This window comes from Bacteroides sp. L008 (assembly GCF_040812255.1).
GTDB classification, from domain to species: Bacteria; Bacteroidota; Bacteroidia; order Bacteroidales; family Bacteroidaceae; genus Bacteroides; species Bacteroides vicugnae.
In genome coordinates this window covers 2537546-2652888 of record NZ_JBFNXO010000001.1, presented here as the reverse complement: position 1 = coordinate 2652888, position 115343 = coordinate 2537546, and the positions used below count along the sequence as shown (strand labels likewise).

Below are 115343 nucleotides of genomic sequence, written 5' to 3'. Positions count from 1 at the left end.
GTTCTACCGATAATGGTGAGGTTTTGAAACTGAAGGATATTGCCGATATACAACTGGGACAGGACAGCTATGCTTACCATGGTGGTATGGATGGTCATCCGGGTATATCCTGCATGGTGTTCCAGACTGCGGGTTCCAATGCGACCGAAGTAAACCGGAACATTGACAAATTTCTCGACGAGGCGCGCAAGGAGCTTCCGAAAGGAGTGGAACTGACGCAGATGATGAGCTCCAACGACTTCCTGTTCGCTTCCATTCATGAGGTAGTGAAGACATTGATTGAGGCTATCATATTGGTTATCCTTGTGGTGTACGTCTTTTTGCAGGACTTTCGTTCTACGTTGATTCCGCTGGTTGGAATTGTAGTTTCGCTGGTGGGCACGTTTGCTTTCATGGCGATAGCCGGATTCAGTATCAACCTATTGACTTTGTTTGCGTTGGTGCTCGTTATCGGTACGGTGGTGGATGATGCCATTATTGTCGTCGAGGCGGTGCAGGCGCGGTTCGATGTGGGCTATAGGTCATCGTATATGGCAAGTATCGACGCTATGAAAGGAATCAGTAATGCCGTTGTCACCTCTTCGCTGGTGTTTATGGCGGTGTTTATTCCGGTGTCCTTCATGGGCGGCACTTCCGGTACGTTCTATACGCAGTTCGGTCTGACGATGGCGGTTGCGGTGGGTATTTCCGCAGTCAATGCGTTGACTTTGAGTCCGGCTTTGTGTGCACTGCTGCTGAAACCTTATATTAATGAAGACGGAACGCAGAAGAACAACTTTGCGGCACGTTTCCGTAAGGCTTTCAATTCGGCTTTCGATGTGATGGTGGATAAATATAAGACGATTGTATTGTTCTTTATCAAGCGCAGATGGCTGACATGGTCTTTGCTGGCTTGTTCCGTAGTGTTGCTTGTGTTCCTGATGAATATCACAAAGACCAGTCTGGTACCCGACGAGGATCAAGGGGTTGTTTTTGTTAATGTGAGTACGGCGGCAGGCAGTTCGCTGGCAACAACGAATGAAGTGATGGGGCGTATTGAAAAACGCTTGATGGAAATACCTCAACTGAAACACGTGCAGAAAGTGGCGGGTTACGGATTGCTGGCAGGACAGGGTAGTTCGTTCGGTATGTTGATTCTCAAATTGAAACCGTGGGACGAACGTCCGGAGGATGAGGACAATGTGCAGTCGGTGATCGGTCAGGTATATGCGCGTACGGCTGATATAAAGGATGCCAGTGTGTTCGCCATCTCTCCGGGTATGATTCCGGGATACGGTATGGGTAATGCACTCGAACTTCATATGCAGGATAAGATGGGCGGTGATGTGAAAGAGTTCTTCACCACTACCCAACAATATTTGGGAGCCTTGAATCAGCGGCCTGAAATCTCGATGGCTTATTCGACATTCGATGTGCGCTATCCGCAGTGGACGGTAGAGGTGGATGCAGCTAAATGTAAGCGTGCAGGTATCACGCCCGACGCTGTGTTGAGTACGCTGTCCGGTTATTACGGTGGGCAGTATGTGTCCAATTTCAACCGCTTCTCTAAAGTGTACCGTGTCATGATTCAGGCCGATCCGGTGTTCCGCTTGGACGAAACTTCGCTCGATAATGCTTTTGTGCGTATGTCGAATGGAGAGATGGCGCCGTTGAGCCAGTTCGTTACGCTGACCCGTAGCTACGGTGCGGAATCATTGAGCCGTTTCAATATGTACAACTCCATTGCGGTAAATGCGATGCCGGCCGACGGATATAGTACGGGAGACGCCATCAAGGCTGTGCAGGAAACTGCCGAACAGTCTCTTCCGAAAGGTTACGGCTATGATTACGGAGGTATCACCCGTGAGGAAAACCAGCAAAGCGGTACGACAGTGATTATCTTCGGTATCTGCTTCCTGATGATTTACCTTATTTTGAGTGCGCTCTACGAGAGCTTCATTATTCCGTTCGCTGTTCTTTTGAGTGTGCCTTGCGGATTGATGGGTAGCTTCCTTTTCGCCCGGATGTTCGGACTGGAGAATAATATTTATCTGCAGACAGGTTTGATTATGTTGATCGGTCTGCTGGCGAAGACGGCTATTTTGCTGACGGAATATGCTGCTGAACGTCGTAAAGCAGGCATGGGGCTGATTGCTTCTGCGGTCAGTGCGGCTAAAGCCCGTCTGCGTCCGATTTTGATGACGGCGTTGACGATGATTTTCGGTCTGTTCCCGCTGATGATGTCAAGTGGAGTAGGAGCCAACGGTAACCGTTCATTGGGTACGGGTGTAGTAGGCGGTATGACCATCGGTACACTGGCGTTGCTCTTCATCGTGCCTACTTTGTTTATCGCTTTCCAGTGGTTGCAGGAACGTTTGCGTCCCGTGCAGAGCAGGCCGACGCATGACTGGCAGATTGAAGAAGAAATCAAAGTGAGCGAGGAAGAAAAATCTAAAGCTGGAAAAGGATAACTAATAATTAAAGGCTTTAGGCACGGATTACACGGATTACACAGTTTTGGCTGCGCAATCTTTTAAAACCGTGTAATCCGCGTAATCCGTGCCTAATTAAAATAAAACCGAAATAATCCGTTCCTGAATTAAAATAAGAACCAATGAGAAAAATAATCATTCTGTCCGCAGCAACGCTTATATTGAGCAGTTGCGGTATCTACAATAAATACAAACCGGTATCGGAAGTTCCCGAAGGACTTTACGGCAGCGGGTCCGTTGCTGCCGCCGATACGGCAAACTTCGGCAACCTCTCGTGGCGGGAGGTCTTTACCGACCCTTATCTGCAGAATTTGGTGGACTCGGCACTCTTGCGCAACACCGATATGCAGACTGCCCATTTGCGTGTGAAAGAAGCGGAAGCCACGCTGCTGACGTCCAAACTGTCTTATCTGCCTTCTTTGTTTCTTTCGCCGGAAGGAGCTGCCAGCAGCTTCGACCGTGGAAAGGCTACACAAACTTATTCGCTGCCCGTGACTGCTTCGTGGGAACTGGATATTTTTGGAAAGGTGACAACAGCGAAGCGTCGCGCGAAAGCTGCCTACGAACAGAGCAAGGAATATGAACAGGCTGTCAAGACGCAGTTGGTAGCATCTGTTGCCAACACGTATTACACGTTGTTGATGCTCGATTCGCAGTATGAGATAGCTGTGGCTACCGAAGCTGCTTGGAAAGAAAGTGTGAATGCCACCCGTGCCATGAAAAAGGCCGGGATGGTGAATGAAGCGGGACTGGCGCAGACGGAGGCTACCTACTTCAATATATGTACCACCGTGCTCGACCTGAAAGAGCAAATCAATCAGGCGGAAAACTCACTGGCACTTTTACTGGCAGAAACTCCCCACAAAATACAGCGCGGCAAACTGGGAAATCAGCAGTTGCCGGAAAACTTCTCCGTGGGTGTTCCCTTGCAGATGCTTGCCAACCGTCCTGATGTGCGTAGCGCAGAATTTTCGTTGGCACAGGCTTTCTATACAACGAATGCCGCCCGTGCCGCTTTCTATCCTTCCATCACGTTGAGCGGCAGTGCAGGATGGACCAACAGTGGCGGGAGCATGATTGTCAACCCGGGTAAGTTTCTGGCCTCTGCCGTGGCTTCCCTGACGCAGCCTTTGTTTAATAAAGGAGTGAATATCGCCCAACTGAAAATAGCGAAAGCCCAACAGGAGGAAGCCCGCCTTAGTTTCGAACAGGCCTTGCTGAATGCCGGCGTGGAAGTGAACGAGGCACTGGTGCAGTACCAGACTGCCCGCGAGAAAGCCGACTACTACGACAAACAGGTGGCTTCCCTGCAAACGGCAGCCAAGAGCACAAGCCTCTTGATGAAACATGGCAACACCACTTATCTGGAAGTACTGACCGCCCAACAGACATTGCTCAATGCGCAACTGTCGCAAGTGGCGAACCGCTTTACCGAAATTCAGGGCGTGATCACTTTGTATCAGGCATTGGGTGGCGGCCGTATGTAGGGAGGTATGTATGAATCCAGAAACACTGCGTTGCCGGATACTCGACTACACCAAACGGGAAATGTACCTGCATGGTGCCGACGGGTTGACGATGGATGATATAGCCAGGGGAATGAAGATGTCGAAGCGGACGCTTTACAAGCTCTTTCCTAGCAAAACGAGCCTGTTCCGTATCTGTCTTTCTGATTTTGCCAAAGGAATCAGAAGCCGGATCGAGCAACAACAGATACGGATGGACAGCTCGTGTATGGAGGCGCTTTTCATCACAGTGGACGGCTATCTCACCCTGCTTCATTCGTTGGGAAAAAAGTTGTTGCTCGATATTGCCGCCGACAGGGAATACCGTGCTGCTTTCGAGCGGGAGGAGGCTTTCTGGTTGCAGCAGTTGATTGATGTCTTGACGCATTGCAGGATTTGCGGTTATCTGCTTCCCGGAGTCGATCCCGACCGCTTTGCACCGGATTTGCAGGAGGTCATCTACCAGAGCAGTTTGCAAGGTACTCCGTACCTGGTGCAGCGTATGTTGAACTATACGCTTCTGCGGGGGCTTTTTAAGATGGACGGCATCCGTTATATTGACGAACACCTGAAACCTGATAATTTGAATGTTTGTGTATGAAGAGAAAGAGGTGGGCTACCCTGTAAAGGGAGCTCACCTCTTTTATTTTCTTCGTTCGTAAACGGTTGGTTGGTAAATAGTGCCTTTATGAATCCGATTACTTTATAATCCTTCGATTATGCTTAAAGGTAAATCGGTACATTCGGCGATAGACTCATTGTCTATCCCTTTGGCTTTCATGTTCCGGGCTATTTTCAGCTGGGCTCTTTGTGTACCTTCTTTCATTCCTTTCTCTATACCTTTTTCCAACCCTTCTTTTATTCCTTTTTGTTCAGCTGCATCCATTGTCACCAAATAATCTCGGTACACTTTGACGCTATTGTCGTATCGCTCCCTGTCTTCCGGAGACATAGAAGCCACATCAGCGATATCTTCCAATTTCTCGAAGACAGCTTTTCGTGCCTTGAACGGCATGCGTTTTAAAGTTTCCATATTATTTAATATATAAATCCAACGTTCAAAATTCGTTTCGCATTCCTCTTCGTTTTTGTTGAAGAGAGGGAGAGCGATAAAGATTTCCCGGAACTTATCCGAGAAGAGTTCTCCTGTTTCCCTGTCACTTAGAATAACATCCGTGCGGAGTTTTATGTTCTTGTCGATAATGAAATTCATCAAGAAAACTCCGTATACGGCTTTTATTTCAAACTTCCATTCATTGCCTACCCTTCCTTGATTGACGATGGCACGCGATAAATAATAAATCGAGCGTTCTTTGAAGTTGCTTTGCATACGGTTCTGCATTTCAACGATGATTCTTTCGCCTGTGTCCGTGGTGCAATATACATCATAGATAATACCTCGTCCTTCCGGATAGAGCGGCAATTGCTCATTATTCAAAAACTGTAAGTCCGTTATCACTCGTTCACCTTCGAGCAGGTCGTTCAGAAATTCGATTAATAAATCCTTAGACACTTCTCTGCCGAATATTAGTTTGAATCCGTAGTCGGTGAACGGATTGATAAATTTACTCATTGTTTTGGATCGCTTCTTTTTATGTTTTGCAAAGAGACGTTTCTCTTTATACATAAAAAAGAGGCTTTTTCTTCGTACTACAAAGGTACGATAATTCTTGGTTTTCCATCCCTTTTGCAGTAAAAATAAAAAGGTTCCTTGTTTTTTTATTTGTTACTCCTGTTCTTCGTTTAGTGTTTTTCTGCGCTGATAGCGTTCCACTAAAACGTTCATAATTGAAAAAGATTAAGATTTGAGCAATCATGTTTTCTGTTCTTATGACATCATGAATCTGTAAAGTGTGAAAGATAGAGTTTGACTTTTTCTTATTTGTGTATTTGATAAATTGAAATAAAAACAGAAAAATATTCAAGATGTTATTATCATGAAATATTGTGAAAACGTATGTCGAAGTTTGTCTATAATCGTTTCCGACCATTTGTTGTGGATTTACATTTTGCATATTTGTTCCTTTTTGAAATTTTCAACAAAAATACTCCATGAACCGGAAGTTTCCCAAACTATCGATTCTTTTCGGTCGAGTTTGGTTCTAAACAGTCACGTAAGTACATTAATAACTTTTTTGGGGAGTGTCTGGATAAGCAGAAAGAATTAGAGACAGAAAGAAACAAAAATAAAAAACAGAGGCTCCGTTTGCTTGAAACGGAGCCTCTGAATGTATCAAACGGAGGCTCTTCCGCACGGGTTTAGAGCCTCCATTTAGAGGATAAAAAAAGCGTCTTTTTCCTGAACGCATTGCGAAACACTTTTGAGAAGCAGATAACTCGCTATGTGGTAGATGGTTACACCCACTTTGAAAAGACCCCTTGAAACACTATCCTGAATTATTATAAATATATAGTTCGATTTTCCTATTTTTGAAGATTAATGTTTCATTTCTTCGGGTCCGTTCGGATAGACGATTGCCATCACAATTTTGGGAGGCCCCCAACACTGAACGATGATCTCCTGCATCTTCGGAGTCAGGTAGGTGGTGTGTTCGGTGTAGCCGGCAACTTGCAGCTCGGCAGTGAGTGACAGATTCTGGTCAATCTTTTCACGCATTCTTCTTCTGGACGCGGTAACGCCCGAAGGACACGGAAAGTACTCCATTGCAAATTGCGAGAATGGCTTGAAACCATTGATGATGTAGATTTCCGTAACTGTTTTGTCTTCTTTCATTATAAAAAAATTAAATTGTATATCAAACCTGTTTTGTCGGTTTAATTTCCCGCAAAAGTATGAAAAGGAATTGATTTACAACTATAAAATAAATTGATTTTTTAGGACGTAAATTATGCGTGTCAAAATCTATTTGTAGTTTTGTTTTGTCGAATAAATTCGACTGTTCAAACAGTAAATAATAATTATTAAAAAAAGTTGATGAAGAAAGAAGATTTGATTTCGTTTATGAAAGAAATCGCTGCCGAGTTGCAGCGAAGGGGGAATTTAGGGACTGCCCATGTGTACCGGAGCAGCTTGAATGCAATCCGCACCTTTCTGGGTTCGGACAAAATGCAGTTCCGGCAACTGACGCCCGAATGGTTGAAGCGTTTCGAAAACAGTCTGCGGGAACGTGGATGCAGTTGGAACACGGTGTCTACTTATCTGCGCACCTTGCGGGCGGTCTATAATCGTGCGGTCAGCCAACGGAAAGCGACGTATGTGCCTCATTTATTCCGTTCGGTTTACACGGGTACGAGGGCGGATCGTCAGCGGGCATTGGATAATGAGGACATGAAGAAAGTGTTCACCCGTCTGGCGACACAATCCTCCGCCACTACTGCCATGCGCACCGCACAGGATTGGTTTATCCTGATGTTCCTGCTCCGTGGATTGCCATTCGTCGATCTGGCTTATCTACGCAAGAGTGATTTGAAGGAGAATGTTATCACGTATCGACGCAGGAAGACAGGCCGCACATTGTCCGTAACATTGACAACGGAAGCGATGTTCTTGTTGCAGCGGTATATGAATCGGGATGTCGCTTCTCCCTATCTGTTTCCCATCCTGCGGAGTGGTGAGGGAACGGAAGAGGCATACCGGGAATATCAGTTGGCATTGCGGGGATTCAATCACCAGTTGGCTTTATTGGGTGAACTGTTGGGAATCAAAGGCAGGCTAAGTTCTTATACCGCACGCCATACGTGGGCTACGACTGCTTATTATTGCGAAATCCATCCGGGAGTGATCTCCGAAGCGATGGGACATTCGTCTATCACGGTAACAGAAACCTACCTGAAGCCATTCCACAGTAAGAAAATAGATGATGCGAACAGGAGGATTATTGATTTCGTAGAGCAGTCGATAGGAAAAGCAATTGCTTGACAAATAGAACGTTACTTCGTAGGTAACGGGATTTTGAATATGCAGCAAAAGTATGCATATTTATTAAAATACGCAAACAGAAACAAACATTATTTCTAACAAATAGTTTCAAAAGGGAAATAACACAAGCAAAACATATCACTTCTTTGCATTAGAGCTTCATCGACATCTAAAATTTGCAAAAGACATTCTCCCCCTACCATTCTCCTGAAAAGCAGGGGCGGAGAGTTTGATTACTATTTTTTATTTTCCATGTATCATTAACCTTTCAACAGGCGTAAACAAAGGTTTTTCCGTTACCTACGAAGTAACGGGACGTACTCAAATTATTAACTAAAGCAACAAAACAATGAAGAAATTCAGACATTACGCCTTACTGCTGGTTACGGCAATGGCAGTATTTGGTTGTTCAAAAGACTATGACGACACCGAATTAAAGCAGGACATTAGCGATCTTCAGTCAAGAGTGGAAAAGTTGGAAACATGGTGCGCCACCGTCAACTCTCAAATCAGCGCTTTGCAAGGATTGGTCACCGCGTTGGAGGCGAAAGACTACGTGACAGGCGTTTCACCCGTGATCAATGGTTACACTATCACTTTCTCCAAGAGCGACGCTATCACCATCTACAACGGCAAGGACGGAGCCAAAGGAGCGGACGGTGTAACTCCTGTGATCGGAGTAGACCAATTCGAAGGAGAGTATTACTGGACGGTAAAGATTGGTACCGCTGCCGCCACTTGGATGCTCGACGCCGATGGCAAGAAGATTCGCACCACTGGCGATAAAGGTGCGGACGGAAGCGCAGGTATAAACGGTCAGTCTCCCGTATTGAGCGTAGCTACCGACACCGACGGCAAAGTTTATTGGAAAGTAAACGGCGAATGGCTGTTGAACAGCGGAAAGAAAGTACAAGCCACAGGTGATAAAGGCGACAAGGGTGAAACAGGTTCAGCAGGTTCAGCAGGTGCTGCCGGAGCAGACGGTGCACAAGGCGATGACGTATTTGCCGCAGACGGTGTAACGGTAGACAAAACCAAAGGCACGGTAACCTTTACCCTTGCAGGTGAAGACGGTGAAACATTTACCCTGCCAATGGCAAGCGAAATGAAGATATTTAAAGAGTTTACTGACTGTATGGTGCGCCCAGCGATGAAGACTCTAACACTTGATTTGAACTTGAAACAGGACGAATACACAGCTATTAAAGCTGAACTCACCAGCAGTAAAGGCATGACGACAGCTATCGTAAAAGCCACTCGTGCCGCAGCCGGTAGTCCGTGGGGTGTAACACTCAAAGAGCCAACATTCAATGCTGATAAGTCGATTAAAGAGAACGCCGTAGTTACCTTCGACTTCCCTGCCGATGTAGCCGAAGACGAATTTGCCCTACTGAAAGTAGCAGTAATTGATACCAAAGGGCAGGAGCATGCTGCTACACGTATCATCGTATATAGTACGAAAGTAGCTGTGGAAAGTGTAACACTTAATCAGGTCGCAATTGATGTCAATGTAGGTGACGAAGCGAATTTAATAGCTACCGTCACACCTGCTGACGCTACTACTCAAACTCTAAAGTGGGAAAGTAGTGATGATGAGATTGTAACCGTAGATGCAGCTGGAAAAGTGACAGGGGTTAAGGCTGGTTCTGCAACTATCACTGTTACTTCTACAGCCGATGCTACTAAGACTGCTACTTGCGCCGTGACCGTGAAGAGCGTTGCCGTGACAGGTGTTACGCTTGAGGGAGACAAAACCATAGCCATAGGTGAAACGCTAAAGCTCACTGCTACTATTGCCCCTGCCAATGCTACGAACAAAAAAATCACATGGAACAGCAGTAACCCGGAGATTGCTTCTGTTGGCACTGATGGTACAATAGAAGGTAAAGCCGCAGGTGAAACAACCGTTACTGTAACTACCGAAGATGGAAGTAAAACTGCTACTTGCAAAGTGGAAGTAACGAGCATAAAGGCTTATAATGTCGGAGATTATTATCCTGATGCGGACGATTCAAGCACAGCTGTAGGTGTAGTATTTCAAACTACTAATGGAGGTGTTCATGGTAAAGTCATATCATTGGATGAGACTACCGCACAGTGGAGTACGGTGAATCACTATTTCACAATAGATGATTATAATGATGGTGCCGCAAATACCAAGATAATAATGGAACAAGCAGAGGCTGATACGAAATATCCTGCCGCAGCATGGTGTGTAGCCAAAGGTACAGGATGGTATTTGCCCGCTATGGGTGAATTGGAGGAATTTGGTCGCATTTTGCGTGAGAATGTAACAACTTATAATACGAAATTTACCAATGCAGGTGGAACAGCCATAAGTTTAGAAGTGCGGGAGGATTACTATTGGACTTCCAATACTGATTCTGGCAGTGATTCAGCTATTTCTTTCTATGGTCGAGGTGTATCTTATATATCAACTTCTAATAAAGAGAATTACAGAGTGCGTGCTTGCTATGTTTATTAACTTTAATTCAGTCAATAGCGCCAACAAGTTAAGTAAAATATAATATCCAGCAAGCTGAAACCTAATTGAGTTTCAGCTTGCTTTGTTTAAAACCTTTATAACTTTAGTAAATGAAGCATCAGAAACAATTAATCCGGATAATCAGCCTAAATCCAATTAGAATATCCTACTTTTGTACACTGAACTAAATAAGGAATAAAATGAGGACAAAAGACTGGAAAGCAATAAATAATGCCAAAGTGCTGGTAGTGGGTGAAGACTCTAATTTACAATGGTCGGAGAGTGTGCCTGAATATGTAATGTTTGCCGATTACTACTTCCGTGGCTTTCCCGAAGATCATGGTGAACGCAGCCGTAATGTAGAGGCGCGCAACCTTTTTAATTATATCACCAAACTAACGGGTAACCAGATGACTCCCGAAGATTTCTATATCACCAATCTGTGCAATGATAACTTGGAACCTGCCCCCAAAGGAAAGAGGGTTTTCATACCCGAAGATAAAGCTCTGAAAGGAATTGAACACATCGAATGGATTTTATCACAGAATCCCACCATCGAATATGTGTTTGCCATGTCGCTGCAAACCAATTACTGGCTTCAGAAAGGCGGATTCTACGAAGGCAGTGCCGAGTTTCTATCAGCTGCCGAACCCCGGCGCACAGGAACCGAAAACTATCAGCCCTTTTACCAACCGGTAGACGGCAAGGCATTTATCCAAGTCTGTGGCAATTGCTACGATGCCAAAAACTTTCCGGTGAAAGTGATTCCCATCCTTCCTGCTAAAGATTTTCCTTTATCCGAGCAGAACATGGAGCGATACGGGGAAGCTTGCAAAAAGGTGAGTGGTTATTTTTAATAAAGGAGGAGACGGGAATACATATTATAAATAAGGTGTTCTCTTCTTCTTCCCATATTCAGCTTTTTTGTCTCTTATTTTCCTTTCCTCTCTTTCCTTTTTCCTCTCTTTCCCCTTTTTTTCTATTTTCTCTCTCTTTTCTATTTTGTTCCTGTTTACCTTTTCTTTTTTTCGCATTCCGAAAATCCTTTTTCGGAAACATAGTGAAAAAGAAAAAATCAGTAGTAATTTTTAAAAGGCAGAAATATTTCTTTGATTTTGTATAGAACAAAAGAAAATAATTTCCCACTTTTGTAGCTGCAATAGGGGATAGGTGTCCTGTGAGATGTCTGTTTTCCGGAAAAAAGATGAATGAAAACAGAATACTTCTTGCGTTAAAATCAGAAAAAAGTTTTCCGTTTTGGAAAACTTTCTATATCAGCGAGAAAGAAAAGTTTCCCAAAATTTAATGTTAAAAGCTAACCAAGCTATTAGATAATCTTCTATCTTTGTATCCGGTTTCGGAGCTAAAAGAGGTTTAGTCAATGAGGGAACGCTGTGTAAATCGGCGACAGTACCCGCTGCTGTAATTCTCTAAGAATCCGCACAATATGCCACTGCATCGACATCGGTGTGGGAAGGTGTTGCGAGGGAGAGATAAGTCAGAAGACCTGCCGGAATTTTTTAATTTTCAATTTTCAATTTTTAATTTAATAAGCTTTCGGGAGTTAAAGTTATGAACTACGCGGAAATTTGTATCATCAAACGTGATGGTAAAAGAGAAGATTTCTCTATCAGTAAGATTAAGAATGCAATCAGTAAGGCATTCAGTGCAACCGGTTTTCAGGATGAGCAGCAGTTGGTGGCTGACATCACTATGAACGTAATCAGTCAGTTTACAACTCCTACTATTACCGTAGAAGAGATTCAGGATTTAGTAGAAAAGTCGTTGATGAAAGTACGCCCGGAAGTAGCGAAGAAATATATTATTTATCGCGAATGGCGGAATACGGAGCGCGATAAGAAAACCCAGATGAAGCAAGTGATGGACGGCATCGTTGCTATCGACAAGAACGATGTCAACTTGAGCAATGCCAACATGAGCAGTCACACGCCTGCCGGCCAGATGATGACGTTCGCTTCCGAAGTAACCAAAGATTATACGTATAAATACTTGTTGCCGAAACGTTTTGCCGAAGCACACCAGTTGGGAGATATTCACATCCACGACTTGGACTATTATCCGACAAAGACGACAACCTGTATCCAATATGATATGGACGACCTCTTTGAACGCGGTTTCCGCACAAAGAACGGCAGTATCCGTACCCCGCAAAGCATCCAGAGTTATGCTACGCTGGCTACCATTATCTTCCAGACGAACCAGAATGAGCAACACGGCGGACAGGCAATTCCTGCTTTCGATTTCTTCATGGCAAAAGGTGTGGCCAAATCTTTCCGCAAGCATCTGGCATCGTTCATCAATTTCTATGTCGCCATGGAAAACGGACATCAGGCCGATGAGAAATCCATTCGCACATTGATTAAAGAATATCTTCCGTCTATCAAGTCCACCGAAGCCGAACGCGAAACATTGCGCATCGCTTTAGTGGCTTTACAAATCATTATAGACAAGGAACACCTTGCCCGTATCGTTGAGAAAGCTTATCAGCAGACCCGCAAAGATACCCATCAGGCAATGGAAGGATTTATCCACAACCTCAACACGATGCATTCACGTGGCGGTAATCAGGTGGTATTCAGCTCCATCAACTACGGTACCGACACTTCTGCAGAAGGTCGCATGGTGATCGAAGAATTGCTGAAAGCTACCATTGAAGGATTGGGCACAAGAGGCGAAGTGCCTGTATTCCCGATCCAGATTTTCAAGGTGAAAGACGGAGTTTCTTACTCGGAGAAAGACTTTGAGAAAGCAATGAAAGCGGAAAACATCGAAGAGGCAATGACCGACCGTTACGAAGCTCCCAACTTCGACTTGCTGTTGAAGGCTTGCCAGACTACGGCGAAAGCGTTGTTCCCGAACTTCATGTTCCTCGATGCACCTTTCAACCAAAACGAGAAATGGAAAGCGGACGATCCGAAACGTTACATCTACGAATTGGCGACGATGGGTTGCCGTACCCGTGTTTTTGAAAACGTGGCAGGAGAAAAATCTTCTTTAGGCCGTGGCAATCTTTCATTCACTACGCTGAATATGCCGAGACTGGCTATCGAAGCCTGCATCAAGGCGGAAAACCTGATAGAGGATGAACGCAACAAGGATGCCATTGAACAGAAGGCAAAAGAAATTTTCATCGAATCCGTACATACTATGTCGGTTCTTGTAGCCGATCAGCTTTACGAGCGTTATCAGTATCAGCGTACGGCCCTGGCACGTCAGTTCCCGTTCATGATGGGAAATAATGTGTGGAAAGGCGGCGGGGATTTGAACCCGAACGAACAGGTGGGTGACGCATTGCGCAGCGGTACGCTGGGGATCGGATTTATCGGCGGACACAATGCGATGGTGGCTCTCTACGGCCAAGGTCACGGACACAACCAGAAAGCATGGGACACGTTGTATGAAGCTGTGATGGAAATGAATAAAGTGGTAAACGAATATAAAGAGAAATATAACCTGAACTACTCCGTTCTGGCTACTCCTGCCGAAGGACTTTCGGGACGCTTCACTAAAATGGATCGTCGGAAATATGGAAAAATCCCCGGAGTGACAGACCGCGACTATTATGTCAACTCTTTCCACGTAGATGTGAAAGAACCGATCAGCATCGTTGAGAAAATCAAGTGTGAAGCTCCGTTCCACGCCATTACGCGCGGCGGACATATCACGTATGTAGAGCTGGACGGTGAAGCACAGAAGAATGTACGTGCCATCGCCAAGATTGTGAAAGTGATGCACGACGAGGGGATCGGCTACGGCTCTATCAACCACCCGGTAGATACTTGCCATAACTGTGGTTACAAGGGGGTTATCTTCGATAAATGTCCGGTGTGCCAGAGTGAAAGCATCCTTCGTATGCGCCGTATAACCGGTTACCTGACAGGCGATTTAAGTTCTTGGAACTCTGCCAAGCGGGCAGAAGAACAAGACCGCGTAAAACACCTGTAAGGAGTTGAAAATGGCCTCACTAATAGGCTTCTATCTTTAATTTTTTAATTTTCAACTTTCAATTTTCAATTTAAGAAGTGAATTTATTAGGAACTTATCCTGAAACGATTGTTGATGGTGAAGGCATCCGGTACTCTATTTATCTTGCCGGATGTTCCCATCACTGTCCCGGTTGCCACAACCCGGAGAGCTGGAATCCGGGGGCGGGGGAAGAACTGACGGAAGAAAAAATACAGTCCATCATCCGTGAAATCAAGGCAAATCCTTTGCTGGACGGTGTTACTTTTTCCGGTGGTGATCCGTTCTTCCGTCCGGAGGAGTTTCTGCCTTTACTGAAACGGGTGAAAGAGGAGACGGGGATGAATGTGTGGTGCTATACAGGATATAGCTACGAAGAAATCAAGGCACACCCCCGCTTGAGCGCTGCCCTTGATTATATAGACGTATTGGTGGACGGACGCTTCGAGCAGGCTCTTTTCTCTCCGTATCTGGAATTCAGGGGAAGCAGCAATCAACGGATCTTGAAACTGAAATAAACTGCACTAAAAAAACTTATTTTTCAAAGGAAACAAAAACACCTCTGTCATTGTTTTGTTTACCTTTACAAATCCCTCCGGGAGGAACGACTACACTTACAAGAATAAGTTTTTATGGTACAATCAATAAATCCAACTCAAAAAATAGAGGAAACCGACGGATTGCCGATGCCTAAACGGATTTGGGCAGTGGTGTCCGTCGGATTCGCTCTTTGTATGTCGGTATTGGATATTAACATCGTCAATATCGTACTACCCACGCTTTCGCATGATTTTGGGACTTCTCCCGCAGTAACAACCTGGATTATCAACGGCTATCAGTTGGCCATCGTCATATCGCTATTGTCTTTTTCCGCTTTAGGTGAAATCATCGGTTACCGGAAAGTCTTTCTTTCGGGTATCGGGCTGTTTTGCATCACTTCATTGATCTGTGCCTTGTCCGATTCGTTTTGGACGCTAACCGTCGCCCGTATTTTTCAGGGGTTCAGTGCTTCTGCCATCACCAGCGTGAATACGGCACAGCTACGTTATATCTATCCGAAGAGCCAGATTGGGCGGGGAATGGGGATTAATGCGATGGTTGTTGCCATATCGGCTGCCGCCGGACCTTCTGTGGCGAGCGGTATTCTTTCTATTGCCAGCTGGCACTGGTTATTTGCTATTAATGTTCCGTTGGGACTTACCGCATTGTTTCTCGGCATCAAACATCTGCCAAGGCAGGAGGAACGTTCGAAACGCAAGTTTGATTATATCAGCGCCATAGCGAATGCGGTAACCTTCGGTCTGCTTATATATACGCTGGACGGATTCGCCCATCACGAGGAAATGGATTTTCTTTTCATCCAACTGGTTGTATTGGCAGTAGTCGGCACGTACTATGTGCGCCGACAACTGGCGCAGACTACCCCGTTACTACCACTCGACCTGTTACGGATTCCGATTTTCCGGTTGTCCATCCTGACTTCCATTTGTTCCTTTATCGCTCAAATGTCGGCAATGGTTTCCCTGCCCTTTTTCCTGCAGAACACTTTAGGACACAGTGAGGTGATGACCGGACTTTTGCTTACTCCGTGGCCGTTGGCTACGTTGGTCACGGCTCCATTGGCAGGGTATCTCGTGGAGCGTATTCACCCCGGTATCTTGGGAAGTATCGGGATGGCTCTGTTTGCCATCGGACTTTTCTCGCTTTCCAGCCTGACTGCCGAATCATCTGATATAAGTATTATCCTGCGTTTGATGTTATGCGGTGCGGGCTTCGGATTGTTTCAGACGCCGAACAATAGCACGATTATTTCTTCCGCTCCTACGCAGCGTTCGGGAGGGGCCAGTGGGATGCTGGGAATGGCCCGCCTGTTGGGGCAGACCACCGGAACAACATTGGTTGCATTGCTTTTCAGCTTTGTCACTCATAGCCGGAGCACGGCTGTTTGCCTGATGGTGGGGAGTGGGTTTGCCGTTGTGGCAGCCATCGTCAGTAGCTTGAGGCTATCGCAGCCTTCCACCCTGAAAAGAAAATAATGAAGTCCTGAAAGAGGATTAAGTCTTTCAGAACTTCGCAGGAACATCATACAACATATTAGTAAGTAATCATTCAAGATGAACTTGAAGGATTTGACTTTCTAGTATTTCGTTTCCCGTATGACTTCTACCAGACGGCGGAAGTCTTCCGGATGCACATCACCGATGTTGCCGATACGGAAGGTATCTGCTTTTGAAATCTTTCCCGGGTAAATCACGAATCCTTTATTTTTCAGTGCATAATAGAATGTTTTGAAGTCGAATCCTTCATGCGGATAAAGGAAAGAAGTGATGATAGGCGACTGGATGTCATCTTCGAGTAATGTTGTGAATCCGAGTGCACGCATACCTTCCACCAAAATACGGTGATTTTCGCAGTAACGTTGGTAACGTGCTTCTACGCCTCCTTCTTCAATCAATTCCGTCAGGGCTTGTTTGAAAGCACGGACAACATGTGTCGGTGAAGTGAAGCGCCATTTTCCGTGTCCCTTTTCCATTGTTTCCCATTGGTCGTAGATGTCCAGAGAAAGAGAGCGTGCCACTCCTTTGCAATGGTTTAATTCCGAACGGCGGGCGATGATGAATCCGAATCCCGGTACACCCTGAATACACTTGTTGGAACTGCTGATCAGGAAGTCGATACCGAGTTCGTTTACATCTAAGGGGATACCTCCGAAGCTGCTCATACAGTCTACAATCAGCTTTTTACCGTGCATCTTGACGATGTGGGATAGTTCTTTGATCGGATTCAGGATACCGGTCGTTGTTTCGCAATGAACGAAAGCGACATGTGTGATATCGGAATTATTGCTAAGATAATCGTCTACATATTCAACTGATACCTGCTCTGTTTCTTCAAAAGCCAGCATGTCGTAGTCGAGGTGGTAATATTCTGCAATGTTGCCCATACGGTCGCCATAGGCTCCGTTGCTACAAATCAGGAGTTTGTCTTTCGGGGTGATGGTGGCGCCCAAAACGGCTTCCACGCAATAGGTTCCGCTTCCCTGTAAAAGGATGGAGGTGTATTCTTCCGGTTTTTTAGTGGCGATGTTAACCAGGTCTTTGCGGAGTTCCTGAACGATGCCGAGGTTGTAGTCTTCGTCCCACGTACACCAGTCGGTCATCATGGCTTCTTTTACTGTTTCAGAGGTGGTTAGAGGTCCGGGAGTTAATAGCAAATATGGTTTCATAATGATGTTTTCTTTAGAAATGAATAAATAAATGATTTTGTTTTTTTCTGATTGTTGGGTGCGGGCGTGAATGTTAGTTGCCGGCGTTGATCGTTTCAATCAGTGCGGGAAGTTCTTCGATAGTGCGTATCACGTAAGAAGCTCCTGCGGCAAGCATGCGCTCTTTGACGTCTGCGATGCGGGCTTCGAGTTCGGAGGCAGGCATTGATTTTGTCTCTGCTTCGGTAAGTGCCATCTCATTGCTGCCGAGAATCACGCCTACACTATACACTTTCGCGTTCACTCCTTCGCGGATATCGGCAATCGTGTCGCCTACTTTTATAACGGTGTCGAGGCTGGGAACTGCTAATTTCGTCAGGTTCTCAAAAATCATGTAAGGAGCGGGACGTCCGGCGGGAAGCAGGTTGGGAGTGGCGCAATAATCCACGTGGTATCCTTTTGCCTGTGCGGCGGGGAGGACTACATCCATCATTTCGCGGGTATAGCCGGTGGTCGATCCTATTTTAATACCTGCGGCACGTAACTTCTCCAAAGTCGGGATTACTCCTGGAATAGGGTCTGTGTAGTTTTCGAGAGAGGCGAAGAGATGCTTCTCGAAAAGGCGGTTCAGTTCTACCACGTCTTCTTCCGTCCAGGCGCGTTGGTAACGGGCGGTAAACTGTTCGTTCACGTCAGACATGGAAAGTAGTTCGCGGATGTGTTGAATCTTGGGTAGTCCCATTGGTTTGCGGGTCTGTACAACATCGATCACCAGTCCTTTTTCGGCGAATGCTTCGATAAAAGCAGCCACGGGGGCAAAACATCCATAATCAACGGCTGTACCAGCCCAGTCCATAATAATACATTCAATCTTTTTCATTCTTGTTTCTATATAATATTGGTTTATTCGTCGGAAATTAATAAGAAGCGAGGGAGGGGACGGGGCAGGATTCGTCCCCGCGTATTTCACCCTGTTTCCCTTTTCTGTATTTTTGTGTCAGATAAATCATTGCTAAGGTAAATGCGAAGGTGCAGACGATTCCTACTGTCCCTGCCATTGTATTGTAGAACTCCAGCCAGTTCAAATCCGGGTTGAAACATTCTTTCACTACCAATACCACCACTGTGCCTGTGTAGCCGATAGAGTCGACCATCGCTATGAAGAAACCTACATTTCCCTTGATGCGGAAACAGGCGATGAAGCGGTCGAAGAAAATGGTTTGAAAGCTCAAGTAGGAAAAATAGAGGCAGAGGCTCTGGATAAATAACCAAACGAGCGGAGAAAGTTGCAGGGTATGATAGTTGAATGCTACAGTGCTAAGTGTGATTGCTCCGGCAATGACAAGGGTTAATAGGACGGAAAGTACTTTGATATGGCTTTTTATTACTGCCAGAGTGGCGAAAATGGCCAGGATAATCAGTGTGACCACGCCGTCCACTTTGGCGAATACCCACGGGGAAAGTCCGGCGGCATTGACGTCTATGATTTTCACCAGAAAGTCTTCCTTGACATCTTGTAAAACGGTGAGAAAGAGGTTGGCGAAGAAAAGCAGTGTCAATACGGGAGCAAAGCTGCGGAACAGGTTCCAACGTTGTTGCTTGTCGAGGGTGACACGTTCCACACGCAGCGCTTTGTCTTCGGCAGTCGGTTTGGGCAGGTGATCGAGGATATAGCCCAGTCCTGCCAGCAGGGGCAATGCTACCGCACCGATCAGTGCAGGCATCCAGAACTCACTGACGTGCAGGGTGTCGACAACGAAAAGTCCGATGGATTTGGCTGTGCCGCTACTGACTGCGATACTGAGTCCGAAGAGGGAAGCGAGCAGATCCGTCACCCGGCGTCCTTCGAGGAAACTGAAGATGACTCCCCACATACAGCCAAGTGACAGTCCGTTGAAGAACAACGCCAACACATTGAACGGGCGGGGCAGGCATCCGAAAAGAACCAAAGAGAGTTCGGCCACTAAAATAGAAACAAGAATGAATTTCAGGCGGCCTTCTCTCTTCAGTTCGGAAATAAGTTTGATCCCGATAAACTTGGATACCATATATCCGAATATCTGGATGATGCTGGTGGCTATCTTATAGTCCATTCCAAATAGTTCCATGCCGTCGAATGTGGCGGCGGTGAACGGTTTGCGTAGTGCGTAGACTAATGAATAGGACAGCAGTGCCGCTCCTCCCGCATAAAGGATAAAGAGTAAATCGGAAAGTTTCTTTTGGGCCGAAGGCGACAGTTTTTCTTTGAAATTCATAATGCTATTTTTTTTGTTTCCGGTGCAAAAGTAGGGTGCCGGAACGAGTGAAAAAATGAATTTCAATGAATCATATTGTATATATGTGCCTTTCTGTGTACTGAAATATTAATGTAATATTCATGCAATACAAACATAATACTTTAGTCATTCCTTTGCAACGGAATCAATTAACAGACCGAAAAATCATGGACGAACTTACGGATATTTATAAAAGAATAGAGTACCTGCGCAACAACGGGGTGAAGATGAAAGAAATTGCCGACCGGGTGGATATGGCTCCGAGTGTGTTGTCTGCTTTGTATTCGAGTGTGCTTCCCGCTTATATCGACTTATTGAAAACACGCACACCGGACGAAGCGCTGGATGAGGCTTTGGCGCTGGTGAATAATGTTTCCAAGAAACGCTTATTAAATAATGTGGGATCGGTGAGGCTGTTGCTTCAGGAGATGGAGCCGGACGTGCAGAGCGAGGCGGAGAGTGGCAACTCTTTTATCAAGTTGCTGGGGAAGGAGGCGAAGGAGTCTGTGCAGGAGGTGTATAATTATAGCGGTATGTATCTTAGTTACAGTTTGTCGTCTTCTACGGATAGCCTGAAGATCGAGCCGTACATGATTGGTGCTTCCGAGAATAATGAGTATGTGAAAGTGGGGATGATTAATGCGTATAAGTCGGTGCATTGGGGGAGCGGGATTATCAGTAATCATCAGAACTCTTACCTGATGTTCAACGAAAGGGATTTGCCACAGTTTGCGCTGGTGACTATTTACCTGCAACTTCCGCATTATGAGTTTCCGAATATGCTGAAAGGGCTTTATCTCTGTCTGGACTACAATCATAATCCGATTGCGCGTCGTATTGTGTTGGTGAAACAGTCGGATAGTACGGATGTTAATCAGTTTCTGGAGATGGAAGGGTGTCTGGTTCCGCGGGCGGAATTGACTCCGGAATTGGAGGTGTACTATAATTATACGTGTCAGGAGGGGGATTATATCAAAACGTGCACGGTACCTTCACCTAAGTTGGATGAGACGGATTTGGAGAGAGAGAAGAAGATGTTGAAGATTTAAAGACAAACAACAATAAAAAAAGAGCTGTCAAAACATCTGCATTGATATAATTTAGGCACGGATTACACAGATTTCGCGGTCTTTTTTAAACTAAAACCGTGTAATCTGTGTAATCCGTGCCTAAATTATATTCCTCTTATTCTTTGTGTATACTTTCTATTGTTGCGCTCACTAGAAGAAGAATCGCAAAATATCATTGAAGTTAGCCCATATCAACAGACCGAAGAGTAGAATCATACCGGTCATCTGGGCGTATTCCATAAACTTGTCGCTTGGTTTGCGGCGGGCTATCATCTCGTAGAAGAGGAAGAGCACGTGTCCACCGTCTAATGCGGGGATAGGGAGGATGTTCATGAAAGCCAGAATGATGGAAAGGAAGGCTGTCATATACCAGAACTGATGCCAGTCCCAGGTAGCGGGGAAGATGCTGCCGATCGTTCCGAAGCCGCCCAGCTGTTTGGCTCCTTCTTTCGAGAAGAGGTATTTCATGTTTCCTACATAGCCTTTCAGGGTTTTCACACCGAGGGAGACACCTGCGGGGAAGGATTCAAAGAAAGCATATTCTTTTTTTACCATAGGGAGCAGACGGTCTGTGACGAGACAGGCGGTTACACCCATCAGGTAGGCGGAGTCTACACGCATACTTAGTGTGTCTGTTGCGCCGTTACGCACATAAGTCAGCGTGATTAGGCGCGGATCTATGCTGTCTTTGAGCAGGGTTGCTTCGTTTTTCTTACGTTCTGCCATCGCTTCTTTAAAGTCGGAGAAAGAGATGGGGGTTCCGTTCAGGGCGATGATGCTGTCACCTGCCTGGATTCCTGCTTGTGCGGCAGGAGAGTTCACCATTACGCTGTCTATAACGTACGGGAAACGGTAAGAGGCGAAACGGACGCTGTCTGCCAGAAGGCGTTGCATCAGGTCTTCCGGGATATAGACGGAGGCTTTTGCTCCGTTACGGATGACGCTTACTTCGCGTGCATCGGCAATCTGGCTCAACATGTCGCCGTCATAACGTTCGAAAGGAACACCGTCGGCAGAAAGGAGGATATCACCGTCCTGGAAACCTACCGCTTTGGCGGTCTCGTTGAATTCCATACCCAGAGGAGCTTCCTGTACCTTTATATACTGGTCGCCCCATGCAAAAAGAATCATGGAGTAGATGAACAGTGCCAACAGGAAGTTGAACAGTACGCCACCCACCATGATTAGCAGACGTTGCCACGCCGGCTTGGAGCGGAACTCCCACGGTTGTTCGGGTTGTTTCATCTGCTCGGTATCCATCGACTCATCAATCATACCGGCTATCTTGACGTAACCGCCCAATGGCAACCAACCTACTGCATACTCTGTGTCACTTTTCTTGGGTTTGAACTTAAAAAGGGTGAACCAAGGGTCAAAAAATAGGCAGAATTTTTCTACACGCACCTTAAACAAACGGGCAAAAAGAAAATGCCCGCCTTCATGAATGATAACGAGCAAGGATAAGCTCATAATCAATTGCAGGGCACGAATCAAAAATGTTTCCATATAGTCTATTTACAGTTTAAAGCCTTCAACGAATTCTCTACCGAAGAGAGGATATAAAGGCTATTTTCAATTTATATTAATACTAATCAATTTCTTTATTTTCTTTGTTCATCAATGGGATGAAGCGGATTATATCAGACTGGCTGCTATTTTCCTTGCTTCCGCATCCGTAGCTACATAATCATCGTATGTCGGATTGGCGATGAAGGTAGCCCGTTCCATTGTTTTCTCTATCACGTCGCTCATGCCGAGGAAGCTGATGCCGTCTTTCAGGAAAGAGGCTACCACTACTTCATTGGCAGCATTGACGATACAGGGCATATTCCCTCCGCGATACATCGCTTCGTAGGCGAGTGCCAGGTTGCGGAACCGTTTCGTATCGGGTTGCTCAAACGTCAGGTTCGTGCATTGGGAGAAATCGAGCCTGTCGAAAGAAGAACTGATACGGTCGGGATAAGAGAATGCGTACTGGATGGGCAGGCGCATATCTGGCATCCCAAGTTGTGCCTTGACAGCTCCGTCTTCAAACTGCACCATCGAGTGGATGACTGATTGCGGATGTACCACCACTTCGATCTGGCTGGGCTGCACACCGAACAACCATTTAGCTTCGATCACTTCAAAACCTTTATTCATCATGGAAGCGGAGTCGATTGTGATTTTTGCTCCCATTTCCCAGTTGGGGTGTTTCAAGGCTTGCGTCTTTGTGACGGATTTCAGCTGTTCCAAGGTGCAAGTGCGGAACGGACCTCCGGAGGCTGTCAATATCACTTTCTCAATCGGGTTGCCCACTTCTCCTGCTAAACACTGAAAAACAGCAGAGTGTTCAGAGTCTACCGGCAGAATCGGAGTGCGATATTGTTGTGCCAACTGATTAATCAGTTCACCCGCTACTACCAATGTTTCTTTATTGGCCAACGCAATCGCTTTCTTGGCGCGGATGGCGTTGATGGTTGGTTTTAGTCCGGCATAACCGACCATGGCTGTCAACACCATGTCGATGGGGCCTGCTTCTACAATCTGACAGATAGCGTCTGTGCCTGCGTACACTTTGATGGGCAGGTCGCTCAATGCTTCTTTCAGTTCGGAATACTTTTCTTCATTGGCTATCACTACCACTTCCGGCTGGAACTTCCGTGCCTGGGCAATCAGTAGTTCCACGCGGTTGTTGGCTGTCAGCGCATAGGCTTCGTACAGGTCGGGATGTTCCTCGATGACTTGCAGAGCCTGTGTCCCGATGGAGCCTGTTGAACCTAGGATAGCTATTTGTTTTTTCTTTTTGTTAGTCTCTATATTCATTTTTCTATTATCACTTAAAATACGATGTATTTTTCGGGATTTACCGGATGACCTTTATACCAAAGTTCGAAATGGAGGTGCGGTCCTGTACTAAGTGTGCCGCTGTTTCCTACCAGAGCGATGGCTTCGCCTCCTTTTACGCGTTCACCTTCCTTTTTCAGGAGGGAGCCGCAGTGTTTATAGATTGAAATTAAATCCTGGTTATGTTGTACGCCAATCAGGTAACCCGTTTCGGCGGTGTATGTGCTTAGGATGACGGTTCCGTCCATGGTTGCCAGTACGCTTTCGTTGGGATTGGCGGCGATGTCGGTGCCGTAATGTTTCTTTTCGGCATTGAAGTGGTCGGACACCATGCCTCGTGTCGGACGGTATAAAATAAGTCCGGTCACGTCCGGTTGGGAAGTGATGGAGGTCAGGTTATATTTTTCATTCTCTTCATACTGACGGCGGAATTCTTCTTCACGTTTGGTACGTTCCATCAGTGTGTCTTCGCGGGCAGCGGTCAGCGAATCGAGAGTCTGCACGCTGTCGATGGGTACTTTTCCACTGAAGATATCCTGAATGTTCATAATGTAAAGATTCTGCTTGTTGAGCACTTGTTGCAAAGAGTCTACACGCAGGGCATTGTCCACGATTTGTGTACGGACTTCACTGTTCATGTATCCGGGGAGGTAGTTGCGCAGCGGGGTGAAGGTGATGATGCAGGAAGCAATCAGGAAAAGCACTGCCAGCACGCAAAGTAATACGGAAAGTCCATTGAGCTTGGATACACGAAGTCCGACAATTTCTTCAAGTGTATTTTCATTAACGATCGTTAGTTTATACTTGAACTTGAAATTTTTCCAGAAAGCTTTACTTCGTCTTCTCTTTGGCATCTCGGGTATTTACTGTTTTTACGATTTACTATTTACTATTTTCAGTGGATGAGCGGCTCATCGTTTGATTCGTTCTCACCGGTCATCTTCCAATTCCTCCAGATTGAGCAACCCTTCGGGAAGTTCCACCGTGATGAGTTTCTGTTTCTGGTCTATTCCTACGATAAATTCCTCCTGGGCGGGAACGAGCAGTTCCTCTTCTTCCGCTCCTTCAACCACGAAAAGGGTGTTTACCGTAGTGGTATCTACGTCTATTACTTCTCCCAGAAGTCCGTGATGGATGTCTTCCATCCGGAAACCGATGAAGAAGTTCCAGGACAGTTCGCCGTCTTCCGCTTCTTCTGCGTGTTTCACAGGGAAGTAGACTTCAATGTTGGTGAACATTCGGGCACGTTCGGCACTGTCGACTCCTTCCAGTTTTACCAAGGCGGTGGAGTCTGAACGGAAACGGTATTCTTCGATGAAGAAAGGCACGAAGATGCCATCGAGCAGGCATATCAGGTAATCACAGTCGACACGGTCGAAAATGTCGTCCGTGAAGGTAAACTGCAATTCGCCGTGAATGCCGTGCGGTTTATTGAACAATCCTATCTTGTATACTTCTTCTTTCTTTATCATATCCGGGTGATTCTGGCTCCGATAGCGTTCAGACGTCCTTCGATGTTCTGATAACCACGGTCTATCTGTTCGATGTTACTAATGGTACTGGTTCCTTCGGCGCTCATGGCAGCAATCAGAAGGGCGATACCGGCACGTATATCCGGTGAGGTCAGGCGGGTACCGCGCAGCTTGAAGCCGTGGTTGTGTCCGATGACTACGGCGCGGTGAGGGTCGCAGAGAATGATCTGTGCACCCATGTCGATCAGCTTGTCCACAAAGAACAGGCGGCTTTCGAACATTTTCTGATGAATCAGTACGCTGCCTTTGGCTTGTGTGGCTACAACGAGCATTACACTTAGCAAGTCGGGAGTCAGTCCCGGCCAGGTAGCGTCGGCTATCGTCATGATGGAGCCGTCGATAAATGATTCTATCTGGTATGTTTCCTGTGCGGGAACGTAAATATCGTCTCCTCTCTGTTCGAGCTTGATGCCCAGGCGGCGGAAGCTCTCGGGGATGATTCCAAGATTCTCGTAAGAAACATTCTTGATGGTAATTTCGCTTTTCGTCATTGCCGCCATGCCGATGAAGCTGCCCACTTCAATCATGTCAGGCAGTACGGTGTGTTGCGTGCCGTGCAGCTCTTCCACACCTTCGATGGTGAGCAGGTTGGATGCGATACCGCTGATTTTGGCTCCCATCCGGTTGAGTAACCGGCAGAGTTGTTGCACGTAAGGTTCGCAAGCGGCATTATAAATAGTGGTAGTACCTTTAGCAAGCACGGCAGCCATGACGATGTTGGCTGTTCCGGTGACAGATGCTTCGTCCAGTAACATATAGCTTCCCTGAAGTCTGTCGGCCGTTATTTCGTAGATACCCCGCCCTTCGTCGTAGCGGAAGTCCGCCCCTAAATTCTGAATACCTACAAAGTGAGTGTCCAAACGGCGGCGACCGATTTTATCTCCTCCCGGCTTGGAAATCAATGCCTTGCCGAAACGTGCCACCATGGGACCTATAAGCATCACAGAGCCTCGCAGACTGGAACATTTCTTCAGGAATTCATCGCTTTCCAGATAAGCCAGGTCTACATTTTCTGCTTTAAAACTATAAGAATCAATGCCTTTCTTTGCAACCGTTACTCCCATCTCCCGCAAGAGCTGAATCAGGTTGTTGACATCAAGAATGTCAGGTATATTGTTCACCGTTACTTCCTCTGCAGTCAGCAACGTGGCACAGATTATCTGCAAAACTTCGTTTTTAGCTCCTTGCGGATGAATTTCTCCGCAAAGCCGATGTCCTCCCTCAATCACAAATGAAGCCATTAATTTTAAGTATTAAGTATCAAGTATTAAACACCAATTATCAATTTTAAGTATCAAGTATTAAGTATCAAGTCTCAAACGCCAATAAGCAACCTCGATTAATACTTAATACCTAATACTTATTTTAATATCTTCTCTTATTGTTCTGACGATTGTTGGTATAGTTCGTCTTCGGACGGTAGTTCTGGTTCAGGCGTTCTGCCATCAGCCGGACGATATCGTCGGTCATTTGGAGTTCCCCGTTGGACAGTTCGTACAGGTCTTCGGCAATTTTTTTGTCGTCCACTGTATCTTTGTTCCATGCCAGGTAATCCTTCTTCATGTGGTTGCAGATAAGGGCGATCAGGTTTCTCTTTTCGTTTCCTTCGGGGAATTCGATCGCTTTCTTTATCAGTATTTCCAGCGTATGTCCGTAGTGACGGTAACGCATACGGGCAGTGGAGTAGGGGATATGGTCCGGGCGGGTCACCAGATTGTCCTTGCGGATGATTTCATACGGGTAGTCAATATCCAGCTCAAAACCGGACATGATAGCCAGGTGGTCCCAAAGCTTGTGCTTGAAATCGGGTACATCACGCAAATGGGGGAACATATTTCCCATAATGTTGATGATGGTGTTGGCACAACGCTGACGTTCTGCACGATCCTGAATGGTCAACGCATAATCTACCATGTTCTGGATGCTACGTCCGTATTCGGGAAGCGGCATTCTTTTCTGTTGAGTATTGTATTGCATTTATTAAATAAAAATTGAGAATTAAAAATTAAAAAATTAAAGAAGTTTTTTCGGCATGGAGGCAACGAATTCTTTCAGGTAGAAAGGTTCGAAGTAAGCCACGTCTTTATAGTCTTCATCGGCCACTGCTTTTTCTGCCAGTGGGAACATCATTTTAGCCAACGGATGGATATTGTCGATAAAATGTGCGTTCGGATGCGTAATCTGTCCGCGGCATTTGTCGGCTCCGTTTCCAAAGAAATAAACCGGTTGTTCGTTCAAGTACTCCAGATAAGAGTTCTCATCTACGATGTCGGCGGCAACTGCACGTTTCACTTGTAGACGACGGTCATAAACGGCTGCATATACTTCCATGCGGCGGGCGTCGATCATCGGACAAAGCAAAGCATTTTCGGGCAAGTCGTGATACAACAGCACCGGAACACTCAATACTTCCAGCGTCGGGATACCGATCAAGGGGATATTGCGCCCGTAACAAACTCCTTTCGCCATAGAAACCCCGATTCGGAGTCCGGTGTACGAACCCGGTCCGCAGCTCACTGCAACGGCATCCAAAGGGATGGCATGACTGTCTATGAACGACAATGCTTCATCTACAAAAACTCCTAAAGACACGGCGTGTGAAGGGCCTTTCAAGTCTTCTTTCACAAAAATCGTCTGTCCGTCTTGACTGGCCGCTACCGAGCAAACAGAGGTAGAGGTTTCAATATTCAGTATACACGACATAAAAATCAGCTTATTAAATTGTCGCAAATTTACATGATTATTTCCAATTCTTAAAATATTCGTGTACTTTTGCACAAAACTTTAAGGTTATGATACAGTCTATGACAGGATACGGTAAAGCTACGGCCGAACTTCCTGATAAAAAAATAAATGTAGAAATCAAGTCGCTCAACAGCAAGGCAATGGATTTGTCCACTCGCATCGCTCCGGCGTATCGTGAAAAAGAGATTGAAATCCGTAATGAGATTTCTAAAGTTCTGGAACGTGGAAAAGCTGACTTCAGCCTGTGGATAGAGAAGAAGGAGGGTGCGGATGCTGCTCCCATCAATAAGGAGCTGCTGAAAAGTTATTATAGCCAGTTGGATTCGATAAGTCGCGAACTGGGGATTCCTTGTCCCGCACCGGAAGACTGGCTCCAACTATTACTCCGCATGCCGGACGTGATGACGAAAACGGAAATTCAGGAACTGACGGAAGAGGAATGGAGCGTGGTGCACGCTACCATACTTGAAGCCATCAGTCATTTGGTTGATTTCCGCAAACAGGAGGGGGCTGCATTGGAGAAGAAGTTCCGTGAGAAGATTGCCAACATCAACAGCTTGCTCGAACAGATTGCTCCTTACGAGAAAGAACGTGTAGAGAAAGTGAAGGAACGCATCACTGATGCTCTCGAAAAGACGTTAAGCGTAGACTATGACAAGAATCGTCTGGAACAGGAGTTGATTTACTACATCGAAAAGCTGGATGTCAACGAAGAAAAACAACGCCTTAGCAACCATCTGAAATATTTCATCAGTACGATGGAAGGGGGTAGCGGACAAGGTAAAAAGCTTGGTTTTATCGCCCAGGAAATGGGTCGGGAGATCAATACGTTAGGCAGCAAGTCCAATCATGCTGAAATGCAGAAGATCGTAGTTCAGATGAAGGATGAACTGGAACAGATTAAGGAACAGGTGCTGAACGTGATGTAAAACAGTATCTATCATTTTTAATTCTTAATTCTTCATTAAACTTATGACCGGTAAGCTAATTATTTTCTCTGCTCCGTCGGGTTCGGGCAAATCTACTATTATCAATTATCTGCTGACGCGGAACTTGAATTTAGCGTTTTCAATTTCTGCTACCAGCCGTCCTCCGCGTGGAACGGAGCAGCATGGGGTTGAATATTTCTTCCTTACACCGGAAGAATTTCGCCAACGCATTGAGAACAACGAATTTCTGGAGTATGAGGAGGTGTATAAGGACCGTTATTACGGAACGCTGAAAGCGCAGGTAGAAAGGCAATTGGAAGCGGGTCAGAATGTGGTGTTTGACGTAGATGTGGTTGGCGGATGCAATATCAAGAAGTTTTATGGTGATCGTGCGTTGTCGGTGTTTATCCAGCCGCCTTCGGTGGAAGAATTACGCTGTCGGTTGGAAGGACGCGGAACGGATGCGCCGGAAGTGATTGAAAGTCGCATCGCTAAAGCGGAATATGAATTGGGTTTTGCTCCGCAATTCGATTGTGTGATTGTCAATGACGATTTGGAGGCTGCTAAAGCGGAAGCTTTGAAAGTAATCAAAGAGTTTCTGAATTTGTAGGAGAACTACTAGGGCGGGATGATACAAATGAAAAAACAGAAAACCGGAATCTTCAGCGGATCATTCAATCCGATTCACATCGGGCATCTTGCTTTAGCCAATTATCTTTGCGAGTGTGAAGGGTTGGATGAGATCTGGTTTATGGTGAGTCCGCAGAACCCTTTGAAAGCACAGGAGAAGTTATGGAATGATGAATTACGTCTCGAACTGGTAAAGTTGAGTATCAGTGGCTATCCTCGTTTTCAGGCTTCAGATTTTGAGTTTCATTTGCCTCGTCCCTCATATAGCGTATATACGTTGGAGAAACTGCGCGAGGCATTTCCCGACCGCGAGTTTTATTTCATTATCGGTTCCGATAATTGGGAACGTTTTGGATATTGGTATCAGTCCGAACGTATCATAAAAGAGAATCAGATTCTTATTTACCCCCGTCCCGGTTTTCCCGTCAAAGAAGAGGAATTGCCGGAAACGGTGCGTCTCGTTCATTCCCCTGTATTTGAAATCAGTTCTACTTTTATTCGAGAAGCACTGGATGCAGGGAAAGATGTTCGATACTTTGTGCATCCAAAGGTCTGGGAGACTATCAGTTTACTCTGTCAATCGATGAAGAGTAATAACGATGATTTCTGCCGGAGCGCCGACGCGAATCGGTAATTTGGAGGTTCCTATTCCGTTTGTTATAATCAAAGGTATTTTTGCAGAATTATATGCCAGTCCCGTGATGAAACGATTGCCATAGTGTGAGTTAAGTGCCGGGGCAACTCCGAATACACGGACTTGTCCACCGTGGGTGTGTCCTGCCAGGGCAAGGTCGGTGTTAGCTACTGAAACATCTTCGATATAATCCGGGGTGTGAACCAGTAAGATGACAAAATCTTTGGGAGAGAGTGCCAGAGTAGGTGATACTCCGTTGCGCCCCAGATCAAAAGGATTGCGCACTCCGGCGATAATGATTTGCTGCCCGTCTTTACGAAGCGTATCTACTTCATGTTCTAACGGACGCATTCCGTAGTGTTTCATTGTATTCACAATATCATCGTGGCAACGTTCGTAGTCGTTATTGCCCATTACTCCATAAGTTCCCATCGGTGTTTTTACGCGTGCCAGCGCAGAAAACAAAGGTTCCACATATTCACAACCTTCCTGATAGTCACCACCCATCAGAAGCACATCAGCCTTTTGAGCAATCAACAGGCGGACAAGGTCGTTCAGCCCTTTCTCTTTCAGCAGACTTTTGTAGTGTAAGTCGGAAATGAAAGCGATACGGAAACCTTCAAAGGCTTCGGGAACATCGCGGTGGGTAAAGTCATATTTTACTACACGATCCACTCCTGTATAGACAGAAGATACATTTACGTTGGAAGAAGTGATTTTTGTTCCCCGCAGTACCAGGTCTGACGATTCGTGTGTATCGGTAGAAGTCTTTTTCTTTGTATTCTGCTTTTTGTTTTTAGAAATATTCAGCTCTTTGAGTTGTGAGTGGTCGGGGGAGAATACCCCGGCTATGGCATTAGCCGTATCCGGATAAATAGAATCTGAATTTAAAACAGGGCGTGGCAAGGTAGCCACCATATTCTTTTTCGACTTACAGGAAACCAACAAAAGTAATGTCAACAGGATAACAGGGTAGATTGTTTTTATTTTCTTCATCTTCTCTTAGTTTGAAGTTTTTCGGGGTGCAAAGATACGAAAAATCATGTATCTTTGTCCGTCAAAACTATTTATAATATATTAAAGTATGGAAGAAGTAAAACGTAACTCGCTACAAGCATGGATATTAGCTGCACGTCCCAAAACGCTGACAGGGGCCATAACCCCGGTTATGATCGGTACTGCTCTTGCTGCAATGGACGGACGTTTTCACTGGTTGCCTGCACTGATCTGCTGTCTGTTTGCAAGTCTGATGCAGATTGCCGCTAATTTCATCAATGACCTTTTCGACTTCCTCAAAGGAACAGACCGGGAAGACCGGTTAGGACCCGAACGTGCTTGTGCGCAAGGATGGATTTCTCCGCAAGCGATGAAAACCGGGATTATTATTACGGTTGCTCTTGCCTGCCTTATCGGCTGTACGTTACTCTTTTTTGCCGGGTGGGAATTGATGATCGTAGGAGTGCTTTGTGTGTTATTTGCCTTTCTTTATACCACCGGTCCTTATCCTCTTTCTTACAACGGTTGGGGAGATGTATTGGTGATTGTCTTCTTCGGCTTTGTACCCGTAGGCGGAACATATTACGTACAGGCGCTAACTTGGACACCGGATGTCACTATTGCCTCTTTAATCTGCGGACTGCTTATCGATACCTTGTTGGTAGTCAATAATTATCGTGACCGCGAAGCGGATGCACGCAGTGGAAAAAGGACAGTGATCGTTCGTTTCGGCGAGAAATTCGGTCGCTATTTTTATTTGATGTTGGGGATTACTGCTTCTCTTCTCTGCCTGTGTTTCCTCCGTGAAGGTCATTTCTACGCCGCTTTTCTTCCACAACTTTATCTGATCCCTCATTTCCTTACCTGGAAACGGATGGTGAAAATATACAGCGGTAAAAAATTAAACAGCATATTAGGCGAGACTTCGCGTAATATGCTGCTTATGGGTGTTCTTATTGCAATAGGAATGTTGATAAATTGAGAATTGAGAATTAAAAATTGAGAAATGGCTGCGCTTATAATGCTGTGCAATAGTATTATTTTTCAATTCTCAATTTTTAATTCTTAATTTTTCCCGTACATCTTTTCGTAGTAACCTTGATAATCTCCACTGGTAACTTCTTCCACCCAAGCTTGGTTGGCTAAATACCATTCGATTGTCTTTACGATGCCGACTTCGAATTTAGTTTCGGGATACCATCCTAAGGCATTTGTTATCTTGGTAGGGTCGATAGCATAACGTTGGTCGTGTCCCAGACGATCTTTGACGAAAGTAATCAGATCTTCGTTGATCCAGTCGATTGAAATATCGCCGTTTTCGTCTTTCACTTTCTTTTTGAGAACCTGACGATATTCGGGATTTTCTGCCATCAGACGGTGGATAGTCGAAATTGTCAGTTTCACGATTTCGAGGTTTGTCTTCTCGTTGTGTCCGCCAACGTTGTACACTTCTCCGTCTTGACCTTCACGCACAACGAGGTCGATTGCTTTGCAGTGGTCTTCCACATAAAGCCAGTCGCGCACATTGCTACCGTCACCGTAAACGGGAAGATGCTTTCCTTCGAGGATATTCTTGATAATCAACGGAATCAATTTTTCCGGGAAGTGGTACGGACCATAGTTGTTGGAGCAACGGGTAATCGTCACCGGCATTTTATAAGTGTCGTGGTAAGCCATTACCACCATGTCTGCACTTGTCTTAGAAGCACTGTACGGGCTGTGAGGGCAAAGCGGAGTTGTTTCTGTGAAATATCCTTCGGCTCCCAATGAACCATACACCTCATCGGTAGATACTTGATGATAGCGTACACCTTTTCTCCAAGTCGGATATCCTTGTTCGTCTTTCCCCATTACCCATGCACGGCGTGCACAATCCAGTAAGTTCTGTGTTCCGAGAATGTTGGTAATCAGAAACAGCTGCGGATTTTCAATGCTGCGGTCCACGTGGCTCTCGGCAGCGAAATTCACTACATAATCAAAACGATACTCAGCAAAAAGACCGTCTACCACATCGCGGTTGCAAATGTCTCCTTTGATAAAGACACAGCGTTCGTTGTCGATGTCTTTGGCAATCGTTCCTAAGTTACCTGCATACGTCAAAGCGTCCAATATCACGACTTTGATGTCGTTATGTTTGGCTAAGATGTACTTGATGTAATTTGCCCCGATAAATCCTGCGGCACCGGTCACTAGATAAGTTTTCATATTTTATTCTTTATGTTGATTTTAGGATTGTTTAGCCAATTCGATAAGGTACTTCCCATACTCGGTTTTTTCGAGTTTTTGACCCAGTAGAAGCAACTGTTCCGTCGGAATCCATCCCTGACGCCAGGCTATTTCTTCAATGCAGCTGACGTAGAAACCTTGCCGGTTCTGAATAGTGGCCACGAAGTTGGAAGCTTCCAGCAGACTGTCACAGTTACCCGTGTCGAGCCATGCAAATCCGCGTCCGAAAAGTTCCACTTTCAATGTACCTTCTTCCAGATACAGACGGTTCAGGTCTGTTATCTCATATTCTCCACGTGCTGAAGGACGAAGAGCCGCTGCTTTTTCTGTCACACTGGCATCGTAGAAATAAAGTCCCGGAACGGCATAATTGCTTTTCGGCACTTCCGGCTTTTCTTCCAGTGAAATCACTTTTCCCTGTTCGTCAAATTCCACTACACCATAAGCGCGTGGGTCTTTCACGTAGTAACCGAAGATACAGGCGCCCTTTTCTGTATTGGCAGCCCGGCGGAGCATGGCGGAGAAGCCCTGTCCGTAAAACATATTATCCCCAAGAATCAGACAGCCCGGTTCGCCGTTCAGGAAATCGGCTCCCAATACGAAAGCCTGTGCCAGTCCGTTAGGTTGTTCCTGAATTTTATAGGAGAAAGACATACCCAGTTCCTCACCCGTTCCCAACAAGTCGCGGAACATCGGCAAATCGCGTGGAGTCGAAATAATCAACACTTCGCGTATTCCTGCCAACATAAGTGTTGACAACGGATAATAAATCATCGGCTTGTCATACACAGGCATGATTTGTTTGGAAATCGCTTTGGAGAGCGGATAAAGTCGGGTGGCACTACCACCGGCTAGAATAATTCCTTTCATGTTCGTCTGAGTTATTCATTAACAGTGTGCAAAGGTCGGAAAGAAATCTGAAAGGACAAAAATAATTTGCTAATATTTCAATATGGTAATGTGTCAATTAAGTGATAACTCAGCCAATTGGCACATTATCACATTATCATATTGGCACAGTATTACAACTTGTCCGCCAACTCGATGACTTCCAAGTCCTGAAAGGCCCCCTGATTGATAACAAAACGTACCAAAGTTCGCACCTTGTGGAAACCGGACATGCCGGCAGCTCCGGGATTAATATGTAGCATATCCAGCGTTTTATCATATTTCACCTTTAATATATGAGAATGTCCGCTGATAAAAAGTTTGGGCGGACGTGTCATCAGACTGCCGATGATGGAAGGGTCGTATTTCCCCGGATAACCGCCGATATGTTTAATCAGTACTTCTGCACCATCCACCGTGAAACGGTTTATTTGCGGATACAGCTTTCTGATTTCCTGCCCGTCAATGTTTCCATATACCGCCCGGAATGGACGGAAGGCGGCTAGCCTTTCCGCTACCTCCGGCGAACCGATGTCTCCGGCATGCCAAATTTCGTCACATGGTTCAAAATATTCCAGATATTTCTCGTCCCAGTAAGCGTGAGTATCAGATAATAATCCAATTCTTGTCATAAATTTCTTTGTTTAATCCCACAAAGATACTATATTTGGAAAAATCTTAAAGCACATGGAAAGCAAATATAATTATTTCAAGCGAGATATCAGTTGGCTCTCATTCAATTATCGCGTATTGTTGGAGGCTCTGGACGAGCGTCTGCCGCTCTACGAACGTATCAACTTCATCTCTATCTACTCTTCCAACCTCGAAGAATTCTACAAAATCCGGGTAGCCGATCATAAAGCAGTTGCCTCCGGTGCTACGGAAAGCGATGAAGAAACCGTACAATCCGCCCGTGAACTGGTAGAAGAAATCAATAAAGAAGTCACTCGCCAGTTGGATGACCGTGTACGCATTTATGAAGAGAAACTATTACCTGCCCTGCGCAAAAACCACATTATTTTTTATCAGGACAGCCATGTCGAACCGTTCCACCAGCAGTTTATTAAAGACTTTTTCCGGGAAGAAATCTTTCCCTACCTGCAACCTGTGCCTGTATCCAAAGATAAAATAGTCTCCTTCCTACGAGATAACCGACTTTATCTGGCGATACGAGTCTATCCGAAGAAAGAAGCAAAAGACGAAAGGAAAGAAGATAAAGAAAAAACAGAAGAATCTATTAACAAAGAAAAATATACAGAAGAACGCATAACTCGAAGAAAAAGTGATGGAGCAGATACAAATGTAACAGAATATCGGCAGCCCCTTTACTTCGTAATGAAGCAGCCCTACGCCAAAGTACCCCGCTTCATCGAACTTCCATCCCGCGAGAAAAATCATTACCTGATGTTTACCGAAGATATAATCAAGGCAAACCTCAACCTGATTTTCCCCGGTTACGACGTTGATTCCAGCTACTGCATCAAAATCTCCCGTGACGCTGACATATTGATTGACGACACCGCCAGCAGTGCCGACCTCGTTGCCCAACTCAAGAAGAAAGTGAAGAAACGCAAGATCGGTGACGTCTGCCGTTTCGTCTACGACCGTGGTATGCCTCATGACTTTCTGGACTTTCTGGTAGACGCCTTCCATATTCAGCGCGATGAACTTGTCCCCGGCGACAAGCACCTGAATCTTGAAGACCTGCGTCATCTTCCCAACCCAAACAAATCTCTTCACAGCCTCGAAAAACCGAAGCCAATGAAGCTGACTATCCTTGACGAAAAAGAATCCATCTTCAATCACGTCGCCAAGAAGGACCTGTTATTATATTACCCTTATCACTCTTTCGAGCACTTCATCCATTTCTTATATGAAGCCGTGCACAACCCGGAAACCCGTGAAATCATGGTAACCCAATACCGCGTAGCCGAAAATTCCGCCGTCATCAACACCCTGATAGCCGCCGCCCAAAACGGCAAGAAAGTCACTGTATTTGTGGAACTGAAAGCCCGTTTCGACGAAGAAAACAACCTTGCCACGGCCGAAATGATGCAAGCCGCCGGCATTAAAATAATATACAGCATACCCGGTCTGAAAGTACACGCCAAAGTAGCTCTTATCCGCCGCCGCGGACCGAATGGTGAAAAAATACCCAGCTACGCCTATATCAGCACCGGTAACTTTAATGAAAAGACCGCCACTCTCTACGCCGACTGTGGCCTTTTCACCTGCCGTCCGAAGATAGTGGCCGACCTCTATAACCTCTTCCGCACCCTGCAAGGCAAAGAAGACCCGAAGTTCACCACCCTTCTCGTCGCCCGCTTCAACCTCATCCCGGAGCTGAACCGCCTCATCGACCGTGAAATAGCCCTCGCCGATCAAGGCAAGCAAGGACGCATCATCCTCAAAATGAACGCCCTTCAAGACCCCACCATGATCGACCGCCTCTACGAAGCATCCGAACACGGCGTGCAAATCGACCTCATCGTTCGTGGAATCTGTTGCCTCATCCCCGGACAGTCATACAGTCGTAACATCCGTGTCACCCGTATTGTAGACAGTTTCCTCGAACACGCCCGTATCTGGTACTTCGGTAACGACGGCAAACCCAAAGTATTCATGGGCTCCCCCGACTGGATGCGTCGTAACCTCTACCGTCGCATCGAAGCCGTCACCCCCATTCTTTCCCCCGACCTGCGTGACGGCCTCATCGAAATGCTCAACATCCAGCTCTCCGACAACCAAAAAGCCTGCTGGGTAGACAACAACCTGCGAAACATCTTCAAAAAAAGAACGCCCGGCACTCCCGCTGTACGAGCCCAATACACCTTCTATGACTGGCTAAACAAAACAAATAACTAACCCCCCAACCAACTAACTGACTAACTAACTAACATAAGAATCCCATACCCGTGCCCCAAGCCCGGCAACCTGCAGCCCCCGCACGCCTCTCCGGCCTACTTTTTTCTTTGCTTCTTTCTTTTGTTTCAAGACAAAAGAAAGACGATTGTAATATAAATGTAACATATATGACACCTCCCTGCAACGTCAAATCCCGTCCTTTGCAACCGGAAACAACATACACATATATTTATTATGGAGACTATTTATTTATGCATTATCATCTTCCTCTTTGTACTAGCTGTTTTCGATCTGATAGTCGGAGTCAGTAACGATGCAGTCAACTTTTTGAACTCGGCGGTAGGCGCCAAGGCCGCTTCGTTCAAAACCATCCTGTTCATAGCCGGCATCGGCATTTTCATCGGCGCCTCCCTGTCCAACGGAATGATGGACATCGCTCGTCACGGCATCTACCAACCAGAGCACTTCTACTTTGCCGAAATCATGTGCATTCTGCTAGCCGTCATGCTGACCGACGTAGTACTGTTGGACGTCTTTAACTCTATGGGGATGCCCACCTCCACCACCGTATCATTAGTCTTTGAGCTACTCGGAGGAACGTTCGCCCTTTCCCTCATCAAAGTACACAATAGCGACACCCTTGCTTTGGGAGACCTCATCAACACCGACAAAGCCCTCTCCGTCATTATGGCGATCTTCGTCTCCGTCGCTATCGCCTTCTTCTTCGGAATGCTTGTACAGTGGCTTGCCCGTGTGATCTTCACCTTCAACTATACGAAAAAGATGAAATACAGCATCGCCCTCTTTGGAGGAGTAGCCACTACTGCCATCATCTACTTCATGCTCATCAAAGGACTGAAAGACAGCTCCTTCATGACTCCCGAAAACAAACACTGGATACAAGACAACACCCTGATGCTAATCACCGTTTTCTTTGTATTCTCCACCGTACTGATGCAAATCCTTCACTGGATGAAAATCAATGTTTTCAAAGTCGTCGTACTGATGGGAACCTTCGCCCTTGCCCTTGCTTTTGCCGGTAACGACCTTGTCAACTTTATCGGTGTTCCCCTCGCAGGTTTCTCCTCTTTTATGGACTATACCGCCAATGGAGCAGGAAATCCGAACGGCTTCCTGATGACCTCTTTGCTGGGCCCCGCTAAAACCCCGTGGTATTTTCTTATCGGAGCCGGAGCCGTCATGGTCTACGCCCTTTGCACCTCTAAAAAAGCACACGCCGTAATAAAAACATCTGTCGACCTTTCCCGTCAAGATGAAGGAGAAGAAGCATTCGGAAGCACCCCGATCGCCCGCACAGTAGTCCGCATCAGTATGACACTTGCCAACGGAATCTCCCGAATAATGCCGGACGGCAGCAAAAAATGGTTTGACTCCCGCTTCCGCAAAGACGAAGCAATCATAGCCGACGGAGCCGCTTTCGACCTTGTCCGCGCTTCTGTCAACCTGGTATTGGCCGGCCTGCTCATCGCCTTGGGAACCTCCCTGAAACTTCCCCTTTCCACCACTTACGTAACCTTTATGGTAGCTATGGGTACTTCCCTGGCCGACCGCGCCTGGGGGCGTGATTCAGCCGTTTACCGTATCACCGGCGTATTAAGCGTCATCGGAGGCTGGTTCATCACTGCCGGAGCCGCCTTCACCATCTGTTTCTTCGTAGCTCTCGTACTCCATTATGGAGGCAACATCTCAATCATCGCCCTCATCGGTATAGCTGTATTCATCTTGATCCGTAGTCAGGTGATGTACAAGAAACGCAAAGCGAAAGAACAAGGTAACGAAACGCTGAAACAACTGATGCAAGCCACAGACAGTACAGAAGCCCTGCAACTGATGCGTAAGCACACCCGCGAAGAACTTTCCAAAGTATTGGAATACGCAGAAACAAATTTCGAACTGACTGTCACTTCATTCCTTCATGAAAATCTGCGAGGATTACGTCGCGCCATGGGGTCCACTAAATTTGAGAAACAGCTCATCAAACAGATGAAACGTTCGGGCACCGTCGCTATGTGCCGTCTCGATAATAACACCGTACTCGAAAAAGGACTTTATTACTATCAAGGCAACGACTTCGCCAGCGAATTGGTCTACAGTATTTCCCGCCTCTGTGAACCTTGCCTCGAACATACCGACAACAATTTCAACCCATTGGATGCCATTCAGAAAGGCGAATTCAGCGATGTGACCGAAGATATCACCTATCTGATTCAGCAGTGTCGTAAGAAAATGGAAAACAACGAGTACAATGACCTCGAAGAAGAAATCCGTCGTGCCAACGACCTCAACGGACAACTTTCAGTATTGAAACGTAAGGAACTGCAACGTATTCAAAGCCAATCAGGAAGCATCCGGGTGAGCATGGTGTATCTCACGATGGTTCAGGAAGCACAGAATGTAGTCACTTACACCATCAATTTGATGAAAGTAAGCCGTAAATTCCAGATGGAAACAGAAATGCCGTAAGGACAAAAAAACAAGGATTGTCCACTGAAAAATGGACGAATCATAATCTGCAAGGAAAGGACTGTTTGATAAACCCTGTTTACATAAGTAAAGGGTGTCAAACAGTCCTTTCTTTTTCAGAAATAGGTTTAAAAAAAGCTCTACTCTTTAGTATTTGATCTGGTAAAATTGTATATTTATAGTCGATAAGATAATTGAGACGATTTTAGATGCAATGATATAAAAACGAAATGAATGAAATATCAGTTAGAAATAACCACTTTACTGGTTCCTGTCAATGTGCATCAACTGTTTGAGAAATGTGAATGGCCTGAACTAAACTGTTTTGACAGAGAAATGGTTGAAGGCTATTTCTCTGATTTGGTGAATGGCATTCAAACCGATGAGGCTTTGGACGATTGGACGCTGACCGTTGTCCTTTATATCGGCACTTATTTGGGAGCCAGCCATATCAGTATCTGGAAACATGGAATCACCGATACGGCAACTAAAGAAAAAGTGTTAACGATAGGTATACCTCTTCCTTGTAGTAAAACCGTCCGTTGGGGGGTGAAGAAGAAAGAACGTTTTACCGGTAAAACACCGGATGAAAGTTATAGGAGGAATAACAGGCTGCTTCCCGTCTACTTTGCAAAATATGATAATATGGAAACCTATATAGAAGATAATATTCGGATAGCCCTTTTGAACCTGTTTGAAGTCGGTTTTACCCTGAAAGGATATAAAGTAAAGAAGCGGTAATAGTAGCCAAATCGTAAAATAAAATCAATTTTAGTGGCATAGACAAGGGACTAACATAGCTATGTGCTACCGTAAAGAGTCGTCGATTATTGAATTTAGACTCTTTGCGGCAGCTCTGTTTTTCTACTTTTCTATGAAAGTGTTCAAAGAATGAGGTTGCAAGGTTACATTCAAATAGCGAGTACCTAATTTCACAGTAAGCTCTTTGGCTTCTTCGTTGAAATTACCGGCTATCACCACCTGTTTCTTTTGTGGAGTCATGACGATCATTACCGGCATCTTATCTCCTCTATCTTTATATGCCAGCACTTTCGAGCCGGGTGTTACATAATGGCTGTAATGTTTTACCGCATAATATTCGGGAGTGTAGGTCGCAGTCCCTGTCTTTGAATCCACATGAATCAAAGCATTCTGTTTCCATCCCCATCCGCTGAAACCTCCGTCGTACAAAATAGCATTCCAGAAAGTATATTCTTCACAACCATTACCCAGATAATGATTCACTAGTCCGAAAGTGTGTTCGGCTGCTTTCCAGTCGAAAGAGCCCCAACCACATTCGCTTTCCGTTTGCACGTACTTGTATTGCGGATATTTGGCGCGGAGTTTGGGTAAAATCTGTCCGCCTTCCCATTGGAAGCCGACTCCTTCTATTGTTTCCGGCATTCGTGGGTCGGAAAGCACCTGATCGATCACCTCATAACGGTTGGTGTTGATTGTTCCTAAATATAACTTTACTTCCGGATGCTGCTTTTTCAGAGTAGGAGCGAGGTACTCTGCATTGAAACGGATAATACCTTCTGCCGTCCAGGCACAACCCGGATAGTTGGTGTAGCTCCATGACTCATTTTGGAACATAATCATGGAGATGGGGATGCCTTGTTCCTTGTAAGCATCGATGAATTTACAGAAATAGTTTGCATAGGTTTGCAGATAACGTGGATCCTGAATAAAGTAATCATTTACAGCCAACTGCTGTGGAAATACCTGTGTGTTCTTTTCTTTACTATCCTCATAAAGTGCTACATCAGACAGAGGCGACATCTGATTTTGATTACGGTCACTGCGAACTGAATAGTAGTGATTGATTTTCATCCAGGAAGGAGGCGACCATGGCGACATCCAGAAAGTCATATCCGGATTATACTGTTGTGCAGCTTTGATAAAAGGTATCAACGTTGTTTTATCCCGATTGATATTGAAATGCTTCAATTGGAAGTCACCGGATACTTCATCGCAACTGTACCAGTCGCGGGCGTAGTCGTTGGCATTCATGGAGAAGCGTCCCATGGTAAACTTCAGATCTCCTCCGGGAGCAAACAACTGTTGAAGAACAATCTCCTGTTGCTTCCGTGGAAGCATGTTGAGTGCATCCCATCCGAGTTCATTAAAGCATGTTCCCCAAGCTTTGAAGACAGTTCCATTCTCCGAACCGTTGACCTCGAGTAGGGGAGTGCACCCGGTATTTGTCTGCAACTTGACTTTAGACTGTTGCCATGTGTTATTTTCCGTACTGCTAATCCATTCATAGGATTGCGCACTCATAGTCCCCATTGACAGCACAATGGATAAACTACTTAATAAGGTGGTTTTCTTAATCATGTTTCTCCTGTTCTTATATTTTTTATATTACTGTTTAAACAATCTCATGCAGTACATTCAACTGTGTATCCTTAATCAAGATTGATTTATTAATAAGTCTCTATGACAATAGCCGCTTCCGGCAATCCTTTTGCTGAAACAGTAAGAGTGATCGTCCCTTTTTCTGCATTTGGCTGAACGATAGCAATTGCTTTTCCCCGAAACGTTTTCGGCTTTAAGGAACGAAAGCTTTTCATATCATCCGCACTTCCATTACCTGCGGCAATGACGGACCCTTTTCCGGTAGATTTAATTTCCAAAGGAATGGAACAGTCAGGTATTAACTTTCCATCTTTATCCAATATTTCAACCTTTATATATGAAAGGTCATTTTTATCTGCCTTTATTTTCATACGATCGGCTGTCAAATGTATCATTGCCGGAATTCCGGTTGTGTAAAGTTCAGTCGATGTCGTTTCTTTCTTTCCCTTCAAGTTGACAGCCTTCAGTTGTCCCGGTTCATAGGGAACCTCGAAAGAAGCCGTATAGGTATCGGGATTGACTTCTTTTTCTCCCAATAACCTGTCATTCAAATAAAGTCTTACTTTAGGGGAACGACTATACACATGTACTGCCATCGTTTTGCCTTCGTATCCTTTCCAGTTCCAACTAAGGAATTCGTTTTTCCATCCCCAGTAGTTGATATCTTCTCTTTTCCCTTTGGCTACGGGAGGTTGTACTGCTAATGAAATATCACGTCTTTTCCAAAGAATGTCGCGATAATAAGATTGCGGTTTCTTGTCTCCGCAGAAGTCAATGTCACCACACCATGCATTATACCACGGCCATCCCATAAACTGCGGACTGTGTTCTCCCGGAGCAAGTTCGAGAGTATGTGCCAGACCGGCTTCACCCAGATAGTCGAGGGCAGTCCAGACAAAATCTCCAATCAGATAGGAATTCTTGTCGATCAGGTTCCAGTTCTGTGCTGCTTCTTTGGGCACCGATTCACTGCCGTACATAATCCGTTGCGGGAATCGTGCGTGATCTTTTTCATATTCCTTCCATTGATAATTGTAACCGGAGATATCCAGGTTCCGGAAAGCCCTTTCCGAATCCTTCTCCCAACTGAAATCTCTTCTGTCCCAAAACGAGTTAACAGCAGCGGTAGTGGCGCGGCTTGTATCATATCGGTGAATGGTTGCAATTAGTTTCCGGGCTATGATCTCTCCAGTGGGTTCGTCGGCGCGTTCAGCTATTTCATTGCCAATACTCCACATGATAATAGAAGGATGGTTTCTGTCTCTGCGCACCATGGTAGCTATATCGTGTTCACTCCATTCATCGAAGAATTGGTGATAATCTTGCGGGCGTTTTGCTTGTTGCCATTGATCGAATACTTCATCAATCACTAGCAATCCCAGTCGGTCACATGCCTGTAGAAAATATTCCGACGGTAAGTTGTGCGAGCATCTGACTGCATTGAAACCATTTGCTTTCATTAGCTCTACTTTGCGTTCTTCTGCCCTGTTGATAGCTACGGCACCTAATAAACCATTGTCATGATGCAAACAACCACCTTTTAATTTCAGCGGTTTCCCATTTAATAGAAATCCTTTTTCTGCGGAGAATTCGACGGTTCGTATTCCGAAAGGAACGGTTATTTCATCAGATAGCTTCTTAGATTTCAAGGATAGATGTGCGGTATATAAACTAGGAGTATCTACCGACCATAATTCCGGCTTTTTTATATCAAAAGTGAGGGAAATGGGGATATTGGTTTCACCGGATATATTGACTGGTTGAGTAGTGGAATAAACCTCTTCCCCTTGTGGGGAAAATATCTGAATCTTCAGATGGGCGGTCACTTTTTCTTTGCCGGAGTTATGTAGAATGGAGTGAAGATCAACCGTTGCTTTTTTACCTTCTACTTTGGAAGCATCTATAAAAGTGTCCCATTCGTCCAAATGTACTTTGTCCGTTTTCATTAGCCATACGTGCCGGTAAATGCCGGAACCGGCATACCACCGACTGTTCAGACCTTCATTCACCACTTTGACGGCTATTATATTCCGAATGCCGGGAGCGTTGCAGTATGGATGGATGTCGATTTTGAAAGGGATATATCCATAAGGATTAAAACAGGCTTTCTGCCCGTTTATCCAGACTTCTGTTTGGTTATAAGCTCCTTCAAAATAAAGGGAAATAATCTTATTGGCATCTTCCGGCTGTATGGTGAATTCTTTTCTATACCATCCTTCACCTCCTACGGTTTGTCCGGTATCTGCCCCGCCTACGCTCATGCGTGAAAAAGGACCGATTGTTATACCTTCTCTTTGTACGGGCACAGGATCCATGCTCCAGTCATGAGGTAAATCGAGTATCCTCCATTGAGCGTCCTTGAAAGATGTCTGTTCGGCATTGGCAATGCAACCCCGGTAAAACTTCCAGTTCTCATTTATGCTGACTTTACGTTCCGATGCGGAACTTTCAGCAATAAAGCAGGGTATTAACACTAAAAGAGCGAGTAGCCTTACAGAAGATTCGAAGTAGTTATTCATCATTTCCTATTCTTTGTTTAATAATGGGCAAAGATAGGAGCGTGACAGGTGATGTGAGGAATAGAAATGTAACAAGATGCTGCAACAAATGTATCAAACTTCCTTTTCATAGGGATTAAACTTGCTTGTTCCGGCAGGAAAACGTATCTTTGTTAGTAAGAAAACTATAACCGCAAGTTCTGATTATAAAACCGGAACTTTTGATTATGTAATCAGAAGTTTCAGTTATAAAACCGGAACTTGCGGTTTTAGTTTGCCCTAAGGGAAAAATAACTTTTCCTTTAGGGGAGAACAAGTTTTCTACCTATAGCGAGTAAGTTTTCTATTAGTAATCAATATTTCAAATAAACTTTAGTATTATGGCAATGTATATAATGGAAGAAATGCCCGATATTCATGGAACGGGCGAACAGGTACTTTATCCGCGGTTTGCAATGATGGAACAGGTATCTACCGAGGATTTGATACGTCAGATAGCATCCAGCAGTGGTTTTAACGTCGGAGATGTGGAAGGCGTAATTACACAGATAGGTATTGAGATGGCACATCAGATGGCAGAAGGCAAGTCTGTGAAGCTGGATGGCATCGGAACATTCTCTCCTTCGTTGGCGTTATGCAAAGATAAAGAACGCGAAAAGGCCGGAGAGGGTGAAACCCATCGTAACGCACGAAGCATTGTGGTGGGAAACGTGAACTTTCGTGTAGACAGGAAGATGATGAGGCGTATCAATGGAAGATGTCTGCTGGAAAGGGCTCCGTGGAAGTCGCAACGTTCTTCACAGAAGTATACACCGGAGCAACGACTTGCATTGGCTGTTAGATATCTGGAGGAACATCCTTTTCTGACGGTCTACGAATACCGGAAACTGACAGGTTTGCTGCGTACAGCGGCTACCAATGAATTACGCCAGTGGGCGTATACACCCGGTTCCGGCATCGGGATTGATGGCAGAGGAACACATCGGGTGTATATAAAGAAAACATAATTCATTATATTTGTATGATGATATGTTGAGATTTGGAATAAAGAGCATTGGGGGGAATTGCGGTGAGGGCGCTTTTCTTCAGGGACATGCTTGAGTGATAACTAAAATTAATAAAAATGGGGAATTTGATTTCATTTATGAAGGAAGTAGCTGAAGGGCTTCGAAAAAGTGGGAACTATGGAACTGCTCATGTTTACAGGAGTAGCATGAATGCTATCATTGCATTTAACGGGAGCAGGAATCTGCCATTCAAGAAAGTGAATCAGGAGTTTCTTAAAAGTTTTGAAACGTATTTGCGGGAAAAGGAGTGTAGCTGGAACACGGTTTCAACCTATATGCGTACGTTGAGAGCGGTATACAACCGTGCGGTCGACCGTCGGATGGCGTCTTATATACCGCATCATTTCCGGTATGTCTATACAGGGACGCGTGCCGATAGGAAGCGTGCACTGGAAAAGGAGGATATGGAACGGCTGATGAAAGAGCTTCCCAAACAAATTCATCAGGGAAGAGGAGAATTGCAACGTACGCGCGCGTACTTTTTCTTAATGTTCATGCTTCGTGGTATGCCGTTCGTAGATCTTGCGTATCTTAAAAAGCAGGATATAGTGGGGAATGTACTCACTTATCGTCGTAGAAAAACCGGAAGGCTTCTGACCGTGACGCTTCTGCCGGAAACTATGAAACTGATGAAAAAGTATATGAACACCGATTCTGCTTCTCCTTATCTTTTTCCCATACTGACTGGCAGAGAGAGTACGGAAGCTACCTACAGGGAATATCAGATAGCTTTGCGTAATTTTAACTATCAACTTCTGTTGCTGAAACAAGTACTTGCATTGACTTCTGATTTAAGCTCGTATACGGCTCGGCATACCTGGGCTACAATGGCATATTATTGCGAGATACATCCAGGCATTATTTCAGAGGCGATGGGGCATTCATCCATTATTGTCACAGAGACTTATCTAAAACCTTTTAAGAATAAGAAAATAGATGAAGCGAATGTGACGATTCTGTCTTCGCTGAAAAGGATCTATGCTTGTGGCAAGTAGCTGATTTTTAGTGCTGTTACTTTGTAGGTAACGGGAAGAAAAGACGCTGCAAATATGAGCATATTTCTTAAAACATCCAAACAAAATCGTACATTTTTTCTAATAAACTACTCAAAATAGGAATAAACACAGAAGAACACGTGGATTCTTTGTCTTAGAACTTTGTTAACGTCTAAATTTTGCAATAGATTTCCCGCCCCTCTACTTTTTCTCATAAGCAGGGGTAAGAAGATTCGTCATATATCGTATTATTTTCTAGTATAGACTACTCCAAAAGAGCAGGCACAAGGGTTTTCCCGTTACCTACAAAGTAACGGGAAGAGGGGGAGTGAAGCGAAATAAATCATGAATTAGTACAAACAAATTTTTTATTTATTAATTGTATAACATTTAATTTACTTTTATGAGAAAATGGACGTATTTAGTCGCAACCTTGCTCATGGCAGGTACGACGGCGACATTCACGGGATGTATTGATACCGATGAACCGGAAGGCATTGCAGAACTTAGGGGAGCAAAGTCTGAATTTATCAAAGCTCAAGCTGCAGTTGAGCTTGTAGAGGCTGAATTGAGAAAAGCACAGGTTGCAGAGCAAGAATTAGTTAATGCAGGTTTGGCACTTCAGAATAAGTCTGCAGAAATTGATTTGCAGTTGCATGAACTGGACATTCAAGTAAAGAAACTTTTGATTGAAAAGGAAGAAGCTGCTACTGCACAAGCAAAAGCTGAAGCGGAAGCTGCCATTGCAAAAGCTGAAGCTGACAAAACTAAGTGGGAAAATGAAAAGGCATTGATTGTTGAGCAGTATAAGGAAAAAATGCTTCTTGCCGAAACAGCCACTGCTAAAGCACAGGAAGCTTACAAACAAGCTATGGAACAGATTGAAGCTTCCAAGTTATTGCTGACAGATGAAGAACAAGCTCGTTTGAATGGTGTACAAGCGCAAGTTGCCTATGCAAAACAGGCAATGGACAAGGCAATGTATGGATATTCAACAACTGTTATCACTAGAATTCTATCATCGGTAGTTGCGAATTCCACTACTACTACAAATCCGGATGAAAGCACGGAGACTAATTCTTCTAAGACTAAGTATTATGTTTATCTTATTACTGAAGATCCTACCCAGTCTGTGGGTGGCTATAAAGCCGGTAGCTTGAAAAAACTTCAGGAACAATTAGCTAACTATTCTGATATAGTAGCTGATAATAATTTAGAAGCGGTCTTGGATAATGCACTGAAAAATGCAGAATTTGCTTTAGAGATGACGCAGGAGTATGCTGATAACTTGAAAGCTATCTTGGATAATGAGTATACTACTGTTGCAGATTGGGAAGCTGAAGTCAAGAAGCTGGAAGAAGAAATTGCTGCTGCAAAAGTTAAGGAACAACAGTATAATATTGAAAAAGGCAAGCTAGAAGTTGCTAATCCTAAACTGATATCTGACTTGGAAGCTACTAGCGATAAGTTGGAAACTGCTAAAAATAAACAGAACTCTGACAAGAACAAAGCTAAAACAGCTGCAGCTTATTCTAAGAAAGTAGAGGCTGAAGTAAAGAAGGGATTGAATGATGTAATACCTAGTGGAACAACTGTTGCTGGTTATAATTCTAGTACTGGTACTTTTGCCTATAATAAAGGTATACAAATTACTGAAGCACAAAGTCAGATTGATGGTTGGATTAAGCTGATTGATAAGGCTACTAAAGGTGTTGATTTGGAAAATATAGAATGGGCCAAACCACAATTGGCTACAGCTCTTGCAGCACAAAAAGAGGCAGAAGAGAACTATGCTACAGATTATAAAGCATGGGAAGATGCAATGGCAGCTTATGATGAAAGTCTGAAAATAGATTTGGAGAAATCAGAGGCAGCCGCTAATGCTGCAATAAAGAAATATAATGGACTTAAACCAGAAGATAGAAAAAAAGAAGCTAATATTGATGCTGTAGCTACGGCTTTAGTTGCATATTATAAGGATGCATTGGCTAAAGAAGCACAAGTAACTAAGGTAAGTGTAACAAAAGGAAATGACACGAAAAAAATCTCTGATTGGCTGATAGCAGACGCTGATAACTTTAAGAAAGTTGTTGGAGTAGATTTAGGCTTTATCACTTGGGATGCTGGTGACATTACTACTGCAAATGAAATTAGTAAAGAAAATATTGGAAAATTAATAGATGTAGAGCAAGATTCCAGTGTAAAGACTCCATTGGAAAAGTGGAAATCTGCTTCTTCTGCTGTATTTAGCGATAATTTCAATTCAGGTAATAATCCAAGAAGATTGCCTGTATCTAAGGACGAAGTAATAGCTGCCGCTGGTGGTAATCATGTAGATGCCTTGGAGAATGGTAATTATGGTTCTCTTGGTAAGATGATTTGGGCAACAGCAGAAACGGCTAGTCTACAAGCTATAATTGATCAGGTAGAAACTTATAAAGCTTTGAAAGAAGCATTTACTGCTCAAAAAGCTGTAGAACAGACTGTTCAAGATAAAGCAAATGCTGCTTTGGCGGATGCTGTAGATAAAGCTAAGAAAGCTAACGACGAAGCCCAGGCTGCTTATGATAAAGTCTTTAAAGAAGTAAATGATAATATTGTAACAGTACAAAAAGAATACGGCAATAATGAAATTATCAAAGGTAAGATTGAAACGGAAATCACTGTTTATTTGAATAATAACTTTACTAATGGTGATTTAGGTTCTTTGGAAGCTATCAAAAACTTGGTTAAGGAAGAACATATGATTGCTCTGGCAGATGTTACTGCCGCTAAGGCCGATGTTGCTAAAGCTAAGAGAAATATAGAGAAATTAGCAGCAGGTACTTATACTGATACAGATTATATTACTGAATCATTTGCAAATATTCAGGAAAATATCAAAGTAAAACAGGCTGAATATGATGCTGCCAAGGCAGATTATGATACTGCAAGCGCTCAGTTGAAAGCACTTCTTGCTATCTTCTTGAAATAATTTCCTAACTACGTAAAAGTAACAAGATGATAAAAAAACTATGCACATTACTTTTGCTGACCTGTATGACAGCTGCGCCTTCAATGGCGCAGCGTTACAGCAGCAGTGATGATGCGTCGTTTGCCCCGAAGAAAGGACAGTGGCAGGTTTCAGTCCTGCTTGGTAGCGGAAAGTTCTTTAACGAGAACACTTCTTATCTGCTTCCCAAGTTCTCCAATGACGGAGGAGTAGTCGGACTTCCCAATGGAGGAACGGATAACTCCGGCGATCTGAACCGCTATCTGAACATCGGGAGTCTGAATAATAATAGTCTGGTCAATATAGCTGGAATTGAAGGTAAGTATTTCGTGTCTGACAATTGGGATGTAAATTTCCAGTTCAGCATGAACGTCAGCCTCACTCCAAAGAAAGACTATGTAGAAGGAGACAACAGTGTACCCGACATGATTATCCCTGCGCAAAGTTATATCAATGCGCAGATGACCAACAACTGGTATGTATCTGTCGGTTCCAACTACTATTTCAAGACTCGCAACGAACGTATTCATCCGTATCTCGGAGGCGCACTCGGCTTCCAGATGGCACGCATTGAAACGACCGAACCATACACTGGAGACACCTATAAGGATAGTGACGACTCGGAAGAACTTCCGTCACAGGTCTATGTTTCCGGAAGTAAAGCCGGTCAGATGTACGGTTTCAAAGTAGCTGCCGTAGCAGGTATCGAGTATAGCATTGCTAAAGGTTTCGTTTTCGGTTTCGAAATGCACCCTCTGGCTTACCGCTATGACCTGATACAGATTTGTCCGAAAGGATTTGATAAATATAATGTCAGTCACCACAACATCAAGATATTTGAAATGCCTATGGTGAAACTGGGATTCAGATTCTAAGGATGAATGATTATACAAATGTATGAATGAAAAGAGAAAGCCGTTCAGCTGATAGTGCGGGCGGCTTTTCTTTTTTAAAGAAAAATGAAGAGCTTAATGAACAGATATGTGAAACTTTTATCTTTTCTTTCGGGAGTATGCTTGATAGCGGCTTGCACCGGGCATCAGATAAAAGGTTACGAGATTAACGGCAGTGCACCTTTGCCCGAATTCGAAGGAAAAATGGTTTATATGAAAGATGCTTCGAGCGGGCAGCCGGTAGATAGTGCAGAAATAATCCACGGAAAGTTTGCTTTTGCCGATACGGTGACTATTGTGTCGCCCGTAGTAAAAGTGCTTTCTATTCGTGCCAGCAAATCGGGACTGGAATACCGCCTCCCTGTCGTCATAGAAAATGGCAGTATCCAAGCCGATATTTCCGATGTGGTTTGTACGGGAGGAACAATGCTAAATGAACGGATGCAGGATTTTCTCATGGCTGTTGATGAATATTCCACAGCCTGCGAGAACAAACAAACGGAACAGATAAAATCCGGTTTTGCGGATTTATTGAAAAAATACATAGAAATCAATGATGACAATGCGGTAGGAGAATATATCCGGACTGCCTATCGTTCATCACTTTGATGCAATCAGATTGCTTTTAAGACTATAAACTAAATTTCCCACATAATAATATCCTCTCCAGATATTTCCTCCATATTTTTATAGAAGGGAGTGTTGCATAAGAGAGACAGAAATGTGCCCTTGTGAAAGTCCGTATTTCTGTATTGTTATGTTTTGAGGACGTTCCCGTATTTCCCATTCCCTTTTTCCCCCGGGGACGTCCTTTTTTCCTTTAATCCTGCGAGTGATATTGGGTAGGCAATACTCCGAACATCTCTTTAAAACATTTACTGAAATAACTCGGTGTAGCGAATCCCACTTTTTCCGATATTTCAATAACGGTCAGTTCCGTATGAGTCAGTAATCCGGCAGCTTTCTTCAAACGGATGCTTCGGATAAATTCTGTGGGTTTCTGTCCGGTGATAATTTGCAGTTTACGGTAAAGATTCATTCGGCTCATACACATGTCGTCACTGAAAGCTTCCACGCTATAATCACTGTTATCCAGATTCTTTTCGACCAGTTCGATTGCTTTTTCCAGAAATCGTTCGTCTACTTTGGAGGAAGTGAGATCTTCCGCATTAACCTCAATGCCTGACAAGAATATCTGTTTCCGTTTTTGCTGCAATGCCAGCAGATGCTGGATCCGGTTCTTTAAAATATCCATGTTGAAGGGTTTTGTCAGGTAGCAGTCTGCTCCCGACTGATATCCTGCCAGTTCGTTTTCGTCACCTGTGCGGGCAGTAAGCAGGATAATGAAGATGTGTGAAGTCTTCATATTCTCTTTCAGCCGGAGACATAATTCAAACCCGTCCATTCCCGGCATCATGACATCACTCACAATGATATCCACTTCTTTCTCATTGGCGATGGCTTCCGCTTCTTCTCCGTTGGAGGCTTCCCATACCTGATATTCTTGTGATAACTGCTGATACATGAATTGGCGGAATTCTTCATTGTCTTCTACAATCAAAATGGTCTTCCGGGCATCTGATGAGTTCGTTTCAGTTGCTCCGGATTCATCCGGTATATTCTCCTCTCTCGGTAGCAAACGTTTATCAACCAGATTGGTCGGAAGATAGACACAAAATTCAGTTCCTTCTTCTTTATTGCTTTCCACTTCTATAAAACCTTGATGCATGGCGACATATTCTTTCACAATATGCAGTCCGATGCCGCTTCCTGCTGTTGCCTGTCTGTGGGTGTTTGCCCCGATCTGATAATAGCGGTCGAATATATGGGGAAGTTCATCTGCTGCTATTTCCTGTCCGGTGTTCTGCACGATGATGCAGACGTATTGTATCCCTCCTCTGTTCTCCATTTTGAAAAACACATCGATTCTTCCTTCCGGAGGTGTAAATTTGAAAGCATTATTGAGTAAGTTGTAGAGAATCCTGTGTACTTTATCCCGGTCAAGATACATATAAAGCGTTTGTTTCAGTGGTATGACTGAAAAGCGAATCTGCTTGTTGTTCGCATACGACTTGAATGCTTCGCAAGTAGTTGTGACAAATTCACTGATATCTGCATTCGTCAGATTCAGTTTTTCTTCGCTCACTTCCAGTTTGCGGAAATCCAGTAATTGATTGACTAATTGCAGCAACTCTTCAGCATTGCGATAGATGGAAGATAACTGTTGCTTTAACTTGCCGTCCTGCATCTCCGAAAGCAGACTGCTCAGAGGAGTGATAATCAGCGTCAGTGGAGTGCGTAAGTCGTGGCTGACATTCGTAAAGAAACGGAATTTCATCTGTGTCAGTTGTTCTTCCAACTGTTCCTGTTGCTTCCGGTGCAGACGGTTGAAGTAGAACTTTATGACTCCTGCCGCTATCAGAATAAAAGAAAGCATATAAAGGGCGTATGCCCACCATGTCTCGTACCATGCCGGTAGACGATTGATTTGCAGGCAGGATATGGGCTGTGCCCAACAACCGTGAATGTCCGTCGCTTTAATTTCCAGTGTGTAGTTGCCTTTGGGAAGTTTGGTGAAATACGCAGTGTTTACTCCCGGAGGAAGTGACTTCCAGCTTGCATCCCATCCTTTCAGACGGTAGGCATAACTGATTTGTCCGGCGTGTAAGTGTTCTAGCGTAGAAAAGGATATTTCTACATTGATATTATCAGGATTCAATTCTATTTGCCGGGTATTTATACCTGTTATTTGTGTTTTTCCGTCTATTTTGATGGAGGATATAACGGGCTTTATATCGTTGGGAGATTGATCCAGCTCTGCAGATGGGGTAATCAGACAAAAAGCACCGATCCCTCCGAGGCAAATCGTTCCGTCTTTCATTTTGCGGATGGAAAGGAAATAATCCACTTGAATGAAGCGGTCGGAATTATACAGTACTCTAAATGAATGATTCGTAGGGTTGTACTCTTTTACGTATGGGTCTGCCAATATCCACAAATGTCCCAAGTTGTCTATCTCCATTCCTTTGATAGCATCTCCGTTTGTGTTGCAGGCATTCTCTTCCCGGGAGATAACTTTAGTTTGCGGATGATAGCTGTACACATTTCCTTCCAAAGTAGCTACCCACACTTTACCATCAGGAGCGATGAGGACAGATGAATAGTTTTCTCCTTTCCGAATCGTATGTCCTTCTCCTTCCGGGGAAAAATATTGGAACTCCAATGCTTCTGTAATGCAGAATATCGTTCCGTCCGGGGCAACTGCCAGGTCGTTTATCATATTCGCACTCCCCTGAAACTTTTTGAGTTCCCCTTTGGAAAGAGAATATTGATAGATGGCATTTTCTGTGCCTATCCATAAGTTTCCCTGATTGTCCTCGCTTAATACACGAATCTGTCGGACATCCGGCAGTTGGATCTCTTTTGTCAGTTTCATCTTCATGCCTTCATGTTGCAGATGCAATAGACACGCATTATCGGATGCAGCCCAGATTCCGGGTTGAGTATGACATTTCTCGATACATTTTATGATATTATACTTTCCTGTTTCTTCGGAAAAATCCGATGCAAAAGAAATCTGTTCGGAAGCAGGATGGTAGATGGATAATCCGGTTCTTCCCTGCCATATCCAATAATAGTCCCCTTCTTGAATCGTTCTGTCTGCCATCACCGGATAACCGGTAATAGCGGACATGGCAGAAGTAGGGTAACGTTTGATTTTGTTGGCGTCGAACGAGAGGATAAACGTATGGGGAGAATATCCTGGAACCCATACATTGCCGGCACGGTCTTCAATGATTCTATCCAATATCTTTTTGCCTTTAGGAAGAAAACTTTCCGTATCGACGGGGTGAAGTGCATTATCTACAATTCGGTAAGCATATAAATCGTCCATCGCTGAAACCCACAACACTTCCTGCCGGCTGTCTTTAAGTAATCCCAGTATTTGAGTTTTATGCGGTGTCTGTTCGTACCCTTCTAAGGTGACGGGTTGTAACTTACAGATTACTTCCTCCGATTGTGGATTGGAAGAAGGGATTAATTGTACAACTCCTTTTCCCCAAGTAGCCACCCAATAGCAATCATTTTGTACATCTTCAATCATTTGTATGGGCGATGCATCACATGTCCATTGATAAGGCGAGAAGCTGTCTGTTGACGGATGATATTGTAAAAGACCTCCCGATCCTTGCAGTACCCAAAGTTGATGTTTTCCATCTTCGTAAAAGTCAGTAACGTTTCGTCTTGTACCCTTCCATTCTGAAGGATAACTTCCAAGACATTTGCCTTCACTGGAAAAGTGGTAAATCATACCTTCGGCCGAAGTCCAGATAGTGCCGTCATGAATAGCCCGGACAGCATCGACTCTTTGCTTCTTGAGTTCCCCGTCTGTTATTTCGTTGATTTGATAATTAGCTTTATCTAATCTGTATAAACCACGTTTGGTGCCGAACCAGATATGATGTCCGTTGTCTTCTGTTATACAGGTAATGTCGTTGCTGGATAGCAGGTGAGGCGTATTTAAGTCCGAACGAAAGACATTAATCTGATAACCGTTGTCACGGCACAGGCCTCCGCCTTCTGTTGCATACCACATATAACCTTCGCTATCCTGAAGAATCCGGTGGATATGTGCTACCGGTAACAATCTTTGAGTAGGAAGCTCCGTGACAACGACTTGTTGAGACGAAATGGAAAGAGTAGTCATTAGACTGAGAATGAGACTATAATAGTGTTTTAAAGTCATGCTTTTTATTTTAATACAGATAGCTGTGTTTTTTCCATACAAAGATAGTCTTTTTTTTACAAATACTTTATATCTTTGCAAAACAATGGCATATGCCGCGATTTAACCATACCACTGAAAATATGAAAACAAAAACTTTATTAGGCTTCTTTCTTCTTTCTCTCATGGCTTTTTGTATATCAGCCTGTCAAGATGATGCAGAGATTATTTTATTTAGCGGTTCCGAATTAATCGACGAAACGGGAACCTGTACGAACACGATTTCTTCTACAGTCCTGTATCTTAATGGATGGGAAGCGGAGAATATCGGGATAGCTAATGGAAAAGGTGGTTACTCGGCACAAAGCTCCGATGAGACAATTGTGACGGCAACGGTCAACGATAACAGGTTATGGCTTAGCTCACACGGCAAAAAGGGGAAAGTGACGGTTACCGTTAGTGATAAAGACGGCAATTATGTCACGCTGCCTGTTACTGTTTCTTATGGTGTACTGACTTTTACATGTCTCGACCAACCTGAATTCCAAGTCTCCAGACCCAATGAAGGTATGTTGTTATTTGACGCAGAAGACGATTTGCAGGAGAAGGTGAATGCGGCAATGGTCTTTTATTCTTTTATTAATAAAGGAGATATCTGTGTGTTACGACCGGATGATGTGTATCGTTTGTCTGAAGAAGGAGAAGGAGGGAAATTCACCTATAAAACAAAGGATGAACAGGTGCTTGTTGAAGGGACATATCGGATAGAATGGGCTTCGCTGGCCGGAAAAAAGAAAAAAGCTTTTGTCTTTACATATACAGGTGAAAATGATGTAGAGAAACAACACACATTCTTTAATTTTAGTCCGTATTTAGGAACTCAAAGTCTTACAAGAGAAAGAGGTCCGATTACTACGGCATGGTTGGAAGATGTATCTGATTCGCCTTATCTCGAAGGTATTTTACCTGCGGATAGAACAGTTGTATACTGGGTGGATACAATGATCTCCAGTTTATCTGCGGAGGAAGTGTAATCCGTATCTCCGTAATGATGAGGGTACAAGATTTTCTTTGTGTAAAATAAAAAGGCACAGGAACTTTTCATTCCCGTGCCTTCTTTTATGGGCTATACCTTTACAGCATCCTTATGCGTTCAATGCTTGTTCGATATCAGCAATAATATCATCTGCATTTTCGATACCTACCGATAGACGGATCAGGTCTGGGCGTACACCTGCTTCCATCAGTTGTTCATCCGTCAACTGACGGTGAGTATGGCTTGCCGGATGGAGCACGCAACTACGTGCATCCGCCACATGAGTAACGATCGCAATGAATTCCAGTGAATCCATAAACTTGATAGATACGTCACGTCCGCCTTTCAGTCCGAAGGAGATGACTCCGCAGGAACCGTTCGGCATATATTTCTGTGCAAGGCTGTAATATTTATTGTCCGGCAGTCCGCAATAGTTTACCCAGGCAACTTTCTCATTTTTAGAAAGATATTCAGCTACTTTCTGCGCATTACGGCAGTGTTGAGGCATACGCAGGTGCAACGTTTCAAGTCCCAGATTCAATAAGAAAGAATTTTGCGGGCTTTGGATGCTGCCGAGGTCACGCATCAGTTGGGCAGTTGCTTTGGTGATATAAGCACCTTTGCCGAATGCTTTAGTATAAGTCAGTCCGTGGTATGACTCGTCCGGAGTACAAAGTCCCGGGAATTTTTCAGCATGAGCATCCCAGTCAAAATTACCGCTGTCTACGATACAGCCACCTACGCTTGTAGCGTGTCCGTCCATGTATTTGGTAGTAGAATGAACCACGATGTCAGCTCCCCATTCAAATGGGCGGCAGTTGATCGGAGTCGGGAAAGTATTGTCAACAATCAATGGAACCCCGTGACTGTGTGCGATACGTGCGAACTTTTCAATATCCAGTACTTCAAGAGAAGGGTTGGAAATCGTTTCACCGAATAAAGCTTTTGTATTCGGTTTGAAAGCTGCAGAAATTTCTTCTTTGCTGGCATCCGGATTAACGAAAGTCACATCGATGCCTAGCTTCTTCATGGTCACGCCAAACAGGTTGAACGTACCTCCGTAAATAGCGGAGGAGCAAACAAAGTGATCTCCTGCCTGACAGATATTAAAAATGGCATAGAAGTTGGCGGCCTGACCGCTGGAAGTCAGCATAGCGGCTACACCACCTTCAAGAGCGGCAATTTTGGCGGCAACAGCATCATTCGTTGGATTTTGCAGACGGGTATAAAAGTAGCCACTGTCTTCCAGGTCGAACAGGCGGGCCATCTGCTCGCTGGTATCGTATTTGAAAGTTGTACTTTGATAGATGGGCAATACGCGTGGTTCGCCTTTTTTAGGCGTCCATCCTGCCTGTACACACAGGGTTTCCGGTTTGAATTGTTTTGCCATAATGTTATCGGGTTTTAATGTTTTATTTCAAAAAATGTTTTAATGCTGCAAAAGTAGGGAAAATAATTGTATTTTTGCCCTGTTTATGAGTGAAATGATACTCTTGCGAAGGAGATAGTTAATGTAGTTATGAAAAATAAACTCTATATTCTTTTATTCTTAGCTTTTCTTTTTTCGGGCACAACTCTTTGGGCACAGCAGAAGGCAACTCCGAAAGCGGGTGAAGGCATCTCTTCTTTTCTGTTGAGGCACAACCGCTCTCCGAAGAAGTATTACGACGACTTTATTGAGCTCAATAAACAGAAACTGGGAAAGAACAATGTGCTTAAAGTGGGCGTAACGTATGTTATTCCTCCCATCAAGAAATCAGCTTCCGAAAGTTCCGGAACAAAGCAACAATCTCCGAAAGCTAAATCAACAAAAATAGGAACCACCCTCAATGAGCCTCTGTTTGGAAAGCAACTGGCTGATGTGAAAGTCACTTCCAACCGTCTTGCCGGTGCTTGCTTCTATGTGGTCAGCGGACATGGGGGGCCTGATCCGGGTGCTATCGGGAAAGTTGGTAAATACGAATTGCACGAAGATGAATATGCTTATGATATTGCCCTCCGTTTGGCACGTAACTTGATGCAGGAAGGAGCCGAAGTCCGTATCATCATTCAAGATGCTAAAGATGGTATCCGTGATGATTCGTACCTGTCAAACAGTAAACGGGAGACTTGTATGGGCGATCCAATTCCTTTGAATCAGGTGCAACGCTTACAGCAACGCTGCGATAAAATAAACGTCCTTTACCGGAAAGACCGTAAGAACTATTCTTATTGCAGGGCAATTTTTATTCATATTGATAGCCGTAGTAAGGGAAAACAAACGGATGTCTTTTTCTATTATTCGAATAAAAAGGGAGAAAGCAAACGATTGGCGAATAATATGAAAGATACGTTTGAGTCAAAATATGATAAGCATCAACCCAACCGGGGCTTTTCCGGCACAGTGAGCGGGCGTAACTTATACGTGCTTTCCCATACCACTCCCGCTTCCGTCTTTGTAGAGTTGGGTAATATCCAGAATACGTTCGATCAGCGTCGGCTGGTGATGAATTCCAATCGTCAGGCACTCGCCAAATGGCTGATGGAAGGCTTCCTGAAAGACTATAAGGAGAAGAAATGAAATTTTGCTTCTCCTTTCGTGAACAAAATAAAAATCTGAATGTTTTATATATGCAAATCGCCTGATGGCTACTTGTAGGTATGCGAATATATGTAAGTTAGTAATATGCCTCCCCGGCATGACAGGAAGATTGCATAGTAGTTTTGTCGTGTTTTATTTTGTGTTTGTGTTGTGACGGTGCTGCGATGTGAATCGGGGTGCCGTTTTTTTCGTTTCTCTTGAATTCGTTAAAGAGCGCGTTATTTCATTTTCTTATCATATTATTGAATAAAATCTTATCAATCCTGTGAACAAAATCCGGAAATGTATGTTATTTATTGTGCAAATCGCCTGATAAAGCTTCTTATGCGTATGCGAATATAGATAAGTCAAGCAAGATATGCCTCCCCGGCATGACAGGAAGATTGCATAGTAGTTTTGTCGTGTTTTATTTTGTGTTTGTGTTGTGACGGTGCTGCGATGTGAATCGAGGTGCCGTTTTTTTTGTTACATATAAAAGAAACGGCAGGCTTACAAATAAGAAACGAGCTTACAAATCTTCTAAAGCATATCATAGAATCTCTGCAAGCTCGTTTTATGAGTGGTGCTTTTGCGCACCTTATCTAGTTGTTATAAAGGCATATTACCATGCTTCTTGGGCGGGTTTGTCTGCATCTTGTTTTCCGTCATTTCCAGTGCCTGAATCAGACGTTTGCGAGTCTGTCTCGGATAAATGATTTCGTCAATATATCCCAGTTCGGCAGCCTGATACGGAGTAGCAAACTTTTCTTTGTAAGCTTCCAGTTCCTTGGTCTTTGTTGCTTCGTCAGCTTTGCGGAACAGGATATTGATGGCGCCGTCCGCACCCATTACTGCAATTTCTGCACTTGGGTAAGCGAAGTTCACGTCAGCTCCGGTCTGCTTGGAGTTCATTACGATATAAGCACCACCGTAAGCTTTGCGGGTAATCACTGTCAGTTTGGGAACAGTAGCTTCTGCAAACGCATAAACTATTTTTGCACCGTGACGGATGATACCATTGTTTTCCTGTGTATATCCCGGAAGGAATCCCGGAACATCTTCAAAGGTAATCAATGGGATATTGAAACAATCGCAGAAACGGATAAAACGGCTTGCTTTGTCACTGGCATCAATATCGAGAACACCGGCAAGATAAGCCGGCTGGTTCGCTACGATACCTACCGAACGACCTGCCATACGGGCAAAGCCGATAATGATATTCTTTGCAAAGTTCGGCATCACTTCGAAGAAATAACCATTGTCTATAACGCGTTCGATAATGTCTTTCATGTCATACGGTACGTTCGGATCTACCGGAACGATCGTATCCAGAGAAGCATCTTCGCGGTTTGTTTCGTCGGTGCAAGGCTGTTTCTTGGCTTCATCCATATTATTCTGCGGTAAGAAAGAAAGCAGCTCACGGATGCTCATCAGCAATTCTTCTTCGGAATTGCACATAAAATGAGTCACACCACTCTTGCTGCTATGTGTCATTGCGCCACCCAGCTCTTCTTTACTTACTTCCTCATGAATCACCGCTTTTACTACATCCGGACCAGTCACAAACATATGACTCTTATCTTTCACCATAAAGATGAAATCGGTCAGGGCAGGAGAGTAGCAGGCACCTCCGGCGCAAGGACCGAGGATGGCTGAAATCTGTGGAATCACACCGCTGGCCATTGTATTCTGATAAAAAATATCAGCATAACCGGAAAGGCTCTCGATTCCCTCCTGAATACGTGCACCGCCCGAATCATTCAAAGCGATAATCGGGGCACCGTTCTTCAATGCAAGTTGTTGTACTTTCACAATCTTTTTAGCATTGGAAGCTGACAGTGAGCCGCCATATACCGTAAAGTCATAAGCGTAAACAAACACCTGGCGACCGTCTACCTTTCCGTAACCGGACACGATACCATCTCCCGGAATTTTGTTCTTATCCATACCGTAGTTCGTACAACGGTGAACCATCAACTTATCCAGTTCAACGAAAGTACCCTTGTCGAGCAACATCTCGATACGTTCGCGGGCAGTCATTTTACCGCTTTCGTGTTGCTTCTCTATTTTATCAACGCCTCCGCCAAGAGAAGCGATGCGGTCACGTTCCTCGAACGTGGCGTATGCTTTATTTATTTCTTCCATAATGCAATCCGTTCTTATATTATGCAATCGGTTCTAATGTTATTAATGTCTGTTCGCCGGTTATGCTATCACCTTCTTGAACCAGAATTTCTTTAATGCGGCAATCCGAAGTCACTTTGTAGTTGCTCTGCATCTTCATTGCTTCGATAACGATGGCAGTATCTCCCGCTTTCATTTCCTGACCGGCTACAACAGGTATTTTCACTACCTTGCCCGGCATCGGAGAAATGATGCAGTCGTTCTGTTCCTCTTCCCCTTTCTTGCGCATCCGCAGATATTTCGCCTGGCTGTCCACAATTTCTACATTGAAACTGCTATAATGCGTATTCACTTTATAGCTTTTCCCGTTATCACGGCGAATCAGTTGTGCGTTCGAACTGCGTCCGTCCATCAAGATGTTGCAAGTGCCGTTTTCCGCCATCACTACATCTGCTTCAAACGGTTTTCCGTCAATGGTGAGTACTACCTTGTTATCTTCCTTGCTGACCAACTCTACTTCGGCCACACGGTTTCCTATATGAATTTCCATAATTGAATTCTCTTTGTTAAAATTAGATTCTCAACACTCCTTTGTGCAGTCCGAACTCTTTCCATTTGCTGATAGGACGATTGTCGGTAGCCATGCCGCTGTTGTTCTCTTCGAGGTTCATCAGGTAGTCCATATAAGCGGCAATCAGGGCAATATTTTCGGAATGTTCGCTGGTGTGCGTGATGCGTTGTTGCAGATATTCACCGTTCTTGGCGATGAATCCTGTGTCATAGTGACCTTCCACGAAATCGGGAGTGTCCATGATGGCACGCAGATAGCTGATGTTGTTTTTCACACCGGTCAACTTATATTCGTGGAGCACACGGCGCATCCGCTCGATAGCGTATTCGCGGTTGGTAGCCCACACAATCAGTTTACCGATCATCGGGTCGTAGTAGATTGGAATTTCATATCCCTCGTACACATAACTGTCGATACGTACACCAATACTGTTCGGCTCTGTAATCTGTTTGATGATACCCGGGCTCGGCATAAAATTCATTTCTGTATCTTCGGCACAAATACGACACTCAATAGCGTGTCCGCGTTGCTGAATATTTTCTTGTTTCAGCTGAAGCACCTGTCCGTCGGCAACTTTAATCTGCTCTTTCACCAAATCTACCCCAATCACTTCTTCCGTAATCGGATGCTCCACCTGTAAACGGGTGTTCATCTCAAGGAAATAATAGTTGCGGTGTTTGTCAACAAGAAATTCGATAGTACCCGCACCGATGTAGTTCACCGCTTTAGCCGCAGCTACCGCCTTTTCACCCATATCTTTTCGTAGTTCGGGAGTGACGAAAACCGAAGGAGTCTCCTCTACGATTTTCTGGTTACGGCGTTGCACGGAACATTCGCGTTCGCATAGATGAATGACATTTCCATGTTTGTCACCAAGAATCTGGAACTCGATGTGATGAGGCTCTTCAACGAACTTCTCCAGATAAACCGTGTCGTCGCCAAAAGAAGACAACGATTCGCTCTTGGCAGTGGTATAAGCTTCTTCCACTTCCTCGGCACTGTGGATGAGGCGCATACCCTTTCCACCGCCGCCCATAGAAGCTTTCAGCATCACCGGATATCCGATCTTATTGCAAAGCTCTATGGCTTCTTCCACACTTTTCAAATTGTCTTGTGTGCCGGGAACAACGGGTACTCCCGCCTCGATCATTTTGATACGGGCAGCAATTTTATCCCCCATGGCTTCCATTGTTTCCGGATTAGGTCCGATAAAGATGATTCCTTCTTCCTGACATCGACGGGCGAAGGTAGCATTCTCGGACAAGAAGCCGTAACCCGGATGGATGGCGTCCGCATGAGCTGCTTTCGCCACTTCGATGATTTTTTCTATATTCAGATAACTCTCTTTGGATGCTGCCGGCCCTACGCAATAAGCTTCGTCTGCGTAAAGCACGTGCTTCGCGGTCCGGTCTGCTTCGGAAAAGATAGCGATACTCGTTATCTCCATCTCCCGGCAGGAGCGCATCACCCTTACGGCAATTTCACCGCGATTGGCTACTAAGATTTTTTTTATCATACTTTTCTCAATTAAGTACATACTTATTAATGTCTTCCCGTCTAATGGACATACTCCACCCGACGAAAAACAGTATTTTTTTGATTTGGGGCTTAACAAGTGATACTCTTTCTCCTAACCCACGAGGAGGGGAGCGTCTTACACAAAATGGCAGGTCTTCTGACTGACTCTTGTCTTATTTGCCTTCCCGATTAACATCAGTGGCGTTAAATTAGTTCAATTATAAGACATTGAACAGAGCTTCACAGCAGCGGGACTGTCCGGGATTTGCACCCGATTCCCTATTAATCGTCGTCCGTTGGATACGGATTCTGAACCATTTCGGGGGGCAAAGATAAATAAATATTGAATAGGATGTTTCTTTTTTGCACGAAAGTTGCAATTTTGTGCAATGCTTATCTTTAAAACGGATTCTTTAATTAGTGTGTAACCTTGCTATTTTTCTAAACTATATTTCTCCTGATATTGTTAGGGTGATAGTAATTAATTAAAAGGAGATATTCATATGAAAGAAAAGAAAATAGCTCGTGAAGAAAGAAATCAGGAGAAACTGGCTAACGGTGATTGGGTAATGGCAGAGTTTTATGCAACGTGGTGTCCTCATTGCCAACGTATGAAACCGGTTGTTGACGAATTTAAGAAACTGATGGAAGGAACATTGGAAGTGGTATTAGTAGACATCGATCAGGAACCTGCCCTTACAGATTTCTATACAGTTGAGTCGACTCCTACCTTTATTCTTTTTAGAAAAGGAGAACAGCTCTGGAGACAATCCGGTGAATTACCTCTGGAAAGACTGGAAAGAGCAGTGAAAGGATTCAAATCCTAAAAGGTTTTGGGCTGATTGCTATAGCTTTTATTACTATAGTCACAGATAGTATAGAATAAGAACATACCTGCAGCGTTTTTTTATTAATACTGCTATGAATAGAGTTGTGTTGATAAGGTGATAGCAAGTTTTATCTACTAGCTTTCGGACTTTGGCCAAGTTTGATAGAATTGCTATCATTATATCCACTTTTTTAGTGTATTCTGAAAAAAAACTGCTATCTTTGTACTGTCGTAATAAGTAGAGAAATGGTTATTGAGTTTGAAAAGGAATATCTTTCAGAACTTTATTATGAAGGTAAATGTAGCGATAAGAAGCATCGTTTTCAACCTCAAGTAATAAGGAATTATGTGAAGCGAATTGTCATTTTGGCTGAAGCGTTGAATGTAGAAGCACTTTATCCTTTGAATTCGTTGAATTATGAAGTCTTGACGGGAGTTAAAAAAGGTATTTCATCTATTCGGATCGATAAACAATATCGACTGGAATTTAAAATATCGACTACGGATTCCGAACCCATCATAACTATTTGTTCTATAATCGACATAACGAATCATTATAAATAAGAATAGTATGTCTAATTTAGGGTATTCTTTTGTTTCAGTACATCCGGGAGAGATTATAAAAGAAGAATTACAATCTCGTGGAATATCGCAGAAACGATTTGCAGAGGTGGTAGGAGTGTCGTATACGATGCTGAATGATATATTGAATGGGCGTCGTCCTGTATCTACTGATTTTGCTTTGTTGATTGAAGCTGCTACCAATATAAATGCGGAGCTGTTGGTGAATATGCAGACAAGATATAATATGCAAATTGCCCGAAAGGATAAGAATGTTATGGCGCATTTGGAGAACTTACGGAAAATATGTGCAACATTGTTATAATTTAGTTGAGTCGTAACTCATACAGGCAAGCCTGTACCTCTTCAAGGCTGCCGGTATGTTTTCCTTCATCATCAGACAGTTTGATACATTCTCTCCATTCCTGATTGACATTCATCTTACATTGTGTCAGTTTCATCACGATGTTCGAAGGCTCGAATCCGGTATCATTGGTAAGGTTGGTACCGATTCCGAAAGAGCAGCGTATTTTGTTCTGGCAGTATTCCTGAATATCCAATGCCTTGGTAAAGTCGAGGGCATTGCTGAAAACGATGGTTTTGGTTGTCGCATCAATTCCCAACTCTTTGTAACGGGCAACCAGTTTGTCGATAAACTCAAACTCATTACCGGAATCGCAACGCACTCCGTCAAAAAGTTTGGCCTGTTTGCGGCTAAGGTTACTAAGGAAGATACCGGAAGTATATGTATCGGAAAGTGCGATACCCAAATCCCCGTCATAAACATTCACCCAGTTTTCGAGTGCCATATAGTTGGCATGTTTATATCCGAACTGCGCTCCATGAAACATAAACCATTCATGTGGATGAGTCCCCATCATTTTCATTCCATATTTCATTGCAAAGTTACAGTTGGAAGTTCCGGTGCAATAATGTGCCGTCTCGTTCAGCTTCTTGATAACCGTTTCCTGCACATCAATGGAGAATCTTCTCCGTGTGCCGAATTCGGAAAAGCGGAGCTGATGTTGATTCGACAATTCTATTTTCTCCGACAGCTTGCAAAGAATCTCGTTCATGTCTGCTACATTGCCAAAGAAACGGTTTTTGATTTCGGAGACAATCGCGAGCAAAGGCACTTCATACAGCGTCACTTTATAGAGCAAGTCAGTCACCTCCATGTGAAGATGACAGGCTTCATCCAGATGAATATCAATCTTATTCGGGTCGAAACGAAAAGAAGATAACCACTCCCAGTAGACCCTCGGAAGGAATCTGCAGTTTTTCGTCATATATTCCAGTTCCTTTTCCGTAAACCTCAACTGACTAAGATTCTTAATCTCTGTCTTGAGTGCTTTCAGGAAATCTTCGGTATATTGGGTTTCATTCCGGTCGTTGAAACTAAACGTGCCCATTGCATAGGGAAACAGTTTGATATAAGCATACGATGTGGTAAACTTATAAAGATCGGTATCTAGTAATGTCTTAACAATCATTTCGTTCGCTCTTTATATTTTATAACGTCGTAAAGTTAGTATTTGTTGAATGATATAACGACTTAATCATTAATAATTATGCCTTTTTTTATTCGAGGGGAATAAAGCCCTTTTTCAATATATATTTTAAGATCGTTACTGTCGTATTCTACTAAATCCCGGTCGCATCCACTATTTATCAATAGAGAAAGAACCCATATTCCCATTATTGTCATTTTATTCATTTGATTAGAGTTGTTTTTGTAACCAGAGGTCTACTAATAGATTGATGCCTTCTTCCAATTCCTCCCAGCCACTTTCCTGCTGAATTTTGAGGCCGTTGTAGACCGGGCAGTTTTCTTCGAGCAATGCCAGATAACTGATGGCTGCGGTGATGATGGAAGCCATAGCGGCAATCTCTTTTTTCGGATGTTTTGAAAGTTTGCTGACTGCCTCTACCAGCCAGATACCTTTCTCTTCCCGTTTGTTGCGCAACTCTTTCACAAACTTATTGTCCGTTGTCAGTTCCCAGCGATACAGGCGTTTCAATGTATAATTCTCCCGTAACCACATGATTTGTCTTTTGAATATCTGCTTGATAAATGCGGCTAAATGAGTCTGATCCGGTAACTTTTCATCGAAGTTAATCCAATAGTCGTTCTGTTGAATGTAGGCTGCTATCAGTCCATTCAGCGAATTGAAATAACGGTAGATAAGCATTTTTGAAACTTTGGCCTTGGCTGCTACCGCATTGATCCCCAACCCTTCGAAACCGCTTTCTTCGATGATGTCGTTGACGGCTTTAATCAGGGTCATTTCCGTAGCCTGTCTGTTTTTAGTAATCTCTTTTTCCATACTTTGATACTTTTGTTACTGACTGGTCACAAAGATATGTTTCCTATCGGTAACATCAAGGAAAAAGAGATTATTTTTGTAATGGTTGCCGGTTAATAACCTATCATCTTTACCGATAATACGTTATCCGGTCGTTTTATGATAACGCTACTGTCGGATTATGGACGGTCAGTCCGCCATCCACCACAATTGTTTGTCCGGTGATGTATCTGGCATCGTTCGAAGCCAGAAAAGCGATGGTAGCTGCAACATCCTCCGGTTCTCCCAGATAAGGAGTGGCACATTGACCGAGGAAGATATTACGTACATCCTCATTCAGGTTGTCCAATGCAGCGGGAGTAAGTACCAGTCCCGGAGCTACGGCGTTGCAACGGATGTTTTTCTTTCCCATTTGAGTAGCGATATATTTCGTCAGGTTGATGACACCCGCTTTGCTGGCGCCGTATAAAGTGCCGTTGGCATCAGCCGTAAGTCCGCTTATGGAAGCTACGTTGACAATGTTTCCGCCGCCATTGGCAGTCATGATAGGAATGACCTGTTGGGAAAGGTACATCGTGCAGCAGAGATTCAGATGGAATGCTTCATCAAAGTAGTTGATGTCCAGCTTTTCGATGCTAAGGTCACGTTTGGGATCAGTTCCTCCTACATTATTAATCAGTACATCTATTCTTTGATATTCATTCATGGAAAAATCAATCAACTCTTTGCAACTCTGGAGTTCGGTGGCGGAGAAATAGACATGGCGCACGTCAGCCCCTGCGTGCATGAGTTCGTTGGCAAGCTGTTCCGCTCTTTTCTTGGAATGGTCAGCGATGACTACTTTGCCTCCTTCGGAGACAATGCGGCGTGTGGTTGCTTCGCCTATGCCACTGGCAGCACCGGTGATGACAACTACTTTATTTTCGAATCTGTTCATATAATGGGAATTTGATGGTTACCTTCTATTAGAAACAGCTGGCAGAGGAATTTGTTAGCCCGCATAAACTCTCTTTAATAAGATAAGGTATTCGATTCGAAAACTTTTGCATCTCTTCCAGTTTTACGCCTTGATTCTTTAAGAAAACTGTTAAATGTTAATGGCCGGCCACTCATTTGTTAATGCGGTTCTGATTCTATTAAACCATGTTATAAGATACGTTGCTTTGACCTCAAAATTTGGAGATAACCGAAAAGTCCGTATCTTTGTACTGTGTTTTTCATAGTATTAGATTTAAGGTTAACAAAAGATTGGCTGTCTGGGATAGATAGCCTTTTTTTATGCCTGTAAGCCAACTGTAGACCGAAGAGATTAAAACAACGAATATTGGTTATCCCGCAGGCTTTTCATCTCCCGTTCCTTTACGATATCCTCTTCGGATAAATGACCGATAAGTAGCGGTGAGTTTTTATCATGTTTCCTCCTATTATATACTGCCGTGTTATAATTGCCTTTGATGGCATAACAATAAATACATCCGTTCAGACAACTTTCATAAGTTCCGATATCAATGCTTTCAATGCAGTTGCAGATGTTACGCTGGTTTTTATCCTTTTGGGCGAGGATGGAATAACCGATGATCTTTTCTATCAGATTCTTATCGATACACAGGCCGCTCGGAATACCCAAATGTCTTAAATCCACCTTCACAGTACAAGTATCCAACTGTATGTCGGGATAAGCGTCTATTGTTTTTTTAAAAGAGACAGCCATTTCTTCTATTTCCTCTTGAGTCAGCGGATAGATGTTGAATGACCGTACAGAGTTCCGGATATGCTGGTAATGATCTATGAATCCTAGCATACATTTGGCAGTGTGGTCTTTGAGTCCGTCGGCAATCCGGGCAAATGCTTCCTGATGGAAAGAAACATTGTATTCCTCGTTCGTCAGTATCGGATCGTATCTCCAGATCACCCTTTCCCTGCCGATTTTATCAGCCAGCTTTTTAAAGGTATCCATTCGTTTATCGATGGAGGGCAAATGATTTTCCAGCTTTTCTCCGTAAGGGTTAAGTGTAAATTGGAAGTAATAGTTGTAATCCTGCAATTTCTCCAGTTGGTTGAGCATAGGTGCCGGGTTCTTGGTCCAGAAAACAAAACAATCTACTACAGCAGGAGATAAAGAGATCTTGCTAATCATTTTCGGATGATATGGATTGGGCACTAATACATATCTTTCTTTAATCCGGTTAAAAAACCACTGGGAATAGAATGCCGGAATATCTGTCCGGCGGCTGGCACTGATTATCATAGTTCAAAGTTACAAAAAAAAAGCCGATGTTGTTTCAATGATGTCCCTTTTTTGTATTCTTACTTACCCAAGAAGTAACTTGTGTGAATGAATATGTTAAATGTTAACGTGTAAAGTCTGAAATGTTAATACGCTTCCCAGAGTATTAAACCCTGTTATAATATGGGCTGTTTAGGCTCTAAAATTTGCTATTTACCTGAAATATGGTACCTTTGTACAGTGTTTTTTTCATAAGTATTAGATTTAAGGTTAACAAAAGATTGGTTGCTCGTGATGAGTAGCCATTTTTTGTTTTTATACACTATGGTTGTTTATTCCTTAATCATAGTCAACAGCATCTTAAATCTCTCCACTGCTGTAAGGGCATGCGGCGCATTCGCCGGAAATACGATACTTTCTCCTGCTTTTACGGTGAATAGATTTCCGTTTACAGTAATATTCGCTACCCCTTCCAATACCTGCACGAGCGCATCAAACGGAGCACGATGTTCGCTTAACCCTTCTCCTTTGTCGAAAGAAAATAAAGTGATATTTCCTGCCGGACTTTTGATTAACTGTTTGCTGATGACGCCTCCTTCAGTATATTCAATGAGGGAAGCCAAATGGAGCACAACTCCTTTTTGAAATGATTGTTCCATATTTGTTTTATTTTTAAGTTAATATCATGTATAGAACACTTATCAAATATGCATTGTTTGTCTATAACAAAAAACGATTTTTATTGTTATAGTACGAAAGTCTCAATAAACTAACCATTATTATGAAGAAGAATATCTTATTGTTTGGAGCACTGATAGGTGCTTTCTTATTGGTTTCCTGTTCGGGAGGAAACAAGAAACAGGCTGCGTCCTCCGTCACTCCGGAGGAATTGGATAATGCCAGTAAAGTGATAAACTATTATCATACATCGCTCATCGTGTTGAGGCATGTAGCTAATGCAAAAGACGTAAATGCGGTCTTGGGATATATGGAACAGACAGGAAAAGTTCCTGAAGTATCTCCGATAGCACCGCCTGAAGTATCTGCCAGAGACACTGCGGAATTGATGGATCCGGGAGATTACTTTAATATAGAAGTCCGTCAGAATCTGAAGCAGAGTTATAGAGGACTTTTTAGTGCACGGACGCAATTCTATGATAATTTTAATAAGTTTCTCTCTTACAAGCAGGCCAAAGAGACAGCCAAGGCTGGCAAGCTCTTGGATGAAAACTACCGGCTAAGTGTAGAAATGTCCGAATATAAACAAGTGATTTTTGATATTCTAAGCCCGCTCACGGAACAGGCTGAAAAAGAACTTCTTGCCGACGAACCGTTGAAAGATCAGATCATGGCTATGCGTAAGATGTCCGGCACTGTGCAAAGCATCATGAATCTTTATTCCCGCAAACATGCGCTGGACGGTATGCGTATTGACATGAAGATGGCGGAACTGAAGAAGGAACTCGAAGCTGCAAAGAAGCTTCCTGCTGTGACAGGCTATGATGAAGAACAGAAAAACTATTCTAGTTTCCTGTCTTCTGTAGAATCGTTTATGAAAGATATGCAGAAAGCAAGGGATAAAGGCGCATATTCCGACGCAGATTACAATGCGATGTCGGAAGCCTACGAATATGGACTTTCCGTTATCTAAAGAATTCTTCCTCTGTTTGGATGTGAGCTGTAATCATGCTTCTTCAAGCAGAGGATGCTTTTTTTAATTAAGTAAAGAAGTCCTTTTTTTACTATCCCCTTTTAAACAGGAGTTTTACTTTTGCATTTGGATTAAGAAATAATATCTTTGTTATATGCAATCATTTCAATTGATAAAACCCTGTTTTGCACTGGCTCCCTATATACGGCATTACTGGATATTGCAAGACGACTCAATAGCCCCTGTTTCCGAACGGACTCTGCCTATTGGCTGCATGCAACTGGTATTCCATAAAGGGAAACAACTTCTTTTGTCGGGCGAGTCGGAGCTGCAACCCCAATCCTTTATTTCCGGACAATCGGTCGGTTTCTCGGATGTGATGTCTACAGGCAGGATAGAGATGATTACTGTTGTTTTCCAACCTTATGCGGTAAAAGCATTGTTTCACATACCCAGTCATTTGTTCCGCGGACAGAATGTAGACACCGGTGCGATGGAAGATGCAGAACTGTCGGACTTAGTAAAACAGGTCACGGATACTTCTCGTAATGCAGTTTGTATTCGGTTGATAGAGCAGTTTTTTCTTCGTCGTTTATGCACTCTTCCCGAGTATAATCTCAAGCGCATGTCTGCTGTTTTCCATGAAATAAATCTCCGGCCGCAAATCAACATTTCTCATTTGTCGGAGACAGCCTGTTTGAGCAGCAAGCAATTCGGGCGTATCTTCACCGATTATGTCGGTACTACTCCCAAAGAATTTATTCGTATTATCCGTATGCAACGGGCGTTATTCATGCTGCAACAGGATGCTACTGTTCCTTTCGTACAAGTGGCTTATGAATGTGGCTTTTCCGATCAGTCTCACATGATAAAGGAATTCAAACTCTTTTCCGGTTATACCCCTGCGGAGTATCTTTCTGTATGTGCCCCTTATTCCGATTATTTCTCTAAACTCTGAAGATGTCTCTTTTTTCCTATCGGGCTTCCTCGTGTTACCCTACTTTTGCAATGTCTTTGCAAAGGCTTAGTAGTAACCATAAAAAAGAAACGAAATGAAAAAATTAATTGCATTTTTTGAGATTCCTGCTACCGATTTCCGTCGGGCTGTCGATTTTTACGAAACTGTGTTGGGTGTGCAACTTCCGACTTTTGAATGTGAAACAGAGAAAATGGCTTGTTTCACGGAAGAAGGTGAAACCGTCGGTGCAATATCTTATGCTTCAAACTTCGACTTTCTTCCTTCAACGCATGGCGTACTTATCCATTTCAACTGTGAGGATATTGAACAAACGTTGGAAAAAGTGCTTCTGAAAGGAGGGGAAGTGGTCAGTCCCAAAACAAAGATTGAGGCAGACGATAAAGGATGGTTTGCCGTATTCACGGATAGTGAAGGAAACAGGATTGGCGTCTATGCTGAAAAATAGCAGGTAGGGAAGAGGGAACAGCCTGTCTGGAAGTGACTGCTGTTCCTTCGTCCCCTTATCCGGATTATTCTACCGGAATATAGATCTCCGTCAGCAACTCTTCGGGAGGAGTGTCACATGGATTGTTCAGATAGCGCTCGGCACTGGCTTCATCACGCAGTGTACATTCCATTTCGGGCAGATACTTTCCGTAAATCGTATCGTATACAGCTTGCAGATTGTCATACGGTCCTTTGTAAAGGAAGATGGCATAACGTCCGGCTGGGATAACCTTGAATCCCACATCACTTTTGGGAGCAACTTTTACAGGCATCACCATGCATACGTCTGTACGCAGTTTCTCGGCTGGCGTCACTTTCGGATCATCGTGGTAAATGCAAAGCGGACTGAAATCTCCCATCGGCAGTTTTTGTTCTTTGATGAATTGGAATAAACGTCCCCAAGTGCCGCCGTAATCATTTAGTTTGTAGTCCCCTGTAAGGCGGATATAAATCACATTCCGTTCGGAGACATTTCTGATCTCTTTTTTTAGTTCCAGGTCTGGCCTGATAATCGCTGGTTTCATAATTACAAAGTTTTTATTGTTTCTATATTCTAAAGGTGAAATGCCATAAAATTGCTTGAACACTTTCGACAACGAAGAAGGAGATGAGTAGCCAATCCGGTAGGCGATGTCGGCAATCGGAATATCCGAGTAGCGGAGTAGGCGTGCGGCAGCTTCTGTCCGCGTCCGGACAATAAACGTACCAATCGGTTCACCGAGAAAAGCTTTCATGATCCGGTGAAAGTAAAAAGGAGAAAAGTTTGAAATTCTGGCCAGAGATTTTAAATCAATATCTTCTCCTAAATGTTGGATGATGTATTCCACTACCACATTTACGCACTTTTGATATTCTTCTTTCGTTGTTTTTTTCTGTTGCATAACTAATTTTGGTATTTCACTTCGCAAAGGTATTGGTAAAAAAGCGAAATGACTTGTCCGATATTGCGGAAATGTCAACTTTCTATTTTCTTTCTATGGTTTCCCTATACCTGTTTTGAGAATTTATTTTGATATATAATGTGCCTTCCAGTAGTGTTATGGTATGAACTATGACCGAGTTTTTAACCGTTAATTGCGAAATTGATTTTCTTGTTTTAAATAATGTCAAAAACTAAAATAAAAAATCTGGTTTTGTTGTAAACTATTGTTGAAATGACTATATTGTAACCGAATTATTAATAAAAATAGCCATGGATAAAACGATTGTAGGGAACAATGCCGGAAAGGTCTGGTATGCCCTGAAAGAAATTGGTGAAATTTCAATACCTGAATTGGCGAGAAGATTAAACCTAAGCGTAGAAAGTACAGCATTGGCCGCCGGTTGGTTGGCACGGGAGAACAAAATTTGTATCCAACGGAAAAATGGATTAATTGCTTTATCTGATGAAAGCGCTTTTCCCTTCAGCTTTGGATAATAGCAGGTTTTGTGAGTGAATATCTTAGAAGTTCCGTTAACTTATAAGTAAGAATATGTCCGTATAAGGTATCACAAGTTTAGTTTGAACTTAAGAAGTTTTATATTTAAAAGAGTTGCCCTATTATTGGGCAACTCTTTTAAATATAATAAACGTATAAAAATGTCGAATCGTGTCCGGCTGCAGATAAAATTTATATACTTATATTTCATAATAATAATTGCCTGTTTTTTCTCTGGCAATTCTATTCCGGAGAATATTTTAGAATCCTACCCGTTTTCTTCCCAAGGAGAAATCCATTCCTTCGTAATTATAGATTTCAGCCAGTGTCATGGGATGTGTTTGTTCGGGAATATCCAGACTTTCTTCCTTAATCAGTTGGTTAACCTTATCAGTGGTCAGGTCTTTAAATTCATATCGGGCAGCCAAGCGTCCCTTTCTAAGCAATGCTTCGTCGATATCTTTTAGTGGAGCATTAAAGGTGCAGATAAATTTGATACACAATTCATCGCTCAACAGTCCGTCGCTGATATTCAGTATGTTGACTAATCCGGCATTCATACGGTTGCCTCCGTTGCGGCTTGATAATAGTTCTTCGCAATCTTCTACGATGAAGATAGAGTTCTTTTGTTGGCGGATAAAAGTGATAAAGCTCGGATCCGAAAGTTTATCTACCAGATCCCCACTCATATAAATCATTCTTTTTTTACCAAGATTAATGAGATGGCGGATATAAGTAGTTTTTCCAGTACCTTGTTTCCCATGCAAAATGATTAATCCGCTTTTGTTGTCCTCTAGCAGGAAGTGTTCGATTTCGGCAGCTACGGGAACAAAATCATCGTTATAGTGACGATCAATCTGAATAGCAGGTTCATTGACTTGCGATTGTTTCAGGCTGAAGTAGTTATGAGAGTATGTTACTATAAATAGATTGTTAAGTTTCTCATTTTCCTTCTTGTGATTTTCGCAAATCTGATTGAGATGATTGATTTCCTCTTCGTCGATATTGGAATAGACAATCTTTACGCAATTATCAAAATAGCCGATCATTAAATTCTTTTTGCAGATAACGATACAGTCGTATAACTCTTTTGTACCTGTATTGTCTTCTTCTTCTTCCTCCTCTTCTTCTTTTTCATTTTCAAAATGATTGCAGTACACATGCTCGAATATATCGAACGCGTCATCTTGCTGATAAAGTTCCTTGATTTCTTTCAGAAAATCCTGGTTTACTTTATATTTCACCATTTTCATGGAAGGGAATCGTTTGAATATCTGATAGAATAGACTACAAATGCTACTGTCGCTGAACCATCCTGTGGAGTAATCAAAAATATCTGTGAAATCTGCGAGTGTGTATTCTTTACTCATTTTCTCTTTTTATATAAATCGAGTGGCAAAGGTACGAAATAAATCCATGATATGAACTGATCCGATTTATCATTTTCTCGAAAAACATAGGTGTGGATAGTTTCTTGTATTTATATCAAAGAGAAATCCTGCCTTCTGCAAGTGTTTTTTCATATTCATTTCTCATGTTCTCATAGGTGATATGATAACGGCTTGTAAATCAATAATATAATACTATGAGAAATAAAAGATAAAGTGGTATTTCTCATAGTATTTCCCTCATTTCTCCTTAAAAATGATGCATTTCTCATAGGTTTCCAATCATTTCTCCTCTTATTCTCATACTGCTTTTATCTGTTTAGCTCATTTCTCATGCATGATGGCTGTGGCTTTTTCCGGACTCTCTCCGGATTTATGATTATTCCTTTCCTTATGCCGTTTATTAATCAACTTCCTATTGTTTACTGCTTTTCTGTGTATCATTCACCTTGTATCTTCATGTTTTTCCTTAATCATAACCGTTTCTTCCTGCTGCTATCTGTATCGTTTCACTCCAGTGAACAAATCGTTCTACTCTAGTAGACGGTTCTTTCCACTTTAGTGCACAGACCTGTTCACTGGAGTGCAACAATACAGATGCCGGTAGGAAAATATGCTAATGTCTGCTCTATATACTTCCAACAAGCACTGATAATATATTGTAAAGCGGTGTGTAGTCTGGTATTCAACTTGATCTTTAGCCCGGAATCCAGCTTGAGAATTTATAGGATAAATAGTCAAAATACTATGAGAAATGCCTTGATAAGTTATGAGAAACAGGTTGTTTTATGTACAAAATGCGTGTCATACTATGAGAAATGCCGTTTTGTATTTTATTTCTCATAGTATTATATTATTGATTTACAAAAGATTATTGTGCATGTTATGAGAATATGAGAAATGAAAAAGAAAAATCCTTTTTCAGTAAGATCGAAGATTCTACGCATCATTCTCATACAAGTATCATATTAATGAATCAAACTTAGAAACGGAACTCGCTATAAAACCACTATCTCTTATATCTATCTTTCTTTCCTCTTATATTTATGACCTGATTCTTTAATTGTCCCCTAACGCAAATTGATCCCCGGTGCACTTACGCGCCCGCGTGTAATATAATAATGTGTAGCTCTCCGGTTGTTTCCGCACACACCCCACCCATATTTAAAAAATATGTTCTACAACATCGTTCTTCCTCAGCACTTTAGCAAATGTATTCAAAAATAATTAGAAAAAATAGTTTGATATATTTGGATTGTATACCAAAAGGGGCTACCTTTGCACCCGCTTTCCAAGAGAAGAAAGCCTTGAAAATTGACTTAGTGAAAAAGCGGAATCTCCCTTAAAGAAAAGAACAAAAAACTTCCGAAAAAGTTTGGATTATACTGAATAAAGTTCTTATCTTTGCAGTCCGATTCGCAAAGAAAACCGGCGAGTTCTTCTTTCATACATTCTTTCCCTTTCGCATAGAGAGCCAGAGAAATTGAGTAAAAAAGAAAAACTGAAAAAAAACTTCCGAAAAAGTTTGGTAGTTAAAAATAAAGCCCTTACCTTTGCACCCGCTTTTAAAACGAAAGCAACAAGTTCTTTGAAATATTGATAAACAATACAAGTAGTACAAGTAAAAATAGAACCGTCAATACTTGTCTTATGAAGTAGCGATACAATTAAGGCTGATAGGTATTTGAATAAGGTCAATAAAATTACGGCGTCCTGAACAGAGCAAATAATCATCTTAACCGATGATAAAAATACTTTTACAATGAAGAGTTTGATCCTGGCTCAGGATGAACGCTAGCTACAGGCTTAACACATGCAAGTCGAGGGGCAGCATTTCATTTTGCTTGCAAAGTGAAGATGGCGACCGGCGCACGGGTGAGTAACACGTATCCAACCTGCCGATAACTCGGGGATAGCCTTTCGAAAGAAAGATTAATATCCGATGGTATATCAATCCCGCATGAGATTGATATTAAAGAATTTCGGTTATCGATGGGGATGCGTTCCATTAGTTTGTTGGCGGGGTAACGGCCCACCAAGACTACGATGGATAGGGGTTCTGAGAGGAAGGTCCCCCACATTGGAACTGAGACACGGTCCAAACTCCTACGGGAGGCAGCAGTGAGGAATATTGGTCAATGGACGTAAGTCTGAACCAGCCAAGTAGCGTGAAGGATGACTGCCCTATGGGTTGTAAACTTCTTTTATATGGGAATAAAGTATTCCACGTGTGGGATTTTGTATGTACCATATGAATAAGGATCGGCTAACTCCGTGCCAGCAGCCGCGGTAATACGGAGGATCCGAGCGTTATCCGGATTTATTGGGTTTAAAGGGAGCGTAGGTGGATTGTTAAGTCAGTTGTGAAAGTTTGCGGCTCAACCGTAAAATTGCAGTTGAAACTGGCAGTCTTGAGTACAGTAGAGGTGGGCGGAATTCGTGGTGTAGCGGTGAAATGCTTAGATATCACGAAGAACTCCGATTGCGAAGGCAGCTCACTAGACTGTCACTGACACTGATGCTCGAAAGTGTGGGTATCAAACAGGATTAGATACCCTGGTAGTCCACACAGTAAACGATGAATACTCGCTGTTTGCGATATACAGTAAGCGGCCAAGCGAAAGCATTAAGTATTCCACCTGGGGAGTACGCCGGCAACGGTGAAACTCAAAGGAATTGACGGGGGCCCGCACAAGCGGAGGAACATGTGGTTTAATTCGATGATACGCGAGGAACCTTACCCGGGCTTAAATTGCATTTGAATATGTAGGAAACTATATAGCCGCAAGGCAAATGTGAAGGTGCTGCATGGTTGTCGTCAGCTCGTGCCGTGAGGTGTCGGCTTAAGTGCCATAACGAGCGCAACCCTTATCTTCAGTTACTAACAGGTCATGCTGAGGACTCTGGAGAGACTGCCGTCGTAAGATGTGAGGAAGGTGGGGATGACGTCAAATCAGCACGGCCCTTACGTCCGGGGCTACACACGTGTTACAATGGGGGGTACAGAAGGCAGCTACCTGGTGACAGGATGCTAATCCCAAAAACCTCTCTCAGTTCGGATCGAAGTCTGCAACCCGACTTCGTGAAGCTGGATTCGCTAGTAATCGCGCATCAGCCATGGCGCGGTGAATACGTTCCCGGGCCTTGTACACACCGCCCGTCAAGCCATGAAAGCCGGGGGTACCTGAAGTACGTAACCGCAAGGAGCGTCCTAGGGTAAAACTGGTAATTGGGGCTAAGTCGTAACAAGGTAGCCGTACCGGAAGGTGCGGCTGGAACACCTCCTTTCTGGAGTGATGCCGTAAACGATGTAATTCTGCATGAATAATGTAAAATACAACATCGTAAAAAAAAGTGACTTTAAAGGTTCTGTTTTTTGTACTACTGGTACTTGTTTATTTATAGAATATAGATCAACCATCTATAGAAGTATAGATAGAGATAAACAAGAGAAAAAAGAAGCCGAGTCTAACATACAGGTAGACAAGGTTGAATTATCGAGCAAGAGAGAGCAGAAGCGATGCTTGCATCGATTATGCCGAAAGCAGCCGATAATGCGTAGAACATAGTCCTATAGCTCAGTTGGTTAGAGCGCTACACTGATAATGTAGAGGTCGGCAGTTCAACTCTGCCTGGGACTACCAAGCTCAAGAACGAGTGAATGCCGCGTAAGCGGAATGCAGCAATTCTTGATAACCTCTTGGGGGATTAGCTCAGCTGGCTAGAGCATCTGCCTTGCACGCAGAGGGTCAACGGTTCGAATCCGTTATTCTCCACGATCTCTGAAAAGAGAAAACGATCTTTGACATGATGTACAAAAAGTAAAATTTTAGTAAGAGCTAAAAGTATATATCAAACCGTACGTGTTCGAGTATGCAATATTGACATCGGGAAGCAATTCCAAAGTCAATACCAATGCGAGAATAAGAAGTTTGAAAGAAAGTAAGCAAGGGCGCATGGCGGATGCCTTGGCTCTCGGAGGCGATGAAGGACGTGATAAGCTGCGATAAGCTTCGGGCAGGTGCAAATAACCTTTGATCCGAAGATTTCCGAATGGGACAACCCGGCATTCTGAAGGAATGTCATCCATCCTAGATGGAAGCTAACGCAGGGAACTGAAACATCTTAGTACCTGTAGGAAAAGAAAATAATAATGATTCCCCTAGTAGTGGCGAGCGAACGGGGATTAGCCCAAACCAATGTTGTTACGGCAATATTGGGGTTGTAGGACCACGACATCGCAAGACATTTCATGAGTAGAACCCTTTGGAAAATGGGACCATAGACGGTGATAGTCCGGTATACGAAGTGAAACGAAGCGTAGTGGTATCCTGAGTAGCGCGGGACACGAGAAATCTTGCGTGAATCTGCCGGGACCATCCGGTAAGGCTAAATACTCCCGAGAGACCGATAGCGAACCAGTACTGTGAAGGAAAGGTGAAAAGCACTTCGAATAGAAGAGTGAAATAGTCCCTGAAACCGTGCGCCTACAAGCGGTCGGAGCTGCGTAAGCAGTGACGGCGTGCCTTTTGCATAATGAACCTACGAGTTACTTTTTCCGGCAAGGTTAAGTGTCTCAAGACATGAAGCCGAAGCGAAAGCGAGTCTGAACAGGGCGATTAGTCGGAAGGAGTAGACGCGAAACCAAGTGATCTACCCTTGGTCAGGTTGAAGGTTAGGTAACACTAACTGGAGGACCGAACCGATAAGCGTTGAAAAGCTTCCGGATGAACTGAGGGTGGGGGTGAAAGGCTAATCAAACTTGGAGATAGCTCGTACTCCCCGAAATGCATTTAGGTGCAGCCTTGGGAATTACTACTGTGAGGTAGAGCGACTGATAAGATGCGAGGGCTTCACCGCCTATCAAGTCTTGATAAACTCCGAATGCGCAGTAGTTCGATCCCAGGAGTGAGGGCATGGGTGCTAAGGTCCATGTCCTAAAGGAGAAGAATCCAGACCATCAGCTAAGGTCCCGAAATAATTGCTAAGTTGAACTAACGAAGTCAGATTGCTAAGACAGCTAGGATGTTGGCTTGGAAGCAGCCATTCATTTAAAGAGTGCGTAACAGCTCACTAGTCGAGGAGTTTGGCGTGGATAATAATCGGGCATCAAGCAATTTACCGAAGCTATGGGATCAGTAATGATCGGTAGGGGAGCATTCCACTCCGCGTCGAAGGTGAAGCGTGAGCTTTGCTGGAGCGTGTGGAAAAGCAAATGTAGGTATAAGTAACGATAAAGGGGGTGAGAAACCCCCTCGCCGAAAGACTAAGGTTTCCTGATCAACGCTAATCGGATCAGGGTTAGTCGGGTCCTAAGGCTCAGCCGAACGGTGAGGCCGATGGCAGAACAGGTTAATATTCCTGTACTACCTTAAAGAGTGACGTGGAGACGGAGGAGTGACAGCGCCGCGGACTGACGGAATAGTCCGTTGAAGGGTGTAGATGTTGATTGCGGCAGGCAAATCCACCGCAAGAGTCGAACCTGATAGTATACCGAATTCTTCGGAATGAGGTAATAGTGCGTGTAAACATACTCCCAAGAAAATCCGCTAAACTTAATCTTTAAGGTACCCGTACCGCAAACGGACACACGTAGTCGGGTTGAATATACTAAGGCGCTTGAGTGATTCACGGTTAAGGAACTAGGCAAATTGACCCTGTAACTTCGGGATAAAGGGTCCCAACGAGAGTTGGGCGCAGAGAATAGGTCCAGGCAACTGTTTAACAAAAACACAGGGCTGTGCCAAATTGAAAGATAACGTATACAGCCTGACACCTGCCCGGTGCTGGAAGGTTAAGAGGAGATGTCATCGCAAGAGAAGCATTGAATTGAAGCCCCAGTAAACGGCGGCCGTAACTATAACGGTCCTAAGGTAGCGAAATTCCTTGTCGGGTAAGTTCCGACCTGCACGAATGGTGTAATGATCTGGACACTGTCTCAACCGTGAGCTCAGTGAAATTGTAGTATCGGTGAAGATGCCGATTACCCGCGATGGGACGAAAAGACCCCGTGAACCTTTACTATAGCTTAACATTGAATTTGGGTAATTGATGTGTAGGATAGGCCGGAGACTTCGAAGCAGGTACGCCAGTATTTGTGGAGTCGCTGTTGAAATACGGCCCTTTGATTATTTGAGTTCTAACTCGCTGATGCGAGGACACTGTTTGGTGGGTAGTTTGACTGGGGTGGTCGCCTCCAAAAGTGTAACGGAGGCTTCTAAAGGTGCCCTCAGGACGATTGGTAACCGTCCGTAGAGTGTAATGGCATAAGGGCGCTTGACTGGGAGACAGACAAGTCGATCAGGTAGGAAACTAGAGCATAGTGATCCGGTGTTTCCGTATGGAAGGGACATCGCTCAAAGGATAAAAGGTACTCCGGGGATAACAGGCTGATCCCTCCCAAGAGCTCATATCGACGGAGGGGTTTGGCACCTCGATGTCGGCTCGTCACATCCTGGGGCTGGAGAAGGTCCCAAGGGTTGGGCTGTTCGCCCATTAAAGTGGCACGCGAGCTGGGTTCAGAACGTCGTGAGACAGTTCGGTCTCTATCTATCGTGGGCGTATGAAATTTGCGTGGCTCTGACACTAGTACGAGAGGACCGTGTTGGACTGACCGCTGGTTTACCAGTTGTGCCGCCAGGTGCATTGCTGGGTATCTAAGTCGGGATTGGATAAGTGCTGAAAGCATCTAAGTACGAAGCCAGCCACAAGATTAGATTTCTTAGGGTCGTCAAAGACGATGACGTTGATAGGATGCAGGTGTAAAGGTGGTAACATCAAAGCCGAGCATTACTAATTGCCCGTTCACTTTCTTTCGAACATGTACCGGTTGGGTATATACGTTTAGCTTGCTATACACTGAAGTTTTACTTTTCATCATGTCATAACCTTATTCAGGTGGTTATAGCACGAGGGTTCCACCTCTTCCCATTCCGAACAGAGAAGTTAAGCCTCGTCACGCCGATGGTACTGCGTAACAGTGGGAGAGTAGGTAGCCGCCGTTTTTGAAGAAGCCCCTTGATTCATTTTGAGTCAAGGGGCTTTCTGTTTTGGTACTTTGCGAAAAAAGTGCTATATTTGCGACTGACAATTATTTTATTAAACGTTTAAAGCAAATTTAAAAGGTATGAAAACTAAATTATTTTTGGCTGCTGTAGCAGTAACATTTTCTTTTGCAATGATGTCTTGTACTGGTAACAAAACTACTAACGCTGCTTCTGAAGGTGAAGAAACAACTGTAGAAACAGTGGAAGCTGTTGTTGAATCTGATTCTTGCTGCCAGGCTAAGGACTCTTGTGCTACTGCTTGCGACAAAAAAGCTGATTGCGCAGAAAAGAAAGAATGTTGCGATAAGAAGTAATCTATTGATTTAGAACAATAAAGAAGGAGAGGGAGAGAATGGTTCAAACATTCTACTCCCTCTTTTCGTTTAATGAATATATCGCTTTATTCGTGATATATTTTTGCTAATAATCGGCTTTAACTTATGAAATGATATTTTTTTCGATAAAAAAGTAACGTATTATTTGGTGGTAAAGAAATAATCCATACCTTTGCACCGTCAAACTAATAAAAGAGACAAGAAATGAATCAGATGTTTATACATATTCTACTATGCGGTATTATTATTCTACTATCAAAGGTTAGTGGAAGTGAGTGCTGCGCGTAAATGTGTATAAATGAAAATATACGAAAGCCTTTCTCACTTCCAAGTGTGAAAGGCTTTTTTTAATGCTAATAATTATATAATATACATAAGAATATGGACAATAGGTTATTTATTTTTGATACCACTCTTAGAGATGGTGAACAGGTTCCGGGATGCCAGTTGAATACAGTAGAAAAGATTCAGGTAGCAAAGGCATTGGAAGCGTTGGGAGTAGACGTGATTGAAGCCGGATTCCCCATTTCGAGCCCGGGAGATTTTAATTCAGTAATTGAGATTTCAAAAGCGGTGACTTGGCCTACTATCTGTGCTTTGACCCGCGCAGTTCAAAAAGATATTGATGTAGCCGTAGATGCACTGAAATTTGCTAAACATAAACGTATTCACACTGGTATCGGTACTTCTGATTCGCACATTAAATATAAATTCAATTCGAATCGTGAAGAGATTATCGAACGTGCAGTAGCTGCTGTGAAATATGCCCGCCGTTTTGTAGACGATGTGGAATTTTATGCAGAAGACGCAGGCCGTACGGATAACGAATATCTGGCACGTGTGGTGGAAGCTGTCATCAAGGCTGGAGCTACCGTAGTGAATATCCCTGATACAACAGGTTACTGCTTGCCTTCAGAATATGGCGCCAAGATAAAATATCTGGTTGACCATGTAGACGGCATTGATAATGCCATACTTTCTACTCACTGTCACAATGACTTGGGTATGGCTACTGCCAATACGATAGCCGGTGTCTTGAACGGTGCGCGTCAGGTGGAAGTTACCATCAACGGTATTGGCGAACGTGCAGGAAATACTGCTCTCGAAGAAATCGCCATGATTATCAAGAGCCATCACGAAATTGATATCCAGACCAATATCAATACGCAGAAGATTTATCCGACCAGCCGTATGGTATCCAGCCTGATGAATATGCCGGTACAGCCTAATAAAGCAATCGTTGGACGTAACGCTTTCGCACACTCTTCAGGTATCCATCAGGATGGCGTATTGAAAAATGTACAGACATATGAGATTATCGATCCGCATGATGTGGGTATTGATGACAACTCTATCGTATTGACTGCCCGCAGCGGACGTGCAGCATTGAAAAATCGTCTTTCTATATTGGGAGTGAATCTGGATCAGGAAAAACTGGATAAGGTATATGATGAGTTCCTGAAGTTGGCTGATAAGAAGAAAGATATTAATGATGATGATATTTTAGTATTGGCAGGTGCAGACCGTAGCCAGAACCATCGCATCAAACTGGATTACTTGCAGGTGACGAGTGGTGTAGGTGTGCGTTCGGTAGCCAGTTTGGGATTGAATATTGCCGGTGAGAAGTTTGAAGCTTGTGCCAGTGGTAATGGTCCGGTAGATGCTGCTATCAAAGCATTGAAAAAGATTGTAGAACGGCACATGACTCTGAAAGAGTTTACTATTCAGGCTATCAGTAAGGGAAGTGATGATGTAGGTAAAGTGCACATGCAGGTAGAATATGATAACCAGATTTATTATGGTTTTGGTGCCAACACAGATATTATTGCTGCTTCGGTAGAAGCCTACATCGACTGTATCAACAAATTCAAATCGTAAAAAAGAGATTGACAGTCGGTTTGGTATTACAGAGATTGATTGAAATAGTAAATAGTAATTAGTAAAATAGTAAATAAACAGATGAATACATTATTTGATAAGATATGGGATGCCCACGTGGTGACTACTGTGGAAGATGGCCCTACACAGCTTTATATTGATCGGTTATATTGTCACGAAGTGACTAGTCCGCAGGCTTTTGCGGGATTGCGTGAACGTGGAATCGGAGTGTTGCGTCCGGAAAAGGTGTTTTGTATGCCTGACCATAATACACCGACACACGATCAGGATAAGGAGATTGAAGATCCGGTCTCTAAAACGCAGGTGGATACTTTGACAAAAAACGCGAAGGATTTCGGTCTGACGCACTACGGCATGATGCATCCGAAGAATGGTATTATCCATGTGGTAGGCCCCGAACGTGGTTTGACCTTGCCGGGAATGACGATTGTTTGCGGTGACTCTCACACTTCTACTCATGGTGCAATGGGAGCGATTGCTTTCGGTATCGGAACGAGTGAGGTGGAAATGGTGCTGGCTTCACAATGTATTCTCCAGTCGAGACCGAAAACAATGCGTATCACTGTAGACGGTGAACTGGGCAAAGGGGTGACTGCAAAGGATGTGGCTCTGTATATGATGTCTAAGATGACTACCAGTGGTGCTACAGGTTACTTCGTGGAATATGCAGGTTCGGCTATCCGCAATCTGACAATGGAGGGACGTCTTACCCTTTGCAACCTTTCGATTGAAATGGGTGCACGTGGTGGGATGGTTGCTCCGGATGAAGTGACTTTTGAATATATCAAAGGACGTGAAAATGCTCCGCAAGGCGAAGCATGGGACAAGGCTTTGGCTTATTGGAAGACATTGAAGAGTGATGATGATGCCGTGTTTGATAAAGAAGTCCGTTTCGAAGCGGCTGATATTGAACCGATGATTACTTATGGAACGAATCCGGGTATGGGTATGGGAATCACACAACACATTCCTACCATGGAAGGAATGAGTGAAGCTGCACAGGTTTCGTTCAAGAAATCAATGGAGTATATGGGATTCCAACCGGGTGAATCTTTGTTGGGTAAGAAGATTGATTATGTATTCCTTGGGGCTTGTACAAACGGTCGTATTGAGGATTTCCGTGCATTTGCTTCCATCGTGAAAGGTCGTAAGAAAGCGGAGAATGTTATTGCATGGCTGGTTCCGGGTTCATGGATGGTAGACGCACAGATCCGTAAGGAAGGAATCGACAAGATATTGACGGAAGCCGGATTTGCTATCCGTCAGCCGGGATGTTCTGCTTGTCTGGCAATGAACGATGATAAGATTCCTGCCGGAAAGTATTCGGTATCTACCAGTAACCGTAATTTTGAAGGACGTCAGGGACCCGGTGCACGCACTTTGCTGGCTAGTCCGCTGGTAGCTGCCGCTGCTGCGGTGACAGGTGTGATTACCGATCCGAGAAAACTGATTTGATTTTACGATTAGACAATTTACGATTTACGATTGAAAAATGGTCGTGAATCAGATTGTCTGTCGTAAGAGAATGAGTCAATAGTAATTTCAATCGTTAAATAGTAAATAGTAAATCGTTAAATCGTAAATAAAAAGATGGCTAAGACAAAATTTAATATAATAACAAGTACTTGTGTACCTCTTCCTTTAGAAAACGTAGATACTGACCAGATTATTCCGGCACGTTTCCTGAAAGCAACCACTCGTGAAGAAAAATTCTTCGGTGATAATCTTTTCCGTGACTGGCGTTATAATGCTGACGGTTCCCTGAACAAGGATTTTGTGTTAAACAATCCTACTTACAGCGGACAGGTATTGGTGGCAGGAAAAAACTTCGGTTCGGGTTCCAGCCGTGAACACGCTGCCTGGGCCATTGCAGGATATGGTTTCCGCGTGGTGGTATCCAGTTTCTTTGCCGATATTCATAAGAATAATGAGTTGAACAACTTTGTGCTGCCGGTGGTTGTTACCGAGGAGTTTCTGCAGGAGTTGTTCGATTCGATAGAAGCGGACCCGAAGATGGAAGTGGAAGTGAACCTTCCCGAACAGACCATCACCAACAAGGCGACAGGTAAAAGTGAACATTTCGAAATCAATGCTTATAAGAAACTTTGTTTGATGAACGGATTGGACGATATCGATTTCTTGTTGAGCAATAAAGATAAAATAGAAGAATGGGAAAAGAAGGCGTGAAAATAGAAATCATGGACACAACGCTCCGTGATGGTGAACAAACCAGCGGAGTGTCTTTCGTGCCTCATGAGAAACTAATGATCGCCCGTTTACTGTTAGAAGATTTAAAGGTAGACCGGGTGGAAGTTGCTTCGGCGCGTGTGTCGGACGGTGAGTTTGAAGCCGTGAAGATGATTTGCGACTGGGCTGCCCGTCGTAATCTGCTCCATAAAGTGGAAGTGCTCGGCTTTGTCGACGGGCATACTTCTGTCGATTGGATTCAGCGTACCGGTTGCCGTGTGATAAATCTTCTTTGTAAAGGTTCATTGAAGCATTGTACGCAACAACTGAAAAAGACACCGGAAGAACATCTGGCGGATATCATAAGTGTGGTGCATTATGCCGACGAACAGGATATAACCGTCAATGTTTATCTGGAAGATTGGAGCAACGGTATCAAGGATTCTCCCGAATACGTGTTTCAGTTGATGGATGGATTGAAAGAAACGAGCGTCAAGCGTTTTATGTTGCCTGATACGTTGGGTATCTTGAATCCTTTGCAAGTGATAGAGTATATGCGGAAGATGAAGAAACGTTATCCGAATACTCATCTCGATTTCCATGCGCACAATGATTATGATTTGGCTGTGAGTAATGTCCTTGCCGCGGTATTAAGTGGTGTCAAAGGATTGCATACAACCATCAACGGACTGGGCGAACGGGCAGGAAATGCTCCTCTCGCAAGTGTGCAGGCTATCCTGAAAGACCATTTCAATGCGGTGACCAATATCGACGAAAGCCGTTTGAATGATGTCAGCCGGGTAGTGGAGTCTTATTCGGGAATTGTGATACCTGCCAATAAACCGATTGTAGGTGAGAATGTCTTTACGCAAGTGGCAGGAGTGCATGCCGACGGGGATAACAAGAATAATCTCTACTGTAATGATTTGCTTCCCGAACGTTTTGGCCGTAAGCGGGAATATGCATTGGGTAAGACAAGCGGTAAAGCGAATATCCGCAAGAACCTCGAAGATCTTGGACTGGAGCTGGACGAAGATGCTATGCGCAAGGTAACGGAACGCATCATCGAGTTGGGCGACAAGAAAGAGCTGGTCACACAGGAAGATTTGCCGTACATTGTTTCGGATGTGTTGAAACACGGAGCAGTGGGTGAGAAGGTTAAACTGAAGAGCTATTTTGTGAATCTGGCTCATGGGCTGAAACCGATGGCAACGTTGAAGATAGAAATCAACGGAAAAGAGTATGAAGAGAGTTCAGGCGGCGATGGTCAGTATGATGCTTTTGTTCGTGCGCTGCGTAAGATATATAAGGTGACATTAGGACGTAAATTCCCGATGTTGACCAATTATGCGGTAACCATCCCTCCCGGTGGACGTACGGATGCATTTGTGCAGACAGTTATCACGTGGAGTTATGATGAGCAGGTGTTCCGTACCCGCGGACTCGATGCCGACCAGACAGAGGCTGCCATCAAGGCTACTATGAAGATGTTGAACCTCATCGAAGATGAATACGAGAAGAGCAAGTGAGAAACAACTTGCCCGAAGAATGTTTTTTATAAGAATATATAAATAGAAGAATAAACGATTATGGATTTTAAAATTGCTGTATTAGCAGGCGACGGCATCGGACCGGAGATCTCTGTGCAAGGTGTAGATGTGATGAGTGCCGTTTGCGAGAAGTTTGGTCACAAAGTAAGTTACGAATATGCAATCTGTGGAGCTGATGCGATTGATAAAGTAGGCGATCCGTTTCCGGAAGCAACTTATCAGGTTTGTAAAGAGGCGGATGCTGTTTTGTTCTCTGCCGTAGGTGATCCGAAATTTGACAATGATCCTACTGCCAAGGTACGTCCGGAACAAGGTTTGCTGGCTATGCGTAAGAAACTGGGTCTTTTCGCTAATATCCGTCCGGTACAGACATTCAAATGCCTGATCCACAAATCTCCGTTGCGTGCGGAGTTGGTAGAAAATGCCGATTTTATCTGTATCCGTGAGCTGACTGGAGGTATGTATTTCGGTGAAAAGTATCAGGATAATGACAAGGCGTATGATACGAACTATTATACTCGTCCGGAAATCGAACGTATTTTGAAGGTGGCTTTCGAATATGCGATGAAGCGCAGAAAACATCTGACTGTGGTAGATAAGGCAAATGTGTTGGCTTCTTCCCGTCTGTGGCGTCAGATCGCACAGGAAATGGCTCCGAACTATCCGGAAGTGACAACTGATTATATGTTTGTGGATAATGCTGCAATGAAGATGATTCAGGAACCTGCTTTCTTCGATGTGATGGTAACGGAAAATACATTCGGTGACATCCTGACTGACGAAGGTTCTGTAATCAGTGGTTCTATGGGCTTGCTTCCTTCTGCTTCTACAGGTGAAAGTACTCCGGTATTTGAACCGATTCACGGTTCATGGCCGCAGGCTAAGGGATTGAATATTGCTAATCCATTGGCACAGATTCTTTCTGTAGCTATGTTGTTCGAGTATTTCGACCTTAAAGAAGAGGGTGCATTGATTCGTAAAGCCGTAGATGCTTCTTTGGATGAGAATGTACGCACACCGGAAATACAAGTGACTGAAGGTGCTAAGTACGGAACAAAAGAAGTAGGACAGTGGATTGTTGATTATATCAAGAAAGCTTGATAAACCCGGATAAAAAAGTAAAAGCCTGGCATCGGATAACGGTGTCAGGCTTTTACTTTTTAGTTCGAAATAGTGTTGTTGTGTTCTACCAACTTTTAATAGTGGAATATAGAACGATACCGAGCACGGTCAGTAATCCTACATAAATAGTGACTGACCATTGTTTTATTTCTTTTCTCTTCGTGCGGGTGGAAGGTTCCAGATAGATGGCTGCTTTGTGGGCGATGGTGCAGAACAACCAACCGCCGAATCCTCCGATAATACCTCCTACGAGTAAATCACCGGGATAATGTACACCCAGGTATATACGTGTGTAGCAGTTGAGTATTGCCCAGGTCAGGATGAAAATGCTTAGCCAACGTTTACGGAACAGGAATATGACAAACATGGCAAGACCTAATGAATTGGCTGCATGGCACGATGGGAAACCGTAGCTTCCCCCGCGGTAACCATTTACGATATATACCAGATCTACAATCGGGTTCTCCGGATTGGCGGGACGCAGACGTGCTACTACCGGACGAATGATGCTGCTGCACATTTGGTCGGCAAAGGTGATAGTCAGTGCAATGGCAGCCACGTAACACAGTACTACTTTCCAGTGGAAGTTTTTTAATAAAATATACAATATAGTGGCATACATGGGAATCCAGATGAATTTACCCGTGAAAGAACTCATGAAATAATCCCAGAAAGGGGAATGTATGCCATTGAAAGACAAGAAGATATTTGTATCTATCTCCGAAAGATATTGGACAATTCCGGTGTGTATCATCAGGCTTTATTGTTCTATATTACTTTATAAATATTCAATATAATTCATTTCCTAGCGTTTTGCCAGGTCATCGTAGAGCTTCTGCAGGAACGCTTTTCCCTTTTCCAGATTGGCTCCTTTGGCGGTACCTTCGTCTAGTTGCACAGTATTTGCGTCCAGATTGTACACTAATTGGTTATCGGCGGTAATCATTCCGAAATAGTTCGGTCGGGTGAAGTATGCGAAATGAGGAGAGGCCGGATTCATGATATTCTTGCTGAAAGTAAATTCATCATGCGGCAATCCTAATTGGGCAAGCAAGGTGGCGGCAATGTCAATTTGTGAAGCATAAGTATCTACCACAAGAGGTTGTTTGATTGCACCTCCGATTAAAATCAGCGGAATGGTTTGGCCGTCCAGCGGATTTTCTATGGGATATGGGTATGCACCCTGATGATCGGGAACGAGTACAAACAGTGTGTTTTTCCATAGCGGTGTCTCTTGATACTGTTTCACGAAATCTCCTACACAACTATCGGCATACGCAAAGGAGTTGAGGATTTTATCATCCAGCCTGTGGAACGGGACTTCGAACGGTTCGTGGCTGCTTGATGTCTGAACAAGTTTCAGGAACGGTTCTTTTTGTTTTTCTTCTTTCAGGTCTTTCATCAGGCGTTGGAATAAGACGTGATCCTGTGCTCCCCATTTTCCTGTACGTTCGGACAGAGGAAAATCCTTATCGGAAATAATCTTCTCGATACCGGAAGATACCAGATAAGAGCGCATGTTTGTGAAATCGGCATCTCCGCCATAGTAATATTCCAAGTTGTATCCGGCATTTTTCAGGCTGCGCGGTATAGAAGGAAGTTTGTCCGTCTTTTCGGGATATTTCATGATGCTGGTGCTTGGCTGGCCGGGATATCCGCTGATGATGGATGCCAGTCCGCGGTCTGTGCGGAAACTGCTGCCGTAGAAGTTGCTGAATAATACGCCTTCTTTAGCGAATTTATCCATATTGACAGCCACATTGGGTTGTCCTCCGAAAGTTTCCATCAAGTGTGTGGAGAAACTCTCAAGGATAATAAAAATAATGTTCGGACGTTGTGTATTCAATAATTGGGGGATGCTGTCTGTTGCTGAGACAGGTTTGTCTACCATCTCTGCAAATAATTCGTCGGCTATTTTCGGGTCCATGAAGCGATATTGCTTATCGAAATTATTCTGGTGGGTGGCGGAATACATGAAGCTGAATGCCGGATTGATGGCTGCATGATTCATGCGTTGGTCCTGACTGAAGTATACCTTGCTCAAATTCATGGTGGACACGCTGAATCCGCCCCGGATGGGGATGAAGAGTGCCGCTGTCAGCAAAAGGAGCGCAAGCGAGACATTCTGACGTCGATAAGGTATTTTCAGGGGCTTTTTCTCCCGGATAAGGACGTAATAGAAAATGAAGTATAAAATTGCTGCATAGATCAGCATAGATAAGATTCCCAATAATACAAACCAAAAGCTGACACTTGCCATAGCATCTTTGGGGGAAGAGAAGAAATAGAAAACGGGGGTGGCATCCAGACGGAATCCCCAAAAGCCGTATAATCCCAGGTCGATGATAAAAATGCAGGCCATGACAAAGGCGATTGCTCCGAAATAGCCTTGCCGGATGCGGCGGAGTATGGATGAACTCGTCCAGGCGGAGGCGATGAGCAGTAAGCCTGGGATGGCGGTCAGGTAACCTGCAAGAGATAAATCCAGAGGCAATCCGTGCCACATGATGCGGAAGTAGTCACCTAAAGATGCGTCGGTATATAAATCATGGTAGTAAACCATGAAGATTGGTTTCTGAAGAACGAATAAAAGAACAAATAAAAAATAGGTCGTGAGAAATTGTATGATTCTCTTTTTCATATCTGTAAACTTAAAAAGATTGAACGGATACAAAGTTACTATACTTTTCCTTATCTTTCTCATGAAGTGATATAAAACATACCTTTTTTTCCATATCTTTGTCGTGTCTGTGACAAAAATAAAGTAATAAGATGGCAAAGATTGCAAGGAAACTAACCGATTTAGTGGGGAATACCCCTTTGATGGAACTTTCCGGTTATAGTGGAAAGTACGGTCTGGAACAAAATATTATTGCCAAACTGGAGGCTTTTAATCCGGCGGGAAGTGTAAAAGACAGAGTGGCTCTTTCGATGATTGAAGATGCGGAAGCTCGTGGAGCACTGAAACCCGGTGCAACGATTATTGAGCCGACAAGTGGAAATACAGGTGTCGGGTTGGCAATGGTAGCCACTATTAAAGGGTATCACCTGATATTGACCATGCCCGAAACAATGAGCCTGGAACGGCGGAACCTGTTGAAAGCATTGGGTGCGCAGATTGTATTGACGGACGGGTTAGGAGGAATGGCAGCTTCTATTGCCAAGGCGCAGGAGTTGCGTGATAGTATTCCCGGTTCGGTGATCTTGCAACAATTTGAGAATCCGGCTAATGCGGCTGTTCATGAACGGACGACAGGTGAAGAGATCTGGCGCGATACCGATGGTGAAGTGGCTGTTTTTGTAGCCGGAGTGGGTACTGGAGGAACAGTGTGCGGTGTAGCCCGTGCTTTAAAGAAACATAATCCGGATATTTATATTGTGGCGGTGGAACCGTCGTCGTCTCCTGTATTGGCGGGAAGAGAGGCAGCTCCGCATCGTATTCAGGGTATCGGAGCGAATTTTATTCCCAAGCTTTATGACGCTTCTGTGGTAGATGAGGTGATGGGTGTGCCCGATGACGAAGCGATTCGTGCGGGACGTGAGTTAGCGGCAACAGAAGGTCTGCTGGCGGGAATTTCTTCGGGAGCAGCCGTGTATGCTGCCCGTCAACTGTCACTGCGTCCGGAATTTAAGAACAAAAAAATAGTAGCGTTGTTACCTGATACGGGAGAGCGTTATTTGTCGACCGAACTGTTTGCTTTTGACGCATATCCATTGGATTAATTTATTCACTAAAAAAGACCTGAACCATGGTAAGAATAATGATAGCTTTGTTTTTTTGTTTTCCGGCTGTTGCTTTTGCGCAAACTTATCAGCAATTGTCCGAAAGAGCCATTGAATGTATCGAGAAAGACAGCCTTCCCAAAGCAGAGGAACTTTTGCTTCAGGCTTTGAAGCTGGAACCGAAGAATGCCAAGAATGCGTTGCTTTTTTCTAACTTGGGATTGGTGCAGCGTCGTTTGGGTGAGTTTGACAAAGCGTTGGAGTCTTATTCTTTTGCACTGAATTTTGCTCCTTTGGCAGTTCCTATTTTACTCGACCGTGCCGCCATTTATATGGAAATGGGAAAAACAGACCGTGCTTATACCGATTATTGTCAGGTGCTTGATGAGGATAAGCAGAACAAGGAAGCTTTATTGATGCGTGCCTATATTTATGTGCTCCGCCGGGATTATCCGGCTGCGAGAATCGATTATAATCGTTTGCTGGAACTGGATCCGCAGAGTTATAGCGGTCGTCTGGGATTGGCTACTCTGGAGCAGAAAGAAGGAAAATTCCGGGAATCTCTTGAAATTCTGAATAAGATGATTACGGCCACTCCTGACGATGCGACGCTTTATATTGCCCGTGCCGACGTGGAACGCGAGATGAAGCATGAAGATCTGGCATTGGTTGATTTGGAGGAAGCGATCCGGTTGGATGCTGCCTCGGCTGATGCTTATCTGCTGCGTGGAAATATCTATCTGGCACAGAAAAAGAAAGGACTTGCCAAAGCTGACTTTGAGAAAGCCATTTCATTGGGAGTGCCTCCGGCTGATCTGCACGAACAATTGCGGCAATGCAAATGAAGTTATCAATAAGGCAACTATATCTTTCCGGTTTACATAAGTTAGAGCTTTTTGTTATAGGCATTAGTTCGTTCCACATAGGTTTCCCTTTCGTTCCACATAGGTGGAACGAAAGGGAAACCTATGTGGAACTAAAGGAAAACAGTTGTGGAACGAATAATAATTAGTCAGATGGCTCGTTAATATATACTATTAAAGAATTTCTTTTATTCTACGAACTGTCTAATCAGATTTACGAAATCCTTTCCATATTTCTTTTTCTTGTATTCTCCGATACCGCTGATTTCACCAAATTCTTCAATAGTAGTAGGGCGGGAAATACTAAGCAGGTGTAATACTTTGTCTGACAAGACGATGTAGGCGGGTAGTGCCTCCTGATCGGCCAGTTGTTTCCTCAATCCGCGTAAGGCTTCGAATAAATCCTCGTTTTCTCCCCCTTCCAGGCCGAAAGGAAGTACCTTTGCAACCACCACTTTCTTCTTTTTTCCTTTTTGAGTGGCTATTTCTTCGTGCCGGATGACTGCTAATGTCGCCTTGGCTCTTCCGAAGAGAATATCACTTCCGCTTGCCGTAATTTTAAGATGATTGTTTTCATTATAGGCTATTTCAAAGTAGCCGAGTTGCAACATTTGAAGCAAATAGTCTTGCCAGTCACGAGGAGGAATGTCGCGTCCGGCACCAAACGTTTTAAGTTCCTGATAACCTTTTCCGGTTACTTCCGCAGAATAGCTTCCACGAAGAATATCGATCAACAAGCCTGTACTGATTTGTTGTTCTGTGCGGGCGATGGCACTTAATGCCTTTTGCACAATGATTGTACCGTCAAATCGTTGAGGAGGATTTTTACAAACATCACAGTTACCGCAATCCTCTGTGGTTGTTTCTCCGAAATAGCTTAACAGAATCCTTCTCCGGCAAATATCGGATTCAGCATATTGTTGCATCCGTTGTAGTTTTTCCAGATTGATGTTCTGCTGATTGCTTTCCGAAGCAAATTTAGTGAGTAATATGAGATCTCCGAGTGAATAAAACAGGACAGTACTGCTGGGGAGGCCGTCACGTCCGGCACGGCCTATTTCCTGATAAAAACTTTCTATACTTTTGGGAAGATTATAATGTATGACCCAGCGGACGTTTGATTTATCGATCCCCATTCCGAATGCAATGGTGGCACATACCACCTGTATGCGGTCGTTGATAAAGTCATCCTGTGTTTCGTCCCGGTGTTGGGCGGATAATCCGGCATGATAGACACCGCAGCGGATACCCTGCTTTTGCAACATCTGTGCAACGGTTTCTGTCTTACTCCGGCTCATACAGTAAATAATCCCACTTTCTTTCCCGTGACGGTGAATAAATTCTAAGATAGCCTTGTTCTTTTCCTTCGCTTGAAACCCACGTTTCACAGTCAGACTGATGTTGGGGCGGTCGAAGGATGAGATGAAGACACGTGGATGGTTGAGGTGTAATTGCCGTACGATGTCTTCGCGCGTGATTTTATCCGCAGTGGCAGTTAGGGCGACAATCGGTATTTGCGGAAATTGTTGGTGGAGCACTCCCATTTGTGTGTATTCCGGACGGAAGTCATGTCCCCATTGTGAAATGCAATGCGCTTCATCAATAGCAAACAGAGAGATGTTCATATCCCGCAATAAATAATCCTTTTCTGCTAAAAGTTTTTCCGGTGAAATGTAAAGCAGCTTCAGTCGCCCCTCAATGCAGGCACGTCGCAGATGAACGTTTTCCGTTTCGTTATTACTGCTGTTCAGTGCCCCGGCTGCGATGCCGTTTGCCAGCAATGCTTCTACCTGATCTTTCATCAATGAGATGAGTGGAGAAACGACAACAGCGGTACCTTCGCAAAGCAGTGCGGGAAGTTGGTAGCAGATCGATTTCCCCCCGCCAGTAGGCATTAATACCAGTGCATCCTGCTTATTCAGGACGTGGCGGATGATTTCTTCTTGCAGCGGACGGAAACTATCGTATCCGAAATATGTCTTTAGAGTTTCTCTCATTGATGCTAATTTATCCATGCCGCAAAGGTACATTTTTCTTCGGCAATTTTCATCATGTGTAGATTTCTGTTTCTGATATGAATTATAAATAAGTTAAAGTTTCTTATTATTCGAGGCTATTCCTTCTTTTTCAAGGTTTTTGATTGTTTATTTAGAAAAAAAATGCACAAAATAATTGTGTGTTTAAAAAAAAAGTAAGACATTTGTAACATGTTATGTTGCAAATGAGCAATTATTAACAAATGAACAAACCCTAACCAGTTAATTCAATGAGTGATTTAGAGAACAAAAAAACGGAAGAAACTCCGAAAAAACGTCCCTACAATTTGAGGGAAAAGAAAGAAAAGAAGGCTGCATACAGGTCTTTAATTAGACCGGAATTGGCAGACGAGTTGTATGACAAAATCTTGAATATCATCGTTGTACAGAAGAAGTACAAGGATCCTGATTATTCAGCTAAGGACTTGGCGAAAGAATTGAAGACGAATACTCGTTACCTTTCTGCAGTAGTGAACTCACGCTTTGGTATGAACTATTCTTGCCTGTTGAATGAATACAGAGTAAAAGATGCTTTGCATTTATTGACGGACAAACGTTATGCCGACAAAAATGTGGAAGAAATTAGTGCTATGGTTGGCTTTGCAAATCGTCAATCTTTTTACGCTGCATTTTACAAAAACGTAGGTGAAACTCCTAACGGATATCGCAAAAAACATTTGGAAAATAAGAAATAATTGCGCGTTCCGAAACTGATCAAAAGGAATTACCTCTGAAAGATAAATTTTGGGGATAATTCCTTTTCTCATTTTAATTAATCAATGCTAGCATTATGAGAAAACATCTGATTTTAATGACAGTGGCCGCCACGCTTTTAACGTCGTGCGGAGGAAGTAAAACAACAACTGCTGAAGCAGGAAAATTTGATTATACAGTGGAACAATTTGCTGATTTACAGATATTGCGTTATAAGGTTCCCGGATTTGAGGAACTGACGCTGAAACAGAAGGAACTGATTTATTACCTGACAGAGGCTGCTCTGGAAGGAAGGGATATTCTGTTTGACCAGAATGGAAAATATAATTTGAGAATCCGTAGGATGCTCGAAGCAGTATATACAAACTATCAGGGAGATAAAACGACGCCTGATTTTAAAAACATGGAGGTGTATCTGAAAAGGGTATGGTTCTCCAATGGTATTCATCACCACTATGGTATGGAGAAATTTGTGCCGAACTTCTCACAGGAATTTTTGAAACAGGCCGTGCTCGGTCTGGATGCCAAGTTGCTTCCATTGGAGAAAGGGCAGACTGCCGAACAGCTTTGTGCCGAACTGTTTCCGGTGATTTTCGATCCGACGGTTATGCCGAAACGGGTAAACCAAGCGGATGGCGAAGATCTTGTGTTGACCTCTGCTTGTAATTATTATGATGGAGTGACGCAGAAAGAGGCGGAAAGTTTCTATAGCGTGCTGAAAGATCCGAAAGATGAAACACCGGTTTCTTATGGACTGAATAGTCGTTTGGTAAAAGAAAACGGGAAGTTGACAGAGAAGGTTTGGAAAGTAGGCGGGCTTTATACACAGGCAATTGAGAAGATTGTTTATTGGCTGAAGAAAGCGGAAGGTGTGGCAGAGAATGAGGCACAAAAAGCTGTTATCACCAAGCTGATCCAATTTTATGAAACCGGTGATTTGAAAGATTTTGATGAATATGCGATTCTTTGGGTGAAAGACCTTGACTCACGGATCGATTTTGTGAACGGATTTACCGAAAGTTACGGCGATCCTTTGGGGATGAAAGCGAGCTGGGAATCTTTGGTGAACTTCAAAGATCTGGAATCGACACACCGTACGGAGATTATCAGCAGTAACGCGCAATGGTTTGAAGATCATTCTCCGGTTGATAAGTCTTTTAAGAAAGAAAAGGTGAAAGGCGTATCGGCTAAAGTAATCACTGCCGCTATTCTTGCGGGTGATCTTTATCCGGCAACTGCTATTGGTATCAATCTGCCGAATGCCAACTGGATTCGTGCCCATCATGGCTCCAAATCGGTGACTATCGGAAACATAACGGATGCTTATAATAAAGCTGCTCATGGAAACGGATTCAACGAAGAATTTGTTTATAGTGATGCGGAATTACAGCTGATCGATGCTTATTCTGACTTGACGGATGAGCTTCATACAGACTTGCATGAATGTCTGGGACACGGTTCCGGCAAGTTGCTTCCGGGGGTAGATCCTGATGCATTGAAGGCTTATGGTTCTACTATCGAAGAGGCACGGGCCGATTTATTCGGATTGTATTATGTAGCCGATCCGAAGCTGGTGGAATTGGGGCTGCTCTCTTCTCCCGATGCTTATAAGGCTCAATACTATACTTATCTGATGAATGGGTTGATGACACAACTGGTACGTATTGAACCGGGAAATAGTGTTGAAGAAGCTCACATGCGCAATCGCCAGCTGATAGCCCGTTGGGTATTTGAAAAGGGGGCTGCCGATAAAGCGGTGGAACTGGTGAAAAAAGACGGAAAGACTTATGTGGTTATCAATGACTATCAGAAGGTACGTCAACTTTTCGGTGAATTATTAGCTGAAATCCAGCGCATCAAGTCGACTGGTGATTTTGAAGGTGCCCGTACATTGGTAGAAAACTATGCGGTAAAAGTGGATCCGGCTCTGCATGCAGAAGTTCTGGAACGTTATAAGAAGCTGAATCTGGCTCCTTACAAAGGCTTTGTGAATCCGAAATACGAACTGGTGACAGATGAAAACGGAACTGTTACAGATGTCACAGTTTCCTATGATGAGGGTTATGTAGAACAAATGTTGCGTTACAGCACTGATTATTCTCCGTTGCCTTCAATAAACAACTGATTTGAAATGGATATTAAAGAACAATTGAAAGATATCAAGACACAGCTCCGTCTCTCTATGAACGGGGCTGTGTCCCAAAGTATGCGTGAGAAAGGGTTGGTTTATAAACTCAATTTCGGAGTAGAACTGCCCCGCATCAAGATGATTGCCGAAAGTTATGAGAAGAATCATGACCTGGCACAGGCTCTGTGGAAAGAGGACATTCGCGAATGTAAAATTCTGGCGGGAATGCTTCAGCCGATTGAAACATTTTATCCCGAGATAGCCGACATTTGGGTAGAAAATATCCGGAATATCGAGATAGCCGAGCTGACTTGCATGAATCTCTTCCAGCATTTACCGTATGCTCCGGCCAAATCTTTTCACTGGATTGCTGACGAGCAGGAGTATATACAGACTTGTGGTTTTCTGACGGCCGCCCGTCTTCTGATGAAGAAAGGCGATATGACTGAACGCGCTTCCGGTGAATTACTCGATCAGGCGATCTGTGCCGTACATTCCGACAGTTATCACGTTCGTAACGCTGCTTTACTGGTTATCCGCAAATATATGCAGCATAGTGAAGAACATGCTTTTCAAGTATGCCGTCTGGTGGAGGGAATGGCTGATTCTACCTTGGAAGGGGAGCAGATGCTCTACAACATGGTGAAAGAAGAGACTGAAGAATAATTAACCCATTACTTATTTCTAAGAATTTCTTTTGCTTTCCGCAAAAAAGGCTTAACTTTGTTCGCGCTAATTTTGGCTGATGATGGAAACTCAAAACGTGAAAGATACAGTAAGGCAGATATTCACGGAATATCTCACGGCGAACGGGCATCGTAAGACTCCTGAACGTTACGCCATACTCGATACTATTTATTCTATCGACGGTCACTTCGATATTGACATGCTTTATTTACGGATGATGGACCAGGAGAATTTCCGGGTGAGCCGTGCAACTCTCTACAACACTATTATCCTCCTTATTAATGCACGATTGGTCATTAAGCATCAGTTCGGCACTTCTTCCCAATACGAAAAATCATATAATCGCGAGACACATCATCATCAGATATGTACTCAATGTGGTAGAGTGACCGAGTTTCAGAACGAGGAATTACAGCATGCCATTGAAAATACGAAATTGAGCCGCTTCCAGCTTTCACATTACTCCTTATATATATATGGAGTATGTAGTAAGTGCGACAGAGCTAACAAACGGAAAAAAGTAAATAACAACAATAAAAAAGAAAAATGAAAGTAGATGTTCTATTAGGATTACAATGGGGCGACGAAGGTAAAGGAAAAGTAGTCGACGTTTTAACACCTAAGTATGATGTGGTTGCTCGTTTTCAGGGCGGCCCGAATGCCGGTCACACGCTTGAGTTCGAAGGACAGAAATATGTGCTCCGCTCTATTCCTTCCGGTATTTTTCAGGGAAACAAGGTAAACATCATCGGTAACGGTGTGGTACTTGATCCCGCATTGTTTAAGGCAGAGGCAGAAGCACTTGAGGCATCAGGTCATCCGCTGAAAGAACGTTTGCACATTTCAAAGAAAGCTCATCTGATTCTTCCGACACACCGTATTCTGGATGCTGCTTATGAAGCAGCCAAAGGAGATGCCAAAGTAGGAACTACCGGCAAAGGGATCGGTCCTACTTATACGGATAAAGTGAGCCGTAACGGTGTTCGTGTAGGTGACATTCTTCATAACTTCGATCAGAAGTATGCTGCTGCGAAGGCTCGTCACGAGCAAATCCTGAAGAGTCTGAATTATGAATATGACCTGACAGAATTGGAAAAAGCATGGTTGGAAGGTATCGAATACCTGAAACAATTCCATTTTGTAGATAGCGAACATGAAGTGAATAATCTGTTGAAAGATGGTAAGAGTGTTCTTTGTGAAGGAGCTCAGGGTACTATGCTTGATATTGATTTCGGTTCATATCCGTTTGTGACTTCTTCCAATACCGTATGTGCGGGAGCCTGCACCGGACTGGGAGTGGCGCCTAACCGTATAGGTGAAGTATATGGTATTTTCAAAGCATACTGTACTCGTGTAGGAGCAGGTCCGTTCCCATCAGAACTATTTGATGAAACAGGTGACAAGATGTGTACTTTGGGACATGAATTCGGTTCTGTTACCGGACGTAAACGTCGTTGCGGATGGATCGACCTGGTAGCGCTGAAGTATTCCGTTATGATAAACGGGGTTACCAAATTGATTATGATGAAGAGCGATGTACTCGATACTTTCGAAACAATCAAAGCTTGTGTTGCTTACAAAGTGAACGGTGAAGAAATCGATTATTTCCCGTATGACATCACAGAAGGGGTAGAACCAGTGTATGCGGAACTTCCCGGCTGGCAGACGGATATGACTAAGATGCAGAGCGAAGATGAATTCCCGGAAGAATTCAACGCTTATCTGACTTTCTTGGAAGAGCAGCTTGGTGTAGAAATCAAGATTGTTTCCGTAGGACCGGACAGAGCACAGACGATCGAACGTTATACTGAAGAATAACAATTGATTAGGCACGGATTACACGGATTTCACGGTATTAATTAAAAAGAAACCGTGAAATCCGTGTAATCCGTGCCTAAAATATTTCTTCTCTGCGATAGCGCATTTACCGATTTAACCTTTTTCAAGCCTATAATAATGTACGCCTTATGAAAACACGTTTTATAACTTTCCTTTTGTTGTTCGTCATGAACTTGGGAGTATTTGCACAATCTCCCTATCAACCTGCTGAAGAGAATCTGAAAGCACGACAGGAATTTCAAGACAATAAGTTTGGCATTTTTCTTCACTGGGGGCTATATGCTATGCTCGCTTCCGGTGAGTGGACTATGTCAAATAATAATCTGAATTATAAAGAGTATGCCAAACTGGCAGGTGGATTCTATCCTTCCAAGTTTGATGCGGATAAATGGGTGGCTGCTATTAAAGCTTCGGGAGCTAAATATATCTGTTTCACTACCCGTCATCACGAAGGTTTTTCTATGTTTGATACCAAGTATTCGGATTATAACGTAGTCAAGGCCACCCCTTTTAAAAGAGATATCGTGAAAGAACTGGCAGCAGCCTGTGCCAAGCAGGGTATCAAGCTTCATTTTTATTACTCACATCTTGACTGGGCGCGTGAGGACTATCCTTGGGGACGTACAGGGCAGGGGACAGGACGTGCGAACTCGAAAGGGGATTGGAAAAGTTATTATCAATTCATGAATAATCAGTTGACGGAGTTGCTGACGAATTATGGTCCCATAGGTGCTATCTGGTTTGACGGATGGTGGGATCAGGACCAGAATGAAAAATTCGATTGGGAATTACCGGAGCAATATAGGCTGATTCATAGACTCCAGCCGGGATGTCTTATCGGTAACAATCATCACCAGACACCTTTTGAAGGTGAAGATATTCAGATTTTTGAACGTGATCTGCCCGGTGAAAATTCTGCCGGACTTTCCGGGCAAGATGTAAGCCATCTGCCGTTAGAAACTTGTGAAACAATGAATGGCATGTGGGGATATAAGATTACCGACCAGAATTATAAATCTACGAAGACATTGATTCATTATCTGGTGAAAGCAGCCGGTAAGAATGCCAATCTTTTGATGAATATCGGTCCTCAACCCGATGGAGAACTTCCTGCGGTAGCTGTGCAACGCTTGGCAGAGATGGGAGAGTGGATGAAACAATATGGCGAAACGATCTATGGAACACGAAGTGGTGTAGTTGCTCCGCATGATTGGGGAGTGACAACACAAAAAGGAAATAAACTCTATGTGCATATCCTTGACCTGAAAGACAGGGCTTTATTCCTGCCGTTGACAGACAAGAAAATTAAGAAAGCAGTCTTGTTTAAAGATCAGTCTCCGGTTCGTTTCACAAAGACGAAAGCAGGTGTTTTGCTTGAGTTTGCGGAGGTTCCGAAAGATATTGACTATGTAGTAGAACTGACAATTGACTAATTTTTAGCTAATTCTTCATAAAAGCGAGGGGAAACTATTCTGACATTGGTAGTTTCCCCTTATTTTTGGCAAACAATTTGTTTCAGAGATATAGAGTAATAATTAAAATTGAAAAGTATATGATGTCTTATTGGGTATTATTTATAGGAATCGCTGTTGTCAGTTGGCTGGTGCAGATGAATTTGCAAAACAAATTCAAGAAGTACTCTAAGATTCCTACAGGAAACGGAATGACAGGACGCGATGTTGCTTTGAAGATGTTGCATGACAATGGAATTTATGATGTACAGGTTACACATACGCCGGGACGATTGACCGACCACTACAATCCTACTAACAAAACTGTGAATTTGAGTGAAGGAGTGTATGAAAGTAACAGCATTATGGCGGCTGCCGTAGCAGCCCATGAATGTGGACACGCTGTGCAGCATGCACGTATGTACGCTCCGTTGAAAATGCGTAGTGCATTGGTTCCGGTTGTGAACTTTGCTTCTTCCATTATGACGTGGGTATTGTTGGGTGGTATCTTGCTGGTAAACTCTTTTCCGCAGTTATTGCTGGCAGGTATTATCTTGTTCGCCATGACTACCCTGTTCAGCTTTATCACGCTGCCGGTGGAAATCAATGCAAGTAAACGTGCATTGGTATGGTTGAGCTCATCCGGCATTACTAATTCGTATAATCATGCACAGGCTGAAGATGCTCTTCGTTCTGCTGCTTATACGTATGTAGTTGCTGCATTAGGTTCACTGGCTACATTGGTTTACTACATCATGATCTTCATGGGTAGAAGAGACTAAGAAATGAAAGAGGGAAAAGGCAGGTTTGCCAGCTTCCTTCTATAAAATAAAAAGAGATCCTCCGCAGTCTTTCCGAAGACTATGGAGGATTTTTTTTAGTATATGTAAGCATTGCTCGGAAATTTGCAGTAAATTTGCACAATTAAAATTATAAACAGTAATATGATGGCAGCAAAACCAAGTATTCCTAAAGGAACTCGTGACTTTTCGCCGGTAGAAATGGCGAAGCGTAATTATATATTCAATACGATTCGTGACGTATATCATTTGTATGGATTTCAGCAGATAGAGACTCCTTCGATGGAGATGCTTTCTACACTGATGGGAAAGTACGGCGATGAAGGGGATAAACTACTCTTTAAGATTCAGAATTCAGGAGATTATTTTTCCGGGATTACTGACGAAGAATTGTTAAGCCGTAATGCTGCCAAACTGGCAAGCAAATTCTGTGAGAAAGGTTTGCGTTATGATTTGACAGTACCTTTTGCCCGCTACGTGGTGATGCATCGTGATGAAATCACTTTCCCGTTCAAACGTTATCAGATTCAACCGGTATGGCGTGCCGACCGTCCGCAGAAGGGACGCTATCGTGAATTTTATCAATGCGATGCTGATGTTGTAGGAAGTGATTCATTACTGAATGAAGTGGAATTGATGCAGATTGTCGATACTGTTTTCAGTCGTTTCAATATTCGTGTATGTATTAAGATTAACAACCGTAAGATTCTTTCCGGTATCGCTGAAATTATAGGTGAATCAGATAAGATTGTCGATATTACCGTAGCGATTGATAAACTGGATAAGATCGGTTTGGATAATGTAAATGCCGAACTGAAAGAGAAGGGGATCAGTGATGAGGCTATTGCCAAGTTGCAGCCGATTATTCTTCTTAGCGGTACGAATGCGGAAAAGTTGGCAACATTGAAAAATGTATTATCAGCCAGTGAAGTAGGATTGAAGGGAGTGGAAGAAAGCGAATTTATCCTGAATACATTGGAAGCAATGGGCTTGAAGAATGAAATCGAACTTGACCTGACATTGGCTCGCGGACTGAACTATTATACAGGTGCTATCTTTGAAGTGAAAGCATTGGATGTGCAGATTGGCAGTATCACAGGAGGTGGCCGTTATGATAATCTGACCGGAGTATTCGGTATGGCAGGAGTGTCGGGAGTAGGTATCTCTTTTGGTGCAGACCGTATCTTCGACGTATTGAACCAACTCGATCTTTATCCGAAAGAAGCTGTAAATGGAACAGAAATTCTGTTTATCAACTTCGGTGAAAAGGAGGCAGCTTTCTCTATGGCAATTCTGGCTAAAGTGCGTGCTGCAGGTATTCGTGCAGAGATTTTCCCGGATGCATCCAAGATGAAGAAACAGATGAGTTATGCCAATGCAAAGAATATTCCGTTTGTAGCTATTGTCGGTGAGAATGAAATGAACGAAGGCAAAGCAATGCTGAAGAATATGGAGACAGGAGAACAGAATCTTGTTTCAGCAGAGGAGCTGATTGCTGTTGTGAAGAAATAAGCAGTTAATAATTTACTATATATTGTGAGAGTTCGGTATTACACCGGACTCTCTTTTTTTGACTGGGATTTAATACTTTATTTGATCTAGTATGCCATTGAGGAAAGCAATTGCCACTCCATAATTCGTCATAGGAATATGTTGCTCCCGCGCGCGTTCAATACGGCTAAGTACGTATTTACGATTGAACATACATGCTCCGCAATGGATAACGAGAGAGTAAGGAGTCAGGTCCTGTGGAAAGTCGGTTCCGGCTACCATATCAATTTGCAGATTCTCTCCAATTCGTTTCCGTAACAAACGGGGAAGTTTCACTCTTCCTATATCTTCTGAAAGGGGAGCGTGTGTACAAGCTTCCGCTATCAGTACACGTGACGATTCCGTTAGTCCTTCAATGGCAGTTGCACTTTCTACATAATAATGAATATCACCTTTATATCCAGCGAAAAGCACAGAGAAAGAGGTTAGTTCACTTTCCTTTGGCTTCTGTTCATAAATAGTTTTGAAGACCTGTGAATCGGTGACGATTAATTTCGGGGGACGGGCAAGAGCTTGCAGGGTTGCCGAAAATTTGTCAGTGGTACAAGTCACTACGAGACATTTCTTATCCAACAATTCGCGGATAGTCTGCACTTGGGGCAGAATCAGTCTGCCTTTAGGAGCCTGAATATCCTGCGGCATGACCAGAAGTACAAGGTCGTTTTCTGTAACAAGCTCCCCGGTGATACTCTGTTGACCGAAATCTGAAGGTAGTTTTTCGAGAATGGCTTGCCGGATCTGTTCAATTCCTGTCTTTTCTTTGGCACTGATAAGTAATGGGCGTATTTTACATTCTTTCTCAATATACGTAGCTAAGCTATCGCTATTTTCTCGTATATCTATTTTATTCAATATCGGAATGACAGGGATATTTTTCTCTTTCAATAATGCCAGCATCTCCTTTTCATGAGAAAAAGTAGTGTCTCCACATAGTAGCAATGCAATATCCGTTTTCTCGATAGCCTTTAAAGTCCGGCTGATACGCAGCTCCCCCAGTTCTCCCTCATCATCGAACCCCGGAGTATCTATAAACAAACACGGACCAATACCTTGAATTTCCATAGCTTTGGATACAAGGTCGGTAGTCGTTCCCGGAGTATTTGAAACGAGGGCGGTGTCCTGTCCTGTCAATGCATTGATAAGAGAAGATTTACCACAGTTTCGTCTACCGAAAAGGGCTATATGAAGTCTGTTTGCATTTGGAGTATCTGTTAAGTTCATAATTAATAATTTTTTAATGTGCAAATGTGCCAATTGGCTGCGCATGAATGAACTAATTGACATATTAGCACATTGACACATTGGCGTATTATTTAAAATCTAAAATCTCTTTGCCCTGCGGCTATGGCTTTGAGGTTTCGGATAGCTATTTCCCTGATTTTGGGGTTGGGGATCCGGTCTGTTTCTTTTAGAATCAATTCTAATCCTTTCTGGCGGGTATCTTCGGAAGCATAATCTTCCAGATACTCTTTCAGGGTCATCAGTGCATTGGGGCCGCAACAGTTGGCTATCTGGCCGGATTTTACTAATGACATGAAACGGTCGCCTGTCCGTCCTTCCCGGTAACAGGCAGTACAGAAACTGGGGATATATCCGAGTTCGAGCAACCAGTTGACCACTTCGTCCAATGTCCGGGTATCGCTTACGTCAAATTGCGCGGAATTATGGTCGGGTAATTCTGTTTCAGCATATCCGCCTACACTGGTGCGTGAACCGCCGCTGATTTGTGAGATACCCAATTCGAGCACCTTTTTACGTGATTCTTGTGATTCACGTGTGGAAATAATCATTCCCGTATAAGGAACGGCCATACGGATAACAGCTACAATCTTACTGAATATCTCATCGGAGATTGCATTCGGAAAATCTCCCGCATCAATGTCGTCCGCCGAACAGATACGCGGCACGCTGATTGTATGAGGACCTACACCAAATTTGGCTTCCAGATGTTCGGCATGCATTAACAATCCGATAAAATCATACCGATAAGTATTCAAACCGAAAAGCACACCAATACCTACATCATCGATTCCCCCTTCCATGGCACGGTCCATCGCTTCGGTGTGATAGGCGTAATTACTCTTGGGGCCGGTGGGATGAAGTGCTTCGTAGTTGTCCTTGTGATAAGTCTCTTGGAATAAGATATACGTACCGATACCCGCCTCTTTTAATCGGCGATAATTTTCTACTGTAGTGGCTGCGATATTTACGTTTACGCGGCGGATAGCTCCGTTTTTATGTTTGATACTGTAAATCGTTTGAATAGATTCCAGAATATATTCTATCGGATTTAGTGACGGATGTTCACCCGCTTCAAGAGCGAGCCGCTTATGTCCCATATCCTGCAAGGCAATCACTTCCCGGCGAATTTCCTCCTGCGTCAGCTTCTTGCGTGCAATCGTTTTGTTTTTAGCATGATACGGACAATATACGCAACCGTTTACGCAATAGTTTGATAAATAAAGTGGTGCGAACATGACAATGCGGTTGCCGTAAAACTTCTGTTTGATTTCTTTGGCGAGATGAAAGATACGTTCTATCAGGTCAGGTTGGTTACATTCCAGCAGAACGGCTGCTTCCCGGTGCGTCAGTCCTTTGCACAGAGCAGCTTTTTCAATCAGTTGTTCAATCAGGACACGGTTATCCTTATTCTTCTGCGCATATTCCAGCGTATCCAGAATCTCTTCATGATGGATAAACTCTTCTGCTTTTGATGAATCTTTTTGGTATATCATATATTTTCTGTTTTTTCACCATGAGTTGCCCGAATATCACAGATTAAGATTTAATCCGAAATAAATCTTTGTGAATCTGTGCAGTCTGTGGTGCACTTAAAGTCGCCTCTTTCGGTAGAAATCTCGTAACCGATGGCATTCAACTGCTTTTGTAAGGCAGCCAGCCCTTCGGCAGATTCCGCTCCGAGTGAAGCTTTGTCATTGTATAATTCGTATTTTCTTCGCTCCTCCCGGGGAGACAGGTTGGGCATAACCACATTGGCACCTGCTAAAATACCCCGTTCCCTGCCATCAGGAATGAGAGTGGCAAGAGCTGTTGTTGCCGGAATCAATGCGGACGGATGCATCAGGCGGAAGATGGATAATAGAAGAATCGTCTGTTCCACCGTTCCGCTGGGATGTTCTGCAAAAGGCGTGTCATGATGCGGCAGGAAAGGTCCGATGCCAATCATTTCCGGGCGGAGCTTTTCTATAAACAATAGATCCTCAATGATATGCTCTACTGTTTGTCCCGGACTGCCGACCATAATTCCGGTTCCTGTCTGATAACCGATCTCTTTCAAATCCGCTAAACATTGCAGACGTTGTTTGCCGGACATTTCCGCCGGATGCAGTTGCCGGTAATGCAACTCATTATAAGTTTCGTGACGTAACAGATAACGGTTGGCTCCGGCACGGAAGAAACGTTCGTATGCCTCACGTGATTTTTCACCGAGCGACAGCGTAATGGCACAATCCGGATACTCCTGTCTGATACGGGCGACGGTCATTTCTATCTGATCGTCTGTCAGTGCAAGATCCTCTCCTCCTTGTAATACAAAGGTGCGGAATCCCAGTTCATAGCCCTGTTTGCAACAGTCCAGTATACTCTTCCGGCTTAACCGGTAACGTTCGATATTCGGATTTCCTTTTCGAATACCACAGTAATAACAGTTATTCCGGCAGCAGTTGCTGATTTCAATCAGTCCGCGGATATAAATTTTGTTTCCGAAGTGGAGGAGTGTGACTTCCTGCGCCTGTTTATTGATGTAACGCAGATTTTCTGCGTCACATCCGGTCAACAGTTGCCGGAATTCTTCCGGTGTCAGTGTTCTTTCCTGTCGTAGTTTATCGATCCATTGTTTCATAGCTCTCTTTCCGTTTGAGCAGCTCTTGTGCCAGTTGGCGACGTCCCGAAACAATGTCATTATGCGTACTCGGTCCGGTGATACATCCTCCTTCGCATGCCATCACTTCAATAAACTGTCCGGCAGCCTTTCCCGTCTTGGCACAGGCACGCAGCAGAGCGATATTCTTTTTATTGATGTCCGACACTTGTATCGCATTGATTTTCTCCGCTTCTTCTTTCAGATAAGCTTTGACAGCTCCCATCACACCACCTGCCTGTGCAAATCCGTGTGCTTCGCGAACGGAAGTATGTAATACGGAGAACTCCTGCATTTGTTCCAGCTGAATGTCCAGCCCGTCGAGAATCGAACCGATTTCTTCGAACGTCAGGATATAATCCACAGCTTCATCGCGGCGTACTTCTTTTCGTTTTGCTACGCAAGGACCGACAAATACAATCTTAGCATCCGGATGCTTTTCTTTGGCAATCCGTGCGGTATAGTACATCGGTGATCCGGTGGTAGAAACATAAGGTTTCATATCCGGAATATGTTTCTCTACCAGTTCGATATAAGAAGGACAACAGGAAGTTGTCATAAACTTCTGACCCTCTTCCAACTTCTCCAACAACTCGTGAGCTTCATTGCTAGTGGTTGACATGGCGCCTTCGGCCACTTCGATCACATCGGTAAATCCTATTTCTTTGAAAGCACCGTATACTTGTCCGATGGAAGTCTTGAACTGTCCCAAAATAGATGGAGCAATGATGGCAACCATCTTTTCTCCTTTCCGGATCCGTTGCAATACATCGAACGTTTGCGAGATTTCGAAGATAGCACCGAACGGACAAGCATTCATGCATTTTCCGCAATAGATACATTTGCTTTCATCAATATATTCTATACCATGTTCATCTTTACTGATAGCCTTTACCGGACAAGATTCTTCACAAGGTACGGGAATATATACAATAGCGTGATAAGGACAACTTTTGTGACAAATACCGCAACTGACACACGTGTCATGGTCAATCATTGCCTGACCGTTTTTCTTGAAACGTATCGCATCCTTGGGGCAGTTCATATAACAGCTACGTGCCACGCATCCGCGGCAAAGGTTGGTTATTTCATAATTGATTTGTATGCAGGAAGAACAGGCCTCATCGATGACGCACATGATATTCTCCTTTTCCGGTTCGGGGCGGCTCAATGCCAGTCGTGCATATTCGGAAAGCGGGGTAACTTCGTCGTGTTCGTCTGTCATATCCAGACCCATCAAGGGAAAAGTCTTGTATCTCCACACCGCACGTTCTTTGTGTATACAACAACGTCCTACAGGTTTTGATTTTCGTGGACTCAACTCAATCGGGAGCCGGTCTATCTTTTCCACTAATTCATCGTTTTTCCAGAGTCTGACAAGGTCCGCCAGCAATTTATGCCGGACAATCATAATATTATTCGTAAATGCCATATTGTAATAAAAGGTTGTTAGTTGGTGCAAAGATACGAACACTATTTCAATATTTAAGTTTTTTGAAACATTCTTGTAACTTTTTTGTAGCCTTCGCGTGCTATCTTTGTGGTGGACAAAAAATAAGAGGAGGCAGAGTTATGAATAGCAGTATTTTTGAACAGCGCAGTCGTTTTGCCATGATTGGTGCATTAATGGTTATTATCAGCCTGATGTTTTTATTCTACATGGGAAGTTCTTTGGTAAGCTCTACCAAAAAATATCTGGAGCAGATACATGAGATAGAGATCACTTGTATCGACACGGACGAATAAAAACAAGCAACCGGAAGGATAGGATAATCCGGAGGAAATTTGTATTTTTGCCGGAAGAAAAAACAGACCTTATGGAAGAAAAGAATAAAGCTTGGAAAACGGTGAGTAGCAAATATTTATTTCGCCGTCCATGGCTGACTGTGCGTTGCGAAGATATGCTACTTCCCAATGGTAACCATATCCCCGAATATTATATCCTTGAGTATCCCGACTGGGTAAATACCATTGCCATTACCAAAGACGGTAAATTCGTTTTTGTCCGCCAGTACCGTCCGGGAATCGAACGAACTTGTTATGAACTGTGTGCCGGTGTCTGCGAGAAGGAAGATGCTTCGCCATTGGTGTCCGCCCAGCGTGAATTGTGGGAAGAAACGGGCTATGGAAAAGGAAACTGGCAAGAGTATATGGTGATTTCCGCTAATCCGAGCACTCATACCAATCTGACCTACTGCTTTCTTGCCACAGACGTAGAACTGATAGATCATCAACATCTTGAAGATACTGAAGATATCACTGTACATCTGCTCACATTGGAAGAAGTGAGAAGCCTGCTAGATAAGAACGAAATTATGCAAGCACTGAATGCTGCTCCATTATGGAAATATATCGCAAATCTGTAATTGTGTTTGGAATTCTGTAGAGAAATAATAACTTTGGAGAAAAATTAAATCATTTTATTATGAAAACAGTTTTATGGAGTATTTTTTGTTTGTTTCTCTCCGGATGGGGAAGTATGCAAACGGCATCAGCGCAGGACTTGAAAGAGATGGAAAAGAACTTGTCTGCCATCAACGAGGAATTGAGTCAAAAGACAAAAGAATATAGTTGGCAGCTTGCAGCGGCTTACGCGGATTACTGTGAAGCAAACAATAAATATATAAGTTGGAACGATTTGCCTTATCTGCAACAGGTTGTCGAATATGAGCGTCCTGCTTCTTTGGAAACTTTCCGGTTGGAGCATAAGGCTGCAAAAGACGAGTTGGATAAGTTTTTAAATACATATAAGGAATATAGGGATCTCAAGAAGAAACAGACTGAAGCAGTGACCAAGGAACAGAAAGATGCTGTATCTGCAGCCTTTGCTGCTTTTTGGAAAAAGTTGAGAAGCGAAGAAAATTCTTATAAAGATTTATATTACGCCGAACGAAAAGCGATCTGCAAATATAGATCGGAGGCCTTGCGGCATGTAATTGCCCATTATAAGGAAGAAAAACAGGAAGTTCCTACTTCTTTTATAAAATATTCAGAACGGTCTTATTTATTGCAGAAAGGTTCTGCTTTGGAGTTGATGCAGAAAGAAATAAGTGCATTGGAAAGTGTGCAGAGAGAACTTGTACGGAATATAACGAGAGCAAAGTATGGCTTGAATGAGACTGAAGAGAAATAAAAGAGAATTTTACACACGCTTGATAAGATAATACGGGATAATCCCTTTTTATGCTGGAGGTCTGGACTGAAAAGTTCAGGCCTCTTTATCTTTCCCCTCAAGTATATATAGAAAAGTTTCTTTTCTCCCTATGCAAACTTCCTTTGCATGGGAAGTAAACTTATTAAGGTTATAGGGTAATCTATAAACGCAACTTTTGTTTATAAAATTGCAACTTGCATTTATATAAATGAAACTTCCGTTTTTATAAACGCAACTTGCGTTTATAGATTGAAGTAAAGGGGAAGTAACTTTGCCCGGTAGGGAAAGCAAGTTCTCTCCTTATCGAAAAGAAGTTTTCTAATAATACTTTGAACGATAGATAGTGAGGATTCGGACAGGGATGTATGTTTGTTCAGCGCTATTCCAATACAAAAATAATAGTCTCATTTACAGGTGCCCAGTCATAGATAAACTTGGCGTGGGAAGTCGCGTTTCGTACACACATATGCGAACGCGGTGTCGTTCCCAACGACGGACTATATTCAATCTGCGTCTTGCGGGGAGCATTGACCGGTACTCCATGGATATAGGCCCCATCTGTGAAACGGCTGGCATAAGGCGCATAACCTCCCGTTTCTTTCGAACCGTCTTTTAAAAATACCATCTTTACTTTCTTTTCCTGTAAAACAAACATACCTAACGGAGTTTCCTGTGCATATGGCGGCAGATGACGTCCCGTAGTGGAAGGATTCATACTGCGAACCACCCATTGACCTTTTCCGCTACGTTCGAGAGAAGTGATATTCTGATTGTGGCGGTCTATGAAAATAGCTTTGTTAAAAACAACCGTATCTCCGATTACTTTGACATACTTTTTAGGAATCATCCATTCATCTCCGGTAAACACCGGTTCTGCTTTAATGAATTTTTCTCCATTTTCGATGAAACGGGTCAGTTCTCCATCCTGCCCGTAACGTTCGGGTACCAATGTGTCAGTCAGCAAATAAAGTGGAACGGATTGATAACGTTCTATACCGAGTGTATCTGCCACTCGTCCGTAAGCATTTCTTTTGAAACTTCTCACCAGTGGCGCTTCTCCATTCCTGTTTTTGTAATTCTGGAGAATTGCCCACGTGGAAGGCTGCAACTGTATATTTTCGAGTAAGGCCAGCTGTTCTTTGATTTTATCCCATTGAAACTGCCGGGTAGTGTCTTTATAAGGATAGATATCATCCAATGTATATTGGTCGTACAACAAATCTTTAGTGATTTGTATCTGCTCTGCTGTGAGTTTTTTATCAACTGGTTTAACTTCGGGTTGAACTATTGTATCTTGCAACAGCGAGTCTGTTTGTTGTCCGTGTACAGGAGGAATCTCTCCTGAACGCGAAGTGCAGGAGTAGAAAACGCAAGAGGCGATGATGAGGCCGGATGCTATTCTATTCATATTATTTATATAGTGCATTTGATGGTTCGTTTACGAATATACGTCATTATAAGGAATAATCCTTTTGTTTTGTTTAAAAAGTGGGAGACAAATATACTTTTTTGCCATACAATGCAAGTTGTCAGTCATTTTGTCAGTCAAATTCTGACAAAGAATCATTTATTTACTTTGGCACGCTTTTCGCAATAACTTTAGCGTTCCGCCTGAAAAATGGCGGATAACATCTACTATTAAATGTATAACTAAAATATAACAAGTAACTATGAACATTAAACCATTAGCAGACAGAGTGCTTATCCTCCCTGCACCTGCAGAAGAAAAAACAATTGGTGGTATCATTATCCCTGATACAGCAAAAGAAAAACCTTTGAAGGGTGAAGTTGTGGCAGTAGGTCACGGTACGAAAGACGAAGAAATGGTATTGAAAGTAGGCGATACAGTTCTTTATGGTAAATATGCCGGAACAGAACTTGACGTTGAAGGTACTAAATATCTGATCATGCGTCAGAGCGATGTTCTCGCTGTTTTGGGTTAATTAATAATAGTAAATAAATCTTTAAATAGTAAATAAAGAAATGGCAAAAGAAATATTATTCAATATCGATGCCCGTGACCAATTGAAAAAAGGTGTCGATGCTTTGGCAAATGCAGTAAAAGTAACTCTGGGCCCGAAAGGACGTAACGTTATCATCGAGAAGAAATTCGGTGCTCCGCACATCACAAAAGATGGTGTGACAGTGGCAAAGGAAATCGAATTGTCAGATGCTTACCAGAATACTGGTGCACAGTTAGTAAAAGAAGTTGCTTCTAAAACAGGTGACGATGCCGGTGACGGTACAACTACTGCAACCGTTCTTGCACAGGCTATCGTAGCTGAAGGTTTGAAAAACGTAACTGCCGGTGCTAGCCCGATGGATATCAAACGTGGTATCGACAAAGCCGTTGCCAAAGTGGTAGAATCAATCAAGGATCAGGCTGAAACTGTAGGTGACAACTATGACAAGATCGAACAGGTTGCCACTGTATCTGCAAACAACGACCCGGTAATCGGTAAATTGATTGCTGACGCTATGCGTAAGGTTTCTAAAGACGGTGTGATCACTATCGAAGAAGCAAAAGGAACAGATACTACTATCGGTGTAGTAGAAGGTATGCAGTTCGACCGTGGCTATTTGTCAGCTTACTTCGTGACAAATACGGAAAAGATGGAATGTGAGATGGAGAAACCTTACATCCTGATCTATGACAAGAAGATTTCTAACCTGAAAGATTTCTTGCCTATCCTCGAACCGGCTGTACAGACAGGTCGTCCGCTGTTGGTCATTGCAGAAGATGTAGATAGCGAAGCGTTGACTACATTGGTAGTAAACCGTCTGCGTTCTCAATTGAAGATTTGTGCTGTGAAAGCTCCGGGCTTCGGTGACCGTCGTAAAGAAATGCTGGAAGATATCGCTATCCTGACAGGTGGTGTTGTTATCAGCGAAGAAAAAGGTTTGAAACTGGAACAGGCTACCATCGAAATGTTGGGTACTGCTGACAAAGTTACAGTTACTAAAGACTATACAACTGTTGTAAACGGTGCAGGTAACAAAGACAGCATCAAGGAACGTTGCGAACAGATCAAAGCACAGATTGTAGCAACTAAGTCTGACTATGACCGTGAGAAATTGCAGGAACGTCTGGCTAAATTGTCAGGTGGTGTGGCTGTTCTCTATGTAGGTGCTGCTTCTGAAGTAGAAATGAAAGAAAAGAAAGACCGCGTGGACGATGCTTTGCGTGCAACTCGTGCTGCTATCGAAGAAGGTATCATCCCGGGTGGTGGCGTAGCTTATATTCGTGCAATCGACACTATCGAAAATATGAAGGGTGACAATGCTGACGAAACAACCGGTGTTGAAATCATCAAGCGTGCTATCGAAGAGCCACTTCGTCAGATCGTTGCTAACGCTGGTAAAGAAGGTGCGGTAGTTGTTCAGAAAGTACGTGAAGGCAAAGGTGACTTTGGTTATAACGCTCGTTTGGATATTTACGAAAACTTACACGCTGCCGGTGTAGTGGACCCTGCTAAGGTTGCTCGTGTAGCTTTGGAAAATGCAGCTTCTATCGCTGGTATGTTCCTGACTACTGAATGTGTAATCGTAGAAAAGAAGGAA

At 43.6% G+C, this 115343-nt stretch carries 91 protein-coding genes, 2 tRNA genes, 3 rRNA genes and 2 riboswitches (2 of these 98 running past the window's edge); of the genes, 57 read left to right on the top strand and 39 right to left on the bottom strand.

Features of this window, described 5'->3' with window-relative positions; all coding sequences use genetic code 11:
- From AB3G73_RS10625 to AB3G73_RS10615, 3 genes are all read left to right on the top strand, one after another.
- Positions 1-2450, top strand: partial view of an efflux RND transporter permease subunit gene (locus tag AB3G73_RS10625; RefSeq protein ID WP_367744822.1) — the 3' portion only. Its footprint begins 748 nt before the window's first position; only the last 2450 of its 3198 coding nucleotides appear in the window; its start codon lies beyond the left edge, outside the window; it ends in the stop codon at positions 2448-2450.
- A 143-nt stretch (positions 2451-2593) separates the two neighbouring features.
- Positions 2594-3958, top strand: coding sequence for a TolC family protein (locus tag AB3G73_RS10620; protein WP_367744820.1), 1365 nt, complete (start codon positions 2594-2596; stop codon positions 3956-3958).
- Between the two features lie 10 nt (positions 3959-3968).
- The gene (locus AB3G73_RS10615; RefSeq protein WP_148365074.1) at positions 3969-4577 is read left to right on the top strand and encodes a TetR/AcrR family transcriptional regulator; all 609 of its coding nucleotides are present in this window, start codon (positions 3969-3971) and stop codon (positions 4575-4577) included.
- A 102-nt stretch (positions 4578-4679) separates the two neighbouring features.
- On the opposite strand, the gene AB3G73_RS10610 is transcribed toward AB3G73_RS10615, so the two are convergent.
- Both AB3G73_RS10610 and AB3G73_RS10605 read right to left on the bottom strand, forming a co-directional pair.
- Positions 4680-5603, bottom strand: a complete 924-nt coding sequence (locus AB3G73_RS10610; RefSeq protein WP_367744818.1) for an Rpn family recombination-promoting nuclease/putative transposase — start codon at positions 5601-5603, stop codon at positions 4680-4682.
- 810 nt (positions 5604-6413) lie between these two features.
- Entirely contained in the window at positions 6414-6710 is a 297-nt protein-coding gene (locus AB3G73_RS10605) for a DUF4248 domain-containing protein (protein ID WP_320980274.1), read from the bottom strand.
- A gap of 201 nt (positions 6711-6911) precedes the next feature.
- On the opposite strand from AB3G73_RS10605, the gene AB3G73_RS10600 reads away from it, so the two are divergent.
- The 3 genes from AB3G73_RS10600 (at position 6912) to AB3G73_RS10590 (ending at position 11198) form a co-directional block, all read left to right on the top strand.
- Positions 6912-7856: a tyrosine-type recombinase/integrase gene (locus AB3G73_RS10600; RefSeq protein ID WP_367744815.1), complete on the top strand. Its 945-nt coding sequence runs from the start codon at positions 6912-6914 to the stop codon at positions 7854-7856.
- 349 nt (positions 7857-8205) lie between these two features.
- Positions 8206-10341, top strand: coding sequence for an Ig-like domain-containing protein (locus tag AB3G73_RS10595; protein ID WP_367744814.1), 2136 nt, complete (start codon positions 8206-8208; stop codon positions 10339-10341).
- Between the two features lie 200 nt (positions 10342-10541).
- A complete protein-coding gene (locus tag AB3G73_RS10590) occupies positions 10542-11198 on the top strand; it encodes a hypothetical protein (protein WP_195650042.1) in 657 nt (218 codons plus the stop codon).
- A 24-nt stretch (positions 11199-11222) separates the two neighbouring features.
- Here the strand turns inward: AB3G73_RS10590 and AB3G73_RS10585 are convergent, their stop codons facing one another.
- Entirely contained in the window at positions 11223-11375 is a 153-nt protein-coding gene (locus AB3G73_RS10585; RefSeq protein WP_367744812.1) for a hypothetical protein, read from the bottom strand.
- 301 nt (positions 11376-11676) lie between these two features.
- Positions 11677-11871, top strand: a riboswitch (cobalamin riboswitch).
- 42 nt (positions 11872-11913) lie between these two features.
- On the opposite strand from AB3G73_RS10585, the gene AB3G73_RS10580 reads away from it, so the two are divergent.
- The 3 genes from AB3G73_RS10580 (at position 11914) to AB3G73_RS10570 (ending at position 16361) form a co-directional block, all read left to right on the top strand.
- Complete coding sequence (locus AB3G73_RS10580) at positions 11914-14307, top strand: anaerobic ribonucleoside triphosphate reductase (RefSeq protein WP_367744811.1); 2394 nt, start codon at positions 11914-11916, stop codon at positions 14305-14307.
- A gap of 77 nt (positions 14308-14384) precedes the next feature.
- Positions 14385-14843, top strand: coding sequence for an anaerobic ribonucleoside-triphosphate reductase activating protein (gene nrdG, locus AB3G73_RS10575; protein ID WP_148365063.1), 459 nt, complete (start codon positions 14385-14387; stop codon positions 14841-14843).
- Between the two features lie 114 nt (positions 14844-14957).
- On the top strand, positions 14958-16361 hold the full coding sequence (locus tag AB3G73_RS10570) for an MFS transporter (protein ID WP_148365062.1): 1404 nt from the start codon (positions 14958-14960) through the stop codon (positions 16359-16361).
- 101 nt (positions 16362-16462) lie between these two features.
- Here AB3G73_RS10570 and AB3G73_RS10565 read toward each other — a convergent pair whose 3' ends face one another.
- From AB3G73_RS10565 to AB3G73_RS10555, 3 genes are all read right to left on the bottom strand, one after another.
- Positions 16463-17551, bottom strand: coding sequence for a 2-aminoethylphosphonate--pyruvate transaminase (locus tag AB3G73_RS10565; RefSeq protein WP_148365061.1), 1089 nt, complete (start codon positions 17549-17551; stop codon positions 16463-16465).
- Positions 17552-17624: 73 nt separating this feature from the next.
- Complete coding sequence (gene phnX, locus AB3G73_RS10560; RefSeq protein ID WP_148365060.1) at positions 17625-18410, bottom strand: phosphonoacetaldehyde hydrolase; 786 nt, start codon at positions 18408-18410, stop codon at positions 17625-17627.
- Positions 18411-18447: 37 nt separating this feature from the next.
- On the bottom strand, positions 18448-19785 hold the full coding sequence (locus tag AB3G73_RS10555) for a DUF5690 family protein (protein WP_148365059.1): 1338 nt from the start codon (positions 19783-19785) through the stop codon (positions 18448-18450).
- A 188-nt stretch (positions 19786-19973) separates the two neighbouring features.
- On the opposite strand from AB3G73_RS10555, the gene AB3G73_RS10550 reads away from it, so the two are divergent.
- Entirely contained in the window at positions 19974-20855 is an 882-nt protein-coding gene (locus AB3G73_RS10550) for a hypothetical protein (protein ID WP_148365058.1), read from the top strand.
- 171 nt (positions 20856-21026) lie between these two features.
- On the opposite strand, the gene rseP is transcribed toward AB3G73_RS10550, so the two are convergent.
- From rseP to tsaB, 7 genes are all read right to left on the bottom strand, one after another.
- Positions 21027-22382 (bottom strand): RIP metalloprotease RseP, encoded by a 1356-nt coding sequence (rseP, locus tag AB3G73_RS10545; protein ID WP_148365057.1) that lies wholly within the window; start codon positions 22380-22382, stop codon positions 21027-21029.
- Between the two features lie 129 nt (positions 22383-22511).
- Positions 22512-23681, bottom strand: a complete 1170-nt coding sequence (locus tag AB3G73_RS10540; protein ID WP_148365056.1) for a 1-deoxy-D-xylulose-5-phosphate reductoisomerase — start codon at positions 23679-23681, stop codon at positions 22512-22514.
- Positions 23682-23695: 14 nt separating this feature from the next.
- Positions 23696-24556, bottom strand: a complete 861-nt coding sequence (locus AB3G73_RS10535) for a M23 family metallopeptidase (RefSeq protein WP_004317001.1) — start codon at positions 24554-24556, stop codon at positions 23696-23698.
- A gap of 75 nt (positions 24557-24631) precedes the next feature.
- The gene (rimM, locus tag AB3G73_RS10530; protein WP_122136998.1) at positions 24632-25174 is read right to left on the bottom strand and encodes a ribosome maturation factor RimM; all 543 of its coding nucleotides are present in this window, start codon (positions 25172-25174) and stop codon (positions 24632-24634) included.
- The gene (gene murA / locus AB3G73_RS10525; protein ID WP_004306881.1) at positions 25171-26475 is read right to left on the bottom strand and encodes a UDP-N-acetylglucosamine 1-carboxyvinyltransferase; all 1305 of its coding nucleotides are present in this window, start codon (positions 26473-26475) and stop codon (positions 25171-25173) included. Before murA ends, rimM begins: the two co-directional genes overlap by 4 nt.
- Before the next feature lie 124 nt (positions 26476-26599).
- Positions 26600-27211, bottom strand: coding sequence for a DUF4290 domain-containing protein (locus AB3G73_RS10520; RefSeq protein ID WP_148365055.1), 612 nt, complete (start codon positions 27209-27211; stop codon positions 26600-26602).
- A gap of 36 nt (positions 27212-27247) precedes the next feature.
- Positions 27248-27937 carry a tRNA (adenosine(37)-N6)-threonylcarbamoyltransferase complex dimerization subunit type 1 TsaB gene (gene tsaB, locus AB3G73_RS10515; protein ID WP_148365054.1) on the bottom strand — a complete coding sequence of 230 codons (690 nt, stop codon included), beginning with the start codon at positions 27935-27937 and terminating at the stop codon, positions 27248-27250.
- A gap of 89 nt (positions 27938-28026) precedes the next feature.
- Here tsaB and AB3G73_RS10510 point away from each other — a divergent pair, with 89 nt between their 5' ends.
- From AB3G73_RS10510 to nadD, 3 genes are read left to right on the top strand one after another with little or no spacing between them, the layout of a single operon-like run.
- Positions 28027-28908 (top strand): YicC/YloC family endoribonuclease, encoded by an 882-nt coding sequence (locus AB3G73_RS10510; RefSeq protein WP_320975186.1) that lies wholly within the window; start codon positions 28027-28029, stop codon positions 28906-28908.
- A 43-nt stretch (positions 28909-28951) separates the two neighbouring features.
- Entirely contained in the window at positions 28952-29518 is a 567-nt protein-coding gene (gene gmk, locus AB3G73_RS10505) for a guanylate kinase (RefSeq protein ID WP_234133018.1), read from the top strand.
- An 18-nt stretch (positions 29519-29536) separates the two neighbouring features.
- Positions 29537-30172, top strand: a complete 636-nt coding sequence (gene nadD / locus AB3G73_RS10500) for a nicotinate (nicotinamide) nucleotide adenylyltransferase (RefSeq protein WP_258981587.1) — start codon at positions 29537-29539, stop codon at positions 30170-30172.
- Here the strand turns inward: nadD and AB3G73_RS10495 are convergent.
- A complete protein-coding gene (locus AB3G73_RS10495; protein WP_148365050.1) occupies positions 30107-31168 on the bottom strand; it encodes a metallophosphoesterase in 1062 nt (353 codons plus the stop codon). The two genes, nadD and AB3G73_RS10495, sit on opposite strands and share 66 nt — an antisense overlap.
- Positions 31169-31256: 88 nt before the next feature.
- Between AB3G73_RS10495 and AB3G73_RS10490 the strand changes: the two genes are divergently transcribed.
- Positions 31257-32150 carry a 1,4-dihydroxy-2-naphthoate polyprenyltransferase gene (locus AB3G73_RS10490; RefSeq protein WP_195650047.1) on the top strand — a complete coding sequence of 298 codons (894 nt, stop codon included), beginning with the start codon at positions 31257-31259 and terminating at the stop codon, positions 32148-32150.
- Positions 32151-32233: 83 nt separating this feature from the next.
- Here AB3G73_RS10490 and rfbB read toward each other — a convergent pair whose 3' ends face one another.
- The 3 genes from rfbB to AB3G73_RS10475 all read right to left on the bottom strand — a co-directional run bounded on the left by rfbB (position 32234) and on the right by AB3G73_RS10475 (position 34914).
- Positions 32234-33373 carry a dTDP-glucose 4,6-dehydratase gene (gene rfbB / locus AB3G73_RS10485; protein WP_148365049.1) on the bottom strand — a complete coding sequence of 380 codons (1140 nt, stop codon included), beginning with the start codon at positions 33371-33373 and terminating at the stop codon, positions 32234-32236.
- Positions 33374-33394: 21 nt separating this feature from the next.
- The gene (gene rfbA, locus AB3G73_RS10480; protein WP_297284556.1) at positions 33395-34264 is read right to left on the bottom strand and encodes a glucose-1-phosphate thymidylyltransferase RfbA; all 870 of its coding nucleotides are present in this window, start codon (positions 34262-34264) and stop codon (positions 33395-33397) included.
- A gap of 152 nt (positions 34265-34416) precedes the next feature.
- A complete protein-coding gene (locus AB3G73_RS10475) occupies positions 34417-34914 on the bottom strand; it encodes a metallophosphoesterase (protein ID WP_148365048.1) in 498 nt (165 codons plus the stop codon).
- 55 nt (positions 34915-34969) lie between these two features.
- Between AB3G73_RS10475 and ppk1 the strand changes: the two genes are divergently transcribed.
- The 3 genes from ppk1 to imm9 all read left to right on the top strand — a co-directional run bounded on the left by ppk1 (position 34970) and on the right by imm9 (position 40372).
- Entirely contained in the window at positions 34970-37147 is a 2178-nt protein-coding gene (gene ppk1, locus AB3G73_RS10470) for a polyphosphate kinase 1 (RefSeq protein WP_195650048.1), read from the top strand.
- Positions 37148-37381: 234 nt separating this feature from the next.
- Positions 37382-39631, top strand: a complete 2250-nt coding sequence (locus AB3G73_RS10465) for an inorganic phosphate transporter (protein WP_148365046.1) — start codon at positions 37382-37384, stop codon at positions 39629-39631.
- A gap of 234 nt (positions 39632-39865) precedes the next feature.
- Complete coding sequence (imm9, locus tag AB3G73_RS10460; RefSeq protein WP_148365045.1) at positions 39866-40372, top strand: Imm9 family immunity protein; 507 nt, start codon at positions 39866-39868, stop codon at positions 40370-40372.
- 123 nt (positions 40373-40495) lie between these two features.
- Here the strand turns inward: imm9 and AB3G73_RS10455 are convergent, their stop codons facing one another.
- Together AB3G73_RS10455 and AB3G73_RS10450 are read right to left on the bottom strand one after the other, a co-directional pair.
- Entirely contained in the window at positions 40496-41971 is a 1476-nt protein-coding gene (locus AB3G73_RS10455) for a beta-glycosidase (RefSeq protein WP_367744802.1), read from the bottom strand.
- Positions 41972-42060: 89 nt separating this feature from the next.
- Positions 42061-44514 carry a glycoside hydrolase family 2 TIM barrel-domain containing protein gene (locus AB3G73_RS10450; protein ID WP_367744800.1) on the bottom strand — a complete coding sequence of 818 codons (2454 nt, stop codon included), beginning with the start codon at positions 44512-44514 and terminating at the stop codon, positions 42061-42063.
- Positions 44515-44870: 356 nt separating this feature from the next.
- Here AB3G73_RS10450 and AB3G73_RS10445 point away from each other — a divergent pair, with 356 nt between their 5' ends.
- The 5 genes from AB3G73_RS10445 (at position 44871) to AB3G73_RS10425 (ending at position 51046) form a co-directional block, all read left to right on the top strand.
- The gene (locus tag AB3G73_RS10445) at positions 44871-45497 is read left to right on the top strand and encodes an HU family DNA-binding protein (RefSeq protein ID WP_148365042.1); all 627 of its coding nucleotides are present in this window, start codon (positions 44871-44873) and stop codon (positions 45495-45497) included.
- Between the two features lie 116 nt (positions 45498-45613).
- Positions 45614-46552 (top strand): site-specific integrase, encoded by a 939-nt coding sequence (locus AB3G73_RS10440; protein ID WP_148365041.1) that lies wholly within the window; start codon positions 45614-45616, stop codon positions 46550-46552.
- Positions 46553-46991: 439 nt separating this feature from the next.
- Positions 46992-49526, top strand: coding sequence for a hypothetical protein (locus AB3G73_RS10435; RefSeq protein ID WP_297284561.1), 2535 nt, complete (start codon positions 46992-46994; stop codon positions 49524-49526).
- A gap of 26 nt (positions 49527-49552) precedes the next feature.
- Positions 49553-50419: a BT1926 family outer membrane beta-barrel protein gene (locus AB3G73_RS10430; RefSeq protein ID WP_148365039.1), complete on the top strand. Its 867-nt coding sequence runs from the start codon at positions 49553-49555 to the stop codon at positions 50417-50419.
- An 84-nt stretch (positions 50420-50503) separates the two neighbouring features.
- Complete coding sequence (locus tag AB3G73_RS10425; RefSeq protein ID WP_148365038.1) at positions 50504-51046, top strand: DUF4369 domain-containing protein; 543 nt, start codon at positions 50504-50506, stop codon at positions 51044-51046.
- A gap of 211 nt (positions 51047-51257) precedes the next feature.
- On the opposite strand, the gene AB3G73_RS10420 is transcribed toward AB3G73_RS10425, so the two are convergent.
- On the bottom strand, positions 51258-55184 hold the full coding sequence (locus AB3G73_RS10420) for a response regulator (protein ID WP_367744798.1): 3927 nt from the start codon (positions 55182-55184) through the stop codon (positions 51258-51260).
- A 92-nt stretch (positions 55185-55276) separates the two neighbouring features.
- On the opposite strand from AB3G73_RS10420, the gene AB3G73_RS10415 reads away from it, so the two are divergent.
- Positions 55277-56197 carry a hypothetical protein gene (locus tag AB3G73_RS10415; RefSeq protein WP_148365036.1) on the top strand — a complete coding sequence of 307 codons (921 nt, stop codon included), beginning with the start codon at positions 55277-55279 and terminating at the stop codon, positions 56195-56197.
- Positions 56198-56308: 111 nt separating this feature from the next.
- Here AB3G73_RS10415 and AB3G73_RS10410 read toward each other — a convergent pair whose 3' ends face one another.
- Complete coding sequence (locus AB3G73_RS10410; protein WP_367744797.1) at positions 56309-57589, bottom strand: O-acetylhomoserine aminocarboxypropyltransferase/cysteine synthase family protein; 1281 nt, start codon at positions 57587-57589, stop codon at positions 56309-56311.
- Positions 57590-57718: 129 nt separating this feature from the next.
- Between AB3G73_RS10410 and AB3G73_RS10405 the strand changes: the two genes are divergently transcribed.
- On the top strand, positions 57719-58759 hold the full coding sequence (locus AB3G73_RS10405) for an N-acetylmuramoyl-L-alanine amidase (protein WP_367744795.1): 1041 nt from the start codon (positions 57719-57721) through the stop codon (positions 58757-58759).
- Positions 58760-59368: 609 nt separating this feature from the next.
- Here AB3G73_RS10405 and AB3G73_RS10400 read toward each other — a convergent pair.
- From AB3G73_RS10400 to accC, 3 genes are read right to left on the bottom strand one after another with little or no spacing between them, the layout of a single operon-like run.
- Positions 59369-60904 (bottom strand): acyl-CoA carboxylase subunit beta, encoded by a 1536-nt coding sequence (locus AB3G73_RS10400; RefSeq protein ID WP_195650055.1) that lies wholly within the window; start codon positions 60902-60904, stop codon positions 59369-59371.
- Between the two features lie 19 nt (positions 60905-60923).
- Positions 60924-61433, bottom strand: coding sequence for an acetyl-CoA carboxylase biotin carboxyl carrier protein subunit (locus AB3G73_RS10395; RefSeq protein ID WP_008650400.1), 510 nt, complete (start codon positions 61431-61433; stop codon positions 60924-60926).
- Between the two features lie 22 nt (positions 61434-61455).
- Entirely contained in the window at positions 61456-62970 is a 1515-nt protein-coding gene (gene accC / locus AB3G73_RS10390) for an acetyl-CoA carboxylase biotin carboxylase subunit (RefSeq protein WP_148365031.1), read from the bottom strand.
- A 131-nt stretch (positions 62971-63101) separates the two neighbouring features.
- Positions 63102-63306: riboswitch (cobalamin riboswitch) on the bottom strand.
- Between the two features lie 169 nt (positions 63307-63475).
- Between accC and AB3G73_RS10385 the strand changes: the two genes are divergently transcribed.
- The 3 genes from AB3G73_RS10385 (at position 63476) to AB3G73_RS10375 (ending at position 64687) form a co-directional block, all read left to right on the top strand.
- The gene (locus tag AB3G73_RS10385; RefSeq protein WP_148365030.1) at positions 63476-63799 is read left to right on the top strand and encodes a co-chaperone YbbN; all 324 of its coding nucleotides are present in this window, start codon (positions 63476-63478) and stop codon (positions 63797-63799) included.
- A gap of 248 nt (positions 63800-64047) precedes the next feature.
- Positions 64048-64365: a type II toxin-antitoxin system RelE/ParE family toxin gene (locus tag AB3G73_RS10380; protein ID WP_007766544.1), complete on the top strand. Its 318-nt coding sequence runs from the start codon at positions 64048-64050 to the stop codon at positions 64363-64365.
- Between the two features lie 7 nt (positions 64366-64372).
- Entirely contained in the window at positions 64373-64687 is a 315-nt protein-coding gene (locus AB3G73_RS10375; protein WP_148365029.1) for a HigA family addiction module antitoxin, read from the top strand.
- A 1-nt stretch (position 64688) separates the two neighbouring features.
- Here AB3G73_RS10375 and pncB read toward each other — a convergent pair whose 3' ends face one another.
- The 5 genes from pncB to AB3G73_RS10350 form a co-directional block, all read right to left on the bottom strand.
- A complete protein-coding gene (gene pncB, locus AB3G73_RS10370) occupies positions 64689-65855 on the bottom strand; it encodes a nicotinate phosphoribosyltransferase (RefSeq protein ID WP_195650056.1) in 1167 nt (388 codons plus the stop codon).
- 228 nt (positions 65856-66083) lie between these two features.
- Positions 66084-66689, bottom strand: a complete 606-nt coding sequence (locus AB3G73_RS10365; protein WP_195650058.1) for a TetR/AcrR family transcriptional regulator — start codon at positions 66687-66689, stop codon at positions 66084-66086.
- Between the two features lie 136 nt (positions 66690-66825).
- A complete protein-coding gene (locus AB3G73_RS10360; protein ID WP_367744792.1) occupies positions 66826-67605 on the bottom strand; it encodes an SDR family NAD(P)-dependent oxidoreductase in 780 nt (259 codons plus the stop codon).
- 372 nt (positions 67606-67977) lie between these two features.
- Complete coding sequence (locus AB3G73_RS10355; protein ID WP_074559087.1) at positions 67978-68916, bottom strand: DUF1848 domain-containing protein; 939 nt, start codon at positions 68914-68916, stop codon at positions 67978-67980.
- A gap of 311 nt (positions 68917-69227) precedes the next feature.
- The gene (locus AB3G73_RS10350; RefSeq protein ID WP_195650060.1) at positions 69228-69554 is read right to left on the bottom strand and encodes a cupin domain-containing protein; all 327 of its coding nucleotides are present in this window, start codon (positions 69552-69554) and stop codon (positions 69228-69230) included.
- A 122-nt stretch (positions 69555-69676) separates the two neighbouring features.
- Between AB3G73_RS10350 and AB3G73_RS10345 the strand changes: the two genes are divergently transcribed.
- The 3 genes from AB3G73_RS10345 to AB3G73_RS10335 all read left to right on the top strand — a co-directional run bounded on the left by AB3G73_RS10345 (position 69677) and on the right by AB3G73_RS10335 (position 71970).
- Entirely contained in the window at positions 69677-70546 is an 870-nt protein-coding gene (locus AB3G73_RS10345) for a hypothetical protein (protein WP_148365024.1), read from the top strand.
- Between the two features lie 154 nt (positions 70547-70700).
- Positions 70701-71504 (top strand): helix-turn-helix domain-containing protein, encoded by an 804-nt coding sequence (locus AB3G73_RS10340; protein WP_320975196.1) that lies wholly within the window; start codon positions 70701-70703, stop codon positions 71502-71504.
- A 94-nt stretch (positions 71505-71598) separates the two neighbouring features.
- Entirely contained in the window at positions 71599-71970 is a 372-nt protein-coding gene (locus AB3G73_RS10335) for a VOC family protein (RefSeq protein ID WP_367744789.1), read from the top strand.
- Between the two features lie 64 nt (positions 71971-72034).
- Here the strand turns inward: AB3G73_RS10335 and AB3G73_RS10330 are convergent, their stop codons facing one another.
- Positions 72035-72892 (bottom strand): GyrI-like domain-containing protein, encoded by an 858-nt coding sequence (locus AB3G73_RS10330; protein ID WP_148365022.1) that lies wholly within the window; start codon positions 72890-72892, stop codon positions 72035-72037.
- Positions 72893-73203: 311 nt separating this feature from the next.
- Here AB3G73_RS10330 and AB3G73_RS10325 point away from each other — a divergent pair, with 311 nt between their 5' ends.
- Entirely contained in the window at positions 73204-73428 is a 225-nt protein-coding gene (locus AB3G73_RS10325; protein WP_004296847.1) for a winged helix-turn-helix domain-containing protein, read from the top strand.
- 261 nt (positions 73429-73689) lie between these two features.
- Here AB3G73_RS10325 and AB3G73_RS10320 read toward each other — a convergent pair whose 3' ends face one another.
- Positions 73690-74799, bottom strand: a complete 1110-nt coding sequence (locus tag AB3G73_RS10320; RefSeq protein WP_195650062.1) for an AAA family ATPase — start codon at positions 74797-74799, stop codon at positions 73690-73692.
- A gap of 1777 nt (positions 74800-76576) precedes the next feature.
- Here AB3G73_RS10320 and AB3G73_RS10315 point away from each other — a divergent pair.
- The 11 genes from AB3G73_RS10315 (at position 76577) to leuB (ending at position 88935) form a co-directional block, all read left to right on the top strand.
- Positions 76577-78105 (top strand): 16S ribosomal RNA (locus tag AB3G73_RS10315).
- Between the two features lie 279 nt (positions 78106-78384).
- Positions 78385-78461: transfer RNA gene (locus AB3G73_RS10310), tRNA-Ile, on the top strand.
- Positions 78462-78519: 58 nt separating this feature from the next.
- Positions 78520-78593 (top strand) — tRNA-Ala (locus AB3G73_RS10305).
- 160 nt (positions 78594-78753) lie between these two features.
- Positions 78754-81633: ribosomal RNA gene (locus AB3G73_RS10300) — 23S ribosomal RNA — on the top strand.
- Positions 81634-81710: 77 nt separating this feature from the next.
- Positions 81711-81821: ribosomal RNA gene (gene rrf / locus AB3G73_RS10295) — 5S ribosomal RNA — on the top strand.
- The 16S, 23S and 5S rRNA genes sit together here with 2 tRNA genes alongside, the layout of an rRNA operon.
- Positions 81822-81943: 122 nt before the next feature.
- Complete coding sequence (locus AB3G73_RS10290; RefSeq protein WP_148364591.1) at positions 81944-82177, top strand: hypothetical protein; 234 nt, start codon at positions 81944-81946, stop codon at positions 82175-82177.
- Positions 82178-82579: 402 nt separating this feature from the next.
- Positions 82580-84076, top strand: a complete 1497-nt coding sequence (locus AB3G73_RS10285) for a 2-isopropylmalate synthase (protein ID WP_004301125.1) — start codon at positions 82580-82582, stop codon at positions 84074-84076.
- An 81-nt stretch (positions 84077-84157) separates the two neighbouring features.
- Complete coding sequence (leuC, locus tag AB3G73_RS10280) at positions 84158-85552, top strand: 3-isopropylmalate dehydratase large subunit (RefSeq protein ID WP_148364592.1); 1395 nt, start codon at positions 84158-84160, stop codon at positions 85550-85552.
- A gap of 135 nt (positions 85553-85687) precedes the next feature.
- Positions 85688-86284 carry a 3-isopropylmalate dehydratase small subunit gene (leuD, locus tag AB3G73_RS10275; protein ID WP_148364593.1) on the top strand — a complete coding sequence of 199 codons (597 nt, stop codon included), beginning with the start codon at positions 85688-85690 and terminating at the stop codon, positions 86282-86284.
- On the top strand, positions 86266-87813 hold the full coding sequence (locus AB3G73_RS10270) for an alpha-isopropylmalate synthase regulatory domain-containing protein (RefSeq protein WP_167511741.1): 1548 nt from the start codon (positions 86266-86268) through the stop codon (positions 87811-87813). The genes leuD and AB3G73_RS10270 overlap by 19 nt, the downstream gene beginning before the upstream one ends.
- 60 nt (positions 87814-87873) lie before the next feature.
- Positions 87874-88935: a 3-isopropylmalate dehydrogenase gene (gene leuB, locus AB3G73_RS10265; protein WP_367744784.1), complete on the top strand. Its 1062-nt coding sequence runs from the start codon at positions 87874-87876 to the stop codon at positions 88933-88935.
- Between the two features lie 85 nt (positions 88936-89020).
- Here leuB and AB3G73_RS10260 read toward each other — a convergent pair whose 3' ends face one another.
- Both AB3G73_RS10260 and AB3G73_RS10255 read right to left on the bottom strand, forming a co-directional pair.
- Entirely contained in the window at positions 89021-89710 is a 690-nt protein-coding gene (locus tag AB3G73_RS10260; RefSeq protein ID WP_148364595.1) for a phosphatase PAP2 family protein, read from the bottom strand.
- A 51-nt stretch (positions 89711-89761) separates the two neighbouring features.
- Positions 89762-91597 (bottom strand): LTA synthase family protein, encoded by a 1836-nt coding sequence (locus AB3G73_RS10255; protein WP_234132667.1) that lies wholly within the window; start codon positions 91595-91597, stop codon positions 89762-89764.
- A 131-nt stretch (positions 91598-91728) separates the two neighbouring features.
- On the opposite strand from AB3G73_RS10255, the gene cysK reads away from it, so the two are divergent.
- Both cysK and AB3G73_RS10245 read left to right on the top strand, forming a co-directional pair.
- Positions 91729-92679, top strand: coding sequence for a cysteine synthase A (gene cysK, locus AB3G73_RS10250; protein ID WP_195650256.1), 951 nt, complete (start codon positions 91729-91731; stop codon positions 92677-92679).
- A 26-nt stretch (positions 92680-92705) separates the two neighbouring features.
- Positions 92706-93524, top strand: a complete 819-nt coding sequence (locus AB3G73_RS10245) for a lipopolysaccharide assembly protein LapB (RefSeq protein ID WP_148364597.1) — start codon at positions 92706-92708, stop codon at positions 93522-93524.
- A gap of 206 nt (positions 93525-93730) precedes the next feature.
- On the opposite strand, the gene recQ is transcribed toward AB3G73_RS10245, so the two are convergent.
- Positions 93731-95539: a DNA helicase RecQ gene (gene recQ / locus AB3G73_RS10240; RefSeq protein ID WP_367744782.1), complete on the bottom strand. Its 1809-nt coding sequence runs from the start codon at positions 95537-95539 to the stop codon at positions 93731-93733.
- Between the two features lie 269 nt (positions 95540-95808).
- On the opposite strand from recQ, the gene AB3G73_RS10235 reads away from it, so the two are divergent.
- The 8 genes from AB3G73_RS10235 to hisS all read left to right on the top strand — a co-directional run bounded on the left by AB3G73_RS10235 (position 95809) and on the right by hisS (position 104709).
- Positions 95809-96273 carry an AraC family transcriptional regulator gene (locus AB3G73_RS10235; protein ID WP_004301101.1) on the top strand — a complete coding sequence of 155 codons (465 nt, stop codon included), beginning with the start codon at positions 95809-95811 and terminating at the stop codon, positions 96271-96273.
- A 95-nt stretch (positions 96274-96368) separates the two neighbouring features.
- Complete coding sequence (locus AB3G73_RS10230; protein ID WP_167511743.1) at positions 96369-98417, top strand: dihydrofolate reductase; 2049 nt, start codon at positions 96369-96371, stop codon at positions 98415-98417.
- A gap of 6 nt (positions 98418-98423) precedes the next feature.
- Positions 98424-99086 (top strand): DNA alkylation repair protein, encoded by a 663-nt coding sequence (locus AB3G73_RS10225; protein ID WP_004307185.1) that lies wholly within the window; start codon positions 98424-98426, stop codon positions 99084-99086.
- Positions 99087-99168: 82 nt separating this feature from the next.
- Positions 99169-99657, top strand: coding sequence for a Fur family transcriptional regulator (locus AB3G73_RS10220; protein ID WP_148364981.1), 489 nt, complete (start codon positions 99169-99171; stop codon positions 99655-99657).
- Positions 99654-100925: an adenylosuccinate synthase gene (locus AB3G73_RS10215; RefSeq protein ID WP_004301093.1), complete on the top strand. Its 1272-nt coding sequence runs from the start codon at positions 99654-99656 to the stop codon at positions 100923-100925. The genes AB3G73_RS10220 and AB3G73_RS10215 overlap by 4 nt, the downstream gene beginning before the upstream one ends.
- Positions 100926-101074: 149 nt before the next feature.
- Entirely contained in the window at positions 101075-102379 is a 1305-nt protein-coding gene (locus AB3G73_RS10210) for an alpha-L-fucosidase (RefSeq protein ID WP_234132671.1), read from the top strand.
- A 119-nt stretch (positions 102380-102498) separates the two neighbouring features.
- Positions 102499-103179: a zinc metallopeptidase gene (locus tag AB3G73_RS10205; protein ID WP_148364608.1), complete on the top strand. Its 681-nt coding sequence runs from the start codon at positions 102499-102501 to the stop codon at positions 103177-103179.
- Positions 103180-103344: 165 nt separating this feature from the next.
- Positions 103345-104709 (top strand): histidine--tRNA ligase, encoded by a 1365-nt coding sequence (gene hisS / locus AB3G73_RS10200; RefSeq protein WP_148364982.1) that lies wholly within the window; start codon positions 103345-103347, stop codon positions 104707-104709.
- A 69-nt stretch (positions 104710-104778) separates the two neighbouring features.
- On the opposite strand, the gene hydF is transcribed toward hisS, so the two are convergent.
- The 4 genes from hydF to AB3G73_RS10180 all read right to left on the bottom strand — a co-directional run bounded on the left by hydF (position 104779) and on the right by AB3G73_RS10180 (position 110060).
- Positions 104779-105969, bottom strand: a complete 1191-nt coding sequence (hydF, locus tag AB3G73_RS10195; RefSeq protein WP_367744770.1) for a [FeFe] hydrogenase H-cluster maturation GTPase HydF — start codon at positions 105967-105969, stop codon at positions 104779-104781.
- Positions 105970-106061: 92 nt separating this feature from the next.
- The gene (gene hydG, locus AB3G73_RS10190; protein ID WP_195650261.1) at positions 106062-107483 is read right to left on the bottom strand and encodes a [FeFe] hydrogenase H-cluster radical SAM maturase HydG; all 1422 of its coding nucleotides are present in this window, start codon (positions 107481-107483) and stop codon (positions 106062-106064) included.
- Between the two features lie 50 nt (positions 107484-107533).
- Entirely contained in the window at positions 107534-108610 is a 1077-nt protein-coding gene (gene hydE, locus AB3G73_RS10185) for a [FeFe] hydrogenase H-cluster radical SAM maturase HydE (RefSeq protein WP_234132675.1), read from the bottom strand.
- Positions 108591-110060 carry a 4Fe-4S dicluster domain-containing protein gene (locus AB3G73_RS10180; RefSeq protein WP_148364611.1) on the bottom strand — a complete coding sequence of 490 codons (1470 nt, stop codon included), beginning with the start codon at positions 110058-110060 and terminating at the stop codon, positions 108591-108593. The genes hydE and AB3G73_RS10180 overlap by 20 nt, the downstream gene beginning before the upstream one ends.
- A gap of 140 nt (positions 110061-110200) precedes the next feature.
- On the opposite strand from AB3G73_RS10180, the gene AB3G73_RS10175 reads away from it, so the two are divergent.
- The 3 genes from AB3G73_RS10175 to AB3G73_RS10165 all read left to right on the top strand — a co-directional run bounded on the left by AB3G73_RS10175 (position 110201) and on the right by AB3G73_RS10165 (position 111761).
- Positions 110201-110374, top strand: coding sequence for a hypothetical protein (locus AB3G73_RS10175; RefSeq protein WP_004301069.1), 174 nt, complete (start codon positions 110201-110203; stop codon positions 110372-110374).
- Between the two features lie 71 nt (positions 110375-110445).
- Positions 110446-110994, top strand: a complete 549-nt coding sequence (locus tag AB3G73_RS10170) for an NUDIX hydrolase (RefSeq protein ID WP_148364612.1) — start codon at positions 110446-110448, stop codon at positions 110992-110994.
- A 59-nt stretch (positions 110995-111053) separates the two neighbouring features.
- Complete coding sequence (locus AB3G73_RS10165; protein WP_148364613.1) at positions 111054-111761, top strand: DUF5039 family protein; 708 nt, start codon at positions 111054-111056, stop codon at positions 111759-111761.
- Between the two features lie 400 nt (positions 111762-112161).
- Here the strand turns inward: AB3G73_RS10165 and AB3G73_RS10160 are convergent, their stop codons facing one another.
- Complete coding sequence (locus tag AB3G73_RS10160; protein ID WP_367744761.1) at positions 112162-113208, bottom strand: L,D-transpeptidase; 1047 nt, start codon at positions 113206-113208, stop codon at positions 112162-112164.
- A 244-nt stretch (positions 113209-113452) separates the two neighbouring features.
- On the opposite strand from AB3G73_RS10160, the gene AB3G73_RS10155 reads away from it, so the two are divergent.
- Both AB3G73_RS10155 and groL read left to right on the top strand, forming a co-directional pair.
- Complete coding sequence (locus AB3G73_RS10155) at positions 113453-113725, top strand: co-chaperone GroES (RefSeq protein WP_004314007.1); 273 nt, start codon at positions 113453-113455, stop codon at positions 113723-113725.
- A 40-nt stretch (positions 113726-113765) separates the two neighbouring features.
- Positions 113766-115343, top strand: partial view of a chaperonin GroEL gene (gene groL, locus AB3G73_RS10150; protein ID WP_148364615.1) — the 5' portion only. 60 nt of this gene lie beyond the right edge of the window; the window shows 1578 of its 1638 coding nt (coding positions 1-1578); the start codon lies at positions 113766-113768; the stop codon falls past the right edge of the window.

Bases quoted from the DNA above. Each gene is read 5' to 3' on its own strand.
- AB3G73_RS10620 (WP_367744820.1), top strand. From the start codon at position 2,594: ATGAGAAAAATAATCATTCTGTCCGCAGCAACGCTTATATTGAGCAGT.
- AB3G73_RS10615 (WP_148365074.1), top strand. From the start codon at position 3,969: ATGAATCCAGAAACACTGCGTTGCCGGATACTCGACTACACCAAACGG.
- AB3G73_RS10610 (WP_367744818.1), bottom strand. From the start codon at position 5,603: ATGTATAAAGAGAAACGTCTCTTTGCAAAACATAAAAAGAAGCGATCC.
- AB3G73_RS10605 (WP_320980274.1), bottom strand. From the start codon at position 6,710: ATGAAAGAAGACAAAACAGTTACGGAAATCTACATCATCAATGGTTTC.
- AB3G73_RS10600 (WP_367744815.1), top strand. From the start codon at position 6,912: ATGAAGAAAGAAGATTTGATTTCGTTTATGAAAGAAATCGCTGCCGAG.
- AB3G73_RS10595 (WP_367744814.1), top strand. From the start codon at position 8,206: ATGAAGAAATTCAGACATTACGCCTTACTGCTGGTTACGGCAATGGCA.
- AB3G73_RS10590 (WP_195650042.1), top strand. From the start codon at position 10,542: ATGAGGACAAAAGACTGGAAAGCAATAAATAATGCCAAAGTGCTGGTA.
- AB3G73_RS10585 (WP_367744812.1), bottom strand. From the start codon at position 11,375: ATGCGAAAAAAAGAAAAGGTAAACAGGAACAAAATAGAAAAGAGAGAG.
- AB3G73_RS10580 (WP_367744811.1), top strand. From the start codon at position 11,914: ATGAACTACGCGGAAATTTGTATCATCAAACGTGATGGTAAAAGAGAA.
- AB3G73_RS10570 (WP_148365062.1), top strand. From the start codon at position 14,958: ATGGTACAATCAATAAATCCAACTCAAAAAATAGAGGAAACCGACGGA.
- AB3G73_RS10565 (WP_148365061.1), bottom strand. From the start codon at position 17,551: ATGAAACCATATTTGCTATTAACTCCCGGACCTCTAACCACCTCTGAA.
- phnX (WP_148365060.1), bottom strand. From the start codon at position 18,410: ATGAAAAAGATTGAATGTATTATTATGGACTGGGCTGGTACAGCCGTT.
- AB3G73_RS10555 (WP_148365059.1), bottom strand. From the start codon at position 19,785: ATGAATTTCAAAGAAAAACTGTCGCCTTCGGCCCAAAAGAAACTTTCC.
- AB3G73_RS10550 (WP_148365058.1), top strand. From the start codon at position 19,974: ATGGACGAACTTACGGATATTTATAAAAGAATAGAGTACCTGCGCAAC.
- rseP (WP_148365057.1), bottom strand. From the start codon at position 22,382: ATGGAAACATTTTTGATTCGTGCCCTGCAATTGATTATGAGCTTATCC.
- AB3G73_RS10540 (WP_148365056.1), bottom strand. From the start codon at position 23,681: ATGAATATAGAGACTAACAAAAAGAAAAAACAAATAGCTATCCTAGGT.
- AB3G73_RS10535 (WP_004317001.1), bottom strand. From the start codon at position 24,556: ATGCCAAAGAGAAGACGAAGTAAAGCTTTCTGGAAAAATTTCAAGTTC.
- rimM (WP_122136998.1), bottom strand. From the start codon at position 25,174: ATGATAAAGAAAGAAGAAGTATACAAGATAGGATTGTTCAATAAACCG.
- murA (WP_004306881.1), bottom strand. From the start codon at position 26,475: ATGGCTTCATTTGTGATTGAGGGAGGACATCGGCTTTGCGGAGAAATT.
- AB3G73_RS10520 (WP_148365055.1), bottom strand. From the start codon at position 27,211: ATGCAATACAATACTCAACAGAAAAGAATGCCGCTTCCCGAATACGGA.
- tsaB (WP_148365054.1), bottom strand. From the start codon at position 27,937: ATGTCGTGTATACTGAATATTGAAACCTCTACCTCTGTTTGCTCGGTA.
- AB3G73_RS10510 (WP_320975186.1), top strand. From the start codon at position 28,027: ATGATACAGTCTATGACAGGATACGGTAAAGCTACGGCCGAACTTCCT.
- gmk (WP_234133018.1), top strand. From the start codon at position 28,952: ATGACCGGTAAGCTAATTATTTTCTCTGCTCCGTCGGGTTCGGGCAAA.
- nadD (WP_258981587.1), top strand. From the start codon at position 29,537: ATGATACAAATGAAAAAACAGAAAACCGGAATCTTCAGCGGATCATTC.
- AB3G73_RS10495 (WP_148365050.1), bottom strand. From the start codon at position 31,168: ATGAAGAAAATAAAAACAATCTACCCTGTTATCCTGTTGACATTACTT.
- AB3G73_RS10490 (WP_195650047.1), top strand. From the start codon at position 31,257: ATGGAAGAAGTAAAACGTAACTCGCTACAAGCATGGATATTAGCTGCA.
- rfbB (WP_148365049.1), bottom strand. From the start codon at position 33,373: ATGAAAACTTATCTAGTGACCGGTGCCGCAGGATTTATCGGGGCAAAT.
- rfbA (WP_297284556.1), bottom strand. From the start codon at position 34,264: ATGAAAGGAATTATTCTAGCCGGTGGTAGTGCCACCCGACTTTATCCG.
- AB3G73_RS10475 (WP_148365048.1), bottom strand. From the start codon at position 34,914: ATGACAAGAATTGGATTATTATCTGATACTCACGCTTACTGGGACGAG.
- ppk1 (WP_195650048.1), top strand. From the start codon at position 34,970: ATGGAAAGCAAATATAATTATTTCAAGCGAGATATCAGTTGGCTCTCA.
- AB3G73_RS10465 (WP_148365046.1), top strand. From the start codon at position 37,382: ATGGAGACTATTTATTTATGCATTATCATCTTCCTCTTTGTACTAGCT.
- imm9 (WP_148365045.1), top strand. From the start codon at position 39,866: ATGAAATATCAGTTAGAAATAACCACTTTACTGGTTCCTGTCAATGTG.
- AB3G73_RS10455 (WP_367744802.1), bottom strand. From the start codon at position 41,971: ATGATTAAGAAAACCACCTTATTAAGTAGTTTATCCATTGTGCTGTCA.
- AB3G73_RS10450 (WP_367744800.1), bottom strand. From the start codon at position 44,514: ATGATGAATAACTACTTCGAATCTTCTGTAAGGCTACTCGCTCTTTTA.
- AB3G73_RS10445 (WP_148365042.1), top strand. From the start codon at position 44,871: ATGGCAATGTATATAATGGAAGAAATGCCCGATATTCATGGAACGGGC.
- AB3G73_RS10440 (WP_148365041.1), top strand. From the start codon at position 45,614: ATGGGGAATTTGATTTCATTTATGAAGGAAGTAGCTGAAGGGCTTCGA.
- AB3G73_RS10435 (WP_297284561.1), top strand. From the start codon at position 46,992: ATGGCAGGTACGACGGCGACATTCACGGGATGTATTGATACCGATGAA.
- AB3G73_RS10430 (WP_148365039.1), top strand. From the start codon at position 49,553: ATGATAAAAAAACTATGCACATTACTTTTGCTGACCTGTATGACAGCT.
- AB3G73_RS10425 (WP_148365038.1), top strand. From the start codon at position 50,504: ATGAAGAGCTTAATGAACAGATATGTGAAACTTTTATCTTTTCTTTCG.
- AB3G73_RS10420 (WP_367744798.1), bottom strand. From the start codon at position 55,184: ATGACTTTAAAACACTATTATAGTCTCATTCTCAGTCTAATGACTACT.
- AB3G73_RS10415 (WP_148365036.1), top strand. From the start codon at position 55,277: ATGCCGCGATTTAACCATACCACTGAAAATATGAAAACAAAAACTTTA.
- AB3G73_RS10410 (WP_367744797.1), bottom strand. From the start codon at position 57,589: ATGGCAAAACAATTCAAACCGGAAACCCTGTGTGTACAGGCAGGATGG.
- AB3G73_RS10405 (WP_367744795.1), top strand. From the start codon at position 57,719: ATGAAAAATAAACTCTATATTCTTTTATTCTTAGCTTTTCTTTTTTCG.
- AB3G73_RS10400 (WP_195650055.1), bottom strand. From the start codon at position 60,904: ATGGAAGAAATAAATAAAGCATACGCCACGTTCGAGGAACGTGACCGC.
- AB3G73_RS10395 (WP_008650400.1), bottom strand. From the start codon at position 61,433: ATGGAAATTCATATAGGAAACCGTGTGGCCGAAGTAGAGTTGGTCAGC.
- accC (WP_148365031.1), bottom strand. From the start codon at position 62,970: ATGATAAAAAAAATCTTAGTAGCCAATCGCGGTGAAATTGCCGTAAGG.
- AB3G73_RS10385 (WP_148365030.1), top strand. From the start codon at position 63,476: ATGAAAGAAAAGAAAATAGCTCGTGAAGAAAGAAATCAGGAGAAACTG.
- AB3G73_RS10380 (WP_007766544.1), top strand. From the start codon at position 64,048: ATGGTTATTGAGTTTGAAAAGGAATATCTTTCAGAACTTTATTATGAA.
- AB3G73_RS10375 (WP_148365029.1), top strand. From the start codon at position 64,373: ATGTCTAATTTAGGGTATTCTTTTGTTTCAGTACATCCGGGAGAGATT.
- pncB (WP_195650056.1), bottom strand. From the start codon at position 65,855: ATGATTGTTAAGACATTACTAGATACCGATCTTTATAAGTTTACCACA.
- AB3G73_RS10365 (WP_195650058.1), bottom strand. From the start codon at position 66,689: ATGGAAAAAGAGATTACTAAAAACAGACAGGCTACGGAAATGACCCTG.
- AB3G73_RS10360 (WP_367744792.1), bottom strand. From the start codon at position 67,605: ATGAACAGATTCGAAAATAAAGTAGTTGTCATCACCGGTGCTGCCAGT.
- AB3G73_RS10355 (WP_074559087.1), bottom strand. From the start codon at position 68,916: ATGATAATCAGTGCCAGCCGCCGGACAGATATTCCGGCATTCTATTCC.
- AB3G73_RS10350 (WP_195650060.1), bottom strand. From the start codon at position 69,554: ATGGAACAATCATTTCAAAAAGGAGTTGTGCTCCATTTGGCTTCCCTC.
- AB3G73_RS10345 (WP_148365024.1), top strand. From the start codon at position 69,677: ATGAAGAAGAATATCTTATTGTTTGGAGCACTGATAGGTGCTTTCTTA.
- AB3G73_RS10340 (WP_320975196.1), top strand. From the start codon at position 70,701: ATGCAATCATTTCAATTGATAAAACCCTGTTTTGCACTGGCTCCCTAT.
- AB3G73_RS10335 (WP_367744789.1), top strand. From the start codon at position 71,599: ATGAAAAAATTAATTGCATTTTTTGAGATTCCTGCTACCGATTTCCGT.
- AB3G73_RS10330 (WP_148365022.1), bottom strand. From the start codon at position 72,892: ATGCAACAGAAAAAAACAACGAAAGAAGAATATCAAAAGTGCGTAAAT.
- AB3G73_RS10325 (WP_004296847.1), top strand. From the start codon at position 73,204: ATGGATAAAACGATTGTAGGGAACAATGCCGGAAAGGTCTGGTATGCC.
- AB3G73_RS10320 (WP_195650062.1), bottom strand. From the start codon at position 74,799: ATGAGTAAAGAATACACACTCGCAGATTTCACAGATATTTTTGATTAC.
- AB3G73_RS10290 (WP_148364591.1), top strand. From the start codon at position 81,944: ATGAAAACTAAATTATTTTTGGCTGCTGTAGCAGTAACATTTTCTTTT.
- AB3G73_RS10285 (WP_004301125.1), top strand. From the start codon at position 82,580: ATGGACAATAGGTTATTTATTTTTGATACCACTCTTAGAGATGGTGAA.
- leuC (WP_148364592.1), top strand. From the start codon at position 84,158: ATGAATACATTATTTGATAAGATATGGGATGCCCACGTGGTGACTACT.
- leuD (WP_148364593.1), top strand. From the start codon at position 85,688: ATGGCTAAGACAAAATTTAATATAATAACAAGTACTTGTGTACCTCTT.
- AB3G73_RS10270 (WP_167511741.1), top strand. From the start codon at position 86,266: ATGGGAAAAGAAGGCGTGAAAATAGAAATCATGGACACAACGCTCCGT.
- leuB (WP_367744784.1), top strand. From the start codon at position 87,874: ATGGATTTTAAAATTGCTGTATTAGCAGGCGACGGCATCGGACCGGAG.
- AB3G73_RS10260 (WP_148364595.1), bottom strand. From the start codon at position 89,710: ATGATACACACCGGAATTGTCCAATATCTTTCGGAGATAGATACAAAT.
- AB3G73_RS10255 (WP_234132667.1), bottom strand. From the start codon at position 91,597: ATGAAAAAGAGAATCATACAATTTCTCACGACCTATTTTTTATTTGTT.
- cysK (WP_195650256.1), top strand. From the start codon at position 91,729: ATGGCAAAGATTGCAAGGAAACTAACCGATTTAGTGGGGAATACCCCT.
- AB3G73_RS10245 (WP_148364597.1), top strand. From the start codon at position 92,706: ATGGTAAGAATAATGATAGCTTTGTTTTTTTGTTTTCCGGCTGTTGCT.
- recQ (WP_367744782.1), bottom strand. From the start codon at position 95,539: ATGAGAGAAACTCTAAAGACATATTTCGGATACGATAGTTTCCGTCCG.
- AB3G73_RS10235 (WP_004301101.1), top strand. From the start codon at position 95,809: ATGAGTGATTTAGAGAACAAAAAAACGGAAGAAACTCCGAAAAAACGT.
- AB3G73_RS10230 (WP_167511743.1), top strand. From the start codon at position 96,369: ATGAGAAAACATCTGATTTTAATGACAGTGGCCGCCACGCTTTTAACG.
- AB3G73_RS10225 (WP_004307185.1), top strand. From the start codon at position 98,424: ATGGATATTAAAGAACAATTGAAAGATATCAAGACACAGCTCCGTCTC.
- AB3G73_RS10220 (WP_148364981.1), top strand. From the start codon at position 99,169: ATGGAAACTCAAAACGTGAAAGATACAGTAAGGCAGATATTCACGGAA.
- AB3G73_RS10215 (WP_004301093.1), top strand. From the start codon at position 99,654: ATGAAAGTAGATGTTCTATTAGGATTACAATGGGGCGACGAAGGTAAA.
- AB3G73_RS10210 (WP_234132671.1), top strand. From the start codon at position 101,075: ATGAAAACACGTTTTATAACTTTCCTTTTGTTGTTCGTCATGAACTTG.
- AB3G73_RS10205 (WP_148364608.1), top strand. From the start codon at position 102,499: ATGATGTCTTATTGGGTATTATTTATAGGAATCGCTGTTGTCAGTTGG.
- hisS (WP_148364982.1), top strand. From the start codon at position 103,345: ATGGCAGCAAAACCAAGTATTCCTAAAGGAACTCGTGACTTTTCGCCG.
- hydF (WP_367744770.1), bottom strand. From the start codon at position 105,969: ATGAACTTAACAGATACTCCAAATGCAAACAGACTTCATATAGCCCTT.
- hydG (WP_195650261.1), bottom strand. From the start codon at position 107,483: ATGATATACCAAAAAGATTCATCAAAAGCAGAAGAGTTTATCCATCAT.
- hydE (WP_234132675.1), bottom strand. From the start codon at position 108,610: ATGAAACAATGGATCGATAAACTACGACAGGAAAGAACACTGACACCG.
- AB3G73_RS10180 (WP_148364611.1), bottom strand. From the start codon at position 110,060: ATGGCATTTACGAATAATATTATGATTGTCCGGCATAAATTGCTGGCG.
- AB3G73_RS10175 (WP_004301069.1), top strand. From the start codon at position 110,201: ATGAATAGCAGTATTTTTGAACAGCGCAGTCGTTTTGCCATGATTGGT.
- AB3G73_RS10170 (WP_148364612.1), top strand. From the start codon at position 110,446: ATGGAAGAAAAGAATAAAGCTTGGAAAACGGTGAGTAGCAAATATTTA.
- AB3G73_RS10165 (WP_148364613.1), top strand. From the start codon at position 111,054: ATGAAAACAGTTTTATGGAGTATTTTTTGTTTGTTTCTCTCCGGATGG.
- AB3G73_RS10160 (WP_367744761.1), bottom strand. From the start codon at position 113,208: ATGCACTATATAAATAATATGAATAGAATAGCATCCGGCCTCATCATC.
- AB3G73_RS10155 (WP_004314007.1), top strand. From the start codon at position 113,453: ATGAACATTAAACCATTAGCAGACAGAGTGCTTATCCTCCCTGCACCT.